The sequence below is a fragment of the Lysinibacillus antri genome, assembly GCF_003977595.1.
GTDB lineage: Bacteria > Bacillota > Bacilli > Bacillales_A > Planococcaceae > Ureibacillus > Ureibacillus antri.
In genome coordinates, this window is the sequence record NZ_RYYR01000007.1 from 1 (window position 1) to 115,343 (window position 115,343).

A 115,343-nucleotide genomic window follows, 5' to 3' on the forward strand; every position below is an offset into this window, starting at 1 on the left:
AGCTCCAACGCCAGTAGCAGCAACGTTTGCATTTGATGCACAGGGTGGAACAGTAGGAGAAACGCAAGATGATGTAACATTTGAAAATGGAACATTTACAATTGCGGCAGGATCTACATTAACAACGTTCACATTCACAGTAACGACAGGTACTGTTGACGCACCAGTAGTTACAAACTACACAGCAACAAAAGCACAAAACGGTACTTGGTCAACAGCTCCAACGCCAGTAGCAGCAACGTTTGCATTTGATGCACAGGGTGGAACAGTAGGAGAAACGCAAGATGATGTAACATTTGAAAATGGAACATTCACAATTGCGGCAGGATCTACATTAACAACGTTCACATTCACAGTAACGACAGGTACTGTTGACGCACCAGTAGTTACAAACTACACAGCAACAAAAGCACAAAACGGTACTTGGTCAGCAGCTCCAACTTATAGTATTGTATTCACATCCACTGAATCAATCAATGCTAATAGTGTAGATATTTCTTATGTTGATGCAACAAATCAAGCAGTAACAAAAACAGCAACAATTGCAACTACACCAGGAGCAGATGGTCCACCTAATACAATTATGGTATCATTTACTGAAGATATTATTACAGATTTAACAACAGCAGGAAAATTCACTTTTGATATTATAACGGGTGAAGTAGGAAGCCAAGTTACTACAAATTATAAAGCAACATATACTCCAGCTAATGGAGAAACCCCAGCATCTTGGACTTTAGAAGTAGTAAATTAATTCCTTAATACAACTAAACGAAACGTTACTTTATAAGCTAGTAGTTTACTAGTGAAATAGGTTGAAAATAATCTCATAGGGACAGGGGGGCGGTTCTCGTGTCCCACCCTAGACTTTCTTTAATTTACAAGCATCACATGGGTCAATCCTGTGTGGTGTTTTTTGTGCTTTCCTTTCCGTAACAACGTAAAAAATAAGCATATATTATATTCATAGAATCAATCAAACTATACATCTGAAGCGTCCTAAAATTTTTCCAAAGGGTTAGGGCGTTTTTGTGTTGGAGGAGGAATTGTATATGAAGCAGTATGAAGTGAAACTAGCAGAGCAGTTGCAGTTATTTGAAGGAGGCCAGTGTATATCGAAAGCAGTACCAGCGAAGCGTATGGATGTGGTGTCAATTAAGTTAGTACGGGAGAAAACGATGCTGTACAAAAACAGAAAGATTCGTTCCCCACGTGATGCCTATGAGTTAATGCGCACGTTTTTAGGGGATGTAGACCGTGAGTATTTTGTGGTGCTTTGTTTAGACACGAAGAATCAACCGACTTGTATCCAAACTGTTCACATTGGCAGTTTGAACGCTAGTATCGTGCACCCGAGGGAGGTGCTGAAACCTGCTATTTTGAGTAATAGTTGTTCGATCATTGTAGGGCATTCACATCCTTCGAATGTGACAGATCCATCCCTCGAAGATATAGAGGTAACGAAACGATTAGTACAGGCTTGTGAGATTGTGGGTGTGGATTGCTTAGATCATGTGATCATTTGTGAAGATTCATTTCGTTCGTTAAAAGAATCAGGGTATATGTAAAGGAGGTGAAGTCATCATGAAGGCGATTACAACATTGATTGAAGTACTATCTAAAAAATACGATGTTCATGTGTCCATAAGTGACATTGGTTATGAAACGGTTTGGTTTGAGAAAGACGATGTAGATGAGCAGTTAGTGCCAGCGGATGTATTAGAAGCATTAGCTGATCCTATCATTGCCGATTCTGCTAATTTTACAGATGATCAAGGGGACTACTATGTGGTCATTGTCATTGATACAGGTCAACTAGAACCGTATGAAATCTGGATGGTGAACGGTAAAGCAATTCCCGATTTTGTGAGTGGTCTGTGATTGAATTCACGTCAAAAGTAACGAGTAACTCACGACATTAGTAACAGCTAGATTAGGGATTTGTGTAAAGTGCAAGCGACACATGGCTTGTGCTTATTTGGCGTGGCTAAAAACTGATGACATTATTATAATTCTGACGTCAGTAGAGGGAGGTGAGTAGAAATGTGGGGGAAGATAGCCGCAACGATTATTATTGCAGTAGCAACGGAGGTCATTCGTGATTTAACGAGCGAAGATTAGAGGAATCATACTAAGATGGAAAGGAGGAAAGTAGATGAAGATATTACCTTGTCCATGTCATTGTCGGTGTCCGTTTTGTTTGATTAAATCAATCATTGATATTGAGAAAAATTAGATCCATTGGTGCCAAAGTTAAGCATCAATGGATTTTTCTATGTTCTGAGGTGATAAATTTGGATTTGGTAAAAGAGTTTGAACAATGGTTGGTAGAAGAAGGGAAAGCACCAACAACAATTCAGTCCTATCTTGGTGATGTAATAGGATTCCAGAAGTATCTTGGGGAGAAAGTGGCTGATGACAACCAGCTGCTTTCTCGTTTTGCATTTGTGAGATACAAGCAACATTTGCAAAATCAAAATTTTTCCGTTGCAACCATCAATAAAAAAATCAATAGCTTGAAAGTCTACAATGATTTTCTACGAATAAAAGGTGTTGTAAGCGACTCCTTCATACAATTGAAACGTGATCGAGTTAATATAGCTGCAGGTAGTGAGCATACAGTGCCTGCCTTATCTGACAAAGAAGTCGAACAGCTACTATTTTACCTTGAGAATCCAAGGAAAGTGAGCACAAGAAATAAGCTTGTTGTCTACTTGCTTCTGTACACAGGTGTTAGGGTTTCCGAGCTAATAGCAATCAAGATTAGTGATATAGAGTTCTTGACACAAACGCTTACAGTTCGGGGGAAAGGGGGCAAAATCAGACAAGTAACAATCCGTAGTGATGTGATTGAGCTTATCAAGGAATATATGAAAGGAGAACGAGCAGTATCTAAATTTCGATACAGCGAGTACCTACTTCTTAGTCAACGGACACCAAAGATGCACAGAGATGCAATCCGAGGGTATTTAGCAAATTTAGCGAAGGAACTAGGGTTTAAGCTACACCCTCACCTGTTCCGCCACACATTCTGTACACGACTTCTTCATCGAGGGATCGATCTGACAACGGTTAGCAAATTAGTAGGACATAGTTCAGTTAATATGATAGCAAAATTCTATATACAGACGTCAAGAGAGGATAAGCAAAGGGCTGTTGATTTACTTTAAAGAGGAGTGAAAGGATGAAAGTGATTCAAACATTAAATGATGTAGAATCGTTAAAAGCTCAGAGTATTACACCAAAGGAGTTAATCCAGGTTATAGAACAAGATTTTCTGACTTTGTACGAAGCAGGTGGATCGGAAGACGATCGATTATCTTTTCGATTACCTTATCAGGAATCAATTATTCTAATAGAAAAGGGTGATAACCTACTAGAATTGGTTGATAACCCAATTGAGCTTGAGTATGTTGAGAAACATAAACAAGGTCAAGTTGAATTCTACCGTTTAGCAAAACGATTTGAGCATGAATTCCAACTTGTTTATACCTTGCTTAACATTCACGATGATGAAACTGAACAGTTCCTGCGTGATCATAGTGAATGGAATGAGGGATTAGGTGATTTCCGTGTTTGAGTCGAAGAAACAATATTACATGACAAGAGCTGTTGCAGAGGAATTACCAGATGAGCATAAGCGATTTATTTTACAGTATTTGCATGAGAAGCAACAATACTTGACAGATTATCTGCAAATATTTGAGTTTTATATAGAAAATGGTCAACAATGACTCCTTCAGCGTCAAGAAGAACCCGAACGAGAAACAACCATTGCCTTTCAATTTAGTAAAAGTAGAACCCATTCATCGTAAAGTTTGGGTGCTTGACCAAGGTGATCATGTAATGATTTTATATCCTGAAGATTACTGATGGAATATGGTAACAATTGTTTGATTGTGATCTTGGAGAGGGTGAAGTCTTGTCACTAGGACAGATCATTGGTGAAATCATTGAGTTTGTATTGGACGAAGTTTGTAAATCTCGATAAAATCATATAAAAGGATTATTAGGTAGCTTAAAGGTCAAAATAGCATTTAAGTAAGCGTTTGACCTCTCTTTTTTTTAGTGTTTTGCAATCTAGTGTCTACACCGAAAAAACGAGTTTTAGTATTCAGATAAACAAAAATTTCTTATGAGTAGGTGTATTTATGGACTATGGAAAGTATTACATACCGTCGAATAAGAGGCTAAAGTATAAAAAACGAAACAAAGATCCGAAAGAAGAATATAGTTTACGTTCGCTTGTTCCTGAAATTACTGGGATTGAAACAGATGAAAAAGGTTTTGAAGCTGCTCGTAAAAGAGTGGAACGAATGGTAGAGGAAATTCAGGAAAGCCTTGGACTCGAAAAAACTACTAAAATACCACATTTTCGAAAAGAGGGATTTATTCAAATTACAAGAGCATTGTATCTTGAAAATTGGAAGCAATATGAAAAAATCAAGAAAAAAGAAAGGTTATCTGAGGCAGAATTAGTAGAATTAACAGAGTTAATGAAAGATGCGGTTACAAAAGATCCAGATACATTTGAAAATCAAATACTCCTTACACAAGTAGATATTGAGGAAAGTGTACTAGAATGGATGGATACAGTCAGAGAGTTAATTAAAGCCGATGTTAATTTAGTAGATAGGTTAGCTGCTACACCCAAGAAAAAGGAACGGATCGATGAATATCTAGCTCATTTAATAGAAGGGTTGAATTCTTGGAGAGAAAAGGTAAACGGAGATATATTTGAAGAAGGTATGACGTATAGAATGGTCGAAATTGCTAAGGAAAGGGGTCTTGATTATATGAAGGTCTTACATAATCCTGAGAGCGATGATTTTAAAGAGGTGTTTAGGACCATTGTTGAGCAAGATGCAGAGAAGTTAACAGAAAAAATAGAGAAGGATAATTTGTAACAACTACTTTGAAAGTCAAGTAGTTGTTATTTTTTTGGGATTAATTTTAGGACAAAATTTCAGGGTAACGTTGTCCTAGAATTCACCAAAATCAGACTTACAATGAGTATAAAGTTATGGAAGAAAACCAAAAGAACGTACCTGCAAAAAGAGTAGACATTGTGTCAGTGCGATTAGTGAAGGAGGCAAGCTTACTGTACAAGAATCGAAGCATTAGAAGTCCACAGGATGGCTACAATTTGTTCAAGCAATTTCTAGGGGAACTGGACAGGGAGTACTTTGTCGTCATGTGCTTAGACACGAAGAACCAGCGAACGAACATCAATGTCTATCACATTGGAAGTCTAAATGCAAGTGTCGTACATCCGAGAGAGGTGATGAAGGCTGCAATCTTGCCTAATGCAGCATCGGTAATGGTACTGCACAATCATCCGTCGGGGCAACCATCTCCAAGTCCAGAGGACATAGAGGTCACAAGGCGGTTGACCGAAGCAGGTCACATCATGGGGATTGAGCTGCTCGATCATATTGTGGTGGGCGAAAATGACTTTGTATCACTCAAAGAAAAGGGCTACGTCTAAAGGAGGGATTGCAATGGCAGCTGAACAACGTTTATCGCAAGTGTTAACGAAAAAGCTAGGTTACTATGTTCCGATTAGTGAAATCGGCTACGAAACGATTTGGTTCATGAAAGATGAAGTGGATAACAAACTGATACCACCGCAAATCATCGAGCATTTAGCCCAACCAATCATTGCAAATAGTGCGAGTTTCACAGATGCAGATGGAAATTATTATTTAGTCATTATCATAGAAATAGGATTACCTGAACCGTATGAAGTATGGTTGGTGAATGACGAAATTGTTTCTGATTTTTTAGGTGATGTTGATTGACTGACTCACGACAAAAATTTGTCATGCTGAGTTGTACCGAGTAAAACCTAGTCATACCAAGTAAAGCTGCTCATTTTGTAGCTGAAAAACTCATGTCAGAACTAAACAACTGTCGTGAGTTGGGGTGTTGTCCCTAAAATTGCGTCAGTGGTGTCAACATCGTCAATTGCCAGTACGGCCGCAACTGACGGTAAAACGGGGAAAAGGAGGAGAAGTCAGTGTGGGATAAAGTGTTGGTTACAGTGCTAGTTGCTGTGGCAACAGAAGTAGTTAAAGAATTAACGAAAGATAAATGATCCGAGGAAAGGAGAGAAAAGTAGTGAAGATTTTGCCTTGTCCAATTGAGTGTAACTGCCCATTGTGCTGGTGGAAAAGAATCATCAAATACTAAGAGTCATGAGTGCAACGTAACAAGCATTAATGGCTCTTTTTTTCTATCAAAGGAGGGAATTTGTATGAATCATGTCCAAGCGTTCCAACGCTCGTAGAATAAGGAAAGGTCAATGCGAGCAATGAGTCTTACGTGGGGGATGTATGGGTATTCGAGACGTTTTTGCAGGAGAAAGTAGCTATCAGAAAGCCATTCAAATACTTGAACCAAACCATACATTACTAACACAACTTATGAGTCAACTTACATTCAGACAGTTTATATATGTAAAGGAGAAATAGCTAGATGTGAAATTTCCCCTTGTGAACTGTCCGACTCAAGTGATACAAACATAGGTTAAACTCAACGCCATCTCCACTAAACAAAAAACTTCCTTATAGGTAAACGGTATTTTCTAACCTGTTTCCTATAGGGAAGTTTTATTAGTTCTAGAGAAATATTGTAACCTTTATCTCACCGGCAAGCTATTCATATAGCGATCGGATAAATTCATCAGTTTTAAAACGCGATCATAATCCTCTTCGTACTGTAAAAAATCCTCCACTGTCTTCGCGGTATGAATGTCAAGGGCTTGTCCATCGTCAAATCCTTCAAGTGGTTTAAAGGAAATTTCATTATTCAGAAACGATCCGAATGGCATGTAGTATCGGATGCCGAATAGGTTATCTGGATAATTCACAAGGTCTTGTCCGAAATGAATATAGTCTTCTAAAGATAGACCTAACAGATTGGCTACTGTTGGCATAATGTCAATTTGACTACCAATTGTTTCGTTTACCTCCGTAATCGCTTGGTCGCCCACCGTAATGATTAGTGGAATATTAAATTGATCGAGGTACGAATAGTCTCGCCCAACCAGTTCTTTTAATAGAGGGAAATCAGTTTCCGTTAATCCATTCGGTTGTAATCCAAAGTGATCTCCGTATAAAACAAGAATCGTATCTTCCCACATACCTTCTTCTTTTAAAACGTTGACAAATTGCTGTAATGTTTGATCCGTATAATGAATGGCTTGTAAGTAATCGCCTACAATACTGCCTTGATATTTTTCAGGTAAAGGGAGAAGATTTTTTGTCTCTGGAATTTTAAACGGGTGATGACTTGATAAAGAGACAAATTGTGCATAGAACTTTTGATTGTCTTCATGTAACGCTTTTAGTTCAGGTAAAACTTTTGCGTACAATACTTCATCTGATGGGCCAATTCCAATGACATCTTCATTTCCAAAAAACTCACCATGGTAAAACTTATCAAATCCTAAAGCCGGATAAAGGTTGATCCGGTTCCAGAACTTAACATCATTCGCATGAGCTGTTGATGTAGCATAGCCTTGTTCTTTTAATAGCTTTGGAAAACTTGGGATAACACGATTTCCAAAGGATTCAGAGGATGCTTCCCACGCCGATGGATAAAGCGATGTATTAAATAAAAACTCTGCATCTGATGTATTCCCAGGTCCGATTTGTTGAAAAATATTATTAAAATAAAGACTTTCTTCTATTAAATCGTTTAAGAAAGGTGTTACTTCTTGTCCATCCACTTCTAAATGAATCGGGAAGTCTTGGAATGCTTCAAGCTGAATGGCAATAATATTTTTATTTTCTGCAATTCCATGCCATTTTAGTTGATCTTCCGAAAGCGGTGTAATGCCCTTTAAGTCTTGAATTGTCTTTGGAAGTTTCTCAATTTCAGCACTTGTCATCGTTTTATTGTTATTCGCAACATTGTTAAGAACTGCAAGAATTTCATAATTGAGAATCCCTTGCTTTTCCGCTGCAACGACTGAGTTTGCAATTTCAGCATCCTTTTGTATGTACAGGTTAATAGCCGTTCCTACTAATCCAATAAGTAAAAAAATTGTAATTAGTACATAATTTTTCTTTGCCTCAGGTATAGATTTCTTTTTACGGATTATCACGTAAACAAGCATGACGATAAAGTCCACAAACAAAATCAAATAGATTGGTTTAAAAAGACTGAACACACTGTCTTTTATTGTGCCTACTTGGTCAAGTAGTGTTAATGCATTTAATGTCACAATATAACCGTAATAATTGTAGTAAATCACAACGCCCAATAACAGGATCGTTAAAATGAGATTCACCGTCACATATAAAATCTTTTTTATTCTATCAGATTGGATAAACTCGATTGCTCCAAAAATTATTAGTAGATAAGAAAGTTCCACTATTAATGTAAGAAAAAAACTAGTTTGTTCAAAAATCATCATTCGAACGATGAAAAATTTAATTAACATAATGAATGTAAAGAGAAAGAGTAAATAATGTTTTGATATATTCAGTTTAGTTTGCAATACACTTCACTTCCTAATATAAAATGCTCATATTATATTAACCTACAATAAAGAAGTTGTAAATTTGTAAAGGTTGGATTGTTTGGAGCTTAACATAGCATTTATTTTGTTATTCCATATAAAGTAATTAATAGTAAATAGCTTCCTTAGCATCTCATTCTCCAAATTTCGACATGTAGTATCTATCTCTTCTTTTATCCCCAAATACTTCCTGAAATCAAATGTAATTATCATCTTAAACTCACTATTTTCTACCATTATTATTACAATAATATTACGGTTGAAATAAAAAACTTAATATATGCTCATTTTTGCAGGTTTTTCCTCGTTTGAAGCGCAATTGGGTGTTATGTAAACGTTACACAAATGAAAAGTTATAATTCTACAAATTGTGATAATCTTTTACTAGATAAGAAATAATCTGACAAGTGTTTTTGAGGGGAGTATTAACCTACATGAAAAAGAGATGGTTACTACCTGTGTTTGCAACATTCATGTTACTATCAGGTATATATACAAATGACGCACAAGCAGCTTCACCAGAAGAATTATCAACTACAGCACATAAATATATTGGCATTCCTTATCAATATGGAGGAACAACGACAAACGGATTCGATTGTTCAGGATTTACGCAAAGAGTATTTTCTGATCTAGGTATTTCATTAAGCCGTACTTCAGCTTCACAATACGCTCAAGGTACTGCAGTTTCAAAAAGTAATTTAGCAGCAGGAGACCTAGTATTCTTTAATACTTCAGGTCGTGGCGTTTCCCATGTTGGAATTTACCTAGGAGATAATAAATTTATCAATGCTTCTACTAGTAAAGGAGTAGTCATTGCAAAGTTAAGCGAGTCTTATTGGGCACAACGATACATAGGAGCAAAGCGTGTAGCTACTTTTACAAACGAAGAAGTAGTAGTAGCCGCTGCTGAGGAAGTAAAATCAGTTGCAATTGATTTCTCTGTATATGCTTCACGCGCGGAAGTAGCAATACAATTAGCACAAGCTCTTGGATTAGATACATCTGATACAAGCTCTACTTTCCCTGATGTAAAATCAACGGATAAATTTGCAGGTGCAGTAACAGCATTGCAAAAAGCGGGGATTTTTGAAGGAGATCAAGACGGAAAATTCAATCCAAACTCACCAATTACTCGTGAATCAATTTCAAAAGTATTGGTAGTAGCGTTTAATTTACAGTTACAAAATAAAACATTATCGTTTACGGATGTAAAAGAAAACAGCTGGTCGTATAATTATGTTAATATTTTAGCATCTAATGGTGTTACACTTGGGACAGGCAATGGGGAATTCGCTCCTAAAGATCTAGTTTCATTAAAGCAATTAGATGCATTTATTAACCGTTCGATGGAAATTAAATAATTGTCATTTTGGAGGTGTTTACTACATGCATCTCCTTTTTTTCATAGTTTTTAGTAAAACGAGGGGAAATGTTAAGAAACTTTGTTATGATAAATAAAAGAATAGAATAAAGGGGAAGGGTATAGATGACCAAAACTAAACTTTTGCCTATTTTAATTTGTAGTATCGCATTTTTCCTTATTTTAAGTAATTCTACATTGGCAAATAATGCGAGATACTACGAGGATGTTTCATCCACACATTGGGCGTATCCTTCAATCATGAAAGTTCACAATCTAGGAATCATGGGAGAAGTAAGTGGTCATAAATTTCATCCAAAAGAAAAAGTGACGCGGGCTGAAGCGGCACAGTATTTATACAATGCGCTTGGCGTTAAGGAAGAAACGTCATTTAAAATGGCTTTTAAAGATGTACCCCAAAATGCATCTTACTATAAAGCAGTTCAAACGTTAACGAGTTTAGGTGTTTTCCAAAATACGACTGCTTTTAAACCGGATCGTCACTTAACCCGGGCAGAGCTTTGCATTGTTTTAGTCCATACTTTTTCCATTGAAGTGGATAAAATAAATAGAGCGAGCTTTAAAGATGTCGTGTCAAAGCATTGGGCAAAAGATCACATTGAATCTTTAGCGGACATTGGAATTATCAATGGAACAGGGAAAAATATGTTTTCGCCAACCTCTCATATTACACGTGCTGAATTAGCTGTCATTTTAGCTGGAACAATTGATTTTCAATTGAAATTAACCTCACATGAAATGGTTTATGATTATTTACAGAAAGACTATTTATCCGTAAAAAATCTATATCCACATTTTTCTGAAGAAGTGGTTGCATTAGTGAATGAAGAAAGAGAAAAAGTAGGCGCACCTATATTGAAAGTTGATCCCAAATTAACACAACTTGCCATCATTAAAGCAAATGACATGGTGAAACGTAGTTATTTCGATCACAAATCCCCGTTGTATGGATACCCGTGGGATATGGCTGGAATCTTTGACTATCCATTTATAAGTTTGGGCGAAAATATTGCACGGAATTATAAAAGTCCTAAAACAGTCGTCGAAGGATGGATGAAATCAAGCTCCCATCGTAGTACAATGCTTAATGAAAATTATACTAATATAGGAATCGCTTGTGTTAATGGGAAAAACGGTCAATTATACTGGGTGCAACAGTTCTCTAGTAATTAAAAAAATGGTTCAAAGGAAATTATGGTAATTAAAACCAAATATGTATCAAAAAGTAGGGGAGCGCTATAAATCGTGCTTTCCTCTTTTTAAATTTTAAGTAGTAGTACTATTAAATATTCCTATTAAATAGTACTTATTACTTCGGAAACGAACAAAAATACTACACCTGAGTCTAAAGTCTTTATTATATTATGAAAATATACTATAATGTACTAATGTTAAAGTTTTTCTTCAATCCGCAGAAAACTCTGATTTTTTATAAATAGCAGTTGATTGTGGAAAAATAGCAATTTTTTGAGGGAGAATGATCCTAGTGAATCATGCGGTTTCGTTTTGGAATGTTGAATTTAGGTAGCATCCGTGCGAAAACGCTGGCTTGACTAGTATCATAAAGGCCCAATCGCGATTTCCAATTTAGTCCAATTACGACAATTTCGTAATTATAATAAAACGCTGAAGAAGGTGGGAGAAAGTAACATGGTACGTGGAAGAAAAGTAAACTCGAATGGTGAGAAGAGTAAACAATTGTTGCGTACAAAAGCAATTGAAATATTCTCAACTAAAGGGTATTATCAAACGAAAATTAGTGACATTGTAAAAGCTGCGAATGTTACGCAACCTACATTTTATTTGTATTTTGAAAGTAAGGAATCCTTATTTTTAGACCTGAAAGAAGAGTTCCAACAAAACTTAAATAATATTTTTGAGCATCCGCAAGAATTTAGAATATCTCAAGTGATTGAAAAATTACTCTACTATTTTGCAGAAAACCCTTTATTAACAAAAATCGGGCTTTATCAATCGGATGATTCCTTCTTAGTGAAGGAAAAACTTGTAGAGAAATTTCAACAAGTACTTGAAAAGGAAAAGAACCAGTATCATCTTTTAGAAGGCTTGGATATAAAGACGATTTCACAAAGTTTAATGGGCTCAATTGAACGATTAACTTTAACATTATTAATTACAGAACAAAAAACAGCAGCAGAACTTTCTGAAGAGTTATTATCAATATACTTCAACCAACAAGCCGCATTAGCAACTGCTAAATAATTGTGATGATAAAATTCCTGATTTTGCATAGGTAGATCATATTGAACTAACAGATTGAGAAGATAATTTCTCGATCTGTTTTTTTCGTATTTTAGGAGTCTTTCGCGCGCAGCAGAATGCAGGTAAGCGCCCACAAGAAGTATCAAGCGCTCTCAAATGCAGATAAACGCCCACAAAAAGTAGCAAGCGCCCTCAAATGCAGATAAGCGCCCACAAAAAGTAGCAAGCGCCCACAAATGCAGATAAGTGCCCACAAGAAGTAGCAAGCGCCCACAAATGCAGATAAGTGCCCACAAGAAGTAGCAAGCGCCCTCAAATCCCGCTAAGCGCCCTAAACCGAAGTCAGCCCCCTCCAAAAACCTAAGAAAAAGGACGTCCCACACCAGGACGTCCCCATTCTAAAACCTTATTTTTTTACCGTAACATGCAAGTATTCACCAGGCTTTAATTGTTTGCCATTTTGGTCCTGAAGTGTTGGATGAACAACTAATACATACTCAGCTCCAGCTTTTAATGGCTTACCAGGTTTAACAAGCAGTTGATTATTTTTAGCTTCTAACGCTATTTCAACTGTATTTCCGCCAAGTTCGACTAATTCGACCGCTTTTGGAGCAACCGTTTTATTAATCGGATGGTTGAATGTGATCGTAAATGTTTTGGAAGTAGGTACATTGACTAACGCTTTACGTTCTTTATAGTTTGATAGATTTTTGGCGAAACTATCAAGGTGTGCCTTATAAATTGGGTCAGATGTTGTGATGATATCTGGTTTTAATCCGACGCCATTAACTGCTGTGCCTTTTGGTCCGAAAAATTCAGCGATTGTTAGCTTTAAGTAACTACCATCTTCTAATTGATAAAAGCTTTGCATAGACCCTTTTCCATATGTCTGTTCGCCATAAACGATTGCAGCATCTTGATCTAATAAAGCGGCTGCCGTCATTTCGGATGCACTTGCACTAAAGCGATTCACTAAAACTCGCGTATTTTGTGGGAACTTCACATTTTGCGAGATAGACCGTTCCATATATGTCTCTGTTGTAAGTTTTAGTTTGTAGGCATAAGGCGCATTTGGAAATAAGCCAATAAGTTTTTCAGCCGTTGTAACATAGCCACCACCATTATTTTGAAGGTCTAAAATATAAGATGTGGCACCTTGTTTTTTCAACAGGTTATAGGCATTGATAATTAGTTGAACACCATCATCTGAAAAGGAGCTTAATGAAATATAGCCGACATTCCCGTATAGCAATCTACTCGTCACATTTGGTAAAGAGAATGAAGTTCGTGTAATCGTTTTTGTAACGGTTGAACCATCCTCTTTTAAAAACTTTATTTCAACGGTTGTATTTACATCGCCTAAAATGAGTGCTTGTGTTTGTTCGATGCTTAAATCAACAACGGATTGACCATTTACTCCTACAATAATATCTCCAGGGACAACCCCCGATTTTTTGGCACTGCCATTTTCGATTACGTCCACAATTAAAGTGCCTTTTTCATGCTTTTCAATGACGACCCCAATACCAACCGTTGTCATATCAATCGCTTTTGTAAACGATTCAAATTCTTCTTTTGTAAAGTAAGCAGAATAAGGATCTAACATTTCAATGATTTCTTCTATGGATGTTGCACTTTGTATGTTTCCATCAATTTTCCCGACATAATCATTTTCAACAATCATTTTTACATCATCAAGTGTTGCGGCAAATGATTGGATGGGAATGGTAAGTAGAAGAAGTAAGCTGAATAAAATCGCTATCATTTTTTTCATATAATAACACCTCGTATCTGAATAACTCTATTATATAACTTCTATGTTAATAGTTAATGTATTTTTCTCAAAAAATTATTATTTTGTAGCAAGGGCTGCCTTTAGTTCGTCGCGAATTTGTTGAAGTTCATCCTCTGATGCAAAATAGTACCAAATACCATCTTCTAATCGACCTTCTCCCTCCTCAAATGAGATTTGTTCAATATTGTTTAGTGCTGGTTTATAGGATTTTAAGAAATATGTTATATCATCAAATGTCACGTTCGTTTCTACATGATCACGAATCGTCTCTAAAACAGAAGGGACTTGCCACACAATATTTAATGAAGAAAGTCTATTCAACAAACTTTCGATTACAAGACGTTGGCGAATTTGTCTGCCAAAATCACCGAGGGGATCTTCATAACGCATGCGTACATAATCTAAAGCTGCATCGCCGGATATTGTAATTTCTCCCTTTGGATAATCATTGTAATCGGTTGAAAAGGCAACTTCATTTTCAACTTCAACGCCGCCTAGTAAATCAACTAATTCTATAAAACCTTCCATATTAATTGATACAACATAATCGATGGGAATTTGTAATAAATTTTCGACGGTTTGATGGGCCATCGTGACGCCACCGAATGCATAGGAGTGGTTAATTTTATCCGAAAAATCGAGCCCTATGATTTCTGTGTAAGTGTCGCGCGGAATACTTAACATCTTCATTGTTTCAGTCTGAGGGTTCACCGTTAAAACGAGGATGGTATCTGCTCGTCCAGCTGCATCTTCAAATTGATCCACACCAAGTAAAAGCAGTGTGATAGGAGTAGGTTCTTTTGATATAGGGTCTTCCTTTTCTTGAATAATCGGTCGAGTGGTAGATGTTTCTTCTATTGTAATAGGGGAATGAATGGCTTTCATTGTCGATTGAAAGTTGAAAAATAGATATGCAGCGTAACCAATCACGAGGAAGAGGAAAAATGTAATCATAATCAAAATCAATTTTTTCCGAGTGAGCCATTTTGGCATAAAAAAATCTCCTCCGATTACACCGTATGCAATGGGAGGAGTGAACATGTTATTTTTTTGTAACGAGGTGAATAATCCACCCGATCACTAGACCTACTAATGCTGGTACTAGCCAACCAACGTTTTGTTCATACAATGGTAAAGCACTTAACACATTTTCATAAGCTGGAATTTTAATACCAGTAGTTTTAATTCCGTCATATAAACTCACTAGAGCAGTTGCGATTAATGCAAGGCTATAAACGATCGGTCTGCGGTCAAATAATTGATCGAATAACACTAAGAACATTAACACAATGGCAATCGGATAGATGAACATTAAAACTGGTAATGTAATTGAAATTAACTTCGAAAGACCAAAGTTTGAAATAACAAAACTAAATACCGTAAAGATCACCGCTAATGTTTTGTAAGAAAAACGTGGGAACAGTTTATGGAAATACGTAGCGTTTGCAGAAACTAACCCAACTGCTGTTGTAATACAAGCTAAAATGATAACTAACGATAAAATGATATTCCCCGCACTGCCGTAAAGAATTCGTGCTGATTGAGCAATGATACTTGCTCCATCTCCAATATAGCCAATCTTATCTGTACTTGTCGCTCCGATATATTCTAACGAAATGTAAACAAAAGCTAGTCCAAGTGCAGCAACGATACCTGAGAAGATTGTAATGGTTACTTGTTTCGCACGATCTGTAATCCCTTTTGCTTGCAACGATTGTACGATGACAATCCCAAATACAAGAGAAGCTAATACATCCATTGTTAAATACCCTTGAATAAAGCTTTCTGAAAAGGCATTTGTTACATAAACCCCATGAGGCTCACCGAATTCACCCATTGGATTAATAAAAGCTTTAATTGCTAGTAACGTAATAACAATTAAAAGTGCCGGCGTTAAAATTTTCCCAATACGGTCTACTAACTTTGTAGGGTTTAACGATAAGTAGAGCACGATCGTGAAAAAGATTAGGGAAGCAATAAATAACGGAATCCAACTTGATTGTGAAGATTCTGACAAAAATGGTGCGATTCCAATCTCATATGTCACAGCCCCTGTACGAGGGATGGCAAAAAGTGGCCCAATTGATAAATAAATTACTGCAGTAAAAATAGCGCTAAATACTGGGTGGATACGATTCGCAACAATTTGCAAATCCCCTCCATTTTTCGCCACTGCAATAATCCCGATTAATGGTAACCCAACTCCTGTAATTAAAAAGCCTATAATGGAAGGTAAAAATTCCGTTCCTGCGTTTTGGCCTAATTCGGGTGGGAAGATGATATTCCCTGCACCTAGGAATAAAGCGAAGAGCATAAATCCTACTGCAAGATTTTCTTTGATGAACTGCATAAAATTCCCTATTCCTTTCTAATTTGAAAAGCAAAAACTTTCAAAAAATAATAATTATTTGTGTTCACACAAATGTGAATTGTATCACAAATTACTCAAGAATCAAATAGTATATTCATATTCTTTACATTCTTTTGTCGAAATATTGATAAATTCGTAAAAAAGTTTTTGTAAACAACATATTGTGTGCTGTCGAAATAATTATTAAGATGGTAATATAGGAAACTTTTTCACTGAAAGGGTGAATTCAACATATGAAACACAACAAAAAATTACTCCTACTTGCATCAACGGTTATTGCAACATCTGTTCTAGCAGCACCCATTGCTGAAGCTTCTACATATGTAGTTGGTAAAGGTGATACATTAACGAAAATTGCAAAAACGAATAGTACAACGGTGGAAAAGATCAAAGAATGGAATCAATTAAACAATGACTTAATTTTTGTTGGCCAAAAGCTAGCATTGTCGGCTACAAAAGTAGAGCAATCGCCTAAGCCTGCGAAGCCTCAGACAAAGCCAATAAAAGTGGTATCGGTGACGACTCAACAATCCGCGACCGAATCTAAAATTTCCCAATATCAAGTAGAAAAAGGGGACACATTAACGAAGATTGCGAATAAATTTTCGATTAATGTAGCAGAATTGAAAAAATTGAATAACTTAGCTTCTGACAAAATCTTTGTTGGCCAAACATTACGCATTGACAAAAACGTACAAGAAGTAGGGGAACCAGTAAAAGAATTTTCGAGTGATGTTGTGAAGGAAACAGATCAACAAATCGATAAACAATTACTAAAGGAAAAGCCGGTGTTAGCAGCTCCTTCTGTTGTAGGACAAGCTTCATATGCAAAAGTAATCAGTTTAGCTAGCGAATTAATGGGCATCCCATATCAATATGGTGGCAATACTCCTGAAGGTTTTGATTGTAGCGGCTTTGTTCGCTATGTCTTTTCTAATGCAGGAGTCGACATTGCTCGTAAAAGTAGTAAAGACTACTTTTTAAATGATACAACACTAGTAGAAACGCCAGTCGCTGGAGATGTGGTGTTCTTTAAGGATACGTATATTGCAGGCATTTCACATATGGGCATCTATTTAGGTGATGGTGCCTTCATCCATGCAGGAACTAATGGTGTGGAGCTATCAAAATTAGAGTATGAGTATTGGGATACACGTTTTGTCGCATTTAAACGATTTAATCAATTCATTACAAAGTAGATTAATAGATTTTCAGCGAAATTATATCATTAGAAGCATAGCATTCTGGAGAACCTCTTTCTGTGCATAATAGGTCGAAAATATGATACTTTCGACTAATAAGAGGGAGTTTTGTATTACAAATGTTACAAAAAACTGCTTGTACAAATTACGAGCTTTTCAGAAGTAATTTTACAAAATAAAAGATTATAAATTGGAATGTTAGGAAAACCTTGGTATAACTGTATTTCTAGCAATATCCAATACTATGAAATTTATCAAACTATGTAATTTCTTTGTTATTAAACTGTAATGTTATAGAACAATATATCGTGTTACTCTATTAATAGATAACTTTTCAGATAATTCGTTATATGTTGGAGGGACACGATGAAATATAGCAAGCACATTCGACAATTCGTACTAGCATCTATAGCAGGATTCGCCATATACTTTTCACCAATCGTAACAGAAAATACATACGCAGCAGAAGAAGAAATCACTTCTGCAGAATTACAAGAAACGGCAAAACAATACTTAGGTGTTCCTTATCGTTATGGCGGCACAAGTACAAGTGGTTTTGATTGTTCAGGATTTGTTTTAACGGTTTATAAAGGCCTTGGCGTCAACTTACCACGCACATCATCATCTATGTATAATGTAGGTGATAAAGTAGCAAAAGAAGACTTACAACCAGGCGATTTAGTATTCTTCAATACATCTGGCCGTGGAATTTCCCATGTAGGCATTTATTATGGCAATGGCAAATTCATTCATTCACAAACAGGTCAAGGTGTTAGCATTACAGACATCAATGATAAATGGTACTGGGGAGACCGTTACGTAGGTGCAAAACGTGTATCAGATATTCAATTAGTCGCAAAAAACTAATCTTATAGAAAAAGTGTAGATGGAGACAACAATTTGTCTTTATCTACACTTTTTTTGTTTGGGGAGGGGTTATTATTAGCCAAACTTGGGTCGATATTAGCCAAATCACTGGGGTTATTAGTCAAACTAGTGACAATATTAGCCAAAGTAGGCAGAATATTAGCCAATCAAGTATCATCCCATAAAAAAGCGCTATGACTTAAGCAATTTCTAAGTCATAGCGTCCTACATTTTATATTCTATTGCACAACTCTAGCTGTCCAGCGGGAGAAGTCTGCATCTTCTGCGTTTACTAATTCTGCTGGGAAGATGAATGTCCAAGGTTTCGTTGAGTTTGGTTGCACTGTTAGAACAGGATCTAATTTAAACGAACCTTTTGCAATCATTTTTCCATTTGCATCGATAATTTCAAGTGGCAATTGCTCTAAATTGATTGCTTTGTCGTTACCGTTACGAATGAATACAGAGGCATGTAAGCTTTTGTCGTCTTGTAACTTCGCTTGTAAGCCTGTAAAGTTCACTTCTTTTTTACCTAGCTTCGGTAAGTCTTTTACGATTTTTTCTAATGCATCTTGTTGTTCTTGTGGCAGTTGTTTTTTCCAAGTATCATCTAAATCTAATTGATGTCCTCGTAAAGAAATTAAGTTAAAGGCAATTTTCCAACCTTCTTCTGGTACTTCCTCTGCATCAATCGAATTTTTATCGAACGTAAATACCCATGGGCGAGCACTTTCTGCAGGGATTTGGCCAAGCTCTTTGAAGTTAAAAGCTTTGGATGCTAAACGTTTTTCATCTTTATCTAATAAAATTAATTCGATGTCCCCAAGCTCGATCGGTTGTGGTAAAGATGAACGGAAGAACGCTTTTACATGCCACGCGCCGTTACGAGCATCTTCTTCGATACTGATTGCCGCTAGCGATAATTGATTTGGTTTTAATGGTTCTAATTCATTCGCTAAGAAGCGGAATACATATTGTTGTTCTTGTGGTACATTCCACTCTGGATGGAAAGATAACTTAGTTACGACTTCTTTCCCTGCACTGGCATCTTTCTTAGAACCTTGTACTAGTTCTTTAGAATCAATTGCACTATCTTTTCCGACTTTATCTGTTTTCTTGAAAAAATCAAAAATACCCATTGTTTATTGTTCCCCCTGTTCCTGATTAGCAAGCGACTTCATAAAGCTGACTAATTCGACTACGATTGAACGGCGTAATTCTTGGTAGTTTTTACCGAATAATTCAAGTCCTTCACGTTCATAAATGCGCATTGGATCTTCTTGTTGGTAATGACGTAAGCCAATGCCTTCTTTTAAATGCGCCATTTGTTCTAAATGTTTTACCCACATCGAATCAATATAACGTAACATAACACGTGGAATAATAGACATCACTTGTTCGTTTTGCTCGAAGCTTTCCACTGTTTCGAGTAATTCATCGATAGAAGGTTGCATTGCCTCTAAAATACGTTTTACCTTTGTTTCTTCACGATTTACTGTGACTGGTGTTAAGAATAGGGAATTCACTGTATGTTCCATTTTATCGAAGTCCCATTCAAGTGGATCTACCTCTTCTGGTGCATTATCACGAACAGCAAAATCGACTGTTTCTACTGTCATTGTTTTTAATTGTTTAATGATGTCGTTACCTTCTAATACGCCATCACGAAGATTGTAAATAACGCGACGTTGGTCATTGATTACATCATCCAGTTTTAAATTGTATTCACGCATGGAGAAGTGTGCACCTTCCACAATGCGCTGCGTACGGTTAATGATTTCGTAAATATCTTTATTCGTAATTCGACCGATGTCATCAACTTGCATTTTGCTTTGGAATTTTTCTACATCTTCTTTCGCAAAACGACGGAACATATCATCTTGGATGGAAATAATAAATCGGCTTTCTCCTGGGTCACCCTGTCGACCAGAACGACCACGTAATTGATTATCGACGCGGCGACTTTCATGTTTTTCGGTACCGATTACATAAAGTCCTCCTAGTTCGTCTACACCTTCACCAAGAACGATGTCAGTACCACGACCAGCCATGTTTGTTGCAACGGTAATGCGGCCTTTTTGACCTGCTTCCGAAATTAATTCAACTTCTTGCTCAACCGTTTTCGCGTTTAATAATTGGTAAGGTAAACCATATTTATCTAAACATTTTGCTACTTTTTCTGATTGTAAGATAGAAGTTGTGCCAATTAATACCGGTTGTCCTAAATCATGACGACGGGAAGCTTCTTGTGCGACATATTCGTATTTTGCTTCGATTGTGTTAAATACGATATCCTGTTGGTCCATACGAATACGTGGACGGTTTGTCGGGATTTGAATAACACTCATTCCATATACTTCTTGGAATTCTTTTTCTTGCGTTTTCCCTGTACCTGTCATCCCTGATAACATCGGATACATACGGAAGTAGTTTTGAATGGTAACTTGTGCTTGTGCTTTATTTTCTTCTGTGATCGTAACGCCTTCTTTTGCTTCAAGCGCTTGGTGTAAGCCGTCTGACAGAGAACGACCTTCCAAAATACGACCAGTAAACATATCAACTAATTCAATTTTGTCTTCTTTTACAATATAATCGACATCGCGTTCGAACATCACATGCGCACGAACTGCCTGGATTACATAATGGTAAAGCGTTTGGTGTTCTAATTCATAAAGGTTATCTACACCAAATGCAGCTTCTACTTTTTCGATCCCCTGATCAGTTAGAGAAGTTGCCTTTGTTTCATCATCGAAATCATAATCTTCATCTTTTTTGAAACGTTTTGCAAGAACTGCAGCAATGCGGTGTAGCTCTTCATTGGCACTCATTTTCCCGGCAATAATTAACGGCGTTTTTGCTTCGTCAATTAATACGGAGTCCACTTCATCAATAATCGCGAAATGATATGGACGTTGAACTTTATCTGCAATGGAATGAGCCATATTGTCACGTAAGTAATCAAATCCAAACTCAGTACCTACTCCATATGTAATGTCCGCATTGTATGCTTGTTTCTTTTGGTCAGGTTCCATCATCGGTACGTTTAAGCCAACTGTTAAGCCTAAAAAACGGTGAATTTGGCCAATTAGCTCAAAGTCGCGTTTTGCTAAGTAATCGTTTACTGTAATAACGTGAACCCCTTTTCCTTCAAGGGCACGAACGTATGATGGTAGGGAAGCAACTAATGTTTTCCCTTCACCTGTAGGCATTTCGGCAATGTTTCCTTCTGTTAGAACAAGACCGCCAATTAATTGCACGTCGAAATGACGCATATTTAATACACGCTTTGACGCCTCACGCACAACGGCAAATGCATCAGGGATAATATTGACAATATCTTCACCATTTTCAATACGTTCTTTAAATGTGAGCGTCATATTACGTAATTCATCGTCTGTCATCGATGAGTATGTAGTTTCAAGACCATTAATTTTATCAACTATTTTGTAGTATCTTTTTAATTCTCGAGCACTCGTTTTTTCTTTGTTACGACTAAAAATTGAGAACATGATTTTACGCTCCTTTAAAAATTGCCTATATATGTAGACACTTAGTTATTCTATCAAACTTTTGCTGGTATGACTACTTAAGGAGAGGGAAAACTATGGTACAAAGAATATTCGGTTTGGAAACGCTTACTCTTTGTGATATACAAATTTAACAAAATTATATTAATTGTTTTGATTTTGTAACCCAAGACCCTCTATACTTTTCAATTTTGTTCATGTTATACTTAGACTGGTTTATCGTGTATATATTTTATTTTTGAGGAGGAGAGACATGCTTTACGTGTCTTTAATCGTGGCGTTTCTTGCGTCAATTTTAGTGACTCCGTTAGTAAAGCGATTAGCATTTCGTATTGGAGCAGTCGATGCACCCAATTATCGAAAAGTCCATTCGCGCATCATGCCACGACTAGGTGGTTTAGCTATATTTATTGCTTTTGTTATTGGATTTTTGATTTTAACACCGGATACGCCAAAAAATGAATCACCATATATGTCTTTAGCAATTATTTTAGGAGCGACAGTCATTGTCATTACAGGTATTCTGGATGATATGTATGAAATCTCTGCTAAAGCCAAAATGATAGGTCAATTAGTTGCCGCATTAATTATTGTCTTTTTCGGTGGCATCCAAATTGAATTCATTAACCTTCCATTTGGTGGTGAGTTAGACTTCGGATTTTTAAGTATACCGTTCACAATTTTGTGGATTGTCGGTATTACAAATGCCATTAACCTAATTGATGGTTTAGATGGACTTGCTGCAGGTGTTTCAACAATTGCGTTAATCACACTCGCTTGCATGGCCTTCTTATTAGGGAATACGTTCGTTGTGGCAACTGCAGCGATTTTAGCATGTAGCACAATCGGATTCTTATTCTACAATTTCCACCCAGCGAAAATATTTATGGGTGATACGGGAGCTCTTTTCCTTGGCTTTATGATCGCGGTTATGTCGCTGTTAGGTTTTAAAGGAGTAACGGTATTTTCATTTATTATCCCAGTTATTATGCTAGGTGTACCAATTTCTGATACATTTTTTGCAATCGTTCGTCGCTTACGAAACAAACAAAAATGGTCAGATCCAGACAAATCGCACTTACATCACCGTTTAATTGATATCGGCTTTTCACATCGTCAAACGGTTTTAATCATCTATGCAATCGCTGCATTATTTGGACTAGCTGCCATCACAATTTCGGTTTCGACTTTATGGGGTGCTATTCTTCTAAGTACGGTCGTGGTTGTAGCCATCGAATTGTTCGTCGAAATGATTGGACTAGCTGGCAAAAATTACAAGCCTTTATTGAACATTGTGCGGATATTTAATAAGTAAAAGTTAATAGTTGAATTTTCTAGTCACTACTTTTTTATAGGTAGTGGCTTTTATTTATGATAAATTTAAATAAAATTAACAAATTTAAGGAAATGTATAACGGACGAATTTGTTGTGATTGGAACGGATGGAATTACATAAGAAACTCTGATAAACGGATGTGATGAGAAGTGGAAATAATTAAAATTCCAAAAGGGGCAGAACGTATTATTAGTACCTCTAGTAAAGGGGATCAGTCAAAATGGCATCTTCATAACCAATGGATAAAGCAAAATACAAGAGGTTATGAGGGGATTGCTGAATATGTAGCTTCGATGATTTTAGCAAACTCTACTCTTCACCCTTCAGAATATGTGAAATACACTCCATGCGAAATTATAGTTAATAGTTTTGCTACTGAGGGTTGTATATCACCTGACTTTCGTGGCAAATACGAGCAAGAAATCTCTCTGGAACGATTATTTGAGAAAAACTTTACATTAACAAGTGATATTTTAGGGAATTCCAAGTTATCTACATCGGAAAAAGTGGCGCAAGTTATTGAAAAAGTTTATGAATTTACGGAGCTTGATATCACCCTTCCGCTTACAAGGATGCTAGCATTTGATGCATTCATATTAAATGAAGATCGCCATACAAATAACATTTTGTTTCTTTATGATATAAAAGAGGACTCGTGGAAATTGGCCCCATTGTTTGATCATGGATTAAGTTTGCTTTCTGATATGAAAGATTACCCAAAGCATATGGACGTGGAAATTTTGAAACGAAAAGTGAAAGCGAAGCCATTTAATTCTAGTTTTAAAAAGCAACTTGCACTGTATGATGGACCTCCGTTTATTCAGGTGGAGTCGCTGAAGCAAGCTATTCTTGCTTCACCTTATCCATTAGGTCGGATTCCCGAGCTACTTGAACTTCAGCTAAATGATCCAATGTATGAAAAGATATTGATACGAGGTGTGAACGATGATTGATTATATGCAATTTGATGTAATGTTGTTCGATGAGATCATTGCAACGGTGAATCTTAAGCCTAAGAATGGCGGTACCCCTTATGTAATAAATTATATTACTGGTTTTAATAAGCAATTTTCACCCAATATGGAGGGGCATATTACGTTAGAAGAACTAGAAGCTTGGCTGAAATGGCGTGTATTCCCATCTTCACGTGTGAATGCTGACGAATTACTTGATGCACTTGGACTCAATGCTTATAACAAGTGGGGGATCGTTCGAAAAACACATGGTGTCATGGCGGATGATGAAATTTGGTTACGATTCAAAGGTGAAACCCTGACGCATAAGGATGTTTGTTTGCGTAAGGAATTGTATTATCCAGAGGAATCGAGTATTCAGGAATAGCTATAAAACTCAACGCACAAATGGACTGATTAGCATCATAATTAACAGTCCATTTTTTTAAACAAAATCCTAATAAAAACGGCTAACTATTTAACGACTCCGTTGAGCTACTAAGGTAGGTAATTACCTTATCTATGACAGTGGCAACTATAATCCCTCCCGTATAACGAAGTAGATCAATCGTAAGAAACCCCTTGCCTAATATCAATGCTCCAAGCAACGTACTCCGAATTTGATTAATCCACTCCTCTTGATACAACTGACTGAATTCAATGCCAAAGCTGAATAAAAAACTAAGTAATAGAGCGGTACGAATCCTTTTACGTACGAATAAAAAACGGAATCCAAAATAAATCATCATAGCCCAAAGTAGATCGCCGGAGTGTTGAGCAACGAATTCGGGGAGTAGGAGGCTATATTTTCTAGAAGCGAGTCCTAAAACAATTGTAACAACGGCCGCAAGTAGATAAATTAGTCTTAAGTGAAAGATCGTTCGTTCATTTTTAACATTCAAGCAGATCATCCTTTAACACAAAATTTTTTTACCCCTTCTAAAAATAACGATTACAAATTAGTTAGGATGTCAAAATTCAATGGTATTTTAAATAAAAAACCCGAAGAACTCCACTACAAAGTTCTTCGGGTTTTGCGCATTTATTTATTGTTCTAACGATACATCTGCTTCGATCGCGTTTTCATTTTCAGTTTTTGTTCCAGAGATATCGGATGTATCTGGAATTAAACCTAAATGACTTTTTAAAATATGTTGTGTTTCGGATAATGATTCTTGGTCAAGTTGGTAATAATAAGTACCAGTGGACATATCATCATAACCGACAAGTGTTAATGCATCGATTTGAGGAACGCCTTTTGTAAAGTAATTTAAGAACGATTTCATTTCATCAAAGCTCATATCTGTTTTCATGTTATCGCCAATTGCTTCAATGATGTCATCGTATTTTGTAATGGATGAGGCAGACGCTGCTTTTGTTGCAATAGCCTTTAAAATATCTTGTTGACGTTTACCACGCATAATGTCGCTGTCGTGTTTACGAGTACGAGCTAATGCAAGTGCTTGGCTACCATTTAATTCTTGAAGACCTGGCTCTAGTCGAACATTGAATCGATCGTTTTCATCTAGTTCTGTAAAGGCATAAGGAATGTCCACATCAACTTCAATACCGCCTAACGCATCAACTACATCGATGAATGCATCGAAGTTCATACGCACATAGTAATCAACAGGAATATCAAACAATTCCTCAACCGTTTCGATTGTTGCAAGTGTCCCACCGAATGCATGGGCATGTGTGATTTTATCTTCATAATCAACATGTGGGATATACACATAAGAATCACGAGGAATACTCACTAATTTTACCGATTTTGATTCGTTATTTAATGTGGCTAAAACAAGGGCGTCGGAACGTGAATTTTCAGCACCTTGACCACGTTTTTCACCATCATCAACTCCGACAAAAAGGATCGAAATATTATCTTGTATTGGTTCAACTTTAGCTTCACGCTTCTCAGAAACAGGTCGATCCTGGATGACTTCATAGGATTCTGTAACGGCATACTCTGCTTTTTTCGTTATGTAGACTCCGTAAGCGGTCAAACTAATTAAAAGAGAAGCGGATAATATCAGTAAAATTTTAAGGACAAAAGAAAATCGTGATGATTTCTTCCTATTATTAGTATTTTTCATTAAGACTCTCCTCTGAATGTAGGGAATGATGAATAAAAAGTGTTATGATATATCGTTAGTATGTCGAACATTTTATGAAAAAACAGTGGTAATACTTTCACTATGTAACAGTAAAATAAATGGAATAATTCGACAAATAATAAAATCAATCAATACGATTAATTATACTATGTTGTCGAATTACGGTAAATAAAATTTTGTCACTCCACAATAAATTCTATGAACTTTTTGTCTATACAAGTAATCGTTGACTGCCCATTTGTTAATTCGGTTACCCAATTTGTGAAGGCTTCCTCCTCGTCTTTCAATACTTCAACTAGTACGTCAACCCCTTCAGCATACTGTATTTCCGCTAAGCTGTAGTTTGAATTACGTACTTCATTTTCCACTTTTCCTAACCATGTATAATCTATGGAAATTTTCATGACATGATGCAATTTTCGTTCCACTACTTTTGCTGCATCAATTCCTTCAGTTGTCGCTTTTCCATATGCTCGAATTAAGCCACCACCACCGAGTTTGATTCCACCAAAATAACGTGTCACGACAACGACTGTATCTTTTAATCCTTGCTTTTTTAGCACTTCTAGCATAGGGACGCCAGCTGTGCCACTTGGTTCCCCATCGTCATTAGCTTTTTGGATTTGATCATGCTCGCCCACCATATAACAAGAACAATTATGTGTGGCACTCGGATGTTTTTTCTTAATACTTTCTATAAATAAAAGTGCCTCTTCCTCTGTTTCTGCTCGATTTACATAGCCGATAAAACGTGACTTTGAAATGACAATTTCTCTTTCACCAAAGCCTTTGACTGTATTATAGTCCTTTCGCATTATAAATTCTCCTTTTTTTCGCAAAAAATCATTCCTATTATACTAAGGAATTTACTTAAAATTTTAGGTTAAAATGTTATAATAAATATTGACAATTACATTTACTGGTTTTTCATTTAAAAACCCTTTAATGTTATAATAATAACACCAATTAGATTGGGGAAAAGGTATGTTTTCAAACGATAAAGTTGACATTGGCTCACTTGACGTAATATTTAATCGCATGATTGAAACCATTACTAATTCGAAAAATGACATATTTGTTATTAGCGAACAAAGCCGTAGAAGTTTTGAAGAAATGCAAGCAGAACTTGAATTCATTAAACAGAAAATTAAATATCTCATCGATGAAAGTGATGAGTTAGAAAAAAGAACCAAAGTGGCAAAACAACGTCTAGTAGAAGTGAGCCGTTTTTTCGACAAATATACAGAAGAGCAAGTCCGTGAAGCGTATGAATATGCCAATGAACTTCAAATCCAACTTTCCTTAACTCGAGCAGATGAAAAGCAGCTTCGAGAAAAACGTGACGATCTAGAACGCCGTCTAAGAGTATTATACGATACAATTGAGCGTGCTGAACATATTGTCAACCAAGTAAATGTTGTTTTAAATTATTTAACATCTGATTTGAAAAATGTTAGTGTTGCATTAGAAAAAGCAAAAATCAAACAAGAATTTGGCATTAAAATCATTGCTTCTCAAGAAAAAGAACGCAAACGACTGTCACGGGAAATTCATGACGGTCCAGCACAAATGATGGCCAATGTACTGATGCGTTCCGATTTAATTGAGCGTACCTATCGCGAAAAAGGTATCGAAGCGGCCATCAAAGAAATAGCAGAATTAAAGAGAACTGTTCGAAATGCATTATCAGAAGTTCGTCGCATCATTTATGATTTACGACCAATGGCTTTGGACGACCTTGGTATTGTCCCAACACTGAAAAAATATTTATCCACGGTGATGGAATATAATCCAGGCGTACAAATTCATTTTCAATCGTATAGTAGTGAGAAACGACTGCCTTCTGATTATGAAGTATCCATCTTCCGCCTTGTGCAAGAAAGTGTAAACAATTCGATGAAACATGGAAAAGCCATCGATATTTGGGTGAAAATAGAATGGCTTCGAAATAGTGTCAATATTTTAGTAAAAGATAATGGCAAAGGATTCGATAAAACTGGTATAAAAGAACAATCTTTTGGTATTATCGGTATGAGAGAACGCGTAGAATTGCTAAAAGGCACGATGGATATTCAAAGTGGTATTGGAAAAGGAACTATCGTAATGGTCAAAATTCCATTTCCCGAAAATGAATTAGTGTTTGATAAATAAAGAGAACGAACATTGTAGGGGGTAATATTATGACAAAAATTATCATTATTGACGATCACCAACTATTCCGTGAAGGTGTAAAACGTATACTAGACTTTGAAGATACGTTTGATGTAGTAGCAGAAGGAGACGACGGTTCAGATGTAATTAGTCTTTACCAAAATCACTTACCAGATGTTGTTTTAATGGACATCAACATGCCAGGGAAAAACGGCGTGGAAGCAACACACGATTTAATGGGAGAATACCCAGATGCGAAAGTAATTATGCTTTCCATTCATGATGACGAAACATATGTAACGCATGCCCTAAAATCGGGCGCACTGGGCTACATGTTAAAAGAAATGGATGCAGATGAAATCGTAGAAGCGATTAAAGTCGTAGCAAACGGTGGTTCTTACTTACATCCAAAAGTAACGAAAAACTTAGTAGCGGAATTTCGTCGCCTTAGCGAGCACGAAAACAAAGGCAACTTCCATCAAACAGAAATTCGCCGCCCATTCCACTTATTAACAAAGCGTGAATGTGAAGTGCTACAATTATTAACAGATGGACAATCTAACCGTACAATCGGTGAAACATTATACATCTCAGAAAAAACAGTCAAAAACCACGTTTCAAGCATTTTACAAAAAATGAACGTAAACGACCGCACACAAGCCGTAGTCACAGCAATCAAAAACGGCTGGGTAGAAGTGCGCTAATAACCATATGAAAAATCCCTTACAACTTATTAAATGGTTGGGGGATTTTTTGTTTTATGGAACGAGTTGCGGGCGAATAGCTGGATTTGCGAGCGGATGGCTGAGTTTGGGGGCGGATAGCTGAGTTTGCGGGCGGATGGCTGAGTTTGCGGGCGGATGGCTGGGTTTGAGGGCAGATAGCTGGGTTTGAGGGCAGATAGATGAGTTTGAGGGCGGATAACTGAGTTTGCGAGCGGATGGCTGAGTTTGGGGGCGGATAGCTCAGTTTGAGGGCAGATAACCGGACCTTATAGTTAGGATTTTTCATGCAGTATTTTTCGTACTTCGATTATAATACCTGAGAATAAAATAATTTCTCGTATACGAAGAAACTTATTCCGTAAAGATCTCGTCATGATAACGATATAGTAACAAATAATAAAAAAGAATTACGTTTTTCTACTATTAATTACGTAAATAGCCATAGTAAGTCAATTATGCTACAATATTTTCGCGGGAGGTTTAAAGATTATGAAAAAATGGTTAATGCTAGTAGTGGCTGCGCTTATGCTAACTGCTTGTGGTGATAAAGAAGAAACAAAAAAAGAAGAAACAACAAAAGACGAAACCCTTGTCGGATTTGAATTGACTGGCGATGAAGTGGAAGAAGCCCCGGATGTTCCGAAAGAAGATGAGGAACAAATTATTGCAGCATTTAATGAATACATTGATTCTTTTAACGCAAAAGATATCGATCGTTATACACAAACATTATCGAAAAACCCACAAGGCTTTGAGTATGAAGAAGATGTAGCAGCTGCGAAAAATGCTTTTGCCCAATATAATATTGAAAGAACGCCATCTGATGTCACGATTGTGAAATATAGTGAAGATGAGGCGCAAGTATTTTCTAATTTAGAGATTCAAATGACAGAAATTGAAACAAATGCGGAATTAACAAGTAGTGGACGCCAAGTAACTGTTTTTACAAATGAAAATGGTGGCTGGAAAGTAACGAGCGTTTACTATATTGGAAACGATTCATAAAAATAGTTGTTTGGTCCTGATTGGATTTCAAAAATAGCTTTTTGTAGGATTTTGTCTATCGAAAATTGAATTATCCATAGAGCGTTTCATGTACAATGGTAATAATCGTGCATGAAGCGCTTTCTTTTTATTCACATACAACCAATCTTAAGGTATTATATTGACAATAGGAGAGTGGGGAAATAAATGAGTATTGCAGTCGTAACAGATAGCACAGCGTATTTAACACCTGAGGAACGAGCGCGCTACAACATTCGAATGATTCCTCTTAGCGTGAACCTTGAAGATGGTAGTTATGAAGAAGAGGTTGAAATTACAACTTCCGAATTTTACAATAAAGTCCGAAACTCAAAACAATTCCCAAAAACAACGCAACCACCTGTGGGAAAATTTGTTGCGTTATTTGAAGAGTTAGCTAAAGATTATGATGAAGTGATTTGCATTCATTTATCGAGTGGCATTAGTGGTACGTACCAAGGAGCGGTTCAAGCAGGTCAAATGGTAGACGCCATCACGGTCCATACCTTTGATAGTGAAATTTCCTGCGCCCCACAAGGTTACTATGTCATAAAGGCAGCTGAAATGGCTGAGCAAGGTGCATCGGCCGAAGAAATTTTTAGCACGTTAGAAGAAATGAAACAATCGAACCAAGCTTTCTTTGTCGTGGATGATTTAGCGCATCTTCAAAGAGGTGGTCGTTTATCCGCTGCAGCTGCATTGGTAGGTGGTCTTTTACAGGTAAAGCCAATCCTTTGCTTCGAAAACAAAGTCATCGTACCAGCTGAAAAAATTCGCACAAAGAAAAAAGCTCTGCGTCGAGTTGAAGAATTGCTAGCCAAGGATGCTGCACAATACGATCAAATCCAAGCAACCGTAATCCATGCAAACTGCGAAGAAGAAGGCCGTGAGTGGATGAAGCAATTATCGGAAACTTATCCGAATGTTGAGTTTGACCTAAGTTATTTTGGACCAGTTATCGGAACGCACCTAGGAGAAGGCTCTATCGGACTCAGTTGGGTGGAAAAAATTTAATATGATGAATGAACAGTCTCGTTCTTTTGGATGGGGCTGTTTTTTATTTTGTTGGAAGTACTCCGGAAATACGGGTGAGCGCGGGTTATCAGTGAAAATACTCGCACTTTTTACCAATTTACTCGCGGTTTTTGTGTGCACAAGGGAGTTATGGGACAAATTTTGAATTCTATGGGACATTTTCTGCAGCTTAAATCTAAAATTAAAAGGAGCGATCAAAAATGCAATACAAACTTCACAACCACAACCACAACCACAACCAAACCTACAAAGGGCTAATTATAGAACCTAAGATCAGAGACTTCTTTATTGGTCGCATTTGGATTCGAACAAATGCCCCCTTCCCGCAAGAAAAAATTGAAACCTATATAAAATACAACTATTTCAAGCGTATCCTAGGCATATCTTCCAAACGAGGTTTCTTCAAAAAACACTACACATGCAATCGTTGCTACAACGAAAACCAATCCGAATTCATTCATTATGAGTGTGCGCGATGTAATCAACTATGCACCTATTGTCGGCATTGCATCAATATGGGGAGGGTGACGAGTTGTACGGATCTTCTTATTTGGAATGGAGCAAAACCGAAATTTCCGACCTATCACATACTAGATTGGGATGGAACATTCACCGAAGCGCAAGCACAGGCATCGCAACAACTAACCGACAGCATCCAACAAAATCATAATCATCTCATCCACGCAGTTTGTGGGGCAGGGAAAACCGAGATCCTTTTCCCAGCAGTTCTCGCAGCACTTCAACAAGGAAAACGAGTTTGTCTTGCAACGCCTCGAACAGATGTTGTTTTAGAATTATTTCCTCGTTTCCAAAAGGTATTTCCGAATACTATTTTACACGCATATTATGGAAATGCACCGCAGCAACAGGGTCTCCCACAGCTTATCATCGCGACAACTCATCAACTATACCGATTTGAAAATGCGTTTGATGTGGTCATAGTCGATGAAGCGGATGCATTTCCTTATACATTCGACAAAGCACTGCAAAAAGCCGTTTTTAAAGTGAAAAAGCAATCTGCCCCACTAGCACTCGTTACTGCAACCCCATCACCTCAAATTCTCGCTAAAGTGAAACGTGAAAAATGGGGCTATTCCTTTATTCCGAAAAGGTATCATGGTCATCCATTACCGGTACCAACATTCGAATCGTTATGGTCCTATAATAAAATGATCGCAAAAGGGAAAATTCCAAGCAAATTAATACAATGGACAAAAATGAGAATTGCACAAAAAGAGCCGTTCCTTATTTTTTTTCCAACGATTCAACTAATGGGGATAGCGACTCCTTTATTTCAGCAACTTCACGAAGACATATTAAGTGTTCACGCGGAGGATGTAGATCGAAAAGAGAAAGTAACGAAACTAAGGAATGAAGAAATACCCGGTCTCCTGACAACGACCATTCTTGAAAGAGGGATCACGATTAAAAATGTACAAGTGGCAGTTGTAGGAGCAGAGTCAAAAATTTTTACATCCAGTGCGCTCATTCAAATAAGTGGGCGAGTTGGGCGAAACGTAAACTATCCAGCTGGCGAAATTGTTTTTTACCATCATGGCATTACAACCGAAATGGATGAAGCGCGAAATGAAATTCTGCGACTAAATAAAGAGGGGTTTGGAAAATGAAACGAAATGAAGTGCCAAACTGTTTGCTTTGTAACGCACCGTTAAATGAACAAATGACATGGAAATACCTTCTGACAAATGCTTTTCCACGAACGATTTGCTCGGAATGTGAACAAAAATTTGAACCGTACCATACCACACAAAATCAAGAAGTCACTTCACTATATAAATATAATGATGCAATGAGGGATTTCTTACATCGATATAAATTTATGCACGACACCCTTTTAGCGAAAGTATTTCGAGATAAAATTCACGAACACCTAGCAAAATCAAAAGCAATTATTACTCCGATCCCGATGCATCCAATTAAACTGAAAGAACGCACTTTTGCACATGTGGATCAACTTTTAAAAGAAGCAAACATCCCATACCAACACTTTCTTGAAAAAACGACTACTGAAACTCAAGTTGGGAAATCACGTCAACAACGTTTAGCCACGGAGCAGTTTTTCAAATTGAAGGCAAGTCCTGAAAATATTAAAAATAAAGATTTCTTATTAATTGACGATATTTATACTACAGGGATAACGATTAACCACGCAAAAAATGTATTGTTAGAGGCTGGTGCGAAATCTGTAAAGGCTTTTACTTTAATAAGAGGATAAATATAAAAATGGTCATCTCTAATATACGACATATTAAAAATTAAGCGAAAATAGCACTTATTTTTGATTATGTCGTATGTAGGGACCGGAATTTTGACATTTCCGGATTCGTTAAAAAATCGGACTAGTATTTTTAGTAGAAATTAGGGAAAATGGAAACAATGGTATACTTACTAGAGTACATAAAATTCTTTTAGGGAGTGATCTTTAATGGCTGAAATTAAAAATTGCCCACAATGTGGAGATTTTTTCAATTACACAGGATTAAGGGAAGTTTGTCATAAATGTGCACAAAATGAAGAGGAAATGTATCAAGTGGTTTATAAATTTTTACGCAAACGTGAAAATCGCGCAGCAACAATGGAACGAATTGTAGAAGCGACGGGCGTGAATGAAAGTCTTATTCATAAATGGGTGCGTAAAGGTCGTCTACACCCAGCGACTTTCCCAAATTTAGGATACCCATGTGATAACTGTGGGCACATCACGAATACAGGGAAACTTTGTAGTAAATGCCAGGATGAAATTAAATCTGATTTACGTACATTTGAAGCGGCAAAAGAATTTAGGGACAACATTGCAAAAGGTGAAAAAGGCACGTATTTATCAGATCGAAATAAATAATGAAGAAGCTCGCATATATGCTTAAAAAGGGCATCGATTGTCAACAATTGATGAAACTAAAGCTAAAATGTGAGCTTTTTTCATTTGAAACGTTAACATTTTTGTGAACGAACCGAAATAAACAATAGCATACGAATTTAAGGAGGGGTAGTTGTGAAAATTACATCATTTAGTATAAATTCCGTTAACCCATATAACAAACAACAACGATCAGCGAAGGCCGCAAGTGAAAAGCAAGCCTTTGCAGATAAAATTGAAATTTCAACTACCGCTAAAGAAATGTCAGCATCATCTACCTATTCTTCAGAACGTGCCCAAAAAGTTCAACAATTAAAAGAAAAAATCCAATCTGGCGAATACCAAGTGGATGCACGTAAAGTAGCAGAAGATATGCTGAAATACTATCGTTATTAAACAGTGAAGGAGAGTTCATTAAACCATGTCAGTTCAACAAATTATCTCGATCTTAGAAAAACTCGAAAAAATGCATAAAAGTTTGCTTGAGCTTAGCCTTAAAAAAACAGAGCTTGTGAAAAAGGGTGACATGGAAGAACTTGACCAAATGTTAAAAAACGAACAGTCTCACGTAGCGGCGATCGGGACATTCGAGCAACAGCGTCAAGCACTAGTACGGGATTACTTAAATGCAAAAGGAATTGCACATGCTGACACGCCATCAGTGCTCGATGTCATTGAAGCTGCTGAAACGAATGAAGAACGTAACCAATTAACAGATGTGCGCAATCGATTAATGTTAGTAATTGACGACTTAAAAAAACAAAACGACTTAAACCAAAAACTCGTTTTCCAATCATTACAATTCGTCAATATGACATTAGACATGTTACGCCCGCAACCAACTCAAATTAATTATTCGGGTAAAGAAGTGCGCGGTCAAAATCTAACGAGAACAAACTTTGATTCACAAGCATAATGCGTGGTCTGGCATCACGCCCTACATAAAACAATCATTCTATTTTTAAAGGAGGAGACTTCATGCGCTCCACATTTATGGGATTAGAAACAAGTAAGCGTGGCCTTTTCACGCAACAAAGTGCTTTATATACAACAGGCCATAATATTTCCAATGCAAATACGGAAGGCTATTCGCGTCAACGGGTAAATATGGCGCCTACACACGGATATCCAGGTACAGGACTTAACACACCTAAAATGCCAGGACATATTGGTACAGGGGTGCAAGCAACATCTGTAGAACGTATGCGCGATGAGTTTGTTGATATGCAGTATCGTCAAGAAACAAACAAATTGGGCTATTGGGATGCAAGGTCAAAAGCAATTACCCAAATGGAAGATATATTAAAGGAACCTTCTGACTACGGCTTATCCAAATCCATGGATGAATTTTGGAATTCTCTGCAAGACTTAAATGTTCGACCGGAAGATGGTGGTGCTCGAGCAGTAGTTGTTCAGCGGGGCATTGCTGTTGCTGATTCTTTTAACTACATGTACAACTCGATTTCACAATTAAAAACAAACGCTGGAGAAGAGATTGGGATTCTTTTAAAAGATACTAACTCTATTTTAAAGCAAATCGCAAGTATTAACGAGCAAGTTCAAGCTATTGAACCGAATGGATACATGCCAAATGATTTATACGATGCTCGTGATAAATTAATAGATGAACTTTCTAATTCGTTTCCAATTGAAATTTCGAGTGTACCATCTGGGGGAAATGCATTAGAAATTGCTGAGGGCTCTATTACTGTTGCATTAAGACTTAAAGATGGCTCAAAAGTAACGTTAGTAGAAGGACGTAACTATGCTCAGATTCAAAATGCTGGAACAAATACAGAAACTGATGGCGTTACCCCAAAAGGACCAATTGAAGGTTTACAAATTGTTAATATTGATGGCACTACGGAAATAGGTATTGATAACGTAACGAATGTAGGGAAATATAAATCATTAGTAGATTCATACGGGTATAGCACTGCATCTGGTGAAAAAGGTCTTTTCCCAGATATGTTGGCAAACCTAAATTTAATGGCTCAATCATTCGCTACTGCTTTTAATACTTTACATAAAGGTGGTACCGATTTATCTGGAGCTATTGGGGAAGCTTTTTTTGTACAGAAAGGCACTACCGATGAAACAGGAATTACAGCTGGTAATATTTATGTTTCGCAAAAATTAATAGAAGACCCAAATAAAATTGCTGCTTCAGATTCTGCAGCAAATATTGCAGAGCCAGGAAATGGTAAACAAGCTTTAAAACTAGCAAATTTAAAATTTGGTAGCCTTACTGCTTTAGAAGATGTTAGTGTTCAAACTTATTTCGAAGGTTTAATTGGACAGCTTGGGGTTGATGGGCAACAAGCTAGTCGATTAGCGTATAATGCACAAACTTTACAACAGTCCGTATCAGAACGTCGTGCATCGATTAGTTCTGTATCTTTAGATGAAGAAATGACAAATATGATAACATTCCAACAGGCTTATAATGCAAATGCCCGAATGATTACAGTAATTGATGAAACGTTAGATAAAATCATTAACGGCATGGGCCGAGTAGGATTATAGTAGTTAGGAGGTTAGACCATGCGCGTAACACAATCAATGCTTTCTGGTAACATGCTTCGAAATTTATCCAATAGTTACTCAAAACTAGGAAAAGTTCAAGAGCAAATTAATACAGGTAAAAAGGTTACTCGTCCTTCAGATGACCCTGTCGTTGCAATGAAGGGAATTAGCTATCGTACAGAATTAAACAATGTTGAACAATTTTCTCGTAATATTGGGGAAGCATATAACTGGTTAGATACAACAGATGATACATTCGATAAAATCGGATCTGCTCTACAGCGTGCGAACGAATTGATGGTTCAAGCATCAAACGATACTACTACTGCTGAAGATCGAGAGAAAATCGATAGTGAATTACAACAGTTAAGAGATCATGTTCAAAATCTATCAAATACTAGAATAGGCAATCGCTATATTTTTAGTGGGACAAAGACAACGACACCCCCTTACCAAGCTGGAACAGGATACATTACAAATGATCCTGCATTTGAAAAAACGATAGAGATCGAAGTGTTTGATGGAATTAATTTACAAGTAAATACAACACCTATCAAATTGTTTAGTGAAATCGATCAAATGTTTGATCAAATAGGTAAAGATATTAGTTCAGGAGCTTCAGGTAAACAATTATCGTCACATTTATCAACAATCGACGATAATATGAATAAGTTACTGACTACTCGTGCTGACATTGGTGCACGACAAAATCGTGTAGAATTAATGGATGCGCGACTGCAATCACAAGAAATCATTGCAACAAAACGGATGTCAGAAAATGAGGATGTGGATTATGAAAAAACAATTACAGAAATGATTACTCAGGAATCTATACACCGTGCAGCACTTTCTGTAGGTGCACGAATTATTCAACCAACTTTAACGGATTTTCTAAGATAATTTAAAGCGTTTGGACATTTGCTCCAAACGCTTTCTTTAAAGGGGGAAATATTTTGAATGTCCCAAAGCTCCAGCTCCAATCAACGAACGCACAGATTGGATTAAATATTCAAAAACCAATACAAGAAATTAAACAACCACAAGCTAATTTGGATTTGCAACAACCGCAAGCCAAAATGTCGATTGAAACGACAAAATCTAAACTTTCCATTGACTCTTTCGAAGCGAGGGAAAGTATGGACTTCAAAAACTCACGAAGTCGTACCGCTGAAATTGCTCAACAAAGTAAACAAGAAGGGCTTGAAGGAATAGGTAGAAGAGCGCAAGAAGGTCAAGAGTTAATGAACATTCAAAACGGCGGTAACCCAATTGCAGAACAGGCAAAAAGAAGAGGAAGACAACCCTATTCGAGTATAAATATTAAGTTCATTCCCCAAGCTGATAGTGTGAAAATAAACTTTGAACCAGCAAAAGTGGATATACAAGTAGAGCCTCAAAAAGTCATTAATAATTCAACAGCCAATAAACCTAGCCATAATTACACACCTGGTAAAGTAAAGGTCGAAATGCTACAATACCCATCCTTAAAAATAGATTGGCTAATATAAAAAGTGAGGAACGACAAAATGAAAATTAAAACAGCTTATATGGATGAAATAACGATTGATCCAGCAAATATCCTTATATTTGAACATGGTATCCCGGGTTTTGAGGAAGAAAAGTCTTTTGTTCTCTTACCATTAGAAGAAAACAGTGTCTTTCAAATTCTTCAATCAACAAATACTGAAAACTTAGCATTTGTGATTACGAGTCCGTATTCAATTGCTACTAACTATAATTTTACATTAGATGACGCAACTGTAAATTCACTCGATATTAAAAGTGAAAATGAAGTGGCGGTGTTTGTAATCGTATCACTTAAAGAAACGTTAGCCCAATCAACTGTTAATCTAAAAGCACCTATTGTAATAAACATAACAAATAAAAAAGCAAAACAAGTCATCTTGGACAATGAGGCCTATTCAATTCGTCATACAATCCCTTTAGAAAGTGTAAGGGGGTGAGTCTATGTTAGTACTATCAAGAAAAGCAGGAGAAACGATTTGGATTGGTGAAGACGTAGAAATTGTCATATCTGAGGTAAAAGGTGAGCAAGTAAAAATAGGGATCCGTGCACCGAGGAACATAGATATCGTTCGTGGTGAATTAAGACAAGATGTTTCAGAATCGAACACAGAGGCAGTTGTCAAAAGTTTAGATATACTAAAACAATCAAACAAATAAATGAAATCCGCTTAGTGGTAATTTTTCTAAGCGGTTTTTTCTATTATATAAACTAATAATCTATAGAGTTTTACAAATAAATAGATTAACTTTATTGTGAAGCCTAAGGTTGCAAACTATCATACAAATATCTCAAAAAACTTTTCAAAAACTATTAAACATTTACTAGCTCTTCCGATATTAATTATGTAAGCAAGAGAAGTGAGAGCGGCCGACTTGGTTCTCTTGTACATACAATAAAAATGCTCACAAGGACGTGAGCTAAACATTCCAAGGAGGAAATTAAAATGAGAATTAATCATAATATCGCAGCACTTAACACATACCGTCAATTAAACAGTGCAGCTGGTGCACAATCTAAATCTATGGAGAAATTATCTTCAGGTTTACGTATCAACCGCGCTGGAGATGACGCAGCTGGTTTAGCAATCTCTGAAAAAATGCGTGCACAGGTTCGTGGTTTAGACCAAGCAGCAGCAAACGCTCAAGATGGTATTTCTTTAATCCAAACAGCTGAGGGTGCGTTAAACGAAACACACTCAATTTTACAACGTATGCGTGAATTAGCTGACCAATCAGCAAACGGTACAAACACAGCTGAAGATCGTAAAGCTCTTCAAGATGAAGTTAAACAATTAAAAGATGAAATTGACCGTATTGGTAATACTACAGAATTCAATACTCAAAAATTATTAAATGGTAACTTAAAATCTGCTGCAGGTGCTTCAGTAGGACAAAATACTACTACTGGCTCTACTGTAGGTAAATTAGCAGCAGGAACAATTACTGTATCTGCTGGTGGTTCAATTTCAGCAGCTGCATTTTCTACCTCATCATTTGTAGCTGAAACTATTAATGTAGACGGAACTGAAATTACTGTAAATTGGCAAAACTTAAGTACAGATGAACAAAATATCATTAAAAATGGTGCTAGTGATGATGCTACTTCTCAACAAAAAGCTCTTGATTTAATGATTAGTAAAATTAATGAAGCGATTGATCAATCTGGTAGTGGAGTTGCACATGTAAGTGGCTATCTTTCTAGTGGTGCTCTTACCCTAACTAGCGGTTCAGAAGGAACTAATTCTAAAATTACAGCAGGAACTGCAGGAGTGTTGAAAGATGCTCTTGGTGCTGCGCCTGTAGCAACTAGTGGAACAAATACGTATAATGGAACTTCTGTTGCTGCTAGTGCTGCATCTAGTTTCACGGCTGATATTAACGGTGTAACAATGAATGTTGAACTTTCAGCAGCTATTTCAAACGGTGAAGATATGTCTACTGCAGCCGACATTTTACAATCAGCTATTAATACAGCCATCACTAGTGCAAATGCAACTGCAGGTGCTACTTCGAATGCTGACCCAGGTTTCATATCTGACGTTAAAGTAAATGTCTTAAAAGATGGTCGTTTTGAAATCGTTAGTGAAACGGGTCCTGTTAAATTAGCTGATAAAGCTGGTGTAACGACTGTAAAAGATTTAGGACTATCTTCAGCACAAACTGAGGCATCAAGTAATGGTGGTATGACATTCCAAATTGGTGCTAATAAAGGCCAAACAATCACTTTTGGTATTAATGATATGCGTTCAGCAGCACTTGGAATTGCAAGTGTAGATATTTCTACACAAGCTGGAGCTTCAAATGCACTTGAAAGTTTAGATAAAGCAATCAAATCAGTATCATCTGAACGTTCAAAACTAGGTGCTGTTCAAAACCGATTAGAGCACACTATCAATAACTTAAGTACATCTTCTGAAAACCTAACTGCTGCGGAATCTCGTATCCGTGACGTAGATATGGCAAAAGAAATGATGAACCAAACAAAGAACTCTATTCTTTCTCAAGCTGCTCAAGCAATGCTTGCACAAGCAAACCAACAACCACAAGGTGTTCTTCAATTATTACGTTAATGATAAAAAGAAGAGGATCGGGGAAACTCCTCGATCCTCTTTTTATACATAGAATGGAAAGAATAAAAAAGTTTAGAAGGTGAAAAAATGTTTATAGATAAAAATATAGAAATATTACAACAAAACGCAATGCATTGGATAGGAAATCTAACACCTTCTTCTATTGCACATACATTCATCTCAGCAGAAAATTCAAAAGTAGAGTATTTTGAGGATAATAATGGTGTAGTTTATAGAACAGAAGATATATATGATCAATCATTTGAAAGTAACCCATTAAAAAAGGAGATTATCTTTGTAATAGGTATTAATTCTATAGATGAATTGAAGACGCTACATAAAAGAATAAATAGAGATTCATTATTAGTAGTTATAGAACCGAATTTATCATTTTTTAATCATGTATTGCAGAATAAAAATCTAGAGCTTTTTAATAATAAAAATATTGTATTATTTTCGGATAATATCCCAAAATTAAATGATTTTATTCGAGGTTTCTTTTCAAATTATGGTTCACTTGGGTTAGCTAAGAATATAAATTTTTATCAAACCAATTATTATCGAAATAATGAAATTGAAACAACAAAATATGTTATAAAAACTATTCGTGAAGTTGTTAGGAATGTTATATTATCTGTTGGGAATAGTGTAGTAGATGGGTTAGATGGTTTAAAAAATAATCTAGAAAATTTAATGTGGTTTGAAAAGGCAAAGAATGTTGCGCAACTAAAAAACAAATACATAGATAAACCCGCCATTATTGTTTCAGCTGGTCCTTCTTTGAATAAAAATATTAAAGAACTTAAAAAAGCTAAAGGAAAAGCGGTTATAATTGCAGTTGATACCATTTTAAATAAATTATTAATGGAGGAAATTATCCCTGATTTTGTTTGTTCTGTTGAACGAATTCCAGTGGTATACGAATATTTTTATAAGGATAAGAATATTCCAAAAGAGGTAACACTCGTAGGTCCCCCGCTATTGGATTTCCGAGTTTTTTCAGAATTCAAAGGAGACATACTTTTACCATTGAGAAGTGGAGTAGCGGAGTATAAATGGATACAAGACCTTTTAGGGATAGATAATGATAATTTTATTGGAATGGGATCTTCTTCTGCGCATGTTGCATTTGGCTTAGCGGAACACTTGGGGGCTTCACCTATTGTTTTAGTGGGGCAAGATTTAGCCTATGGTTCTAAAGAGGGAGATTCTCATGCAACTGGTACAGTGTATGACGATAAAGTTAATAACACAAAAACTGAAACTTTGATTCAGGATTATGAAGTAGAAGGATATTATGGGGAATTAGTGCGTACAACTTATATATGGGGATATTTCAAACAGTGGTTTGAAGCACAAATCAGTAATCATCAGTTATTAGTTATTAATGCTACTGAGGGTGGAGCAAAAATTAATGGAACCTTACAAAAACCATTAACAGAAACAATAGACACATATTGTTTAGAAGAGCTTAAATCAGTAAAAGAGACAATTAGTAAGATAAATTCATATAATATTAACATTAATGACATAAAAGATGTACTTACAAAAGAAAAAAATTACTTTTCTAAGTTTAAAGAAACATGCACAAAACAGCTTGAGGTTATTAGTCAATTAAAAATTACTCATTCAAGTTCAACGAAAAAGTTAACAAAAATTGTTGAACAATTACAAAAGACAAATGTTATTATGAATGAAATTTTACGACATGACTTACTAAGACATAATTTACAATCAATTGTAGTCAAGACACTCTGGGATATTAACAGTATAGAACAAGTAATTAATTCAAATAACTTAATGAAGAATAAAGAAGTACAATTAAAAATGTTAAATACAGCTATTGTTTGTGTTGAACAAATAGAGGCTCATATAAATAATGTATTAGAAAATTATAATTGAGTCAGTATTAGAACAACATAATTTTTGAAGTTTGTATATACATTCTAAATAATACAGTGATAAGAAAAGTCAACTAAGAACTTCTAAATTTTACTGTATGTTGAGCTACTTATTAATATATACATTCGACAAAAAAATGGTAAATTGATTGCAACATTTGAGTGGGATAAGTGTGTAAACGTAAATGTTTTTTTCAATTCGAATGGTGCGATACAGGCATAAATTTTTTGTTCGTAGTGATAAATCTACAAAACCTTTGAGAGAAAAAGAATTCTTTTTATTTATCGCTATTTTTTAGAGACACTGATAATTCACGCGTGAATTAAGACTATTGTATTGGAAATTTAAAATAATACATATTAAGCCAATGAAGAGGCGATAATACAGAAGATTGCAAACCCTTGTAAGGTTATACGAAAGGTTGATCCGTTGCGAAAAAGCAAATGATAGTTGTAGACTTTCTCGAGGGAAAAGTATGGTAATGGAGGATATTAAGTGGTTATTAAGGACAAGGTGATATTGATTACTGGAGGAACAGGATCTTTTGGTAAAAAATTTGTAAAAAAGGTTCTGAAATTAGGGGTTAAAAAGGTAATTATTTTTAGCCGTGATGAACTAAAACAATATGAGATGAAACAAGAGTTTAAGGATGATCGTATACGCTTTTTTATTGGAGATGTCCGTGACAAAGATCGTTTATACCGTGCATTTGATGGAGTAGATATAGTTATCCACGCAGCTGCTATGAAACATGTTGATGCATGTGAATATAACCCGTTTGAGGCGGTTAAAACGAATATACATGGTGCACAAAATATAATCGAAGCAGCTATTGATCGTGGAGTAGAGAAGGTAATTGCACTATCTACTGACAAAGCGTGTAGTCCTGTAAATTTATATGGTGCCACGAAATTAGCATCTGATAAATTATTTGTTGCTGCAAATGCTTATGTAGGAGAAAAGAAGACTCGTTTTTCAGTTGTTCGCTATGGTAATGTAATGGGCAGTCGAGGAAGTGTAGTACCATTCTTTAAGAAAATTCGACATACTGGAGAATTACCTATTACTGATGAACGAATGACTCGTTTTTGGATTACGTTAGATCAAGGTGTACAATTTGTTCTTGATAATTTAGAACGTATGCAAGGTGGAGAAATCTTTGTACCGAAAATTCCAAGCATGAAAGTAACAGACCTAGCTAGGGCAATTGGTCCGGAATGTAAAATTGAAATAATTGGCATACGTCCTGGTGAAAAACTACATGAAGCTATGATTATGGAAGACGATGCACGTCACACTGTTGAGTTTGATAATTACTATGTCATTTATCCTGAACTTTCTTGGTGGAAAAAAGAAGAGCATGCAGACGGAAAACCAATTCCTGATGGCTTTGCTTATACAAGTGATTCTAATACAGATTGGTTAACAATTGAACAATTAAAAGAATTAGTGGAAGAGATGTAGTCATTGACTGCATTTTTTCATTAAGGAGTAAAACAATGCGTAATTCTTATTTGCCATATGGAAAACAATGGCTAGATGATGATGATATTCAAGCGGTAGTAAATGTATTAAGAAGTGACTATTTAACAACCGGACCGGAAATTTTAGAATTTGAGCAAGTTGTAGCTAAATATGTTGGAGCTAAATATGCTGTTGCCTTTGCTAATGGTACAGCTGCAATACACGGTACATGTTTTGCTGCAGGAATTGGAGAAGGTGATGAAGTAATTACAACACCTATTACATTTGCGGCAAGTGCAAATTGTGTACGCTATGTCAATGGCAAGGTTGTTTTTGCAGATATCGATGAGAAAACATATAATATTAATCCAAAAGAAATAGAGAAACAAATTTCAGAAAAAACAAAAGCAATTATACCAGTACATTTTACGGGTCAACCAGTTGATTTAGATGCCATTCATGAAATTGCAAAAAAACATAATTTAGTTGTAATAGAAGATGCAGCACATGCATTAGGCGCAACATATAAAGGAATGAAAATCGGATCTTTGAGTGATATGACAATGTTTAGCTTTCATCCAGTGAAACACGTTACGACAGGTGAGGGTGGAATTATTACAACAAATAACGAAACGTTTTACCAAATGCTACTGCAATTCCGTTCACATGGTATTACACGTGATAAAAGTTTGTTACAAAAAGATGAGGGACCTTGGTATTATGATATGCAGTTTCTTGGTTATAATTATCGAATGACCGATATTCAAGCAGCTCTTGGGAAAAGCCAGATGAACAAGATAGATCAATTTATTGAACGCCGTAAAGAGATTGTTCAAAAATATAACGAAGCTTTTTCTAAGTTACATGAGATTATTACACCTTATCAAAGCACTAATAGTGAATCAAGTTGGCATCTCTATATCATCCAATTAAAACTTGATAAACTAAATGCTACAAGAAGAGAAATTTTTGAGGAATTAATAAATTTGAATATTGGTGTCAATGTTCATTACATTCCAGTACATACTTTATCATCATACCAACAATTGGGCTATAAACAAGGAAGTCTACCAAAAGCGGAGGCATTGTATGAGAGGATTATTACATTACCTTTATTCCCTAAAATGACAGATGACGATGTATTAGATGTAATAAATGCAGTAAAAGAAGTTATATTGAAGGTGAAAAAATGAGGATTGTGGCAATTATTCAAGCAAGAATGGGATCAACAAGATTACCAGGTAAAATTCTAAAAGAAGTCAATGGAAGGCCATTACTTTCATATCAATTGGAACGATTACAATCATCTCAATTGATTGATGAAATTGTAATAGCTACAACAATCGAAAAACAAGATGATATAATTGAAGCATACTGCAATAGAAACGGTATATCTAATTATAGAGGACCTGAATTTGATGTATTAGCTCGATATTATGAAGCCGCTGTGAAATTTCATGCCGATATAATTGTTCGCATTACTTCAGATTGCCCTTTAATAGACCCTTTAATAGTGGATAAAACAATTCAATATTTTATTGATCATCAAGGTGATGATTATGTATCTAATACAATTGATCGGACATATCCACGTGGGTTAGATACAGAAGTATTTTCATCTATTGCTTTGGAACAAGCTTATAATGAAGCTTTTTTAGAACGAGACCGTGAACATGTAACAGCATTCTTTTATACAAATAAAGAAAAATTCAAAATTGGTTCAGTTCAGAATGATATCGATTATAGCAAAAATCGATGGACTGTTGATACTGAAGAAGATTTTGAATTAATTAAGTTGCTTATTGAACATCTATATAAAAAAAATCCTACTTTTACAATGTTAGATGCTATTAACGTCATGGAACAAAATCCTGATTGGTATAATATTAATGCCCATGTAGAACAAAAGAAAATATAAGGTGATTATATGCAAATCTTTATTCGGGTAGATGCCTCTGTTGAAATTGGAACGGGACATGTAATGCGTTGTTTAACATATGCACTTGAGCAAAAAAAGAAAAAGAATGAAGTTTCATTTATTTGTCGGAAAGCACAAGGAGATTGCATTGAATTTATTGAGCAAAATGGCTTTAAAGTTTATGAATTACCTTCAGTCGAAACAACTTTATGGAATTATACAAAAAACAATTGGTATATTGATGCAGAACAAACCATTCAGGTATTTAATAAATTTAAAGTTCAACAGGTAGTAGTTGATCATTATTCACTAGAAGAAAAGTGGGAAAGAAAAATTCGCCCAATTACCAAAGAAATTATGGTGATAGATGATTTAGCAAATCGAAAACATGATTGTGACATACTATTAGATCAAAATTTTTATCTAGACATGGATACCCGATATGATGGATTAGTTCCGGAAAACACAAAACTTTTACTTGGCCCCAAACATGCTTTACTTCGTGAAGAATTTAAAATAGCTTATCAAAAGATTAAACCATTCAATGGTAAGGTTGAACGCTTATTTATTTTCTTTGGAGGAAGTGATCCAACAAATGAAACAGAGAAAGTCCTACGAGCAATTCAATCTTTAATTGTAAATTATCAATTGGAAGTGGATGTTGTAGTTGGCAATTCAAACCCAAATAAAAAAAAGATTAAAGAACTATGTGAATCAATCCACGGCGCTATGTATCATTGTCAAGTTAATAATATGGCTGAATTGATGGCAAGGGCAGACTTAGCGATAGGTGCTGGGGGAGCGACAACTTGGGAAAGAGTATATTTACTTTTGCCATCAATAGTTATTTCGATTGCAGATAATCAAATCGAAATTGCAGAAGCTATTAATCATAATGGAGTAATTACATATTTAGGACATTTTGACAAAGTGAATAATCAAGTGTTATATAATCAATTTTCGAATTTACTACAAAACACCGCAATACTTAAAAGTCAAATATATAATATGAAATCTATATTTAAATAATATTGGAGTAAAAGTATGAAAATATTATACTTAGGACCAAGAAGAAAACATTTGATAGCTTTTTTAGAGGATTTTTCTGATGTAGTTTTTCAAACAGAAGATAGAATTACTTTAGATTATTTACTAAAAGACTCTATTGATTATATAGTTAGTTACGGATATCGACATATCATAGCTAAAGATATAATTGATTTTATGGAAAATAAAACAATTAATTTACATATATCATATCTCCCTTGGAATCGAGGAGCAAATCCAAATTTCTGGAGTTTTTTAGACAATACAAAAAAAGGTGTAACCATTCATTTTATTGACGAAGGTATAGATACAGGCCCAATTATTGCTCAAAAAGAAATTATATTCCCTGAAGATATCACCCTACGTAAAAGTTATAACATATTGTCAAAAGAAATAGAAAATCTTTTTATCGAAAAATGGCCAGAAATTAGATTAGGTAAATGCAGACCTATTCCACAAAAATTAGAAGGTGGGACTATACACTTTAAAAAAGATATAAAAGAATACGAATATTTATTAACTGATGGTTGGGATACTCCAGTGACAAAATTGAAGGAAGTGAGGAAAAATAAATGAATTTTGATACATTATTATTAAATGATTCTACAAAACCATTTATTATTACTGAAATGTCTGGTAATCATAATCGGTCTTTAGAACGAGCGTTAGAAATTGTTGAAGCTGCTGCTAAAACAGGTGCCCATGCGTTAAAAATCCAAACATATACTGCAGATACTTTAACACTTGATGTTGATACTGATGATTTTAGGATTCAAGATGAAGAGAGTTTATGGAAAGGCAAATCTTTATATAAATTATACGGAGAAGCATATACTCCTTGGGAATGGCATAAACCAATTTTTGACCGAGCAAAACAACTAGGGATGATTGCTTTCAGTACTCCTTTTGATGAAACAGCTGTTGATTTCTTAGAAGAATTAGATGTTCCGTTATATAAGATTGCCTCATTTGAGAATACTGATTTACCGTTACTCAAAAAGGTTGCTTCTACTGGGAAACCTATGATCGTTTCAACAGGAATGGCAACTTTAGCTGAGTTGGATGAATTAGTTTGTACTGTGAAAGAGGCAGGATGTAAAAATTTGGTGTTATTGAAATGTACAAGCACTTATCCTGCAACTCCAGAAAATACAAATATTTTAACAATTCCACATATGAAGCAACTATTTGAGGATGTTCAAGTTGGCCTATCAGATCACACATTAGGAATTGGTGTAGCGGTAGCAAGTGTTGCATTAGGTGCGACAGTAATAGAAAAGCATTTTACGTTGTCACGGGCTGATGGTGGAGTTGACTCTGCCTTTTCAATGGAACCTGCTGAAATGAAAGCACTTGTGGAAGAATCCGAAAGAGCGTGGCAAGCTTTAGGAAAAGTAAAGTATGGTCCAACTGAAAAAGAGAAGTCATCGTTAAAGTTTAGACGTTCAATTTACGTATCTAGAGATATAAAACCTGGTGAACTATTTTCTGAGGCGAATATTAAAATTGTACGTCCTGGATATGGATTAGAGCCAAAGTTTATCGAGTATATTGTAGGGAAAACTTCTAAACTTGATATAAAACGAGGGACACCTTTAAGTTGGGAGTTAATTTTATGAGTTATATTTTATTTAAAGAAATTATAAATAATACAGGTGTTGAAACTGGTGATATTTTATTAATCGGGTCAGATGTGACATTATTAGCATATGAAGCATTACGTAATGGTGAAAAATTTAACGCTAATGTATTTATTGATAGTATTATTGAGAAGTTAGGTCAAAATGGTACATTATTATTCCCTACTTTCAACTGGGATTTTTGTAATGGTTCTACATTTGATTACAATAACACTCCTTCAAAAGTAGGTGCTTTAACAAACACAGCCTTAAAACGAAGTGATTTCAAAAGAACTAAACATCCTATTTATTCTTTTGCTGTTTGGGGAAAAGACCAAGAATACTTATGTAATCTTAATAATATTAGTTCATTTGGATCTGATTCACCTTTCGCTTATTTACATGAACAAAAAGCGAAAATGCTGATTATGGGCCTAGATTATCAGAAATCATTTACTTTCGTCCATTATGTTGAGGAAATGGTAAAAGCTTCATATCGTTATCAGAAGAATTTTACTGCTCCTTATATTAATGAAAATGGTAGAAAGCAAGAACGTACTTATTCCATGTATGTTCGAAATATGTATCCAGAGGCTATTACACATCTTAATCCTATTGGTGAGGAACTTGAAAAACAAGGTGCTTCCTGTCATTTAGCTATTAATACAGTAGATTTTTATTTGATTGATTTAGCGCAGGCATATTCAATTATAAAATATGATATTGAGCATAATGGGGCTAAAAAACTGCATATAGTTGCAGGGCAGGAAGGGTAGAAAAATAATTTTATGAATCCTATTAATAGAGAGGGACAAATGATGTATGAGCTTATGGAAAAGCTCTTTCCCATTTGTCGTAGTATTACAGGTAATGGAGTACGACAAACATTATCAATATTAAAAGAAGAAATTCCACTAAGTATTTTTGAAGTTCCCACTGGAACGAAAGTATTTGACTGGGAAATTCCAAGAGAATGGAATATCCGAGATGCATATATTATAGACCCAGAAGGAAATAAAATTGTTGATTTTAAACAGAATAACTTACATGTTGTTGGTTATTCAACCCCAATAGATCGAGATATTTCATTAGAGGAACTTCAACAACATCTATATTCATTGGAGAATCAACCTACTGCTATCCCGTATGTCACATCATATTATAAGGAAAGATGGGGATTTTGTTTAACACATCATCAACGACAAAAGTTAAAAGAAGGCACGTATCATGTATATATAGATAGCGAACTAAAAGAAGGAAATTTAACATATGGAGAAGTAATTATCCCTGGCGAAACGAATAAAGAGGTTTTTTTATCAACTTATATATGTCACCCATCAATGGCAAACAATGAATTATCAGGACCTGTAATGGCTACACAATTGATTAAATGGCTATTACAACAAAAGCAGAGATATACATACCGTATTGTATTTATTCCTGAAACGATTGGCTCAATTACGTATTTAAGCAAACATCTTTTACATTTAAAAGAACATGTGATTGCGGGATATAACATTTCATGTGTTGGTGATGAGCGTGCATTTTCCTATCTACCTTCTAGACAAGGAGATACTTTATCAGACAGAGTTGCATTACATGTGTTAAAGCATAAACACCCTAAATTTGTACATTATTCCTTTTTAGATCGTGGAAGTGACGAACGACAGTATTGTAGTCCAGGTGTGGATCTTCCTATAGCAAGTATCATGCGTACAAAATTTGGACACTACCCTGAGTACCATACTTCATTAGATAATTTGCAGTTAGTAACTGCATCTGGGTTACAGGGATGTTACGATGTTTTTGTAGAATGTATAAAGCTAATTGAAAAAAATGATTATTATCAGGTTAATTGTCTATGTGAACCGCAATTGGGAAAACGTGGTTTATATCCAACGATAAGCACTAAGGAAACAAGTGCCCAAGTACGCACTATGATGAATGTTCTTGCTTATTCTGATGGAAAACGAGACTTAATTGAAATTGCTGAAACTATTGAAGAGTCTGCAAAAAATATATTACCAATCATAGAAAAATTATTAGAAGCAAGAGTAATCCAAAATCTTAATAATGGGGTATTGAAATGAATCTAAATAGTAGTTTTGCTAGTGAAAATGAGAAAAATAATAGGGCTGACTTTCTTGAATTGTACAAAAATAATCCATTACCTGACGGGGAAATATTAAGTAATTTAGGTTTATTTATAAATCGACAGACTCTTTCAAGAATTTTATTGATGCATGAGTTGTATAAAAAAATTATAGATGTAAATGGTGTAATAATGGAATTTGGAGTTAGATGGGGTCAAAATTTATCTTTATTTGAATCATTCAGAGGAATTTATGAACCATATAATTATACGAGAAAAATTATTGGTTTCGATACTTTTGAAGGTTTTTCAAGTGTCCATGAAAAAGACGGTACATTAAATCGACTAGGAGACTATAATGTTACTCCAGATTATGAAAATTATTTAGAAAAAATTTTAAATTATCATGAATCTGAAAATCCAATTTCTCATATTAAAAAATCTGTTTTAGTAAAAGGAGATGCAACTTATACATTAGAAAAATATTTAGAACGACACCCTGAAACAATTATTGCTTTTGCTTACTTTGATTTTGATATATACGAACCTACAAAAAAGTGTTTAGAAATAATAAAAGGTAGAGTAACAAAAGGCTCAGTTATTGCATTTGATGAATTAAATCATTCAGGATTTCCTGGCGAAACACAGGCTTTTTTAGAAGTAATTGGAGCACGTAACTGTAAATTACAACGTTCAACGTTAACTCCATACGTATCATATTTTGTAGTTGATTAGATCATATGAAAATTTGTGATAATATTGAATTTATGAATCTGGACATTGATACTACTCTATGTAGTGATACATTTTCTATATCTGTTTTATAAGGAAAGGGATATTTAGTTCAATTAATGAAATTTATTTTATCCAATGCAAAAATAGAAGATTAGTATAAAATGAGGGTAAGAATATGATATCTTTTTCAATTAACAATAATTTATTAAATGCAGATTTAAATACACGTGAATTAAAAAAGTTTAGCTTTGAATTAGATACTTTAAAAGCACTTCATTTATCTATAGAGCGTACTCTTCCATTTGAATATGTTGCCCAATTTATGTCACCATTTCTTTCTTTATGGGAGCAGGATGGGGTGTTTTCGTATTCCGAGTATGATACGTCATTAGCTCAAATTTCAATAGATGAAAAAATTGATGCTTATATATTTTGGATGGATTGGCGATTGTATATGGATAGAATTAATCCTGATGAATGTATTATGTGGCTAGCTAATCGTCTAAGAATAGCAAAAAAAAACTGTCCAATTTTAGTGAATAATTGGCCAAGTTTTTGGCAACTAGATGAAAAGCAATATAGTGCGAATGTGTCAAAACGTAGTTGGATTTATCAGTTTAATGCGAAAATTGAAAAATTAAGAGAGGAATTCTCGCAGCTTGAAATTATCGATTTAGATTTATTAAGTAGTCAAATTGGTATTACTTCTTATGATGCTCGAAATAATCAAGTTAGTAATTTTCCTCTTTCAAATAAGTTAACGATGCAAGTTGCAAGACATATTTCACTACAATTATTACCATCGATGCTAGAACCAAAACTAAAAGCTATAGTATTGGATTTAGATTATACTATGTATGCTGGTATATTAGGTGAAGATGGAATTGATGGTATTCTATTAACTGAAGAACATATACAGTTTCAGCAAGTGTTAAAGAATATGAGAAAAAATGGTATTTTACTTGCCATCAGTTCCAAAAATGATAAATCAGATGTTATAGATATGTTTGAAAAACGTAAAGATTTTCCACTTCAAATGAATGATTTCACATTTATCGAGGCAAATTGGAACAGTAAAGCTGAAAACATCAAATCAATAGCTAAGAAATTTAATTTTGACGTTTCAGCAATGCTTTTTATTGATGACAATCCAGCAGAGCTAATGCATGTTCAGTCCGAAATTCCAACTATTCATGTATTACTTGCAGATGCAATGGGAAAAGAGACCGTTCACCGCCTCTTAAATTACCCAAGATTATATTCCTTGAAAAAAGATGATATGGCTGTAATACGTCAACAAGATATAAATGCAAACCAAAAAAGAAAAGAACTTGAAGCAAAGTCAGCGGATGGCAATGCTTATTTAAGTAGTTTGCAAATGCAAATTGGGATTTATGAAAATGAAGAAGCACATAAGCAAAGAGTATTTGAACTTGGTCAAAAAACTAATCAATTTAATTTAGCAATAAAAAGATATACAAAGGGAGAATTTGAAGAGAAATTCAACTCGGATAAATATAAAATATTTACAATTACCCTTTCTGATATTCTGAACGATAGTGGTATTATTGGTGCATTTATTTGTCATCTTGATGGAGATACAGCTCATTTCGAAGAAGTTTTATTTAGCTGTCGAGCACTCGGACGAAAAGTAGAAGATGCTGCATTGTATTTTATATTAAACATATTAGATGAGAAACAAATTAAATTTGTTCAATTTGATACGATAGAAGGCCCGCGAAACAAGCCAGCACTTGACTGGATTCAAATGTTTTGTAAAAGCTCGGAACATAATATACAACATGTCATTGAAACTTTAAATGAAAAGTTAAAAGATTATCCTGCGGAGGTTATTGTACATGAATGATGGATTAAAACAACAAATAAATGAAATCATAGCTGAAATTTTAGAAATGAATGCTAATGATACTAGTATATTTGATAGAGGGAAAAATACAAATTGGGACTCATTGAAGCATTTAGAGATAATAATGGCGATTGAAGAAGAATTGGATATACGTTTTAGCTCATCGGAAGTTTCAGAAATAATGAATGCTGAGGATATCTACAATTATGTGGATAAGAAGTTAAATGAATGATAAATCCATATTCAAATTCCATCATATTGGATTAGCATGTAAAAATATTGAGAAAGAAATTCTTGCCCACGAAAAATTAGATTACATAAAAGAGACTGATGTTTTTGTTGATTCAAATCAAAAGATAAAAGGTATTTTTATGGTGAATGGTGCCTTTCGTGTTGAATTATTAGAAGCAACCAATTCGGAGTCACCGATTAATAATTACTTAAAAAAAGGAATTCGAATGTATCACCAATGTTTTACAACACCTAATATACAACAGGCGATTGACTACTTACAGAATCAAGGTGCAATGTTAGTAGTTGAACCCATTAACGCTGTGGCATTTAACAATCGTAAAATTGCCTTCCTATATTTAAGAACTAGAATGTTAATTGAATTAATTGAAGAGTGATGAGTTAAATTGGAAAAAATAAATTATTCGTGAATAGTATTAGATGGTTTGGGAGGGAATATAATTGAAAATTGTTTTTGGTGCTAGTAATGGAGGAAAACAATATTTAAAGACACATAGATATACAGAAATAGATTTTTTTATTGATAATGATGTAAAAAAACAAAATAAAGATTTTCTAGGTTACGAGGTTAAAAATCCAGATGTTTTAAAATTATTAGATAAGAAAAATTTAAGAATTGCTATTGCATCAGATTATTATAGTGAAATTAAAAATCAGTTACTAGAATATGGATTGGTTGAAGGTATTCATTTTTGGAATGGAATAAACGATATTAATATCAATGATTCTTCAATATCGAATACAAAGTTTAATTTAGAAAAAGCTTTACAATTAGAGGCAAATTATGGAACAGCGAAGTTTATTAATAAATATTTACCAAATGTAAGTAGTTGTAATAGTTCATTTGCTGTTTTAAATAAAGCCATACAAGCAATCACTTTAGAGGGTATAAAACTAGAATTTGGTGTGTTTGAAGGAAGGTCAATTAACTATATTTCAAATAAAGTTGATAAAATATATGGATTTGATTCTTTCAAAGGACTTCCAGAATACTGGATAGATGGCTATCCAAAGGGCGCATTTAATCTTGAAGAATTACCTGATGTTAACAATAATGTGGAACTTATTGTTGGGTGGTTTGATGAAACATTGCCAAACTTTTTAGAACAGTATAAAGATGTTTGTGCATTTATTCATATCGATAGTGATTTATACTCAAGTGCCAAAATAATATTTGATAATTTAAAGGATAGAATTACTTCTGGAACTGTAATTGTATTCGATGAGTATTTCAATTATCCTGGATGGGAAATGGGAGAACACAAAGCATTTAGTGAATTTATTAATTGTTCAAATTTGAAATTTGAATACCTTACATTTAATAAGTCAGGTACTCAATTAGCTATAAAGATTCTTTGACCTGTATAAATCATAACTAATTTAGAGTATGTTTTTTTCAATAATAGTTAGTCTTTTAAAGTAGACAGAGGTTCTTTAATAATAACTGTTTTATTGAGATAAACCAAAACAAATCCCTAAAATTGAAAGGTTGATGTCGATTATTTTTTTGAAACTGATTCTATAATAAAGAATGGGATTTAATATGAAATTCAGTGCTCAGTATTGTAATCCTTAATCAAGCTAATATTTCTAAGCAAAGATTAGAGGAATTTTATAATCCTAGTTATAAATCGGTAAGATACGAAATTTTATAGGATTAATATGGGTAGTAATTGAGGGTGAGTTTACAAGACCAGGTATGTCTGAACGTAAAATAACAGAAGAATTAGGTTCAGATAAAAGCACAGTGACAGGATGATGGATGCTAGTTGGATAAGGACCAAGAAGTATATAAAACTTTTATGGAAGAACAGATTCGATGGTGTAAAGAACAGGATCGTATTTTGGGTGAAATAGAATCAAAACTTCATGAGATGAAAATAATCGTAGTGTTTGTAATTGACCATGAGCTAGCTTCAGAGGAATTTGATGAGTTCAATAATCAATTAAATAAATTAAAACGTGAAGTTTATGCTTTAGAAAAGCAGTTGCATTCTATTGTTCATTAAAATTCGTCAGGTATTGGTCATATTCAGTTAAATAATGGTGAGATTTTAAGCCTCTATTTCGATTTTCGGAGTAGGGGCTATTTTTCATTGTGTTAGTGCTATAAAGTATATAGAATTTGACATAAGTAATCACTTATTAAAGTTTTCTTTCAAGAGTAGTTGAAATTATTAATATTACTTCCGATAAAAAGAATAAGATGTTTATTGTATTGGGAGGGTGGAATATGCGGATTGAAACTCAGGGACACTCAATCGATCAAGTTGCTTCTTCAAAATCAATGAATACAACACAGAATAAAGAATTACAACTTTTGTCTGATGAAAAAATACTTCAAGAAGAAGATCAAAACTACTCCACAGAAAAATTACAACAAGCAGTAGATTCACTTAATGAAATTTTTGAAATTAATAATAGACAATTAAAATTTGTTTACCATGATGGTCTTAAGCAATATTATGTTCAATTAGTGGATTCTCAAACGGAAAACGTTGTAAAAGAAATTCCGCCTAAAAAACTATTAGATGCCTTTTATGAAATGCAAAAATTAGTTGGAATGATTGTAGATGAAAAAATTTAACTAAACTAGAGGGAGGAATTAAAATGGTAATGCGTATTGGTGGTCTAGCATCAGGTATGGATATTGATAGTATTGTTGAAAAATTAATGACTGCTGAAAAAGCTCCATTAAATAAATTATATCAACAAAAACAAAAATATGAATGGCAGCGAGATGCTTTTAGAGAAATTAATACAAAATTAAGAACGCTGGATACGTATATGTTTGATACTTTCAAATTAAGTAGCGGTGGTTTTAATTCAAAAACTGTAACGTCTTCCAATTCAAATTTTGTTACAGCTACAGCTAATGCATCAGCAGCAGGGAATTTATCTTTTGATGGGGTTGCCCAGTTAGCGAAAAATGCTTCTAATATTGGAAATCAAATTAGCGCAACAGGTTCTACGAGAATTGGTAATCTCATATCTGTCCCTGGAGAAGGCATGACCATAAAATTAAATGCCATACAAGCTGATGGGAAAATGCTAAAAGAAGATGCAGCAATTACAATCAAAGCAGATGATACAATTGATTCTGTCATGGCAAAAATCAATACAAGTACTGCAGGTGTTACGGCATTATTTGAAAACGGACGTTTAGCAATCACTGCGAAAAATAGTGGGAATGTTCAAGGGTCAGCTGAAGTAGTTGTTAATAACCAAGAGGGAAAAGACTTATTTAATGCTTTAGGTTTAACGAATTCTGGTGATTTAGCGTCGAATGGTACCAATGCTATCTTTACCGTTAATGGAATCGCGACAGAACGTTCAACGAATACATTCTTATTATCAGGTTATACAGTTACTTTAAAGTCTACCTTTAATTCACAGGCTACATTAGAAGCACAAAAACAAAGTCTTTTACAAAAAGTACCATTTGCATTGGACTTAATTAAGGGTGCGACAGTTCCTGCACCTACTTCATGGGCTCAAGAATCGAATGGTGTTGCAGACTATACAAAATCTGTATTTGACAGTTTATCTGCTAAAAATAAAGAATTATTTAAAAATTCTACTTTTGGTAATGTTTCAATAGAAGCTAAAACATATCTTGCTAGTTTAGATAGTACGAAATTGGGAGTGCTTAAAGGATTAAATTTTAATGATAATGCGGCAATTGATGCTCTTTCATCATCTTCTTTTAGTACTGGTGAGAAGGAATTTTTAAAATCTTTATCTGGTACTGATAAAACAGAATTAACGACCTTTGATGCTCAGTTTGATACAGTAAATACGGGTCTATTATCCCGAAATGCCAAAAATCTTCTAAGTACATTTAGCGATGATCAATTAAAAGAATTAGCAAAACGTTTAAAAAATGCAGATACATCAGTTAAAGCTAAAACTGAATTAGACGCATCTGGTAAATTTTCAGAAGACCAGGTAAGTATGATTGTAGATTTGTATTCTACAAATGATGCAAACCTTCTACGAGGCGTTATAACTGAAGCTGGTTCAGATGATGTAGCTGGGGCAGAGTTAATTAAAACAAAAAACTTTATTGTAACAGAAAATAACCTAGCATCGAATATTTCTAATTATATAAAAAAATACACAGGAACTGCAGAATCTGCCGAAATGGCATTTAACAGTTTGTCAGATAAGGGTAAAGATTTATTTAAAAATATAGCCTTTAATAGTATTTCTATGGAGGCAAAAATGTATCTTGCAGGATTAGATGATGCAAAATTAAATGCGCTAAAAGATTTAGATTTAACTCAAGATGGTACAATTGATACCCTTCCATCGTCAAGTTTTACCGCGGGTGAAAAGGAATTTTTAAAATCATTGTCGGTTACTGACCGTACTAATTTGAAGAACTTAGCAACATCGGCAAATATAGATACTTTAAAGACAATAAATGATAGTGGTGTTACATTATCACAAAATGCAAAAAATCTTTTAAGTTCATTTAGTGGTGAACAATTAAATGCATTAGCGAAGAATTTTACAAATCGAACTGCATTAGAAGGATCGAAGAAGTTTACTACTGCACAATTAGATGCAATTGCTGCTTTAGATCCTGCAGATGTTTCTTTACTAAATAATGTTGAAAATGGTTTAGAATTGAATAAAGCAAAGAATTTTATTGCCTATGAAAGTAATTTAAAATCTAGTATCCAGGATTATATTAAGGTGAAAAATGATTTAGTAGAAGTAGAAACTAAACTTGGTGGTACTTTACCAGTTGACTCTTCAAGTACAGTTCAATTAACAGCAACTACTGATTCTAATGCAATGGTTGAAAAAATTACTGAATTTGTAACAAAATATAATGAGCTAATTGCAGAGATTAATACTAAGGTAAAAGAACCGGTATTTCGTTCATACGCACCATTAACCGACGAGCAAAAGGCGGAATTAGAAGAGGAAGAAATTAAAAAATGGGAAGAAAAATCAAAAAGTGGTCTTTTACGAAGTGATTCTGTATTAACAAAAGGTCTATCTTCATTACGTTCTAATTTTATGGCTTCTGTTTCTGGTTTAGGCGATTCTACGATTGACGCACTTGCCGAAATCGGAATTACAACAACTAAAAATTATAACGATGGCGGTCAATTAGTCATTGACGGAGAAAAACTTCGCGCTGCGATTACGAAAAATGCTGATCAGGTTGCAAGTATTTTCACCAAAGCTGGTGAAAAGAAAGAAGTTATTGAAGATGGTAAATCAGTAACTAAAATGGATCATGCTACAAGTGGGATTATTGATCGTATTCGAGATTCTATCGCTTCTATTAGAAAGAATATCGAAGTTAAGGCAGGTAGAGAAACTTCTACTATGGATTCATATACAATAGGTAAAAATATGAAGTATGTCGATAACCGAATTGAAACTTGGAAGGATAAGTTGAAAAATATTGAAGATCGATACTGGAAACAATATTCTGCAATGGAGACTGCTATTAATAAAGCGAACCAACAATCAGCATTGTTCATGCAACAGTTAAGTTAATAAAATGATTTGGAGAATATTTTAATGGACAACACACAAAAGTTATTACAAATATCAGCTAAATTATTTCAACATTTAACAGAGTATCCAAAAGAGGAAGCTCGTGAAAATTATATTGATGCATTAAATTCAATGTTAGATGAACGTGGTCTTATTATCAATGGATTACTAATTGAAGGTTTTAAAGTAGATACGGATAACCGTGCCCATATTACTTTGATTGAACTAGATAAGGGTATTCGCGAACGACTCGAATTATTTATGGATTCAGTTAAACAGGATATGAAAAACTTGCAAACTATAAAGAAAAATGAGAAACAGTATTTCAATCCCTATTCAGATGTACGAGTTATGGATGGGATGTATTTTGATAAAAAGAAATAGATTTACCTTTGTATAAATTGTTATAGCTTTATTAATAATAAGTTGATCCTTTAAAGGAGTGTCCAACATTGGTAACACAAAACACAGCATTTAATGCATACAAACAAAACAGTATAACTACCGCTTCGCCAGGTGAATTAACGTTAATGTTATATAACGGTTGTCTAAAGTTTTTAACAAAAGCGAAAAAAGCGATTGAGGATAAAGATATTTCAGAAAAAAATACGAATATCCAAAAAGCACAAGCCATTATCAACGAACTCATGGTCACACTAAACATGGATCAAGACATTTCAAAACAATTGTTATCATTATATGATTATATGAACCGTCGTTTACGAGAAGCAAATATCTCAAATGACACAACCATAATTGATGAAGTAATAGGTCTTACAACAGAATTCCGTGATACTTGGAAAGAAGTTATTCAAATTAATCGTCAGCAGCAATATGGTTCTGCTGGGGAAGTATAAATTTATGAATTGTCAAGCTACTCAAATATAATGAGTAGCTTTTCTTTATTTTTTCAAAAAAATGCCGATATAAATATTACTAAATATGAAGGAGTCTATCCAAATGGAAGATACAAAACAACTTATTCTTCAGACACAAGAATCGTATTATGCGTATATAAAGCAGGTTGCAAGCGGTTGTAAGACAATTGTCGACCTATTAAATGATGGTGACATTGGGAACGCTATGCTGGCGCTCTCTCATTTAAGCGAAGGACTTGTCTGGTTAACAAATGTAGAAAAATTAATGGAGCATCATTCATTTAAAATTGAGAGCGATGTTCAAAAAGCAGAAAGATTGTATCAAAGTATCATCCATGCTTTAGAAACAAAAAATTATGAAGTCGTTGCTGAAATTCTTGAAACTGAGCTGCATCCATTATTTGTTGAATTAGATCAATTACGTTTTGAAGAAATTATAAATTAAATAGAATAACTAGCTTTTGCCTTACATGTTACTGGTGTAAGGCTTTTACTTTTTTGGAATATCCACTCCGGAAAAGAATTTAATATCATCACATGAACGGAAGCATTAAATAGTACTGTATTTTACGTGGGCGCTGGGAATGGCTAAATAATAAATCGAAATATAGTTTTGTCCATGAACAACTAACAGTAGAAGTAGAGTGAATTCTAATTTAATACTGTCACAAGAAAACACTTATCTAAATTGATTCCTTAATAATATAGGAGGTGTACTCAGAGAATATCCGTTATTTAATTATGGGCGTATTTAACAATGTCTTTAGTTGCATTAGAAAATAGTCTATAAATCCCACTGGAACTAGCATTTTAGGAAATGTAACCCAAAATTACAATAAATGTAAAATAATACGTAATGCACTATTCCAATAAAACAATAAATGTTTAAATAATAGAAAGTAGTATTTAATTGTAAGACAATACATCGCTAACGTTTGGGGGAAATACTATGGACTTTAAAAGGAAAGAAGGGTTTCGTTTTATTTTCGATCAACCGATTGAAGCAGATTATGAGATCTACATAAATGGGCAATTAGCTAGTATCGAAACCTATCATGCGAAGATTTTGGATATTAGTCCTCGTGGGATGAAAATCTTTTGTGGACCCGAAATTGGGAGCTCCCTAAAAAATAGCACATTGCAAATTAAAGTTCATTTTCTTCTCGACGTTACGCATATTCATGCAATAGGTGATGTTGTTTGGAGTCGACCTTTTGGCAGTGCTTATCAATGTGGTCTTTGTTTTTATGTACAACCAGACATTGATGAGCTGATTACAAATGAACTAAAACTTCGTCGGAAAAAAGAAGTGTTCGCTAGAAGGGTAAAATCGTAAATTAGTGTTTCTTTACTGAATTAGAAGGCTCCAATAATGTGGTCTTTTTTGGTTATGAATTTTAACTTTGTCCATTTTGGTAATTATACCAAATATTACTATCCAATTAATAAAAGTCATGTTATAAATGTTTTGAATAGCAAAATAATATGTTCACACCCTCATGTTACTTTGCTTCCTTTGATCATTTGTTTTAGGAGGAAACAATATGAATTTTAGAAGGAAAGAAGGGTTTCGTTTTGTTTTTAACGATCCTATTGAGGCAAATTTCAAGATTTACATAAATGGACAACCTGCTAGCGCTGATAAGTATAATGGAAAAATTTTAGATATAAGTCCGCGGGGTATGAAAATGTTTTGTGGACCTGAAATTGGGGAATATTTAAGAAGTACCACTTTACAGGTGGAAGTACAGTTTGTTTTAGATGTTACGACGATTCGTGCATTAGGCGATGTTGTTTGGAGCAAACCATTAGGGTCGGGATTTCAATGCGGCATTATCCTCGCTGCACAAGAAGATATTGATGACCTGATTATCGATGAAATGAAACGTCGCCGCAAAAAAGAAGTTTTACAATCTAAACATAAGAAATCTTAATTTTTTGTGAATCATTTTGTCGAATTTTGAAAAACATTTACTATGGCGGTAGGATTTTTAAAACCTGTGGCGAATATATACTTCATAGGTGGAACAAAAGGAGGAGTTTACATGCTAAACTTTAACATTCGTGGTGAAAACATTGAGGTAACTCCAGCGATTCGCGAGTACGTTGAGAGCAAAATCGATAAAGTGGAACGCTATTTCAACGATGAGGTAAATGCGAACGCTAACGTCAATTTAAAAGTGTACAATGATAAACAAACAAAAGTCGAAGTGACAATTCCAATGAAAAATGTCACACTCCGAGCTGAGGAGCGACATAATGATATGTATGCAGCAGTTGATTTAATTGTCGACAAGCTAGAACGTCAAATTCGTAAACATAAAACAAAAGTAAACCGTAAATTCCGTGAACGTGAAGGCACAGGCGTTTACTTCGCGCAAGAGGTTGCCGGTACGACTGTAAGCCCTGTGGAAGAAGAAGAGTTCACAATTGTGCGTACAAAACAATTTGACCTAAAACCAATGGATCAAGAAGAAGCAATTCTTCAAATGAACCTACTGGGCCATGACTTCTACGTGTACACAGATGCCGAATCAAACGGTACAAACATCGTCTACAAACGTCGTGATGGAAAATATGGTCTAATTGAAACAAACTAAATATGAGCTTTTTAGAAATTATATAGTTGAACCAGTAACCGCACATTTCTAGACAGCTTCAAAGACCTGAGTTCAGTATTTTGCTGGGCTTGGGTCTTTTATTTTAACAAAAGAGGTGATGTGATGAAGACTAAAGTAAGAAAAGCGGTCATTCCGGCTGCTGGCTTGGGTACGCGTTTTTTACCTGCAACGAAAGCACAACCAAAAGAAATGTTACCGATTGTGGATAAGCCGACCATTCAATACATCGTGGAGGAAGCTGTCGCCGCTGGAATCGAGGATATTATTATTATTAGCGGGCGTAATAAGCGTGCCATAGAAGATCATTTTGATAAAACTTATGAGCTTGAAGAACATCTTGCGAAAAAAGGAAAATGGGCAGAATTAGAAGAAATCCAATCTATCTCGAATTTAGCCAATATCCATTACATTCGTCAAAAAGAAGCAAAGGGATTGGGCGATGCCATTTATTGCGCTCATCGATTTATTGGTGATGAACCGTTTGCTGTGTTACTTGGAGATATTATTCTCGATGCGGAAAAACCAGCTTTAGCTCAACTAATAGAACTGTATGAACAAGAGCGAACTTCTGTGATCGGCGTACAATCTGTTTCAATGGATGTGGTGCATCAATATGGTGTCATTCATCCGATTGGGGAAGTACTTGATGGTCAGCCGATTGAGGTAAAAGGCTTTGTGGAAAAACCGAAAGCGGAAGAGGCTCCATCCAATCTATCTATTATGGGTCGCTATGTGCTAACTCCGAATATTTTTCATGCACTTAAATCCATTGCTCCGGGTGCAGGTGGTGAAATTCAGTTAACTGATGCGATAGAGTTATTAAACCACTCTGAACGGATTATTGCTTATAACGTGAAGGGGCGATTATACGATATTGGGAGTAAAATTGGATACGTGCAGGCGACCATTGATTATGCATTAAAACGGGAAGAGTTAAGGGAAGAATTAGTAAGTTATATGAAAACGATCATTCATACATAATTGCTTTAGGAGACGATTACGATGTTGAATTTTGATTATCCAAAACGTATTCAACAGTCTCATATTCTAGATATTCCTAAATTGGAACACTTGATAGAATGCTCATCGGAACAATTGCTGGAAATCGAGCACGTTGCGGAGGAAATACAGGCATCTGCTGACGTATTACTCGTAATTGGTGTTGGAGGTTCTTTTCTTGGTGCTCGCGCGGTAATCGATGCATGCACCCCTTATTTCAACACAAACAATGTAGAAGTGTTATATGCAGGAAATAATATGAGCGGTGCCTATTTAACTCAACTTTTAACTTATCTTGAATCAAAAGAAGTGTATGTAAATGTAGTATCAAAATCCGGTTCGACCATGGAGCCAGCCTTAGCTTTTCGGATTGTTAAGAAATATATGGAAGAACGTTATGGGGATAGGTCGAAACAACGAATTATTATTACGACGGATGGGAACACGGGGCTTTTAAAAGAAATGGCAGCTCGGGAAGGGTATCGGCAATTCGTTATTCCTACTGAGGTTGGTGGCCGTTATTCTGTTTTTACATCGGCAGGGCTTCTTCCAATTGCGGTAGCAGGAATTGATATTCATTCATTTCTTTGTGGAGCAAGACAAGCAGAAACAGACTTTGCTGTGGATGAATTGAATAACCTGGCTTACCAATATGCTTTTACACGGTTCGAATTGTACAAGGAAGGCTTTGTGATGGAGTTGTTAGCTTCCTTTGAACCACGACTTAATAAGCTGCATGAGTGGTGGAAGCAGTTATTTGGGGAAAGTGAAGGGAAAGAGCATAAAGGGCTTTATCCATCGACTGTGAACTATTCGACGGATTTGCATGCAATTGGTCAGTTTATCCAGGAAGGTAGCCGCATTATGTTTGAGACGCTTATTCACTTTGAAGAGGTGGAAGCCGATGTGGAAATCCCTTTTACTTTGGATGATCGCGATGGGTTGAATTATTTAGCAGGGCGGTCCATGAATGCGATTAATGCCACGTCAAAAGATGGAGTAGCCTTGGCGCATGAAGAGGGGGGCGTACCTGTCATCAAAATTGTCCTTCCTAAATTAGACGCCTATCATGTGGGGTATTTAATGTACTTCTTTATGAAAGCTTGTGTCATTAGCGCGACGCTACTTGGAGTAAATCCGTTTGACCAACCAGGTGTAGAGGCGTATAAAAAGAAAATGGTGAAATTGCTAAAAGGGGATTTTGTCCAGGTAAATAAATAATTAATGGAGAGTTCTCGGAAATTTCTGGGGACTTTTTTAATGGAAAATATCGAAACGTATGTTCGTATTTTATATAATGGAAATAAGAAAAATGATTCATAATAAATTGGAGGTGGTAATCGTGGAAAAACAAATTCTTGAGTTACTTCTAGACATGAATACAGAAATCAAATCCATAAAGTCACATGTGAATAATATTGAGTTGGACGTAAATTATGTGAAGTCAGAACTAGCTCATGTGAAAACAGAAATAAGTGATGTAAAGTCTGAACTCGGTAATGTGAAAACAGAAATAAGTGATGTGAAGTCTGAACTCGGTAATGTGAAAACAGAAGTAAGTAATATTAAATCGGAATTAAATGTAGTTAAGTCAGAAGTTAAAACAATGCATAAACGTTTTGATCTGTTCGAGGAAAATATAAAAAGCATGGGTGAACATTTTGAACTTACTGCTGCATACCGAATAAATGATACGCAATTCATTGAGGATAAGATCAATAGGTTGGAGAAGGAAATTTATCTTTTGAAAAACAAAAAATAGTTTTCTTTTAAGTGAAAAAATGCCCCAAAGTTTGAATCTTTGGAGCAATGTATAGATTATTCAACTATCGCTTTTATCATCTGTTCAATCCGCGTACCGGCATCCTGTTGTGTTTTGGCAACAACACCAAAATAATATTTACATTTTGGTTCGGTACCAGAAGGGCGAATTGCCACCCAAGATTCATCTTCTAAAATAAATTTTATTACATTTTCTTTTGGTAATTGAATGGGCTCTGTTGTACCATTTGAAAATGTTACAACACCCTTGAGATAGTCTTCAACTTTTACAATTGGGACACCTGAAATTTCGGTAGGAGGATTTTCACGATACCCATTTAATATCGCGGTCATTTGTTCTTGTCCGTCTTTCCCCTCGAACACTTTTGATACTAACGCTTCTTTGTGATATCCAAAATTCAAATATAATTCATTTAAGGCATCTAATAAAGTTTGTCCTTTAAGAGAATAATACCCGGCCATCTCTGCCACTTTTACTGCGACTTGAACGGCATCCTTATCTCGGGCAAAGGTTTTAATTAAATAGCCGTAACTTTCTTCGTAGCCAAATAGAAATGCGTGCTGCTTTGATTTTTCATATTCCTCTATTTTTTCAGCGATGTATTTGAAGCCTGTTAATGTATTTTCCGTTGCTACGTTAAAGTGATTTGCAATTTTCGTACCTAATTCACTTGTTACGATGGTTTTGACCATGATGCCATTTGGAGGGAATGTGTCATTCTTCTGTTTCGTTTGCAAAATATAATGGAGTAATAGTGCACCAAGTTGATTACCTGTTAATAATTCGTAACATTTTTCATTGCGGATTGCTACACCTAATCGATCAGCATCCGGATCCGTTGCCAATAGTAAATCCGCGCCAACCTCGTTTCCTTTTTCCATGGCCAACTCAAATGCAGCTGATTCTTCCGGATTTGGATAAGGAACAGTAGGGAAACTTCCATCTTGAATGGCCTGTTGATCCACTAAGTATACATGATTAAAGCCAAATTCTTTTAATCCTCGTGTAACTGGGACAAGCCCTGCACCATGTAGAGGGGTATAGACAATCTTGAGTTCTGTGTTGAGCTCATTATCTTCTTTTAAGGTTTGGAGGTTTTGTAAGTACTTTGTATCCAGCTCTTCTAAAATCCAATTGAACAAGCCTTGTGCTTCTAACTCTTTTTCATCATGTACTGAAATTTCAAATACGTCCTGGATTGTGTTCATCTGTTCCATAATGATGTTAGCACTGGATGGCACAAGTTGCGCACCATCTTCGCCATAGATTTTAAATCCATTATATTGTTTTGGATTGTGGCTTGCCGTAATAACCACTCCAGCAAAAGCGTGAAGCTCTCGAATGGAAAACGATAGTTGTGGTGTTGGTCGTGGTTCTTTAAAAACATACGCTGTAATGCTGTGCGCTCCTAACACACGAGCAGTTTCAACCGCAAACTCATAGGAAAAGTTTCGTGTGTCATAGGCAATGACTACACCACGTTGTTTTGCTTCTTCGCCATTTAAATCAATATAACGCGCCAGTCCTTCTGCTACTCGACGGATTGTATAAATATTCATTCGGTTCGTGCCAGCACCTAACAATCCGCGCATGCCACCTGTACCAAAGGAAAGATATTGATAAAAACGATCTTCAATTTCTTTTGCATTAGTTGAAATTTCGTTTAATTCATTCATTAAATGTTCTGGTAAATTTGCTGACTTCCATTTGTTATAACGATCTAACATCATTGCACCTACATTTCACTAGAATAGTTACTTCAAGAAAAAATCATGTACTGTTAATAATATACACTGAAAAAGGTACACTCCATAAACTTTTTTACACATTGATGGAGTACGCTCATCGTGTTATGACCTAGTATCTACTCGTTATTCTTACCTAGATCTTACAATCAAATTATCCGTAATTTAACTTAATTCCTAAGATAAATTGCCTAATTCCTCTCAATCTCAAATTTCTCAGTTTCAAAGCACCTTCCAAAAAGTAGAAGTTTTTAAAAATGATTATTTAGCCTTAATGCCACAAAATTTAATATGTCAACGGAATCGTTTTGGCAAGAAAATTCGACAAAGTAAAGCCGTTTCAAAAAATTACTGACAATTCAGTTTCGGAAATCGAATCTTTTTACGTATGTCTATTAGTCTAGCCGAAAAATAATGACACGCTTGTCCACCTTTGACAACATTTTCAAGTTACCTATACTGAAAATATAATTGGATATTTCCAAAATTCTCAATACTCAAATTTATGGAAAGTAGGGGTATTAGTGTTAGAAGCGAAACGACGTGCTGCGATCTTTCTATTACTTGCATTCTTATTGGCCATTGTTGCAGGCTATCTCGTTTTAGAAAAAGTAAAACAGTTGAATGCTGAGCTTGGTGGAATGGTTGAAATTTACGTGGCGAATGGCAATATCCCTGCTCGTACATTGTTACATTCGAGCCAATTAACCAAAATGGAGATTCCTCAAAAGTTTTTGACGGATTCCCATATTACTTCGGAAAAAGATATTGCTGGTCAAGTATCTGTTGTTCCTCTACATGAAGGGGATATCCTAACGCACAACATGTTAAAGGATTACTCCAATCTTCAAAATGAGAACAATCGACTTGTCGCTCTTTATAGAACCGACAAAGTTCAGTTTGACCAAGAAATTGCGGCACTTGATCGGGTGGATATTGTGGTCTCCCATGAAGTTAATGGTGAGAAGAAAACGGAGAGCTTTATGAAAGATGTGTCTGTTGCGTATTCCCAAGGTACTGGTGAGAAATTTGCGGGGGTAGCGGTTGAAGTGTCTGCACAAGACGCAACAAAGCTCATCCATATGCAAAATTATGCGGAATACATACGAGTATTAAAGGCGAATGTTGGTCAGGAAGAATCTACACCATCGACAAAAGAAGAAACAACAGCACCTGTTGAAACAGAAAACAAATCGACTGAACCAGTTCAACAAGAAGTAGAGGAACCCGCTTCCAATTCTAACAAACCATCCACAGACGGAAATTCGTAAACGGGAGGGGGACTTGTCATGGAATCGAAATTAAATATTTTAATTGTTAGCGATGAACCTGTACTTTTGCAACAATTGAAAAATATTGCAGAAAGTACGGAAGAAAATGTCCTTGTTGCTTCTACGACGGATGCCATAAGGGAAATGAATCGTGAAACGCGAGATATCGTCATCATGACGCAAAATGAAACGGACTTAGCAATTGATCTTGTGCAATCGATGCGGCAAATCAATCCGCTCGTTCTGATTATCTGTATTGCGCAACAAACAGACTTTGTGCTTTTGCGAAATTTAATGCGTGCTGGAACGGATGAATTTTTTGTATTCCCAGAGGAAACGTCCCTATTTACGAGTCGATTTCCAACTACGGTAAAAAACTATGCGATTCAGAAAAACTCCAGAGAATCGGCTACAGCTAAATCATTTGGTCGAGGACGAGGACAAATTTTCTCATTTTACAGCGGTAAGGGTGGTAGCGGAAAAACGGTTATTTCATCCGTACTTGCGCAAACATTGAAGCTTGAATCTACTGCTGAAGTCATCCTGATTGATTTAAATGGTCAGTATGGTGGGGTAGAATCGATGTTTTCCATTGAATCCAATCGCTCTCTCGCGGATTTATTACCTGTTATTGAAGAATTAAACGAAAGTCATATACGAAATGTTTCCAAAACAGAGGAAAATTCGAAGCTTGAAATTTTAGTTAGCCCAATTGATGCCGAGGTGGCCGAAACATTGGGGGAAAACTTTGTTGCGAAGTTATTGCGAACTTCTAGAAGGGCATTTGACTATGTCATCATTGACTTACCTTCGAACTTAACTGGACCCGTTATTACGGCAATGGAGGAGTCCGACAAAATCTATTATGTTCTTACACCGGATACACCTGCATTAAAAGTATTGAAGTATTACGAAGATTTATCTGCGCGCATTGGGGTCAATCTCATGGGGCGAATGGAGATTGTTTTAAACAATATTTCAAAGGAAAACGAGGTACAGCAAAAAGATTTAAAAAATGTCTTGCGCTATCCAATTGCAGCGAGCGTTCGTAAAGATATTAAAGGGTTGCAACCATTTATTAACAAGGGCGAACCCGTTCGAAAAGTAGTGAAAGAACGGAAGCTCATTCCGTTTGCAAAAGATGTGCGCAAATTTACACGTGAGATTTTGAAACAGTAATGGGGGTGTCGTAATGGCTTCTATTTTTGAAAGAAGAAAAGAATTGGTTTCTCAAAAGAAAACCGTTTCCTATCAGTACGATAACCATCTTGTGGATGACCTTGTTGAGCATTATAAAAGTCGCCTCTTACGTGATACGAATTTAGAAGCATTAACTCAACTTTCACAAGGGGAAATGCGACTTAAGATTGAGCAGTATGTTTCTCAATTTATGTCAGAGGAACGGGTTGTTATTTCCCGACATGATAAGGAACTACTTGTCACAAGAATTTTAGACGAGTCAGTTGGGTTAGGTCCTCTTGAGCCACTAATCAATGATCCACTTATCACAGAAATTTTAATTAATGGCTATAACGAGGTGTATGTGGAAAGAAGAGGGAAGCTACAACAAGTGGATATTGCATTCCGTGACGATGAACATGTGCGACATATTGTGGACCGTATTGTGGCTCCACTTGGTCGTCGGATTGATGAAAGCTCGCCAATGGTTGATGCGCGGTTGCCAGATGGAAGTCGGGTAAATGCCGTTATTCCACCAATTAGTTTAAATGGCACCCTCGTTTCAATTCGTAAGTTCCGAGCAGAGCCATTTCAAATGGACGATTTGCTTCAGTTTGAATCATTAAGTCACGGAATGGCGACGTTTATTGATTGTGTTGTCAAAGCGAAAATGAATATGCTCATTTCTGGTGGAACGGGTTCGGGAAAAACAACTCTTTTGAACGTTGCTGCTAGTTCAATTCCAGATTTTGAGCGTGTTATTACGATCGAGGATTCTGCGGAGCTTCGTTTGAATCGACCAAATGTTGTCGGCATGGAAGCTCGCCCTGCAAACGTGGAGGGAAAAGGGGAAGTGACAATCCGAAATCTTGTAAGAAACGCACTTCGAATGCGACCTGACCGAATTATCGTTGGGGAAGTTCGGAGTGGAGAAGCGTTTGATATGCTTCAAGCGATGAATACAGGACATGAAGGGTCTATTACAACTGTCCATGCGAATACACCAGATGACGCACTTAGACGTGTGGAATCAATGGTCGTCATGGCGGGGATGGATTTGCCTTCCTCCATTATTCGGGAATTTATCGTTGGTGCATTGGACATTATCATTCAAGCTACTCGTTTAACAGATGGAACACGAAAAATTGTTTCTATTTCCGAGGTACAGAAAAAGGAAGATGGTACATCACAAATCGTTGAAATTTTCACTTTTAAAAGGGTAGGCATGACAAAGGATGGAGATGTCATTGGCTATTTTACGCCAACAGGGGTAAAGCCCAAATGCATCGAGCGGATTAAAATGTTTGGTCTCTCGATTCCAGATGGCTTGTTTTTACCGGAGCATCAGGAGGTGAGTCTATGATTGCCGCCACCGTCACAGCAATCGCTACAATTCTACTCGTATTTGGCTTTTACAATCTATTAGGCTATCGAAAAGAAAAGAGAGAGTGGCGAAAAAAAACACATCAGTTTTACCGTGAAGGAGAACGAAGAAAAAGTGTACTGGTCATATGGGGAGCAAAATTTGATCAAACGGAAACGGCAAAAGAAATGGAAAAAACCTTACTCGATGCCAACATTCCGTTTACTCCTTCTGAATTTATTGGTGCTTTAATTGTTGCTTACATGGGCTTGTTATTTGTTCTTTACAACATTTTCAACGTGTCAATAGTGATCGCTATTGTCATTTCCTTGCTGTTACTTGAAGGTGCAAGACGGATGCTTTTTGTTATGCGGAAAAACAAACGTCGGCAAATTCTTGTGGACCAGCTTCCTGAAATATGCCGACTTCTTGCTAATTCTACAAGGTCAGGGATGACATTAAATCAAGGAATCCAACTAGTCGCAAAGGAAATGACGGAGCCAGCAAAGAGTGAGTTTAAAAATTTAGCCCACGAATTATCTTTAGGGATTGATTTTGGCAATGCGATTCGTGCATTGGAAAAGCGTATTGACAATAAAGAATTTCATCTTTTTACAGCGACACTGCTTATTCAAAAAAGAGCTGGCGGAAATTTATATATGGTATTGGATGAAATGAGCAACACGTTAGATGAACGAAAGCTGTTAAAGCAGGAAATTAAAACACTGACCGCTGAGCAACGGTACATTTCGTATATCATTCCGGTCATTCCAATTTTTTTAGTACTGATGATGAACAATGTTGTAGATGGCTTCCTTGATCCACTGTTCTCAGGAATTGGCCTACTTCTATTTGCCATTTTTGCGTCTGGAACAGTTGCGACATTTTTCATCGTAAGAAAAATTACAAATATTAGGGTGTGACAAAATGGATGGAATTATCGCCATTACGATTATTCTAACCGTTCTATTTTTTGGGATTGCCCTAAGAGCGGTTTACGTTTATGGGCAAAGCCGTCGAGAGTTAAAGAGAACCATTGCTGACACGCTTTATACCTATGACACGTTCCAAAAGAAAGTAAGCAGGAATGAAAAAGTATTAAAGAAAATCCTCCATTTTGCGGATGATTTTTCAGAGCTAGGCCAACGTATCAATTTTTTTAGTGAAAATGCCGATGTGAAAAAATGGCTCATTCAAGCGGGGCATCCATATGGTTTAACGGTTGAGCGATTTCAGGGCTTAAAAATGTTTCTTCTTATTTTTGGTGTGATTGCTGGAGGCATTATGCTCGTACTTGGTTTTCCTTTTGCTCAATTTTTAGTCATTCTTTTGCCAATTGGAGGCTATATGTTCTCGATTTTATGGATTCGATCAAAAGCAAATGCGCGGCAATCTGAAATCTCGTACCAGCTGCCTGATTTTCTTGACACGATGAGTGTAACGTTACAGGCAGGTGTTAGCATGAATCAAGCATTACGAGATATTGTGCCGTATTTTGAAGGACCCATTAAAGAAGAATTTAGCCGCTTTTTACAAGAATTGAGTATTGGTGTTCCAAAAGTAGAAGCGTATCGTTTGCTGCTTGAACGAAATGATTCGAAAGAGTTTCAAATATTAATTAAGTCTCTTATTCAAGGTGAGCGACTTGGTGTTCCAATTGCAGATTCATTCAAACAACAAGCTGAAGAAATGAGGAAACTCAAAAAAGAGATGATTAAAGAAAAGGCGGCAAAAGCTTCACCGAAAGTAACATTAGTCACGACATTTATTATTCTGCCGTCCGCCCTCATCTTTATTGGAGGCTTGATGATTATAAATATGTTCAACCAAAACAATGGCATTTTTGAATTATTTCAATAAAGGCTTTACTAGAGGTGGATGACTTTGTAAATGTTAGCCCCGTCTTTTGATGAAGAACTAAATAATGAAAAGGAGAGATGAAGAGATGAAAGAATTTATGTTGTCATTTTGGATTACGTTAATGTCCCCATTGAAAAATGAAAGAGGAGCTCAATCTTTAGAGTGGCTTGGTTTAGCCGCATTATTAATTTTAGTTTTAGGTATTGTTTCGACCGCTCTTAATGGTCAATCCAGTGCAATTTCAGAGTTAATCGGAAAAATCATTCAAAAAATTGCTGGAATGGTAGGTTAATAGTTTCGCAATAGCGGGTTTGCCAATTAACTGAGCGAATCTATCCAAGTTTTAATTGCTAGTAGTTATGGGAGGAGAATTTTTTGAAACCAAAATTACCATGGAGTATAACGATGATCCTCTTATTTTTACTACTTGTTGGTTGTAGTAATGATGAACAACCTTCAACAACAGAGGAACAACAAGAGGCACAAACAGAAGAGACAACTACAGAAAACACAGAGCCAAAAAAAGAAGTTGAGGAAGAAGTAGCAGATCAAGAGAATATTGCCCAAGTTCCTCCGCTTCCTACAACGTTAAAAGAGTTAGAAAATTTACCATCCGGCTATACGAAATATGTTAGTACGCTCGAGGAGGAAGGGCGAACATTAACGGATGAATTAACGAAACACCTTCCAGATATTTCAGGAAATCCAACAACAGAACAACTGGACCGCTATTATGAAGCTATTTTATCTGTTTTTCAACAAGACTTTGTGGGACCTGAGGAATTAATTGAACAAATGAAATTTCAATCGATTGGAAACCCAGAAATTGAAGATCCTCGCTATCAATTTAAAGAAAATTTGAATGTGATGGTTATTTTAGATGCCTCTGGGAGTATGAAAAATTATGAAGGTAATGAAACGCGGATGGACGCAGCGAAAAAGGCAATTACATCATTCGTTAAGGAGTTACCTGAGAATACAAATGTTGGGTTGCGTATTTACGGTCATAAGGGGACTGGGAGTGATTCAGATAAAGCACTTTCTTGTAGTAGCAGTGAGTTAGTGTATCCATTAAGTACGTACAATGCGGGTAACTTTGAGCAAGCACTGACGAAAGTAGTTCCATCGGGTTGGACGCCAATTGGTCTAGCGTTAAATGAAGCGCAGAAAGATTTGGCTTCCTTTAAAGGAGAGAACAATACAAACATTATCTATCTTGTTAGTGATGGGATTTCAACTTGTGATGATCAGCCTGTGGAAGCGGCAAAATCTCTCTATGATTCTGATATAACGCCAATTATGAATATTATTGGTTTCAATGTGGATCATGCAGGACAAAAACAGCTTCAAGAAATAGCAACCGCAACAGAAGGGACATATCAAAATGTATCCGATGCACAAGGTCTTCAAGAGCAATTAGCGGAAGCCAATAAAGTTGCTGAGAAGTGGAAGCAATGGAAAGAATCACAGGAAGGCTGGATTGAACTCTATAAAACTAATAACTGGCTTGATATTTTTGGTTACCATAGTCGTGAATTTAAAAAATGGGTTGATGAACGGCAAGCAGTTGGTTTTACATTAACGTATTTGTATCAGCAAAAAGATAAAATGTCACCAGAATCGCATGACTACTTACAACGAAAAAATAAAGAATATCATACTTGGATTGAACAAGAATATGACAAATTAAGAGCTGAATTAGAAGCAATGAATGAATTAAGTTATACAGATGCCATGAAGGCTTTGGAGGAAAAGTACTTAACGAACACAAGCACTCCTTAAAGAGTAGGAGCGAGGTGAAAGTGTGAAAAGAGGAATATTTAGAAGAATCATCGCTGTATTCATGATTGCTTTTATATTATTTTGGTCGGCAATTCCTTCGATAACAATGGCCTTCTTCATTTCTCCGGGTACGCCAATCACTCCTGGTCAGGCAATTACACCGGGGCAACCAATTACGGGTGGGCAATTTATTATTCCAGGTGAAGTGATTGAGCCAGGTACGCCGATAAATGGAGGGCAAACGTATCAACCAGGTCTATCGTTAAACGGGGGCATTTCACCTGTTTCAGGGCAACCGATTATCCCTCCCTATAACAGCAATACGGGCCAGTTTCTTATTCCAAATATTGCGGGTACTTTGCCAATCAATTGGTTACAGACAGGAACACCTATTTCAACTGGGGATAATATAACAGGTGGTAATGCTACTGACGGAGGGGAAGGTCCATCTGGTGGGAAAGCTCCTACTGGTGGGGATGCATCTCCAACAGGTAATCCTCTAAAAGGTGGTAATGCAACAATCGAAGGAGAGGGTCCATCCGGTGGTGAAGGCCCTAGTGGAGGAGAATCACCAACTGGAGGTGACGGTAATACAGCTGGTGAAGGACCTACAGGAGGAGAAGGACCGACTGCAGGGGAAACGCCTACTGCTGGAGACGGACCTTCAAATGGTGAGAGCCCAACCGGTAATTCATTAGATAGTGGTAACGGTGGAGAAGGTGGGAATCTCGAAACCGGGACAACAGATGGTTCAGGGGATACGTCTTCTGGCAATTCAAGCAGTGGCGAACTTTCATTATTAAATATTCTTTTTAGTTCAACGATTACTGAAAATGGACCTCTTGGTGTTGTCGCGGGGCTACTAAAGGATGGAAAACGCTACATTACTGGTTTTGCAAAGCCATTTATGGAAGGAATGTCTGCCTTTTACGCAGGGTTTCGATTGGAAGAGCTTAAATCAGGAAACTATAAAGTCCATGGTAAGAATCAGCTAAAAAATCCAATCTTAAATTATTTTTATGATAACTACAAAAAATACAAACTTGATGGTAGAGACGCTTACTTACCGGCTGGGAAAAGCAATCCCAAACCGTATAAAGTTACGACATTTTTGGATGGGAAAAAAATTGCCAATTTCGATTCATTCAAAAGTGGCGTTAGTAGTGTATGGAAAAGTGTTAAATCCGGATTAAACGATGGATTTAATATTTTCTCTAAAAAGTTTTATTCGCTATCCAATCTAGGTAAACTCAATGGCCCTCTAAATATTGGTGCTAATGTTCTATCGAATGTTGGGAAACATGGTCAACAGGCATTTAAATCCACCGAATTTTATGCAGATTTAACGGTAGATCTTGCAATTGGAGCTGGAACGACTGCTGTTTCTAGTATTGCATCAAGTATTGCTGCAGGTGCTATTGGAGGATCAGTTGTACCTGGTTTAGGTACTGCAGTAGGAGCATTCGCTGGATTACTAGTCGGTGTCGGCATATCGCTCGGTATTAATGGTACAGATACCGGAAGAAGGCTGAAAAAATGGGCAAGTGATGGGGTAAATGCAGGGTATAAAGCCGTGACAAATACAGCAAAAAATGTATGGAATGGTGCCAAAAATTTATTCGGCTTTGGATGATGGAGTTGCTCTTTTAGGGGCAGCTCTTAACCACATAAGGGGAGGTGAGAAGATGTTTAATACGATGAAGTTTTTTCAAGCAATTGGGGTTAGCATATTATTGACAGTTGTCGTTACTTTTATTGTAAGTTTGATACCATTTGGAAGTGTCGGATTCCTGTTATTGTTTCAAATGATTCTCATCTATGGAAGTGTTGGCTTTTTTTGTGCTAGATGGAATCCAGCAACACCTTACACAGCGGCTTATTTAGGAGCAGTGCTTCTTTCTTTTAGTAGTTTCCTTTTATATCAGTTTGTTTTTAATATTTTCATTTTTGCCGATCCAGATGGTATTGGGAGAAGCATGTCACTAGCGGTTGTGTTTAGTCTCCTATTTGCGTATATAACGGTATTGATTAGAAAGAAAAGAGAAGGTGTGCTCACATGATCCGTAATGTTTTTGATATTTATAATCGTAATTGGAGCCAAATCCTTACATGGTCGTTTCTAATTATTTTACCTGTTACAATTTTTTCTTATTTATCAATGGTGTATGTCTATTCATCCAATGAGGGAATCACCCCCCATTATATTGCGGGGCTTGCTTTCTTTTTAAATTTTATCCTTTGTATTCCACCTTTTGTGAAAATGGTTTTAATTGATAAACAGGATGACGTGTTCAAACCAGTAGATGGGTTAATTTTCTTTGTAAAACAGTTCGGTCTGTTAGTGATTTTAACGAGTATTATTTATTGGATTGCGATTGTCGGCATTCTCTTTTTGTTTATTCCTACGTTTGTCGGTTTATTATTTTTATTAGTTTTCCCATTTTTTTCAGAAGGTCGAAGCGTGAAGACAGTAATTTCAAATACAACGAAAACCATTGTGAGAGAGAATATTTCATTACTAGGTGATTTAATCGTAATCATCAGTATTAACGTTGGTTTATGGGTTGCGATGTTACAGTTTCTTGCACAGTTTGAAAATAACTTGTTGGCCTATCTAATTATTCGAGTTGTCCTAAATATTCTCGTGTTTCCACTATTATATATTTATTTAACATTGCGTTATCGTAATGATCCTGCAATTTGAAGGGATGAAATGGATGGAAAAATTAATAAGTACTGATCACAATTTTAGTATTGATTTTAAAAAATTAAATCTCCCTGTCATGATTGTATTATCGATTATTACATTAGGAGCATACATAGGCGTTTGGTTCCTAAGAAATCGTCAGAGCATCCAAAATTCCCATTATAAAACAGGGATTCATTTTGGGTTATGGAGAGTATTCACGTTGGGTTCGTTTATTTTCTTATTTATTCATTTCTTTGGGAATTTAGTATTGAGTGATTATGGGCTTGCAAATATTGAATCCTATGAAATTATTTTTAACTTCTTTTTTATTGGATTTCTTTATTATTCTATTTTTAGATTACGTGAAAGCTTTGAAGAGGAAGCAGATGTCATACTAAATAAATATTTACTATTTTTCCTTCATGTATTTTATATTCAATACAAAATGAATCAACTTCAAGATTCACAAACGAATGTAAAGGGATGATGTAATGAGAGCTGCACAACAATCAGTACCATTTACGAAAAATAGAGTATTACTTACATTATTTTTGCATTTACTAATGGGTATTCCATTTAGTTTACTACCTGAAGTGAATGTAAGATTTTGGTTTGCTTTTAATGTTGTATTAGCTATCATTTTAGCCTTTATTAACTATATAATTTGGCTGTTTTATAAGGACGAGAGCAAACGTTATTTTTCCCTTCATTCCTTTGTGATGATGATGGGGATTGCTTATTATGCGATGTCACCAGCTTTTAGAAGTTTGTATCCAACAGCGTTCTTTTGGCTTTTACTCATGGTGACGGTCGGTTTAGTAGCATTTCTAATCATAAGATATGATTCAGTAACCATTGCGATTGTGAATCCCCAACATATATTGTTTAAAAAATTAATCATGGTCTATTCTTTTACTTTTATAATGGTTGGGGCACTTTTATGGGTTTATATTGTTGTATCAAAAACAGGACCCTTTGTGGCAGGTGCCAGCATTTTATATTTTGGTGGTCTCTTTTTTATTATGATTTCTCCCGCCATGTTAGCAACACCTGAACGGGTAAAAGAAATATTAAAACATAATTAGACGAAGGAAGGGTGGACCATCATGAAAGTAAAAAAGCTATTAAATAATGAAAAAGGCTCACTTTCCATTGAATTTTTAGGGATCCTTCCATTTTATTTTTTATTTTTCCTTATATTATGGCAGGTCGTTGCTTCGGGGTACGCAGTATTGAATTTAAAGGCCGCTACTACAGATGCTGCACAGGTTTATGCCATGTCAAAAGATTATTGGGAAACAAAAGATACGATTGATCAAACAATTGGCAGCGGGTCATTATTAACGGACCATAGTTTTTTAATCGAACCAGATTCAGCTGATCCTAACTTTTTTGTCGTCACTGTCACAGCAAAGCACCCATTAGTATTCCTTCCAGAAAGTATGGCTGATCTTGCCACAATTACGATTGATTCCAAGGCAACTGGAAAGGTGTTTGTACCATGAAATATGTAAAAGATGAAAAGGGAAGTGCAACGATTTATTTATTATGGATTATGACGACGATTATTGTCATTTCAGTGATTGTCATAAATATTGCGCGGGTATATGTTGTAAAGCATCAAGCATCCACTGCTGCTCATCTTGGTGCAATCGCGGCAACAAGTGAAATTTTGTTCGCTACCGAGGAAGCGATTAAGGAATTTGATGAAAAAATGTTGGAGCTTCTGGAGGTGGATGCAGATTATGAGCCGTTATGGGATGAGATTTTGGAAAGAAAGTCAGAACACATGTCCATGGGAGATGCAGAGGAAGAGGCGTATATAAAGTCTTTAAATGAAATTTTACCAAGTAGTTTAAGTAACGAGTTGTTAAAGGAAATTTTTGAGATGAAATTTAAAATGGACCCAACGCTCAGTTCCGATATTTATCATTCTGTAGAAAAAATTGTCAGGGAAAATGAGGGCAATGAAGAGCATTTAGAAATTGTTATTTCTGAAGACAAATATCGTGTAGAAGTAAAAACGGATGCCACCTTTGACTCGATTACAGATGGTTCGTTCTTAAATCGATTTTCAAAAGATATCCCACAAAAAGGTTATGGTCCGTCACTACGGTATTTACAATATGTTTTAAATTGAGGATGCTCCAAAATGGTCATTTATTTTGGAGCGTTTTTCTAATAAATAGAAAGTTTTTTAGGGGGACGATTCACTAGATAAATACTTACGCCAACAAGTAACATTCCTAAAAATAAGTTGAACGTAATGCTTTCCTTCAAAAAAATGGCGCTAACGATCACCGACAAGATGGGTACTAAAAACGTAAATGCCCCCACCTTGCTTGCCTCACCTTCATTCATCAGTTTGAAATAGATGACTTGTGCAATGGCCATACCCGCAATAGCACCCCAAATAATGCTTGAAATCAGTTCTACATTCCAAACAATATCGTGTACATTTTCTGTGACTAATCCACTTACGAGTAAAGTCGCTCCACCAATGACTAGCTGCATGACCACCATCCAAAAGGGGTGTACGCGTGTTTTGTTTTTCTTCACATAAATCACACCGCTCGCCCAGACTAGTGCGGTAGCTAATGCTAAGGTTACTCCAATGGCAGAAACATGAATGATTAGGCCATCGATGCTAACAAATACAATGCCAATAAACCCTAGAATGAGACCGATACTTTTTAGGATCGTCATCTCCTCACCTAAAAAGTACCATGCCATAATTCCGAGAAGTACTGGTTGAAAATAAACAATTACTGAAAAAAGCCCCCCCGGTAGATAGATAATACCAATCGTTTGAATACCTAAATAAAGAACCATATTTAATACCGCCGAAATGCAATAGAATCTCCAATTTTCTTTGAATTTCAGGAGATATCGAATTTTCAAAGCGAATATGAGTAATATGAACCCGCCAATAAATGCCCTTGCCCCTGCAAAGAGGAGAGGCGGCATAAAGTTTACGCCATTTTTATAGATCGGCCAACTTACGCCCCAAATGACGATTAACAGTATTAATAGAAAATAAGAAGTCAGTTTCGAACTTTCATTCCCCACATCTGAACCTTCTTCCATGTTGATAATAAACTAGTATATGTTTAGGTGACTGTACCGGGTACTTCGAATGTAAAGGGAACTTGACATTGAGTGGAATGTAAAGTATCCTTTACGTAAAGTTAGCTTTACATTTGGTGGTGAGAAGTAGGAATTGGAAAACCGAATTAGAGATTTGCGAACAGTTTATGATTTGACTCAAGACGAACTTGCAGAAAAGTTAGAAGTTTCGAGGCAAACGATTATTTCGTTAGAGAAGGGGCGCTACAATCCATCGCTCACACTTGCGTATAAAATTGCGCGTGTGTTTAAGTGCCGGATTGAAGATGTATTTATTTTTGAGGGGGAAGAGAAAAATGGATAATCCATGGGTGTCATTAATTTTTTGGCTGTTTTTAGCAACAATAATTGTAAGTGCTTTTTATTTTCCAAGACGTATAATGAAAAAGAAAAAACAATATGATGAACGCTTTGTCTACAATGATCATCTTTCGCGGTCCTATGGGTGGATTGGTTCACTCGGCGTTATTTTCGTTGCGTGGTTTTTATCGCTTGTGATTTTCCATTCCATGATTGCATTTTGGTTAATTTCTGCAATTTACGTCGGGCATATGGTGTCTTATATGATCGGCTCTGCGATTGCGAATAGCCGAAATTAGTAAAATTGATACTTTGAGAGTACTTCACCAATTCGCAAGTGCTCTCATTTTAAAGTTTATACATAACCAGTTGATAAAGGAGTTTCGAAATACTATGCCAATATCGAAAGCATGTACAATCGCAGGTTCTGCAGCGCGGGGTGGGGCGGGCATTCAAGCAGATTTGAAAACGTTCCAAGAGTTTGGAGTTTTTGGAATGTCGGCCATTACTGCATTTGTTGCAACTCATCCAGAGACAAAACAAAACATTTTTATCCAACCGTTAGACGTTATCGAAGCTCAACTTTCAACAATCTATGAGCAAGGGGATATTGATGCGCTAAAAACAGGGATGCTGTTCTCAAAAGAGATTATTGACCTTGTTTCAACGTGGCTCCAAACAACAACGATTCGGAATGTTGTTGTCGATCCAGTGATGTTTGGGAAAGCGGGTTCTGCCTTGCTTGATTTTGAGGCGATGGATACGTTAAAAACAAAATTAATTCCTCAGGCAAACATCATTACCCCAAATATGCCAGAAGCAACGTATTTATTAGGGGGCCATGAATTAACAACATTAGTGGATTTACAAGATGCAGCCCGGGATTTGTATCAATTCGGCCCGGACTACATTTTAGTAAAAGGCGGAAGATTACACGATGCTGCCATTGATGTGTTGTATGATGGCGTGACAATGACGTTGCTTGAGGCACCTCGTATCGATACAATCCATACAAATGGAGCAGGTTGTTCTTATTCCGCAGCGATTACAGCTGGACTTGCGAATGGTCTTTCAATGCAAGAAGCAGTTGTTCAAGCGAAGAAATTTGTGACTGCCGGTATTCGCCGTTCGATTCCATTTGAAAAAGTGGCAGGTATGATTGATCATCGTGCCTATAAACAGTTTGGGGAAGATGGAGTAAAGGTGACAAGTGCCCGCAACTGGAGCTAAGTGCCCACAAGTCGCGCCAAGTGATCCCAACCCGGTGTCAAGCGCCCATAAATCAGGCCAAGTGATCTCAAGCTGGTGCCAAGCGCTCACAAAAAAGCGTAAGTGCCCTCAAATCGAGTCAAGTGCCCACAAATTAAAACAAAAAATAGTCTATAGCCCAATTCATAGCTATAGACTATTCCTTAGATTCTAGAATTGCTCGCCGCTATCCAAGCTCACTTGCCATTCCACGCCGAACTTGTCCTTTACGGCACCGTAGCATTTGCTCCAGAATGTTTCTTGGAGTTCCATTGCCACGGTTCCACCTTCTTTTAAACCTTCAAAAGCAGAGCGAATTAACTGCTCGTCCTTGCTAACAACGGTTACGCTAATATTGTTTCCTACCACAAATGGAGAACCGGGCCAAGTATCAGAGAACATGACACGGCTACCGGCGATATTCAAATTCGTATGCATCACTAAATGTTTTGCGTCTTCAGGAATTTGGAAATTTGGATCGGGTGGCGCATCTCCAAATGTCATAATTTTTGGCGCTTCTGTTTGAAATACTTTTGCGTAAAATTCAGCTGCTTCTCTACAATTCCCATCAAAATTTAAATACACTTCAATTGCCATCGCTTCAACACTCCTTGAAAAATGTAAATTCCTTCATATTCTTTCCCTATTGTAATGTAAGATAGTCGGGATTTGCACTTTATTTGTGTACCCAAATGACTCTTTTAATAAATCTCTAAAATTCGCATAAAATACTCTATTAACCTAATAATATGTTACTCAACTGTTATATAAGAATATTAAAAATTTTATTGTTGTTATATAACAATTGTGTTATCATCATTTCAGTAGTGAATATTGTGAATATTACAAATAGAATGGAGGGTATACAAATGGTTACTTTTCTAGTTTGTATCTTGATTTTAATCGTAGGCTATTTTACTTATGGGAAATATGTTGAGAAAGTATTTGGTGAAAAGCCAGATCGTCCAACGCCTGCGTATGTCAATGCGGATGGTGTTGATTATGTACCGATGTCCACGCCGAAGAACTCATTAATTCAATTATTAAATATTGCAGGGACTGGTCCGGTATTTGGTCCGATTGCCGGCGCTCTTTATGGACCGGTTGCATTTATCTGGATCGTCGTTGGCTGTATTTTTGCTGGAGCGGTACATGATTACTTAACTGGTATGATTTCGATTCGCAACAAAGGAGCGCACGTACCAGAGCTTGTGGCGAAATTTTTAGGGAAATTCATGAAACATGTTGTGAATGTTTTTGCACTTTTATTATTGTTATTAGTAGGGACAGTGTTCGTTTCATCACCGGCGATGTTAATTAATAATCTTTTAGAAGGTGATGCATCTACATTAGCGATCATTGTAGGAGTTATATTTGTTTACTATATTTTAGCGACATTATTACCGGTAGATAAAATTATCGGCCGCCTTTACCCATATTTCGGTGCGATCTTAGTTATTTCTGCAGTAGGTATTGGGATTGGTTTGATTGTAACGGGTGCACCGATTCCAGAATTAACGTTTGCGAATATGCATCCGAGAGAATTACCGATTTTCCCGTTAATCTTCTTTACGATTACATGTGGGGCATTATCTGGATTCCATGCAACGCAAACACCAATCATTTCTCGTACGACACAAAATGAAAAACAAGGTCGTAAAATTTTCTATGGCATGATGATTGCGGAAGGGATTATTGCAATGATTTGGGCTGCTGCTGCAATGAGTTTATTTGATGGTTATGGTGGCTTAAATGAAATGCTAGCTGCTGGCGGACCTGCTGCAGTAGTAAGTGAAGTATCATTACTTATGATGGGCTCAATTGGTGGTACGTTAGCAATTTTAGGGGTAGTGGTGTTACCGATTACTTCTGGAGACACAGCTTTCCGTGCAGCACGTATGATTATTGCGGACTATTTCAAATTTGGTCAAGCAAAATTATTAAGTCGTTTATGGATTGCGATTCCACTATTTGTCATGTCCTATGCATTAACAAAAATTGACTTTAATATTTTATGGCAATATTTCTCTTGGGCCAACCAAGTTACTGCTGTCATTGCACTTTGGGTAGGTGCTATGTATCTATTCTTAGCAAAGAAAAATCATTGGATTGCAACTATTCCAGCAACGTTTATGACGTACATGGTAATCGTTTATATTTTATTTGAGCCAACGATGGGCTTTGGGATCCCGCTGAATGCCTCTTATATTGGCGGTGTTGTGGCAACCATCTTGCTCGTGGCGATTTTCTTCAATGCCGCGCACAAAAAGCGTGGTACATCCATTTTACTAGACGAGGATGTTTCGGGGTTCCAAGTGGCAAGTACAGTTGAACATGACTAGTATCTATTAACATTTTCGTAGCTTTGAAGAATTTGGTGTCAGTCACCGGATCTTCTGGCTACGTTTTTTGTTTTTCAATGTTTAACCATTCCCCCAAAGCACATTAAAATAGAGAGGTCATTTGCACCTATATATAGGTAATGATAAAATGGAAGTTGAGACTAAATGGGAAGTGAAATTATTCATGGCGAACATTTTAAATAAACTTTTTGACCCGAATAAAAAAGAACTAAAAAAATTAAATAAAATTGCCGATCAAGTGGAGGCGCTTGCTTCACAAATGGAGCAGCTATCTGACGAAGATTTAAAAGGGAAAACGGTTGAATTTAAAGACCGTTACCAAAATGGAGAAACCCTTGAACAGTTACTTCCAGAAGCATTTGCTGTTTGTCGTGAAGCCTCTCGTCGTGTACTAGGGATGTATCCTTTCCGTGTGCAAATTATGGGGGCGACAACTCTTAATGAAGGCAATATTGCAGAAATGAAAACAGGGGAAGGGAAAACGTTAACTTCCACAATGGCCGTATACTTAAATGCATTAACGGGTAAAGGTGTACACGTTGTAACAGTAAACGAATACCTTGCTGGCCGTGATGCTGCGCAAATGGGTGAATTGTACAATTTCCTTGGACTTTCGGTTGGTTTAAATTTAAATAGCTTATCAAAAGATGAAAAGCGTGAAGCGTATGCTGCAGATATTACATATAGTACGAACAATGAGCTCGGGTTCGACTATTTGCGTGATAACATGGTGCTGTACAAAGAAGAACGTGTACAACGCCCTCTTCACTATGCAGTAATTGACGAGGTTGACTCGATTTTAATTGATGAAGCCCGTACACCTTTAATTATTTCTGGACAAGCTGGAAAAACGGCAAAACTATATGTGCAATCGAACATGTTTATCCGTATGTTAAAAGCAGATGAAGATTACACATATGACGAAACAACAAAGGGCGTTACCTTAACTGATAGTGGGATTGGAAAAGCAGAAAAAGCATTTGGCATTGATAACCTATTTGATTTAAGCCATGTGCGCCTACTACATGCGATTAACCAATCGTTAAAAGCCCATGTTTCGATGCACCGTGATGTTGATTACGTTGTTCAAGAAGGCGAAATTGTCATCGTTGACGGCTTTACTGGTCGTTTAATGAAAGGTCGTCGTTATTCAGATGGTCTTCACCAGGCGATTGAGGCAAAAGAAGCTGTTGAAATCCAAAACGAGTCAATGACCATGGCGACGATTACGTTCCAAAACTACTTCCGTATGTATGAAAAGTTATCGGGTATGACAGGGACTGCAAAAACAGAAGAAGAAGAGTTCCGCAACATTTACAATATGCAAGTTGTCGTGATCCCTACGAATAAACCGATTGCGCGTGATGACAAAGCGGATTTAATTTTTGCCACGATGCAAGGGAAATTCAATGCGGTAGCTGCGGATATTGCAGAACGTCATAAAGCAGGTCAGCCTGTCTTAGTCGGGACGGTTGCGATTGAAACGTCTGAAGTTATTTCAAAATTATTGGATAAACATAAAATTCCGCACAATGTGTTAAATGCGAAAAATCATGAATTTGAAGCAGATATCATTGCCAATGCCGGGAATCGTGGGGCAGTTACCATCGCAACAAACATGGCTGGTCGTGGTACCGACATTAAACTGGGTGAAGGTGTGTTAGATCTTGGTGGTTTAGCGGTAATTGGTACAGAGCGTCACGAATCACGCCGTATTGATAATCAGTTGCGCGGTCGTTCTGGTCGTCAAGGGGACCCTGGTGTGACACAATTCTATTTATCCCTTGAAGACGATTTAATGCGTCGCTTCGGTTCAGATAAAATGAAAACGATGATGACTCGACTAGGTATGGATGACTCCCAACCAATTCAATCAGGCATGGTATCCAAAGCGGTAGAATCGGCTCAAAAACGTGTAGAAGGAAATAACTTCGATGCACGTAAACGTTTATTACAATACGATGATGTGCTTCGTCAACAACGTGAAGTCATTTACAAAGAACGTCGCGAAGTACTTGAAGCTGAATCAACACGTGAACTTGTTGAAAGTATGATTCAGGAATCGATCGAAAATACCGTAACGATTCATACGCAGGGCGACCAACAAGAGTGGAAATTAAAAGCACTGGAAGATCATATTCAAGCAAATCTGCTAGAAGAAGGCGCAATCAAAGCGGCAGATCTAGAAGGAAAATCGCCGGAAGAAATGATTCAGTTCATTTATGGAGAAGTGCAAAAACGTTACAATGAAAAAGAAGAAGAATTGTCACCAGAACGTATGCGTGAGTTTGAAAAGGTTATTTTACTGCGTTCGATTGATACGAAATGGATTGATCATATTGATGCAATGGATCAATTACGTCAAGGAATTCACCTTCGTGCATATGGCCAAACTGACCCATTACGCGAATATGAACAAGAAGGCTTCGCAATGTTTGAGGATATGGTGGCCGCGATTCGTGAAGATGTAACGAAATATGCGATGAAAGCTCAAATCCGCAACAACTTAGAGCGTGAAGAAGTGGCAAAAGGGCAAGCAGTGAACCCGAAAGAAGAAGCAGCGCCTAAGAAAAAACAACCGGTTCGAAAAGCAGAAAACATTGGTCGTAATGATCCGTGTCCGTGTGGTAGTGGCAAGAAATATAAAAGCTGTCACGGTCTGCAGCAGTAGGTCGTCTGGTGGGATGTGTTTCGACCTTTAAACGTTGAATGAAAAATAGTATTCAGAACCGTAACGAGTAATATAAAGTTGCGGTTCTCTCAATTTAAATCGAGTACGGAGGATTTTTACATGATTGAATTATCGAATGTGAGAAATACATTAGAAAATACAGCCAAAAAATTGGCGGACTTCAGGGGGTCTCTTTGACTTAGAAAACAAAGAGGCACGTATTCAAGAATTAGATGAAATGATGTCAATGCCAGATTTTTGGAACGATCAAGAAGCGGCACAAACAGTCATTAACGAATCGAACGGTTTAAAAGCCATCGTAAATGAATTCAATGAGCTTGTTACAACGCAAGAAAATTTAGAAATGACGTTGGAGCTTTTAAAAGAAGAGCCGGATGAAGAGTTGCAAGAAGAGCTTGGAACGGAATTAGAAGAGTTTGAAGGGAAAATGGCTGCATTTGAACTGCAAATGTTATTAAGCGAACCATATGATAAAAACAATGCGATTTTAGAACTGCATCCGGGAGCGGGTGGTACAGAATCGCAAGACTGGGGATCGATGCTACTGCGTATGTATACGCGTTGGGCAGATCATCATGGATTCAAAGTGGAAACAATGGATTATTTACCTGGAGATGAGGCTGGAATTAAATCGGTAACCTTACTCATCCAAGGGCATAATGCGTACGGGTATTTAAAGGCTGAAAAAGGGGTACACCGTCTCGTTCGTATTTCGCCATTTGATTCTGCTGGCCGCCGTCATACGTCCTTCGTATCGTGTGAAGTGATGCCAGAGTTCAATAATGAAATCGAAATTGATATCCGTACAGAAGATTTGAAAATTGATACGTATCGTGCAACGGGTGCTGGTGGTCAGCACATTAACACAACAGACTCAGCTGTTCGTATTACGCATATTCCAACGGGTGTCGTGGTTTCCTGTCAAGCAGAACGTTCGCAAATTAAAAACCGTGAAAAAGCAATGAACATGTTAAAAGCAAAATTGTATCAATTAGAAATTGAGAAACAACAAGCGGAATTAGATGCGATTCGTGGAGAGCAAAAAGAAATCGGTTGGGGTTCACAAATTCGTTCATATGTATTCCACCCGTATTCAATGGTAAAAGATCACCGCACGAATTTTGAAACAGGTAATGTCCAAGGTGTGATGGACGGCGATTTAGATGGTTTCATTAACGCTTATTTACGTTCGCGTATTGGATAATGATTGTAACTTTAACCTTCTTTACATGGAATTTTCCGTGTTAAGGAGGTTTTTTCTTTCAAAAAATATGAAGGCGTATTTACAACAGCATCAAATGAGGGTTGTCCAAGTTACGCGGGATGAATGATTTCTAGAATATCAATTTTATTATCAACAAACAATGAAAGCGAAGAGATATTCGAATATACGCCTTCGAAATCGTGTGAGGAGTTATTGATTAATTAGTTAAATCTATCATCAAGTGGGTACTTCATTTTTTAGGATGAGTCTTTGATTTGTGCCAAATTTTTGCAACATTGACGCGCTGACATATTGCGTACAAAAAGATGAATAATTAAAAGGAAGTACTAACTCTCGACCATCTTTTAATGTGACTTCAGTGCTATCTTTCAAGCGACGGATGTTAATAATGGCATGTAGTCCTACCCATACATTATTAGATGATGTTGGAGAAAGCAGTGGGAAGAACACACAGGGCATCCCATAATCATGAGATATAATAATGGGAATTTTATGTTTTTCATTGCCGAAAAAGCGTTTTGATAAGAAGCGGGCAGTCCTATAACTAGTACCCATTAAGATACAGGATTTACGGATAATATAAATTGGCTTTCTTGCAACGATAATAATTCCACTTTTGTCATAAACACGCGAATAGATCCCGTCCTCATGAATAATAGGCTCAATCAGATAAGTGTTAAATGAAATGTGATAAGAATCGACAATGTTTGGTTTTTTCGACATTTATATCCCCCTTTTCACTTAATTTAATGACATAATAATATGATTTTCGAGTAAATTCAAGACAGTTTTTAGAAAATTTAGTAAATTTAAATTTTCGTATTCAATTTTATAATCAAATGTTAAATATGGAAACTAATTATTGGATAAAAAGATGAAAATCTGATAATCGAAAACCATTCAAAGACTAAGAAAGAAAAAATATATCTATTTTTCAGAAAATATTGCAAATTGATTTTTAATTTTTTATAATAGAAAAAAGGGAATCGGGGTGATATCGATGGATAAATATTATTCATACACAGATTTTCTTAAGGCAGTTGGACACTATCAACATGCAAATGAATCTGAGAAGTTGTTGAATGACATTTATTTGGACTTGTTTTTAAACCGTATGCAAAGGTTGCAAAGAATTGAACAGCTGAGAGAGCTCATCGATAAAGCATTAGATGAACGAAATAAAGAAGCATTTTACGCCTTCACAAAAGAATTAAGTGAATTACAAGAAACACAAGAAATGGAAGATGCGCAAGAAACGGTAAACTAATATGAAAAAATATTTAAAGTCGCCTGTTTAAAACAGTACCATGAAGTGTAAAGACTAACTTTACAATGGTATTGTTTATAATAGGCGACTTTTCGGCATTTAAGCACCAAACAAAAAATTACTTTCAATATTTTAGAATGTATGTTCGATTTTTAGAGTCAGTTATGCTAAAATTAATAGACAAGAATTGGTTGAAAGGACGAACGATAATGACCAAAACTTTTGATTTGCAATCCGCTTATAAACCGAGTGGAGATCAACCAACTGCCATCGCTGAGCTTGTAAAAGGTGTAAATGAAGGCAAGCGTCATCAAACCTTACTCGGCGCCACTGGAACAGGAAAAACGTTTACCATTTCCAATGTGATACAAGAAGTAAATAAACCGACATTAGTTATTGCACATAATAAAACATTAGCTGGACAACTCTACAGCGAATTTAAACAATTTTTCCCCAACAATGCAGTAGAGTATTTTGTCAGCTACTATGATTATTTTCAACCGGAAGCTTATATTCCTCAAACCGATACGTACATCGAAAAGGATTCGAGCATTAATGATGAAATCGATAAACTGCGCCACTCTGCAACATCCGCATTATTCGAACGAAATGATGTCATTATCATTGCTTCGGTTTCGTGTATTTATGGTTTAGGAAATCCGGAAGAATATCGTGAAATGGTTGTGTCTGTTCGTACAGGAATGGAAATTGAACGCAATCAATTATTACGAAAATTAGTAGACATTCAATATGAACGAAACGATGTCAATTTTACACGGGGGACATTCCGAGTTCGTGGTGATGTTGTGGAAATTTTCCCAGCATCTCGAGATGAACATTGTATTCGAGTGGAGTTCTTTGGAGATGAAATCGATCGCATTCGGGAAGTCGATGCATTAACGGGTGAAATTTTAGGCGACCGTGATCATGTAGCGATTTTCCCAGCATCCCACTTCGTTACACGAGAAGAAAAAATGGTAAAAGCCATTGAAAATATTGAAGTCGAGCTTGAGCATCAACTGGAAAAATACCGCTCTGAAGATAAATTACTTGAGGCACAGCGATTAGAACAACGCACGAATTATGATTTAGAAATGATGCGTGAAATGGGCTTTTGTTCAGGGATCGAAAACTATTCACGCCACTTAACATTAAGAGAAGCAGGAGCGACACCGTATACGTTACTCGATTATTTCCCGGAAGATTTTTTATTAGTCATTGATGAAAGTCATGTGACATTGCCGCAAGTACGAGGGATGTACAATGGGGACCAAGCACGAAAAAATGTGTTAGTAGACCATGGATTCCGGTTACCTTCTGCGCTTGATAATCGACCGTTGAAGTTTGATGAGTTTGAACAACATATTCATCAAGCCATTTATGTATCTGCCACACCAGGGCCATATGAAATTGAACACACACCGGATATGGTAGAGCAAATCATTCGTCCAACAGGGTTGCTTGATCCGACGATTGATGTTCGTCCAATTGAAGGGCAGATTGATGATTTAATAGATGAAATTAATGAACGTACGCGCAGACAGGAACGTGTTCTGGTCACAACTTTAACGAAAAAAATGTCCGAAGATTTGACGGATTATTTTAAACAAATGGGTATAAAAGTCGAATATCTTCATTCGGAAATTAAAACATTAGAACGAATTGAAATACTACGTGAGCTTCGAAAGGGTACATATGACGTACTAGTTGGTATTAATTTACTGCGTGAAGGATTAGATATACCCGAAGTATCCCTTGTGGCCATTTTAGATGCAGACAAGGAAGGCTTTTTACGTTCAGAACGATCCCTTATTCAAACGATTGGACGAGCAGCTCGTAACGCAAATGGCCATGTAATTATGTATGCAGATCGTATGACCGATTCCATGAAAAAAGCCATTGATGAAACAAAGCGTCGTCGCTCAATTCAAGAAGCCTACAATAAAGAACATGGTATTACACCACAAACAATTCAGAAAAAAATTCCGGATTTAATTCGAGCTACCCAAGTTGCAGAAGAGGAAGAAACATATGTTACAAAAGTGACGAAAGGCAAAAAACTAACAAAGTCCGAACTCGAAAAGTTAATTGCATCGCTTGAAGTAGAAATGAAAGAAGCAGCCAAAGCACTTGATTTTGAACGTGCAGCGGAATTAAGGGATACAATATTTGAACTGAAGGTAGAAGGGTGACCTAACATTGAAAAATACAGAAATCGTTGTGCAAGGAGCACGTTCGAATAATTTGAAAAATATTCATGTAACTATTCCGAGGGACAAGCTAGTCGTTTTAACTGGCTTGTCGGGCTCGGGGAAATCGTCTTTAGCCTTTGACACCATTTATGCAGAAGGTCAGCGCCGCTATGTGGAGTCATTGTCTGCCTATGCACGCCAATTTTTAGGACAGATGGATAAGCCGGATGTGGATTCCATCGATGGATTATCACCGGCTATTGCGATTGATCAGAAAACAACAAGTCGAAACCCACGTTCAACGGTAGGGACCGTAACAGAAATCTATGATTATTTTCGTTTATTGTTTGCGCGTATTGGAAAACCGATTTGTCCAAATCACGGCATTGAAATCACATCTCAAACCATTGAACAAATGGTGGACCGGTTGTTAGAATATCCAGAGCGAACAAAAATGCAATTGCTTGCCCCAATCGTTTCAGGTCGAAAAGGTAGCCACGTTAAGCTATTTGAAGATTTGAAAAAGCAGGGGTTTGTTCGAGTACGGATTGATGGTGAAATGCGAGATTTAGATGATTCCATAGAGCTCGATAAAAATAAAAAACATAATATTGAAGTTGTTATAGACCGTGTCGTTCTAAAAGAGGGGATATCAGCGCGGCTTTATGACTCCCTCGAAACAGCTTGTCGACTTGCTGATGGTAAAGTGTTAGTCGATGTCATGGAGCATGAAGAACTATTATTTAGTGAACATCATGCTTGTCCGTTATGCGGATTTTCAATTGATGAGTTAGAACCGCGAATGTTTTCGTTTAACAGTCCGTTTGGTGCCTGTCCTTCATGTGATGGACTTGGAACGAAACAGGAAATTGATTTGGATTTATTAATTCCAGATTGGGATCGAACGCTAGAGGAGCATGCCATTGCAGCTTGGGAGCCAACGAGTTCGCAATATTATCCACAGTTATTAAAAGCCGTTTGTGATCATTACGATATTCCAATGAACGTTCCTGTATCACAACTTCCAAAAGAACAAATGGATAAAATTTTATACGGTTCAGGAAAAGATTTAGTTCATTTCCATTATGAAAGTGATTACGGCAGCGTTCATGATAAAGATATTGAATTTGAAGGGGTTGTTCGGAATATTGAACGCCGATTCCGTGAGTCATCATCTGAATGGGTCCGTGAACAAATGGAAAAATATATGGCGGAACAGTCATGCCCTTCATGTAAAGGATATCGTTTAAAGCCAGAAACCCTTGCAGTTAAAGTACAGGGATTACACATTGCAGAGGCCACACAGCATTCAATCGCTGAAATGTTTGAATTTTTCTCGAACTTAACACTTACAGAAAAAGAAATGCAAATTGCGCGATTAATTATTCGTGAAATTACGGAACGTCTAAGCTTCTTAATTAATGTGGGATTAGATTATTTAACTCTTTCTCGATCAGCAGGTACTTTGTCTGGTGGGGAAGCGCAACGTATTCGCCTTGCCACTCAAATTGGTTCGCGCTTAACAGGGGTCCTCTATATTTTGGACGAGCCTTCCATTGGGTTACATCAACGAGATAACGATCGATTAATTGCCACGCTGAAAAATATGCGTGATTTAGGAAATACATTAATCGTTGTCGAACATGATGAAGATACGATGATGGCAGCAGATTATTTAATTGATGTAGGTCCTGGAGCGGGTGTTCATGGTGGAGAGATTGTCGCTGCTGGTACACCTGAAGAAGTGATGAACAATGAGGCATCTATAACAGGTAAGTATTTAAGTGGGAAGAAGTTTATTCCACTTCCAACAGAAAGACGTCAACCGGATGGCAGAAAGTTAACCATTAAAGGGGCTTCTGAAAATAACTTAAAAAATGTAAAGGTGGATATCCCGCTTGGTCAATTTATTGCCGTGACAGGTGTTTCTGGATCTGGGAAGTCAACTTTAATAAATGAAATTTTATACAAAACCCTTGCGAACAAGTTAAATCGAGCACGAATTCGCCCTGGTGCTCATAAAGAAATTACGGGAATCGAGCATTTAGATAAAGTGATTGATATTGATCAGTCGCCAATTGGTCGTACACCTCGTTCAAACCCAGCTACTTATACAGGGGTGTTTGATGATATTCGTGATTTGTTTGCTTCAACGAATGAAGCGAAAGTGCGTGGATACAAAAAGGGTCGCTTTAGCTTTAACGTAAAAGGTGGCCGTTGTGAAGCATGTTCTGGAGATGGCATCATTCGAATTGAAATGCACTTTTTACCGGATGTGTATGTGCCTTGTGAAGTATGTCACGGGAAACGTTATAACCGTGAAACGCTAGAAGTACGTTATAAAGACAAAAATATTGCGGAACTATTGGATATGACGATAGAAGATGCCGTTGTGTTTTTTGAAAATGTACCGAAAATTCAACGAAAGCTTCAAACCATTGTAGACGTTGGACTGGGGTATATGAAACTCGGTCAACCAGCAACAACTTTATCTGGTGGGGAAGCACAAAGGGTAAAGTTGGCATCTGAGTTACATCGACGTTCCACAGGAAAATCATTCTACATTTTAGATGAGCCAACAACCGGTCTGCATGCAGAAGATATTGCCCGACTATTGAAAGTGCTACAACGACTTGTGGAAAATGGAGATACCGTGTTAGTGATTGAACATAATTTAGATGTTATCAAAACGGCTGACTATGTTATTGATTTAGGTCCAGAAGGTGGCGATAAAGGGGGAACCATTGTTGCGACAGGTACGCCTGAAGATATCGCTGCGGCCAACGAAGTTTCTCATACGGGACGCTATTTAAAACCGATTTTAGAGCGGGATCGAAAACGGATGCAAGAACTACTTGCTGAGGCTTCAAATAAATAATAGGATTTCGAGTTTTCAATGTAAAAGAAATTTATAAAAACAGAACATGAAACTTTTTACCTCCCTCAGGCGTATTAAAGATATACAATTTCGAGGGAGGCTTTTTTATCAATGGAAAATGAACGTAAACGCATTTTACACTTAGTGGAGAATGGAACCATTACGGCTGAAGAAGCAATTGTTTTACTAGAGGCGTTAACAAAAGAAAATGGTTCCGATAAGACTCAACCGAAACCAACTGCTGTACCTGTACCAACAAATGAACCAAACAACCAATCGACATTTGAAGAAACCAATACAAAGGACCACTCATCAAAAACTGGTTTTGAAGATTTGTTTGGAAAATCTTTCAACAATAAAGAAGCCAATAAAAAAATGGATGAGTTTATGAATGATTTAAAAGAAGATATCTCGCAATTTAGTACGCGTGTGATGGGCTTAATGAATACAACGTTCTCAAAATTAAAAGATTTTGATTTAGATTTCCCGTTTGGTGAAAAGGTGCAATTTACAAGAGCCTACGCTTATGATGCGGAACAAATAAAGGGCATTGAATTAGATATTCCAAATGGTAAGTTAGAACTAGTAAAGGCAGAAGATAACCAATTACTAGTGGATGTACAAGTAAAAACCGCGCTGCATGACCATGATGAAGAAAAAACGAAAGCGGAATTTGATGAGCAATTTATTCATCTATTTGATGGCAAGTTAAGCATCACGGTTCCATCCAAAATGTCCCAAGTTACCGTTCGACTCGCCTTACCTGAAAAACAATATGATGTTGTTCTTTTACGTCTTTTAAATGGCGCGGTAACCATCCATGACCTCGATACAAAGCTATTAAAAGTGAAGACGTATAATGGTGCCATTAAAATTGACCAAACGACATTTACGCATGCAGATGTTGAAACGGGCAACGGTGCCATTGAACTGCGAAATGTAAAAGGGGAAGCTTTAGAAGCTGAAACAGTCAATGGTCGTATTTATATTGATGGTGATTTAGAGGAAGCAGAAGCAGAATCGGTCAACGGTGCAGTGGTTGTGACGACACATGCAGCAAATGCTCGGAAAATTAAAGCGCAAACAGTTGCCGGTGCTGTAGAAATCTATGTACCAAAATCATTAGCGCTCGCTGGACAGGTGACAACAAACTTTGGCAAAGCGGATGTTGGGTTAGCCGATGTGGTTACACGCTCCGAGGAAGATCAGTTTCTTTTAAAAACGTTACATTTCGATAAAATTATTGAAAATGCCCATATTTTAAAATTAATCGGAGAATCTCGTACAGGAACAATTATTGTTCGTTATATTGCTGAATAATCTAATAATGGAGCGAATCGCTATATAATGCGGTTCGTTCTTTTTTGCTTTTCTTGATTGTCTAGCTACAGCGGCTAGCTGCTCGAAAACTTCAACTTCTTCCTACGCATGCAAGCATGCTTGTCAGAAGTCTCCGCCGTACATGGATGTACAAGTGTCGGCAATGCCACACGATGTGGCGCTTTTGACGACCAGTTTTTTTCGCAGCTGGGCGAGCCGCTTTCGCTTTTCTGTAAAAAATCATTCGACAAGTTGCAGGAGATTTTCTTATTTTATGGAATCTTTTTAAGGAGAATTGTTCCATTTTGTAGAAAGAATAAAAAACAATAGTTCAATCCTCATAAGTAAAAGGAAAAATTCTTTAATGCAAGAAAGAACCGACATTACAATGAAACGAAAATGTAATAAAATCTGTATCAATGAATGTTATAATGGTAGGTGAGTGAAAAATCAATTCTTGTAGAACTTAGGTGGTTTATTGATGATTCAAATGAATAATGTCGTAAAGAAATATCCGAACGGTGTTGTTGCAGCGAACGGAATTACTGTTGATATAAAACCAGGCGAATTTGTATATGTAGTAGGTCCGAGCGGTGCCGGAAAATCTACTTTTATTAAATTGATGTACCGCGAAGAAAAACAGACTTCCGGAGATGTAATTATTGCAGGAACAAATCTTGCAACTCTTAAAAATAGACAAGTCCCACAATTTCGTCGTCAATTAGGCGTCGTTTTCCAAGATTTTAAACTATTACCTCGGTTAAATGTATATGAAAATGTCGCATTTGCCCTAGAAGTAATTGAAGAGCATCCGAAAATGATTCGTAAACGCGTAATGGAAGTACTAGAATTAGTTGGATTGAAACATAAAGTCCGCATGTTTCCAAGTGAACTTTCAGGTGGAGAGCAACAACGTGTATCCATTGCACGCTCAATCGTGAACAGACCGAAAGTAGTGATTGCAGACGAGCCTACCGGAAATCTTGATCCAGAAACGTCTTGGGAAATTATGAACATATTTGAAGAAATCAATACTCGTGGTACAACAATCGTCATGGCTACGCACAACCGCGAAATTGTTAATACCATTCGTCGACGAGTAATTACCATTGAAGGTGGCATGATTGTGCGAGACGTATACGGAGGTGACTACGGTTATGAAGGGTAGAACATTCCAACGCCATTTCCGTGAAAGTTTAAAGTCGTTAGGGCGAAATGGATGGATGACCTTTGCTTCGATTAGTGCGGTTACCGTTACGTTATTATTAGTTGGTGTCTTCACCATCATCATGATGAACTTAAACAAAGTAGCAGACGATATTGAAAATGATGTGGAAATTAAAGTACTAATTGATATTATTGAAGATGCTGAACAGGCAAAATTAGTAGAAGAGAAGCTAATGGCCGATATTAAAAATTTAGCAGGTGTGGAAGAAGTCGTGTATTCCTCAAAAGAGCAGGAGCTAGATTATTTGGTTGAAGATTATGGCGAAGATTTGAGCCTATTTGAACAAAGTAATCCACTACGAAATGTTCTTTATGTAAAGGCAACTGAACCACAGCAAACACCAAAAGTAGCAAAAAAAATTGAGAAACTTGAAAATACATATCAAGTTGTATATGGCGAAGGTAAAGTAGAGGAACTATTTAGCTTTCTTAATACAAGTCGAAATGTTGGTCTAGTTCTAATATTAGGTCTATTATTTACGGCAATTTTCTTAATATCAAACACAATTCGTATTACGATTATTGCTCGAAAAGATGAAATTGAAATTATGAAATTGGTCGGGGCAACAAATTCATTTGTCCGCATACCATTTGTTTTAGAGGGAATGTGGTTAGGAATACTTGGTTCCATTATTCCGATAACAGTGGTTTCAATCGTATATTACAATATATTCAAAGTAGTAAAACCAAGACTTCAAGGAGAATTAATCCAACTACTAGATGTTACGCCATTACTATACCAAGTCAACGTGCTAGTATTAGCCCTTGGAATGTTCATTGGTATTTGGGGTAGTTTTATGTCTGTGAGAAGATTCCTTAAAATCTAACAGTATTTTTAACAAGTGGAAGGAGCTATTTGGGTGAAAAATTTTCAAAAAAAACCATTCCAACTTTTTGTGGCAATGGTGGCATTTTTTCTAGTAATACAAATGCCAATTACATATGCTACTAGTTTAAATGATTTAAAAAGCCAAAAATCACAAATTGAACAACAAAAAAATCAATTAAATAGTCAAATAAAAGATAAATCAAGTGCCATTAGTACAATTGAAGGCAAACAAAAGGAATTACTCGCTCAAATTTCTAAATTAGGTGAAGAAATTACAAAAACGAATGATGAAATTGCAATTGTTACGAAAGAGATTGAAGTGGCAAATAATGAAATTGCCGCTTTGGAACAAGAAATCATTGCACTTCAAGAAAAAATTGATCAACGTGATGCTCTTCTTGAAGAACGTGCTCGCGCCATTCAAGCAAATGGCTCTGTTAGCTATATCGATGTATTGTTAGGAGCTAATAGTTTTGTAGATTTCATTGATCGCTTCTCAGCTGTGAACACATTGATGGAAGCTGATCGTCAAATTATGCGCGATCAAAAAACTGATAAAGAAAAGCTTGAAGAACAAAAGCTGACTTTGGAAAACACAAAAAAAGAACTGGAAGCAAAACAAACAAAGCTAAATAATTTAAAAGCTTCTCTTGACGCACAAAAAGTAGAAAAGAATAAACTAGTGGATGAGCTTGAACGTGAGCAAGAAAAACTAGCAAGTGAGAAAAAATTATTAGAAAAAGAATACTCTGAAGCATTAGAAGTAAGTAAAGAGTTACAAGATAAAATTATTGCAGAACAAAATCGTATTTTAGAATTAGCTCGTCAAAACCAAGCTTCAGGTTCTCCAGGTGCATTGCCAACTGTATCGGCTGGCGATTGGACAAAACCTACGAATGGTCGATTAACAAGTGGATACGGATGGCGTAATATTGGTGCAGGTCCTGAATTCCATTATGGGATTGACTTAGCAAATGCATCAGGTACACCAATTGTTGCTGCAGCAGGTGGTGTTGTAACGTACGCAGGTCCACTTTCAAGTTATGGGAATGTCGTAATCCTTACACACAACATGGATGGCGATATTTATACAACAGTTTATGCTCACTTAAGTTCATATAGTGTAGGCGTTGGACAAACTGTTGGAAAAGCAGAACAAATTGCAAAAATGGGTAGCACAGGCCGTTCAACTGGCCCGCATTTACACTTTGAGGTGCATATCGGGACATGGAAAGGACAAGTTCCTGGAAACGTAAACCCTCTACGTTATATTCCGTTGTAACAATTAAAGCAGGCCAACAGTGATTGAAAAATCATTGCTGGTCTGCTTTTTTGTTTTAAAGAGGATGGACTTATTAGCCAAAAAGCAAGAGATATTAGCCAAAATCATTTAGTTATTAGACAAATAGCAGGAGATATTAGCCAAAATAGATTAAATAATAGAATTTGTGCTATTCTTGAAATAATAAAACGAACGAATTAAATTAGTTTTTCGGAGGGTGGAACGTGAAGAAGAAAATCATTGGTTTACTTGTTGTAATAGTGCTTGTTGTTATTATGGTGGGTACATATATAAATGATCAAATTAAAGCTGATGAAGCAATTAGTGACTATGCACTCGGTCAGGAAATGAAACTCGATCAAGAAGGGTTAGAAAAAGGACAAATTGCGCCCAACTTTACATTGCCAACACTAGATGGAGAAACGCTTACATTAGCGGATTTTAAGGGGAAAAAGGTGATCCTCAACTTCTGGGCGACGTGGTGTCCTCCATGTAAAGAAGAAATGCCGCATTTACAAAATTATTATGAAAAATATGCAGAAAAAGATAATGTGGAAATCGTCGCAGTTAATTTAACGTATACCGATCGTACCATTGAAGATGTGCGTAATTTTGCGAATGGTTATAATTTGACGTTTCCAATTTTACTCATGGAAGAAGAGGGGATTAATCAAACCTACCAAGTGTTAACGATCCCATCCACGTTTATGATTGATTCCGATGGACGTATCCAAAAACATATCGTCGGCCCATTAGATCAAGATGCGTTAAGAGAGCATGTGAAAGATTTAAATTAGTACAGTTTGTTAAAATTGAGAAAATCGCACGTAAGTTGGGAAAAGCCGCTCGTAAAGTGTAGAAAGTCGCACATAAATCAGTGAAAACCGCACGTAAACTCAACTATGTTACATGTATGATCAGCTAGGCGAGTCGCTTAGTCGCTTCCACATTTCTTTTAAATTTCGGCCTTTTGTATGTGTTATCCTTTGTTGTTCTTTCATAGATTGAACGAGAGGAGGAAAACACAAATGCGAAAGAGCCGAATTTTTTTATTACTTGGGGCAATTTGTATTATTGCCGTCAGCATTATAGTATGGCAAAAATGGAGTGCAACAGAAGAAGTTGCGAAAGTTAGTGAAGTGCCTGTCATTGACCAAGCCTACTCACTTATCACAGAAAAATCTGTTTACGGAACGGCCCAAGAAAAGATTATTGAAGGTGCCTTAAGGGGAATGACCGATGCGATTCAAGATCCTTATAGTACGTACTATAATGAAAAGGAAGCTGCATTGCACAAGCAGTCTTTAGCTGGACAACGTGTCGGAATTGGAATTGAAATTACAGAAAAGAATGGTAAATTTATTGTCGTTTCTCCGGTTAAATCCTCACCGGCAGAAAAAGCTGGGATTCGTCCATTTGATGAAATTGTACAAGTTGATAATGAACGACTTGAGGGGAAAACGATTGGGGAATTGATGCAGTTAATTCAAGGGGAAGCAGGGCAAAAAGTAACGCTTGTTTTATATCGTCCAAGCACTGAACGTCACATTAAAGTGAGTGTGGAACGTGCTGAAATTGCGAACAAAACAGTTAGTTCGAAAGTGTTACCAGTGGGGAAAGATGTAGAAATTGGGTATATCTCCATTTCAATGTTTGGAGAAAAAACAGCTGAAGAATGGGTTGAAGCAACGAAAAAATTAATTAGTGAAGATGTGGAAGGATTAATTGTCGATTTACGAGATAATCCGGGTGGTTATTTACATAGCGTAGCTGCTGTTGTAAGTAGTATTGAAAAGAAAAATCAAGTATTTGCTTATATGCAAAATGGTGCAGGGGCGATGGAACCTTTAAAAACTGTAGCGATTGAAGAAGAAAAATTTTATTTAGACAAAATGAGTAAACTTCCGATTGTGGTATTGCAAAATGAAGGAAGTGCCTCAGCAAGTGAAGTAATGGCTGGTGCAGTTCAAAGCTGGGAACGTGCCCTAGTTGTAGGTGGGAAAAGCTTTGGTAAAGGTACGGTTCAAGAAACATGGGATTTAGAAAATGGCGGCGAAATAAAATTATCAACAAATAAATGGTTAACACCGAATCGTGAGTGGATTCATGGAAAGGGAATTAAGGCGGATATCGAAGTAGAGCAACACCCTCTCTTCTCAATGGAAGTGATCCCAATTACTGGGGAATTTGCAGAGGGTGATTTTAGTGAAGAAGTTGCCTACTCTCAAAAAGTGTTAAGTGCACTTGGCTATACGGTGAATCGTACGGATGGTTTCTACGATGAAGATACTGGGGATGCTGTTGCACTGTACCGTGAGAAGAACGATTTAAAAGAAGGTCGCTATATGGACAATGAATTCTTTACAAATGTTCGGGAGCAGATTATTAAGTATAAAGAAGATACTGATAACGATGCACAATTAAATATGGGTCTAAGTGTAATGCTACATCGACTTGATGGTGATATTTAAAGAAGTTTTTAGGTGCAAGGGAACGAACTGTTGGAATTCCTGAGCGAACTGCTGTAGCTTTTCTTATAAAATAGTAAGTTTATATCTACGAATTTCGTAGCCCGTTTGTTACAATGGCAATAGTTAGTAGAAAACGGGTGGTGAAAAAGTGATAACGGATCTAATATTTGAAATAATGATCGCCATAGGAAAACTCTTTATTAATCCGGTTTTATATATTGCAATTTTTGTAGCAATTTTACTAGGTTATTATCGTGTGAAAAGAGAACGGAAATTTTTCCATATTCGTCTATTATGGGGGTGGTCTGAAGCAATTGGATTATTAAAGGAAGGATTTTTATTTGCCGTCATTCTTTCTTTTCTTTCCATTGTATTGGGACTAACTTTACCTGTAGATTTATTAATCATATTAACTGTAGTAAGTTGTGTGACATTAATCATTTACGTGTTCCATCTTCTATCGCCAATCATATTAATCATGGTTAGTTTTTCTGTATTATGGTTAATTGAATATTTTAATTGGTCATTTACGGTAGTTGGTCCAAGGATTGATGGGGCTGGCATTAATGAAGGAGCTGTTGTACCAGCTACGATTTTAGCAGGGCTGTTGCTTGTCGCAGAAGGATTACTGATTCGAAAAAGAGGAGCACAGTTCGCTTCCCCAATCGTTGAACATTCAAAACGGGGTTTAAAGGCAGTTGCGTTTTTCAGTAAAAAACTTTGGATTTTGCCTATATTTGTCGTGATTCCGGGAAATGTCATTGATGCGTATTTTCCCTGGTGGCCTCAGTTTTCACTAGGAACAACGCAATTTTCATTCGTGGTATTTCCATTTGGAGTAGCATTCCAGCAATTGACTCGCAATACATTACCGATACACTATTTTCCAAGATTAGGACGGAAGGTGTTAATCTTAGGGGAGTTAGTGATTATAGGCGGATTAGTAGCTTACTTTTTCCCAGAAATCGGGATATTTGTTCTAATCATAGGCGCAATTGCACGACTAGGAATCGCTATTTACTCCGCATCAAGGCAAACAAAAGATGTTTATGCGGTATCGGCAAAATCGAGTGGCGTCATGATCGCCGGCGTATTACCAAATTCCCCTGCTGAAAAAATGGGATTAGGTATTGGTGAGATTATTCGAAAAGTGAACGGTATTGAAGTGCATACTGAAAATGAATTGTATGAAGCATTACAAATTAATGCAGCTCACTGTCGTTTAGAAGTATTAAATCATCAAAATGAACTTCGCTTAACACAACATGTTGTTCATAACGAAGATCATTATCAAATTGGGCTATTAATTGCAGAATAAAATAAGAGGTTGTCCAGAAAGTATTACACTTTCTGGACAACTATGCTTCTAGTAATATAATTTCGTTAAAAATCTGTGCTCCTGCGGTAGTAACAATAAATTGTCACTATCCTCGTCGCAAAGGGGGGCGTTCGAAAATCACTTTTCGGACGCCCCCCTTTTTTGTTGGTTAAAAAAAGAAACGTAAAATAGCCATCGTCAGTACACCTACAACGACAGTTTTGGATAAACTCTTTGTCGTAATGGCGATAAGCATTGTTGGGATGAAGGCAGCTAAATTTAACCAATCGAACGTTACAAAAGCACCTTCTGCAGAAAATAATGACTCAAGCACGAGGGCACTTAAAATACAAACCGGTATATAAGCTAACCACTTTAAAACAACATCAGGTAATTCTACATTTCGTACTAAAATAAACGGGATGACTCGTGGTAGCCATGTGACAAGAGCACAACCAATCATTAATAAAATCATAGAAAGTGAGGTTGTCATTTTTCCGTCACCACCCCAATTGTGGCAACAATAACCGTCGCGATTAAGACCGCTAAATGACCAGGTACAAAATATAAAAGAATGTATAAAATGATCGCCATAAGTGCAATCAGTTTTAAATAATGCATGAGTTTGCTTTTACCAACATCCACTAAATTTAAAACGAGCAATGCACCAAACATGGCAATTAAAGCAAAATCAAGACCCCAATTTTCTGCATTTGGAATCCATTTCCCTAAAACTCCACCTAATGTACAGGAAGCAATCCACGTGAGATAAGCCGTTAAATTGAGGCCATCCATCCAATTGCCACCGATATGTTTTTCTTTCATTATTTTCGTTACGGCAACTCCGAACGTTTCATCGGTCAGTAATGTGCCAAATCCAACATTTCGTAAAGTCGAATATCTTGTTAAATTCGGTGCAACAGTAAGAGACATGAGAAAATGACGTAAATTGACGATAAAGGTTGTCAGGATAATAACGGAAAAAGGTGCTCCGGCAAGGTATAAGCCACAAAAAATAAATTGTGCAGATCCTGCGTAGACAAGGACCGATAGTAAAAAGATTTCAAGTACGGAAAGATTGGATGTAATGGCAATTACCCCAAAAGCTAAGCCTATGCTAATATAACCTAAAAGGGTTGGAATACAATCTTTAACCCCTTGGATAAAAGAATCTTCTGTAACAGATTCCTTTACTCCTATTTGCGTACTGAGACTCATGTAAAACCTCCTGTTGAACATAGTAAACTAGTAATTTATAAATGCAATAATAGACAAAACAATTATTCAAAATGTACCATCGTTGTCACTTGAAAAGAAAATATTGAATGAATTTATATATTATAATAGAATAATCAATAATATTTTGAAAATTGTCTATTATAGTATACAACTGTCTATTTAAATAAACAATTCGTTGGAGTGTATTTATGGAGCAAATGAGTCGAAATATTGGGTATCAATTGAAAAAAATACGCATGCAAAGAAGTTTAAGTTTAGATGATGTTGCCAAAGCTACAAATGTAAGCAAAGCGCAACTTGCTCAAATTGAAAAAGGGGAATCCAATCCGACTGTTTCAACCATTTGGAAAATTGCATCAGGTATGAGAATATCGTTTTCTTCTTTATTACAACCACCAAGAGAACACTTTCAAAAATATGATGAAAAAGAGTCAACGGTTGTGTCTGAAGAAGATGGAAAGTATCGTGTTTATTCCATTATTCCATATGATCCTAAAAGAGGTTGGGAGTTATATAAAATCGAAATGGATCCAGGTGTCGTACATAGCAGTGAAGCACACTCAGAAGGTGTTGAAGAAACGTTGACTGTCATTAAGGGACAAGTCACTGTTAAAGCTGGTGGTATAAGCGAAGAGTTACAGGAAGGTGTGACACTAGTTTTTTCTGGAGCGCAAGAGCATCAATATATCAATTCTTCAAATGAGTTAACAATTCTACATTTAATAATCCAATATCGATAGAGGTGGTACAGGTGAGCGAATGGTTTACCGTTGAGAACATTGAGCATTTAGCAGGACAGTATCGGACACTTGGACCACTAATAGGCATTTTACTACCTTTCATCGAAGCCTTTTTACCATTCTTACCTCTCGTTGTTATTGTGGTAGCCAATGCAAGTTCATATGGGCTTTGGATTGGTTTCCTTCTGTCATGGATCGGGGCGGTTTTAGGTTCGTATGTTGTTTTTTTAATTGTTCGTCGGTTTGGGAAGCATCCAAAATTAAAATGGTTTATTCGAAAAGAAAAAGTGCAAAAGCTCATTAAGTGGGTAGATATGCGCGGTTTAAGCCCATTATTCATTTTACTTTGTTTCCCATTTACACCGTCCGTCCTTGTCAATATTGTTGCTGGATTATCCAATATAAAGAAAAAATATTATCTGTTTGTTATTATGGCAGGAAAGTTTGTTATGATTGCAAGTATGAGTGTATTAGGTTATGACATAAGAGCGATACTTACGGATCCAATAAAATTAATTATGGCTGGAGTAGGCATTTTCCTTCTTTGGATTATTGGAAAGGCAATAGAAAAGCGTTTAAATAAAAAAGTAGAACGTGATTTAAAAGCAATATCAGAGCAAAAAAATGTTAAATTATCAGTGAAGAAGGAGCGGTTATTATAAACTGCTCTTTTTTCACTTTTCTATATGAAGGAGCGGGAATTTCACTATTATATCAGAAAAATATTATAATAGAAGAGAAAGACTTTTTTAAGAAGATGAAAGAAAAAGATAAAAAAGAACAAAATAATACAAGGCAAGAACATTTGTTCTGTATATAATGACAAAAACAGCGATAAGGGGGATTAGCATGTCGTTAAGAGTAATTAGTGGAAGAGCTGGTACAGGTAAAACAACGTTCATCCATAACGAAATTGTCAATGAATTAAAGAAACATCCATTAGGTGCACCTATTTATTTAATCGTGCCCGATCAAATGTCCTATCAGGCAGAATATATGTTGACCAATAACTACGGAATCAGTGGGATTGTCCGCGCACAGGTGATGACATTTAAACGTTTAGCGTGGTATATCCTTCAAGAAACTGGGGGCATTGCAAAAGAGCAAATTGACAAAATTGGTTATCGCATGCTCATTCGTCGCCTACTTGCTGAAAATAAAGATGAATTCACCTTATTTCGACAAGCAGCAGATAAACGTGGATTTACGGAGGAAGTTGAACAACTCATCAAAGAGTTTAGTCAATATAACATTGATAGTGCTGCATTAAGTGAAGTAATCGGAAAATTAGAGCATTCATCTGCCCCTAACACATTAATCGCAAAAACAAAGGACTTACAAATCATCTTATCAAAAATAGAAGAAAAACTCGGTGATAGCTATGTTGATAGTGATGGTTTTTATCCAATATTAATACAACAACTTAAAAATTCTGAAAAACTAAAAGAAGCGCATATTTATATAGATGGTTTTACTGTTTTTACAGTGAGGGAATTTGAAATTGTAAAGCAATTATTATCTTTTGCCAAACGTGTAACAATCGTCCTTCCTTTTGAAAATGAGCAAGATAAAGATGATGACCAAGCGGTATTTTATCGTCCTGCTGTTATGTACGATAAATTAAAGCAAGAAGCTGAAAACTTTAAAGTAGAGATGGAACAACGCCTTCATTTAGAAACATGCTACCGTTATAACAATCAGGATTTATATCATATCGAACAACAATTTCACGAGCCCGTACCTACTCAACAACAAGCAAACGGTTTTGTTGAAATTATTGAGGGGGCAAATCGACGGGCAGAAGTCCACGCGATTGCCCGGGAAATTTGTCGACTCGTACGCGAGGAAAATGTTCGCTACAAAGACATAGGGATTATGTATCGACAGGCGGACCTTTACGATCCATTAATTACTACAATTTTTAAGCAATATGATATTCCTGTATTTACAAATGAAAAGAAAGCGATGCTACATCACCCATTAATTGAATTTAGTCGGTCGATTTTAGAAGTAATCACATCGAATTGGCAATATGAACCGGTATTTAGAAGTGTAAAAACTGATTTATTTTTCCCTTTACATAGCAATTTAAAAGAAATGCGGGAGAAAGCAGATATCCTAGAAAACTTTGTCATTGCACAAGGTATATATGGGTATCGTTGGTTTGAGGATTCTAGATGGTTCTATAAAAAATACCGTGGTCTTGAATTTTTCTCCAAACAGCAGACAGATGAAGAACTAAAAATGCAACAAATATTAGATGAAATGAAAGCTATTATTAAGCAACCACTTGAACAATTGCAAAGTGAACTAAAAAATGCAGAAACAGGAAAAGAGATTGCACAGTGTTTATATCGATGTATTGAGGAATTACAAATATTCGATAAATTGCAAGCGTTAAAAGATGCTGAACTGGAAGAGCATGAGCTACACGGAGCGAGTGAGCATGATCAAGCCTGGAATCGTTGGATTAACGTGCTGGATCAGTTTGTCATTATGTTTGGTGATCAAAAATTATCGATTGAAGAGGCCGCTCAAATTTTAGATGAAGGTTACGATACGCTACAATTTTCAAATATTCCACCATCAGTTGATGAAGTGACCGTTGCGACAGTTGAATATTCTCGATTTGACAACAAGGATACTGTATTTGTAATTGGTGTTAATGATGGCGTTTATCCGATGCGGATCGATTATGAGGGCTTAATTACAGATAGTGATCGTGGATGGTTCGCAGAAATTGATACGGAACTTTCACCAACATCAAAACATCGATTGCTCCAAGAGGCATTTTTAATTTACCGTGCATTTTCATCACCAACTGATCGATTGTATATTACATTTTCTAGTTCAAACGAAGAAAGTAAAGCACTACTACCTTCATTATATATAAATCGACTACACAAATTGTTTGAGATAGATGGGGTAAAAACGTTATCACACAAACGAGTGCTCATTGATCCAATAGAAGAACTCGAGCCACACAACGTTTTGTCCTATATCCAGCATCCAAGAACTTCTCTTGCCTTTTTAATTATGCAATTAAGACAAGCTCAATATTCAAATCAACTTGCACCGGAATGGCTAGCATTAAGAGAATTTTATGAAAAGGATGCATACTGGAAAGATTCATTGCAAGTTGTGATGCGCCCCCTATTAAAGAAAAACGAAGCGCAAAGATTAAGACCGCAAATCACAGAAGAATTATATGGAAATGAGCTGACATCGAGTGTGTCACGAGTAGAAAAGTTTTATCGCTGTCCATTCTCGCATTTTACTACGTATGGTTTACGACTAGAGGAACGTGCAATCTATCGTTTAGAAAATTTTGCAGTAGGTGATCTTTTCCATGAAGCATTGAAATGGATTACGAAGGAAACAGAACGATTAAATCTTCAATGGAATCGCCTAACACGTACTCAATGTGCTCAATTGGCTCGTCAAGCGGTGGAATCCATCGTTCCAGTATTCTCTCACCAAATTCTATTAAGTAGTGCACGTTATCGCTATATTCAAAAAAAGTTAATTCGCATTGTGGAAAGGACGATGATGGCTCTTTCACAACATGCGAAAGCTTCTTTCTTCAAGCCAATTGCCATTGAAGCGGCATTCGGACCAAATGAACCACTTCCTCCGCTTGAAATTGATTTACAGGGCGGCCGAAAAATGAATATTCGGGGAAGAATCGACCGAATTGATAGTGCGAAAATTGGTGATAAAACGTATTTACGTGTAATTGATTATAAATCGTCTAGTCGTGATTTGGATTTAAATGAAGTATATCATGGAATATCCTTGCAACTATTAACGTATTTAGATGTTGCAGTTAAAAATGCAAACCATTGGATTGACGGTCAGGTCGATCCTGCTGGCGTTTTATATGTCCATGTTCATAATCCGATTTTAAAAATCGAAGAAGAGCTAGATGACATGACATTAGAATTAGAACGAATGAAAAAGTATAAAATGCGCGGTCTTTTAACGGAAAATGCAGAATCACTTATCGCGATGGATGAAGAGTTAGAAGAAGGTGGATATTCAAAAATTATTCCTGCGTTTATTAGTTCAAAAGATGGCGGCATATCGCAATCTAAATCTCGCGTTGTACCACCTGATTCAATGTCGCAAATTAGCCAATATGTTCGAAACAAACACCAACTAGCTGGTGAAGGCATTATGAGCGGGGAAGCTCGCATTCATCCATATCGATTGAAAGGTAGAACGGGTTGTGACTTCTGTAGTTTTAAATCGGTTTGTCAATTTGACCCAACAGATAATGAACAAGTGTATCATCAGCTTCACGCAGATAAACCAGCAACAATTGTTTCGAAAATACGAGAGGAGTTGAAAAGAGATGGGTCTATCGATTCCAAATAAAGGACCAGATGTTACATGGACAGATGAACAATGGAAGGCAATTTGGGCATCTGGACAAGATACCCTTGTGTCAGCTGCAGCGGGTTCTGGAAAAACAGCAGTATTAATTAATCGTATGATTGAAAAGGTTATTTCAAAAGATCATCCAATCGACGTGGATGAATTGCTCGTTGTAACCTTCACAAATGCTTCGGCAGCGGAAATGCGCCATCGAATGGCTGAAGCGCTTGAAAAAGAGATTGTAAAAGATCCACGCAATCAGCATTTACGCAGGCAATTAAGCTTAGTAAATAAAGCACAAATCTCAACCTTGCATTCCTTTTGTTTAGCAATCGTTCGTCAGTATGCGTATCTAATTAATATCGATCCAGGATTTAAGATTGCCAATGAAGGTGAATCAGCCTTACTTCGTGATGATGTTCTAGCCCAAGTACTAGAAGAAGCTTATGACAATGAGAATGAGGAAAAAGTAGATGCGGTTTATCGATTAGTAGATAGTTTTACATCGGACCGAGATGATCAAGCGATCGAAATCTTAATTGGCAAATTATATGATACTTCTCGGGTACACCCAGACCCGACAAAGTGGTTACGTTCTTTACCTGAACAATATGATATTCCTGAAGAAGTGACAATTGATGAATTAGATTTTATTGGTCCTTTAAAAAACGCCATCCAATTTAGTTTAGAAGAAGCACGAGCGCAAATTGAAGAAATGCGTCAATATACATTAAAACCAGATGGCCCATTTACTTATGCAGAAACGGCAGATTTGGATTTTGTCTTGATTGATGAGGCAATTCGACGGATTCAATATGGGACTTGGCAAGATGCTTATGATTTCTTTTCTACTCTAAAATGGTCAACGTTATCTCGGAAAAAATGTGATTGTGATCCGGATTTAAAAGAAAGGGCAAAGAAGAAACGGGATCAGGCGAAAAAGTCGGTAAATCAAATTAAAGAGGCATATTTCTTAAGAAAACCAGAGCGATTATTGCAAGAAATCCGTTTAATGGCTCCAATCATCCAAACATTAGTAGAGTTAACGGAGAGGTTTGGTGAGAAGTTCACAGAAGCGAAGTCACAACGCGGATTAGTGGATTTTTCGGATTTAGAGCATTATGCCTTAGAAATCTTAACAGTTAAAGAAGGTGGAATGTTAAAACCATCACCGATTGCAGATGATTTTCGCAATCGTTTTAAAGAAGTTTTAATCGATGAGTACCAGGACGGTGCGACACGTTGCTAATTGAAAAGATTAGCCACTAACAAATGTTAGAAGAACTAAGAATCTGATGAGTCGAATGACGAGGTAACGCTCTGAAAGGCTCAGCCTAATCCTCCGAATAGCGTCATTTTATGCAATTAAAATGAGGTTATAAGCTCGGTGAAGTCAGCTGAATATCACCCTAATCGAAAGAAGGAAAGCGGGATAGAGGTATCTTGTGTGGTAGATAGGCTGGGGCTCTATAAGAAAATCTATGGTTAGAATTTAAATAAAAAATTATTTAATGACAAAATTCCGAATGTACGGCTCTAGAGGTATAGCTGTTCGAAAGGGCAGTCCAACTTGTTTGGGTTAGTGAGGTAGAGTAAGAATCGTCTTTATGAAATACCTTATGATGTTATAGGCATCATCCAGCTAACAGGGCTAAAGGAATGACCTAAGGATTTTGTATGTATAGATAGGATTCTTGGAACGTGGGAAGCTGGTTACGTGGAGAGATTGCACTCGATGATGCGGTATGAAGGAAAGCGGAAGTATAACTTCATTTTAAACTAGTGAAAGTGATGGCACAGTACCAGTGAAGCCGTGATAACAAGCGGTGGAGGGATAGCCATTAGTCAGTGAATAGAACACTAACATTACATTTCATATTTTCAGGTTCGAGTATGACTAAGAGAAATGGAATCACTGAAATATCCTTTGGTGGATAGAGGTGAGTACATTGACTGAAACAGCGAAGGCAACAAAAGTTTTAAAGAGACAAGCTTTGAGAAACAGTGAATATTATGATTTTCAGGCACAACTAGACCAACTTTACCTAGAGAGTAAGAAGAATAGAAAATTTACAAAGTTATATGAACTTATAACTGCGAGAGAAAACATTTTACTAGCGTATCGTAATATAAAGAAAAATAAAGGTTCTTTTACACCTGGCGTAAACCAAACAACGATTTTATCACTCGCTGAAAAAGAAATAGATCAACTTATAAGGTATGTTCGTAAAAGATTACAGAATTACCAGCCACAACGCATCCGAAGAAAAGAAATACCAAAACCAAATGGGGGCATTCGCCCATTAGGTATCCCTACAATTGAAGATCGCATTATTCAGCAATGTATCAAACAAATTCTAGAACCTATTTGTGAGGCAAAGTTTCATCCTCATAGTTATGGATTTAGACCAAATCGAGGTACATTACATGCGTATTCAAGAGCAGTAACGTTAGCAAATAAAAATAAATTACATTATGTAGTGGATATCGATATTAAGGGGTTCTTCGATAATGTACATCACGGTAAGTTATTAAAACAAATGTGGCATTTGGGGATTCAAGACAAGCGAGTATTAAGTATCGTAAGTAAGCTATTAAAAGCAGAAATAGCAGGTGTGGGCACACCTGCTAAAGGAACGCCACAGGGTGGCATATTGTCTCCTCTGTTATCCAACATTGTATTAAATGAATTGGATTGGTGGATAAGTAGTCAATGGGAGACATTTGAAACAAAAAAGAACTACGATAGAAAGCGTATCATAAGTGGCAAAATGAGGCTAGATAAAACATGGAAATATCGAATGTTAAGAACTTCGAATTTAAAAGAAATGTTTATTGTCCGATACGCAGATGATTTTAAAATATTCTGTCGTAATCATCGAGACGCTTTTAAAATCTTTGAAGCAGTAAAGAAATGGCTGAAAGAAAGACTGCAATTAGAAATTAGTCAAGAAAAATCGAAAGTCATTAACTTACGCAAAAATTACTCTCAATTTCTCGGCTTTAAACTTAAAGTCGTACCTAAAGGTAAAAAACAAGTTGTGAAGTCACATATGAGTGAACAAGCAAAACAAAAAGCCTTAGTCAAAATCAAAGAGCATATTCAAAAAGTGAAAAAGAATCCTATAGCCACAGAAGTATCAAAATTTAATGCGACAATCTTAGGATTACAAAACTTTTATCAACAAGCTACGATGGTCTCAAAAGATTTCAGTGAAATCGCATTTACTGTCAAACGAACCTTATACAACAGCTTATGGAAAGCTTCAACCTCAAAAGGAGAACTAAGCAAATACTACCGAGCGCATTATAAAGATTACTTAAATAAAAAAGCAGTTTTTGTGGCTGGTGTAGCAATATTTCCGATTGATGGTGTGAAACATAAAAATCCAAAGAACTTTACACAAGAAATTAATAACTATACAGAAGAGGGTAGAAGTTTAATTCACAAGACGGTCAAAACAACATCACAAGAGGTAATTCGTTACTTAATGAAAAATCCAGTACAAAATCGAAGTATTGAATATAACGATAATCGGATTTCAAGGTACATCGCTCAACAAGGAAGATGTGCGGTAACAGGAAGAACGCTTGAATTATTTGATATGGAATTACATCACATAATTCCTACACAGTTTGGTGGAACAGACCGTTACAATAATCTGACATTTATTTTAAAAGATGTCCATAAACTTATTCATGCGACACTGTCAGAAACCATCTTAAAATACCTTCAAAAATTAAAGTTATCGGAAACTGAAATCTGTAAAGTAAATGAGCTAAGAGCTAAAGCTGGAAATGAAATGATAAGTTAAGAGCTATGAACTGATGGAACGCCGTATGAGGGGAAACTTTCACGTACGGTGTGAATGGGGGGAAAAGCTGGAGATGAATTCAAAGGCTTACCTATCCATATTCAACATGTTACAAGAAACCATCGTACAAATCGTAAAAAGCGGTAGTGAAGCAGATGGGAACCTGTTTATGGTGGGCGATGTGAAACAGTCCATATATCGCTTCCGCCTTGCTGAACCCATGCTCTTTTTGAATAAGTACACGCAATTTGAAGAAGAGCCAATTACTAATGGATTAAAAATTGATTTAAATGCTAACTTCCGAAGCCGAGAAGAAGTACTGCATGGAACGAACTTTATCTTTGAACAAATCATGGGTGAGACGGTAGGAGAAATTGTTTATGATGAAAAAGCGGGTCTTAAACCTAGTGCACCTTATGATGAAGTAGAAATGCCTATCGAATTAACGATTCTATATGAAGAACAAGCAGAAGCACAACCGGAACAAACTGAAACTGACGAACTCGAATTGAAACAATTAGAAACGGAAGAGGAATTGAAAAAATCCCAACAAGAAGCGCGATATATCATTAAGCGTATTCGTGAGCTAATGGATAATGGCGCAACTGTGTATGATGCAAAAGAAAAAGATCCGTCAAAACGTGTCCGTCCATTAGAATATCGTGACATTGTCATTCTAATGCGTTCGATGACTTGGTCAAGTGAATTAGTAGAAGAGTTTAAAGCAGCAGAAATTCCTCTTTATGCAGAATCATCAAAAGGATATTTTGAAGCATTAGAAGTCATGGTTATGCTCAATGTCCTCAATATTGTAGATAATCCATATCAAGATATTCCATTAGCTTCTATCCTAAGAGCACCTTTTGTTGGATGCAATGAAAATGAATTAGCACTTATCCGACTGATCGACCGAAAAGTTCCTTTCTATGAAGCAGTAAAAATGTTTGTAAAAGAGGAAAGAAGTGGTTTAAATATTGCAACAGCTGAAAAACTTCAACGTTTCCTATACCAGCTTGATAAATGGAGAAACTTAGCACGTAGAGGGTCTTTATCTGATTTAGTTTGGCAAATTTATATAGATACGAATTATTATGAAATGGTTGGAGCCATGGCAAATGGGAAACAACGTCAAGCCAATTTACGCACGCTTCATGACCGCGCATTAATGTATGAAAAAACTTCATTTCGAGGATTATTCCGCTTCCTTCGCTTTATTGATCGGATGAAATCGCGAGGCGACGATTTAGGCGTAGCGAAATCAATTGGTGAAAAAGATAATGTGGTTCGATTGGTTACAATTCATTCCTCTAAGGGACTTGAATACCCAGTTGTGTTTGTTGCAGGATTAGGTAGAAGTTTTAATCAAATGGATTTTAGTAATCCGTATTTGTTCGACCAACAATTTGGGTTAGCGGTTAAAGCAATTGACCCAGATGATCGAATTATGTATACGAGTTTGCCTTTTTTAGCAATGAAAGAGAAGAAAATTCTTGAGATGAAAGCAGAAGAAATGCGAGTGCTCTACGTTGCGATGACACGAGCAAAAGAACGTCTTATTTTAGTCGGCTCTGTAAAGAATTGGGATAAGACACGTGCTACTTGGTGTGAATCACAACAGATTGCTCGGGATGCCATGTTACCAGATTATTTACGCGCCCGTGCAAAAAGCTACTTAGATTGGATTGGTCCGGCTATCGCAAGACATGCTTGTTTTGAAAATTATAGTGATGAACCGTTTACTGCAATTGAACATCCTTCTAAATGGCAAGTGTCCGCAATTTCAAACACAACGTTCATGCATTCATTGAAAACAGATGAAGAAAATGAATCCATTGATGTATTAGATCAAGAGGTGGATGAGCATCTTTTAGAACAATTGCATCAACGATTTAACACGACGTATCCATTTAAAGAGTCCATTACGAAAAAATCAAAAACAAGTGTATCTGAAATCAAACGAGTTGAAAATTTGCAACGTGAGGAAGAATCGGATACTTATTTTCTTCAAACAAAATCGACAAGCACCTATAAACGACCATTATTTTTACAGGAAAAAGCTTTAACTGCAACTGAAATTGGTACCGTTGTTCATACCGTTATGCAACATGCAC

Annotated in this window: 108 protein-coding genes and 2 pseudogenes (1 of these 110 running past the window's edge); 95 read left to right on the top strand and 15 right to left on the bottom strand. The window is 36.3% G+C overall.

The window, feature by feature from the left end:
* The 10 genes from EK386_RS20175 to EK386_RS20185 form a co-directional block, all read left to right on the top strand.
* Nucleotides 1-754, top strand: a 754-nt coding sequence (locus EK386_RS20175; protein WP_158674384.1) for a hypothetical protein, incomplete at its 5' end; no start/stop codon positions are given.
* 298 nt (nucleotides 755-1,052) lie between these two features.
* The gene (locus EK386_RS06470) at nucleotides 1,053-1,568 is read left to right on the top strand and encodes a JAB domain-containing protein (RefSeq protein ID WP_126658219.1); all 516 of its coding nucleotides are present in this window, start codon (nucleotides 1,053-1,055) and stop codon (nucleotides 1,566-1,568) included.
* Nucleotides 1,569-1,584: 16 nt separating this feature from the next.
* Entirely contained in the window at nucleotides 1,585-1,881 is a 297-nt protein-coding gene (locus EK386_RS06475) for a hypothetical protein (protein ID WP_126658220.1), read from the top strand.
* A 413-nt stretch (nucleotides 1,882-2,294) separates the two neighbouring features.
* Nucleotides 2,295-3,170: a tyrosine-type recombinase/integrase gene (locus EK386_RS06480; protein ID WP_126658221.1), complete on the top strand. Its 876-nt coding sequence runs from the start codon at nucleotides 2,295-2,297 to the stop codon at nucleotides 3,168-3,170.
* Between the two features lie 14 nt (nucleotides 3,171-3,184).
* Nucleotides 3,185-3,580, top strand: a complete 396-nt coding sequence (locus EK386_RS06485) for a hypothetical protein (protein WP_126658222.1) — start codon at nucleotides 3,185-3,187, stop codon at nucleotides 3,578-3,580.
* The gene (locus tag EK386_RS20180; RefSeq protein ID WP_158674385.1) at nucleotides 3,564-3,734 is read left to right on the top strand and encodes a hypothetical protein; all 171 of its coding nucleotides are present in this window, start codon (nucleotides 3,564-3,566) and stop codon (nucleotides 3,732-3,734) included. The genes EK386_RS06485 and EK386_RS20180 overlap by 17 nt, the downstream gene beginning before the upstream one ends.
* A gap of 417 nt (nucleotides 3,735-4,151) precedes the next feature.
* Entirely contained in the window at nucleotides 4,152-4,907 is a 756-nt protein-coding gene (locus EK386_RS06490; RefSeq protein WP_126658223.1) for a hypothetical protein, read from the top strand.
* Between the two features lie 116 nt (nucleotides 4,908-5,023).
* Entirely contained in the window at nucleotides 5,024-5,488 is a 465-nt protein-coding gene (locus EK386_RS06495) for a JAB domain-containing protein (protein WP_126658224.1), read from the top strand.
* Nucleotides 5,489-5,501: 13 nt separating this feature from the next.
* Complete coding sequence (locus EK386_RS06500) at nucleotides 5,502-5,801, top strand: hypothetical protein (RefSeq protein ID WP_126658225.1); 300 nt, start codon at nucleotides 5,502-5,504, stop codon at nucleotides 5,799-5,801.
* 534 nt (nucleotides 5,802-6,335) lie between these two features.
* Complete coding sequence (locus EK386_RS20185; RefSeq protein ID WP_158674386.1) at nucleotides 6,336-6,473, top strand: hypothetical protein; 138 nt, start codon at nucleotides 6,336-6,338, stop codon at nucleotides 6,471-6,473.
* A 167-nt stretch (nucleotides 6,474-6,640) separates the two neighbouring features.
* On the opposite strand, the gene EK386_RS06505 is transcribed toward EK386_RS20185, so the two are convergent.
* Nucleotides 6,641-8,506, bottom strand: coding sequence for an LTA synthase family protein (locus tag EK386_RS06505; RefSeq protein ID WP_126658226.1), 1,866 nt, complete (start codon nucleotides 8,504-8,506; stop codon nucleotides 6,641-6,643).
* Between the two features lie 455 nt (nucleotides 8,507-8,961).
* Here EK386_RS06505 and EK386_RS06510 point away from each other — a divergent pair, with 455 nt between their 5' ends.
* From EK386_RS06510 to EK386_RS06520, 3 genes are all read left to right on the top strand, one after another.
* Nucleotides 8,962-9,891 carry a C40 family peptidase gene (locus tag EK386_RS06510; protein WP_126658227.1) on the top strand — a complete coding sequence of 310 codons (930 nt, stop codon included), beginning with the start codon at nucleotides 8,962-8,964 and terminating at the stop codon, nucleotides 9,889-9,891.
* Nucleotides 9,892-10,016: 125 nt separating this feature from the next.
* On the top strand, nucleotides 10,017-11,084 hold the full coding sequence (locus EK386_RS06515; RefSeq protein WP_126658228.1) for a CAP and S-layer homology domain-containing protein: 1,068 nt from the start codon (nucleotides 10,017-10,019) through the stop codon (nucleotides 11,082-11,084).
* Nucleotides 11,085-11,561: 477 nt separating this feature from the next.
* Nucleotides 11,562-12,134: a TetR/AcrR family transcriptional regulator gene (locus EK386_RS06520; RefSeq protein ID WP_126658229.1), complete on the top strand. Its 573-nt coding sequence runs from the start codon at nucleotides 11,562-11,564 to the stop codon at nucleotides 12,132-12,134.
* 406 nt (nucleotides 12,135-12,540) lie between these two features.
* Here EK386_RS06520 and EK386_RS06525 read toward each other — a convergent pair whose 3' ends face one another.
* The 3 genes from EK386_RS06525 to brnQ form a co-directional block, all read right to left on the bottom strand.
* The gene (locus EK386_RS06525; protein ID WP_126658230.1) at nucleotides 12,541-13,908 is read right to left on the bottom strand and encodes a S41 family peptidase; all 1,368 of its coding nucleotides are present in this window, start codon (nucleotides 13,906-13,908) and stop codon (nucleotides 12,541-12,543) included.
* Between the two features lie 78 nt (nucleotides 13,909-13,986).
* A complete protein-coding gene (locus EK386_RS06530; protein ID WP_126658231.1) occupies nucleotides 13,987-14,922 on the bottom strand; it encodes an LCP family glycopolymer transferase in 936 nt (311 codons plus the stop codon).
* Nucleotides 14,923-14,971: 49 nt separating this feature from the next.
* Nucleotides 14,972-16,291, bottom strand: a complete 1,320-nt coding sequence (gene brnQ / locus EK386_RS06535) for a branched-chain amino acid transport system II carrier protein (RefSeq protein ID WP_439331225.1) — start codon at nucleotides 16,289-16,291, stop codon at nucleotides 14,972-14,974.
* Nucleotides 16,292-16,533: 242 nt separating this feature from the next.
* Between brnQ and EK386_RS06540 the strand changes: the two genes are divergently transcribed.
* Together EK386_RS06540 and EK386_RS06545 are read left to right on the top strand one after the other, a co-directional pair.
* Nucleotides 16,534-17,499, top strand: a complete 966-nt coding sequence (locus EK386_RS06540; protein WP_126658233.1) for a C40 family peptidase — start codon at nucleotides 16,534-16,536, stop codon at nucleotides 17,497-17,499.
* Nucleotides 17,500-17,868: 369 nt separating this feature from the next.
* Nucleotides 17,869-18,369, top strand: coding sequence for a C40 family peptidase (locus tag EK386_RS06545; protein ID WP_126658234.1), 501 nt, complete (start codon nucleotides 17,869-17,871; stop codon nucleotides 18,367-18,369).
* Nucleotides 18,370-18,608: 239 nt separating this feature from the next.
* Here EK386_RS06545 and EK386_RS06550 read toward each other — a convergent pair whose 3' ends face one another.
* Nucleotides 18,609-19,508: an accessory Sec system S-layer assembly protein gene (locus tag EK386_RS06550; RefSeq protein ID WP_126658235.1), complete on the bottom strand. Its 900-nt coding sequence runs from the start codon at nucleotides 19,506-19,508 to the stop codon at nucleotides 18,609-18,611.
* Nucleotides 19,509-19,511: 3 nt separating this feature from the next.
* Entirely contained in the window at nucleotides 19,512-21,878 is a 2,367-nt protein-coding gene (gene secA2, locus EK386_RS06555; RefSeq protein WP_126658236.1) for an accessory Sec system translocase SecA2, read from the bottom strand.
* A gap of 271 nt (nucleotides 21,879-22,149) precedes the next feature.
* On the opposite strand from secA2, the gene EK386_RS06560 reads away from it, so the two are divergent.
* The 3 genes from EK386_RS06560 to EK386_RS06570 all read left to right on the top strand — a co-directional run bounded on the left by EK386_RS06560 (nucleotide 22,150) and on the right by EK386_RS06570 (nucleotide 24,573).
* Nucleotides 22,150-23,211, top strand: coding sequence for a glycosyltransferase family 4 protein (locus EK386_RS06560; protein WP_126658237.1), 1,062 nt, complete (start codon nucleotides 22,150-22,152; stop codon nucleotides 23,209-23,211).
* 170 nt (nucleotides 23,212-23,381) lie between these two features.
* A complete protein-coding gene (locus tag EK386_RS06565) occupies nucleotides 23,382-24,185 on the top strand; it encodes a hypothetical protein (RefSeq protein ID WP_126658238.1) in 804 nt (267 codons plus the stop codon).
* The gene (locus EK386_RS06570) at nucleotides 24,178-24,573 is read left to right on the top strand and encodes a hypothetical protein (RefSeq protein ID WP_126658239.1); all 396 of its coding nucleotides are present in this window, start codon (nucleotides 24,178-24,180) and stop codon (nucleotides 24,571-24,573) included. The genes EK386_RS06565 and EK386_RS06570 overlap by 8 nt, the downstream gene beginning before the upstream one ends.
* Nucleotides 24,574-24,655: 82 nt before the next feature.
* Here EK386_RS06570 and EK386_RS06575 read toward each other — a convergent pair whose 3' ends face one another.
* From EK386_RS06575 to EK386_RS06585, 3 genes are all read right to left on the bottom strand, one after another.
* Nucleotides 24,656-25,096 (bottom strand): ribosomal maturation YjgA family protein, encoded by a 441-nt coding sequence (locus tag EK386_RS06575; protein WP_126658240.1) that lies wholly within the window; start codon nucleotides 25,094-25,096, stop codon nucleotides 24,656-24,658.
* 135 nt (nucleotides 25,097-25,231) lie between these two features.
* The gene (locus tag EK386_RS06580; RefSeq protein WP_126658241.1) at nucleotides 25,232-26,281 is read right to left on the bottom strand and encodes an LCP family protein; all 1,050 of its coding nucleotides are present in this window, start codon (nucleotides 26,279-26,281) and stop codon (nucleotides 25,232-25,234) included.
* Nucleotides 26,282-26,481: 200 nt separating this feature from the next.
* Nucleotides 26,482-27,117 (bottom strand): YigZ family protein, encoded by a 636-nt coding sequence (locus EK386_RS06585; protein WP_126658242.1) that lies wholly within the window; start codon nucleotides 27,115-27,117, stop codon nucleotides 26,482-26,484.
* Between the two features lie 169 nt (nucleotides 27,118-27,286).
* On the opposite strand from EK386_RS06585, the gene EK386_RS06590 reads away from it, so the two are divergent.
* The 41 genes from EK386_RS06590 (at nucleotide 27,287) to EK386_RS06790 (ending at nucleotide 65,413) form a co-directional block, all read left to right on the top strand.
* The gene (locus EK386_RS06590; protein ID WP_126658243.1) at nucleotides 27,287-28,453 is read left to right on the top strand and encodes a sensor histidine kinase; all 1,167 of its coding nucleotides are present in this window, start codon (nucleotides 27,287-27,289) and stop codon (nucleotides 28,451-28,453) included.
* A 29-nt stretch (nucleotides 28,454-28,482) separates the two neighbouring features.
* A complete protein-coding gene (locus EK386_RS06595; protein ID WP_126658244.1) occupies nucleotides 28,483-29,157 on the top strand; it encodes a response regulator transcription factor in 675 nt (224 codons plus the stop codon).
* A gap of 510 nt (nucleotides 29,158-29,667) precedes the next feature.
* Nucleotides 29,668-30,183: a nuclear transport factor 2 family protein gene (locus tag EK386_RS06600; protein WP_126658245.1), complete on the top strand. Its 516-nt coding sequence runs from the start codon at nucleotides 29,668-29,670 to the stop codon at nucleotides 30,181-30,183.
* Between the two features lie 186 nt (nucleotides 30,184-30,369).
* Complete coding sequence (locus tag EK386_RS06605; RefSeq protein ID WP_126658246.1) at nucleotides 30,370-31,215, top strand: DegV family protein; 846 nt, start codon at nucleotides 30,370-30,372, stop codon at nucleotides 31,213-31,215.
* A 221-nt stretch (nucleotides 31,216-31,436) separates the two neighbouring features.
* Complete coding sequence (locus EK386_RS06610) at nucleotides 31,437-32,864, top strand: ATP-dependent helicase ComFA (RefSeq protein WP_126658247.1); 1,428 nt, start codon at nucleotides 31,437-31,439, stop codon at nucleotides 32,862-32,864.
* Nucleotides 32,861-33,472, top strand: coding sequence for a ComF family protein (locus EK386_RS06615; RefSeq protein ID WP_126658248.1), 612 nt, complete (start codon nucleotides 32,861-32,863; stop codon nucleotides 33,470-33,472). The genes EK386_RS06610 and EK386_RS06615 overlap by 4 nt, the downstream gene beginning before the upstream one ends.
* A gap of 210 nt (nucleotides 33,473-33,682) precedes the next feature.
* Nucleotides 33,683-34,096, top strand: coding sequence for a TIGR03826 family flagellar region protein (locus tag EK386_RS06620; protein WP_126658249.1), 414 nt, complete (start codon nucleotides 33,683-33,685; stop codon nucleotides 34,094-34,096).
* 153 nt (nucleotides 34,097-34,249) lie between these two features.
* Nucleotides 34,250-34,510, top strand: coding sequence for a flagellar biosynthesis anti-sigma factor FlgM (gene flgM / locus EK386_RS06625; RefSeq protein ID WP_126658250.1), 261 nt, complete (start codon nucleotides 34,250-34,252; stop codon nucleotides 34,508-34,510).
* A 25-nt stretch (nucleotides 34,511-34,535) separates the two neighbouring features.
* Nucleotides 34,536-35,030 (top strand): flagellar protein FlgN, encoded by a 495-nt coding sequence (locus EK386_RS06630; protein WP_126658251.1) that lies wholly within the window; start codon nucleotides 34,536-34,538, stop codon nucleotides 35,028-35,030.
* A 62-nt stretch (nucleotides 35,031-35,092) separates the two neighbouring features.
* The gene (gene flgK / locus EK386_RS06635) at nucleotides 35,093-36,640 is read left to right on the top strand and encodes a flagellar hook-associated protein FlgK (protein WP_126658252.1); all 1,548 of its coding nucleotides are present in this window, start codon (nucleotides 35,093-35,095) and stop codon (nucleotides 36,638-36,640) included.
* An 18-nt stretch (nucleotides 36,641-36,658) separates the two neighbouring features.
* Nucleotides 36,659-37,540 carry a flagellar hook-associated protein FlgL gene (gene flgL, locus EK386_RS06640; RefSeq protein ID WP_126658253.1) on the top strand — a complete coding sequence of 294 codons (882 nt, stop codon included), beginning with the start codon at nucleotides 36,659-36,661 and terminating at the stop codon, nucleotides 37,538-37,540.
* Between the two features lie 53 nt (nucleotides 37,541-37,593).
* Nucleotides 37,594-38,148: a DUF6470 family protein gene (locus tag EK386_RS06645; RefSeq protein WP_126658254.1), complete on the top strand. Its 555-nt coding sequence runs from the start codon at nucleotides 37,594-37,596 to the stop codon at nucleotides 38,146-38,148.
* An 18-nt stretch (nucleotides 38,149-38,166) separates the two neighbouring features.
* A complete protein-coding gene (gene fliW, locus EK386_RS06650; protein WP_126658255.1) occupies nucleotides 38,167-38,604 on the top strand; it encodes a flagellar assembly protein FliW in 438 nt (145 codons plus the stop codon).
* Nucleotides 38,605-38,608: 4 nt separating this feature from the next.
* Nucleotides 38,609-38,824 (top strand): carbon storage regulator CsrA, encoded by a 216-nt coding sequence (gene csrA, locus EK386_RS06655; protein ID WP_126658256.1) that lies wholly within the window; start codon nucleotides 38,609-38,611, stop codon nucleotides 38,822-38,824.
* A 287-nt stretch (nucleotides 38,825-39,111) separates the two neighbouring features.
* Nucleotides 39,112-40,737, top strand: a complete 1,626-nt coding sequence (locus EK386_RS06660) for a flagellin N-terminal helical domain-containing protein (RefSeq protein WP_126658257.1) — start codon at nucleotides 39,112-39,114, stop codon at nucleotides 40,735-40,737.
* A gap of 87 nt (nucleotides 40,738-40,824) precedes the next feature.
* The gene (locus EK386_RS06665) at nucleotides 40,825-42,639 is read left to right on the top strand and encodes a motility associated factor glycosyltransferase family protein (protein WP_126658258.1); all 1,815 of its coding nucleotides are present in this window, start codon (nucleotides 40,825-40,827) and stop codon (nucleotides 42,637-42,639) included.
* A gap of 495 nt (nucleotides 42,640-43,134) precedes the next feature.
* The gene (gene pseB, locus EK386_RS06670) at nucleotides 43,135-44,103 is read left to right on the top strand and encodes a UDP-N-acetylglucosamine 4,6-dehydratase (inverting) (RefSeq protein ID WP_126658259.1); all 969 of its coding nucleotides are present in this window, start codon (nucleotides 43,135-43,137) and stop codon (nucleotides 44,101-44,103) included.
* A gap of 35 nt (nucleotides 44,104-44,138) precedes the next feature.
* Nucleotides 44,139-45,296: a UDP-4-amino-4,6-dideoxy-N-acetyl-beta-L-altrosamine transaminase gene (pseC, locus tag EK386_RS06675; RefSeq protein ID WP_126658260.1), complete on the top strand. Its 1,158-nt coding sequence runs from the start codon at nucleotides 44,139-44,141 to the stop codon at nucleotides 45,294-45,296.
* The gene (locus EK386_RS06680) at nucleotides 45,293-46,021 is read left to right on the top strand and encodes a cytidylyltransferase domain-containing protein (RefSeq protein WP_126658261.1); all 729 of its coding nucleotides are present in this window, start codon (nucleotides 45,293-45,295) and stop codon (nucleotides 46,019-46,021) included. The genes pseC and EK386_RS06680 overlap by 4 nt, the downstream gene beginning before the upstream one ends.
* Nucleotides 46,022-46,030: 9 nt before the next feature.
* Nucleotides 46,031-47,050: a UDP-2,4-diacetamido-2,4,6-trideoxy-beta-L-altropyranose hydrolase gene (gene pseG / locus EK386_RS06685; RefSeq protein WP_126658262.1), complete on the top strand. Its 1,020-nt coding sequence runs from the start codon at nucleotides 46,031-46,033 to the stop codon at nucleotides 47,048-47,050.
* Between the two features lie 15 nt (nucleotides 47,051-47,065).
* Nucleotides 47,066-47,644, top strand: coding sequence for a formyltransferase family protein (locus EK386_RS06690; protein ID WP_126658263.1), 579 nt, complete (start codon nucleotides 47,066-47,068; stop codon nucleotides 47,642-47,644).
* Nucleotides 47,641-48,687: a pseudaminic acid synthase gene (pseI, locus tag EK386_RS06695; protein ID WP_126658264.1), complete on the top strand. Its 1,047-nt coding sequence runs from the start codon at nucleotides 47,641-47,643 to the stop codon at nucleotides 48,685-48,687. Before EK386_RS06690 ends, pseI begins: the two co-directional genes overlap by 4 nt.
* A complete protein-coding gene (locus EK386_RS06700) occupies nucleotides 48,684-49,463 on the top strand; it encodes an AAC(3) family N-acetyltransferase (protein ID WP_126658265.1) in 780 nt (259 codons plus the stop codon). Before pseI ends, EK386_RS06700 begins: the two co-directional genes overlap by 4 nt.
* A gap of 39 nt (nucleotides 49,464-49,502) precedes the next feature.
* A complete protein-coding gene (locus EK386_RS06705; protein ID WP_246027602.1) occupies nucleotides 49,503-50,777 on the top strand; it encodes a DUF4910 domain-containing protein in 1,275 nt (424 codons plus the stop codon).
* Nucleotides 50,774-51,514: a crotonobetainyl-CoA--carnitine CoA-transferase gene (locus EK386_RS06710; protein ID WP_126658266.1), complete on the top strand. Its 741-nt coding sequence runs from the start codon at nucleotides 50,774-50,776 to the stop codon at nucleotides 51,512-51,514. Before EK386_RS06705 ends, EK386_RS06710 begins: the two co-directional genes overlap by 4 nt.
* A gap of 175 nt (nucleotides 51,515-51,689) precedes the next feature.
* Nucleotides 51,690-53,381, top strand: coding sequence for an HAD-IIIC family phosphatase (locus tag EK386_RS06715; protein WP_126658267.1), 1,692 nt, complete (start codon nucleotides 51,690-51,692; stop codon nucleotides 53,379-53,381).
* Complete coding sequence (locus tag EK386_RS06720) at nucleotides 53,374-53,613, top strand: acyl carrier protein (RefSeq protein WP_126658268.1); 240 nt, start codon at nucleotides 53,374-53,376, stop codon at nucleotides 53,611-53,613. Before EK386_RS06715 ends, EK386_RS06720 begins: the two co-directional genes overlap by 8 nt.
* Nucleotides 53,606-54,010, top strand: coding sequence for a VOC family protein (locus EK386_RS06725; protein WP_126658269.1), 405 nt, complete (start codon nucleotides 53,606-53,608; stop codon nucleotides 54,008-54,010). The genes EK386_RS06720 and EK386_RS06725 overlap by 8 nt, the downstream gene beginning before the upstream one ends.
* Before the next feature lie 64 nt (nucleotides 54,011-54,074).
* Entirely contained in the window at nucleotides 54,075-54,992 is a 918-nt protein-coding gene (locus tag EK386_RS06730) for a class I SAM-dependent methyltransferase (RefSeq protein WP_126658270.1), read from the top strand.
* Nucleotides 54,993-55,402: 410 nt separating this feature from the next.
* Entirely contained in the window at nucleotides 55,403-55,642 is a 240-nt protein-coding gene (locus EK386_RS06735; RefSeq protein WP_126658271.1) for a hypothetical protein, read from the top strand.
* A gap of 224 nt (nucleotides 55,643-55,866) precedes the next feature.
* On the top strand, nucleotides 55,867-56,220 hold the full coding sequence (locus tag EK386_RS06740; protein WP_126658272.1) for a flagellar protein FlaG: 354 nt from the start codon (nucleotides 55,867-55,869) through the stop codon (nucleotides 56,218-56,220).
* Nucleotides 56,221-56,243: 23 nt separating this feature from the next.
* Nucleotides 56,244-59,153, top strand: coding sequence for a flagellar filament capping protein FliD (gene fliD / locus EK386_RS06745; protein ID WP_126658273.1), 2,910 nt, complete (start codon nucleotides 56,244-56,246; stop codon nucleotides 59,151-59,153).
* Between the two features lie 24 nt (nucleotides 59,154-59,177).
* A complete protein-coding gene (gene fliT, locus EK386_RS06750) occupies nucleotides 59,178-59,537 on the top strand; it encodes a flagellar protein FliT (protein WP_126658274.1) in 360 nt (119 codons plus the stop codon).
* A gap of 68 nt (nucleotides 59,538-59,605) precedes the next feature.
* Nucleotides 59,606-60,010, top strand: a complete 405-nt coding sequence (fliS, locus tag EK386_RS06755) for a flagellar export chaperone FliS (protein ID WP_126658275.1) — start codon at nucleotides 59,606-59,608, stop codon at nucleotides 60,008-60,010.
* 103 nt (nucleotides 60,011-60,113) lie between these two features.
* The gene (locus EK386_RS06760) at nucleotides 60,114-60,476 is read left to right on the top strand and encodes a DUF8042 domain-containing protein (protein ID WP_126658276.1); all 363 of its coding nucleotides are present in this window, start codon (nucleotides 60,114-60,116) and stop codon (nucleotides 60,474-60,476) included.
* A gap of 504 nt (nucleotides 60,477-60,980) precedes the next feature.
* Complete coding sequence (locus tag EK386_RS06765; protein WP_126658277.1) at nucleotides 60,981-61,367, top strand: PilZ domain-containing protein; 387 nt, start codon at nucleotides 60,981-60,983, stop codon at nucleotides 61,365-61,367.
* A gap of 208 nt (nucleotides 61,368-61,575) precedes the next feature.
* A complete protein-coding gene (locus tag EK386_RS06770; protein WP_126658278.1) occupies nucleotides 61,576-61,965 on the top strand; it encodes a PilZ domain-containing protein in 390 nt (129 codons plus the stop codon).
* Between the two features lie 111 nt (nucleotides 61,966-62,076).
* Entirely contained in the window at nucleotides 62,077-62,631 is a 555-nt protein-coding gene (gene hpf / locus EK386_RS06775) for a ribosome hibernation-promoting factor, HPF/YfiA family (RefSeq protein WP_126658279.1), read from the top strand.
* Nucleotides 62,632-62,754: 123 nt separating this feature from the next.
* The gene (gene galU, locus EK386_RS06780) at nucleotides 62,755-63,633 is read left to right on the top strand and encodes a UTP--glucose-1-phosphate uridylyltransferase GalU (protein ID WP_126658280.1); all 879 of its coding nucleotides are present in this window, start codon (nucleotides 62,755-62,757) and stop codon (nucleotides 63,631-63,633) included.
* A gap of 21 nt (nucleotides 63,634-63,654) precedes the next feature.
* Nucleotides 63,655-64,872 carry a glucose-6-phosphate isomerase gene (locus EK386_RS06785; protein WP_126658281.1) on the top strand — a complete coding sequence of 406 codons (1,218 nt, stop codon included), beginning with the start codon at nucleotides 63,655-63,657 and terminating at the stop codon, nucleotides 64,870-64,872.
* Between the two features lie 121 nt (nucleotides 64,873-64,993).
* On the top strand, nucleotides 64,994-65,413 hold the full coding sequence (locus tag EK386_RS06790; protein ID WP_126658282.1) for a hypothetical protein: 420 nt from the start codon (nucleotides 64,994-64,996) through the stop codon (nucleotides 65,411-65,413).
* Between the two features lie 56 nt (nucleotides 65,414-65,469).
* Here the strand turns inward: EK386_RS06790 and EK386_RS06795 are convergent, their stop codons facing one another.
* On the bottom strand, nucleotides 65,470-67,161 hold the full coding sequence (locus EK386_RS06795) for a phospho-sugar mutase (protein WP_126658283.1): 1,692 nt from the start codon (nucleotides 67,159-67,161) through the stop codon (nucleotides 65,470-65,472).
* A 542-nt stretch (nucleotides 67,162-67,703) separates the two neighbouring features.
* Between EK386_RS06795 and EK386_RS06800 the strand changes: the two genes are divergently transcribed.
* The 14 genes from EK386_RS06800 to EK386_RS06865 all read left to right on the top strand — a co-directional run bounded on the left by EK386_RS06800 (nucleotide 67,704) and on the right by EK386_RS06865 (nucleotide 79,463).
* The gene (locus EK386_RS06800; protein WP_126658284.1) at nucleotides 67,704-68,450 is read left to right on the top strand and encodes an SAF domain-containing protein; all 747 of its coding nucleotides are present in this window, start codon (nucleotides 67,704-67,706) and stop codon (nucleotides 68,448-68,450) included.
* 18 nt (nucleotides 68,451-68,468) lie between these two features.
* Entirely contained in the window at nucleotides 68,469-69,629 is a 1,161-nt protein-coding gene (locus EK386_RS06805; RefSeq protein ID WP_126658285.1) for a CpaE/TadZ family protein, read from the top strand.
* 13 nt (nucleotides 69,630-69,642) lie between these two features.
* Nucleotides 69,643-70,992, top strand: coding sequence for a TadA family conjugal transfer-associated ATPase (locus EK386_RS06810; protein WP_126658286.1), 1,350 nt, complete (start codon nucleotides 69,643-69,645; stop codon nucleotides 70,990-70,992).
* Nucleotides 70,989-71,915: a type II secretion system F family protein gene (locus EK386_RS06815; protein WP_126658287.1), complete on the top strand. Its 927-nt coding sequence runs from the start codon at nucleotides 70,989-70,991 to the stop codon at nucleotides 71,913-71,915. Before EK386_RS06810 ends, EK386_RS06815 begins: the two co-directional genes overlap by 4 nt.
* 4 nt (nucleotides 71,916-71,919) lie before the next feature.
* Complete coding sequence (locus EK386_RS06820; RefSeq protein WP_126658288.1) at nucleotides 71,920-72,852, top strand: type II secretion system F family protein; 933 nt, start codon at nucleotides 71,920-71,922, stop codon at nucleotides 72,850-72,852.
* 85 nt (nucleotides 72,853-72,937) lie between these two features.
* Nucleotides 72,938-73,144 (top strand): hypothetical protein, encoded by a 207-nt coding sequence (locus EK386_RS06825; RefSeq protein WP_126658289.1) that lies wholly within the window; start codon nucleotides 72,938-72,940, stop codon nucleotides 73,142-73,144.
* Nucleotides 73,145-73,227: 83 nt separating this feature from the next.
* Entirely contained in the window at nucleotides 73,228-74,634 is a 1,407-nt protein-coding gene (locus EK386_RS06830; protein ID WP_246027603.1) for a vWA domain-containing protein, read from the top strand.
* A 22-nt stretch (nucleotides 74,635-74,656) separates the two neighbouring features.
* Entirely contained in the window at nucleotides 74,657-76,267 is a 1,611-nt protein-coding gene (locus tag EK386_RS06835) for a hypothetical protein (RefSeq protein ID WP_126658290.1), read from the top strand.
* Between the two features lie 52 nt (nucleotides 76,268-76,319).
* Entirely contained in the window at nucleotides 76,320-76,694 is a 375-nt protein-coding gene (locus tag EK386_RS06840; RefSeq protein WP_126658291.1) for a hypothetical protein, read from the top strand.
* Nucleotides 76,691-77,338: a hypothetical protein gene (locus tag EK386_RS06845; protein WP_126658292.1), complete on the top strand. Its 648-nt coding sequence runs from the start codon at nucleotides 76,691-76,693 to the stop codon at nucleotides 77,336-77,338. The genes EK386_RS06840 and EK386_RS06845 overlap by 4 nt, the downstream gene beginning before the upstream one ends.
* Nucleotides 77,339-77,351: 13 nt before the next feature.
* The gene (locus EK386_RS06850; protein ID WP_126658293.1) at nucleotides 77,352-77,810 is read left to right on the top strand and encodes a DUF4234 domain-containing protein; all 459 of its coding nucleotides are present in this window, start codon (nucleotides 77,352-77,354) and stop codon (nucleotides 77,808-77,810) included.
* A 4-nt stretch (nucleotides 77,811-77,814) separates the two neighbouring features.
* Nucleotides 77,815-78,408 (top strand): hypothetical protein, encoded by a 594-nt coding sequence (locus EK386_RS06855; protein WP_126658294.1) that lies wholly within the window; start codon nucleotides 77,815-77,817, stop codon nucleotides 78,406-78,408.
* 21 nt (nucleotides 78,409-78,429) lie between these two features.
* The gene (locus EK386_RS06860) at nucleotides 78,430-78,828 is read left to right on the top strand and encodes a pilus assembly protein (protein WP_126658295.1); all 399 of its coding nucleotides are present in this window, start codon (nucleotides 78,430-78,432) and stop codon (nucleotides 78,826-78,828) included.
* Nucleotides 78,825-79,463 carry a pilus assembly protein TadG-related protein gene (locus tag EK386_RS06865; protein WP_126658296.1) on the top strand — a complete coding sequence of 213 codons (639 nt, stop codon included), beginning with the start codon at nucleotides 78,825-78,827 and terminating at the stop codon, nucleotides 79,461-79,463. The genes EK386_RS06860 and EK386_RS06865 overlap by 4 nt, the downstream gene beginning before the upstream one ends.
* Nucleotides 79,464-79,501: 38 nt before the next feature.
* Here the strand turns inward: EK386_RS06865 and EK386_RS06870 are convergent, their stop codons facing one another.
* Nucleotides 79,502-80,392: a DMT family transporter gene (locus EK386_RS06870; protein WP_246027604.1), complete on the bottom strand. Its 891-nt coding sequence runs from the start codon at nucleotides 80,390-80,392 to the stop codon at nucleotides 79,502-79,504.
* 151 nt (nucleotides 80,393-80,543) lie between these two features.
* On the opposite strand from EK386_RS06870, the gene EK386_RS06875 reads away from it, so the two are divergent.
* The 3 genes from EK386_RS06875 (at nucleotide 80,544) to thiD (ending at nucleotide 81,979) form a co-directional block, all read left to right on the top strand.
* On the top strand, nucleotides 80,544-80,753 hold the full coding sequence (locus tag EK386_RS06875) for a helix-turn-helix transcriptional regulator (protein WP_126658298.1): 210 nt from the start codon (nucleotides 80,544-80,546) through the stop codon (nucleotides 80,751-80,753).
* Entirely contained in the window at nucleotides 80,746-81,048 is a 303-nt protein-coding gene (locus EK386_RS06880; RefSeq protein ID WP_126658299.1) for a hypothetical protein, read from the top strand. The genes EK386_RS06875 and EK386_RS06880 overlap by 8 nt, the downstream gene beginning before the upstream one ends.
* A gap of 94 nt (nucleotides 81,049-81,142) precedes the next feature.
* Nucleotides 81,143-81,979 carry a bifunctional hydroxymethylpyrimidine kinase/phosphomethylpyrimidine kinase gene (gene thiD, locus EK386_RS06885; protein WP_126658300.1) on the top strand — a complete coding sequence of 279 codons (837 nt, stop codon included), beginning with the start codon at nucleotides 81,143-81,145 and terminating at the stop codon, nucleotides 81,977-81,979.
* Nucleotides 81,980-82,168: 189 nt separating this feature from the next.
* On the opposite strand, the gene EK386_RS06890 is transcribed toward thiD, so the two are convergent.
* Nucleotides 82,169-82,594, bottom strand: a complete 426-nt coding sequence (locus EK386_RS06890; protein ID WP_126658301.1) for a VOC family protein — start codon at nucleotides 82,592-82,594, stop codon at nucleotides 82,169-82,171.
* 272 nt (nucleotides 82,595-82,866) lie between these two features.
* Between EK386_RS06890 and EK386_RS06895 the strand changes: the two genes are divergently transcribed.
* The 3 genes from EK386_RS06895 (at nucleotide 82,867) to prfB (ending at nucleotide 88,256) form a co-directional block, all read left to right on the top strand.
* A complete protein-coding gene (locus tag EK386_RS06895) occupies nucleotides 82,867-84,339 on the top strand; it encodes a carbon starvation CstA family protein (RefSeq protein WP_126658302.1) in 1,473 nt (490 codons plus the stop codon).
* Nucleotides 84,340-84,523: 184 nt separating this feature from the next.
* Nucleotides 84,524-87,031 (top strand): preprotein translocase subunit SecA, encoded by a 2,508-nt coding sequence (secA, locus tag EK386_RS06900; protein WP_126658422.1) that lies wholly within the window; start codon nucleotides 84,524-84,526, stop codon nucleotides 87,029-87,031.
* A 123-nt stretch (nucleotides 87,032-87,154) separates the two neighbouring features.
* A protein-coding gene (prfB, locus tag EK386_RS06905; protein WP_126658424.1) for a peptide chain release factor 2 occupies nucleotides 87,155-88,256 on the top strand; the annotation gives its coding sequence in 2 pieces (ribosomal slippage) (nucleotides 87,155-87,226 and nucleotides 87,228-88,256; 1,101 coding nt in all).
* A 237-nt stretch (nucleotides 88,257-88,493) separates the two neighbouring features.
* Here the strand turns inward: prfB and EK386_RS06910 are convergent.
* Nucleotides 88,494-89,000 (bottom strand): competence protein ComK, encoded by a 507-nt coding sequence (locus tag EK386_RS06910; protein WP_126658303.1) that lies wholly within the window; start codon nucleotides 88,998-89,000, stop codon nucleotides 88,494-88,496.
* Nucleotides 89,001-89,277: 277 nt separating this feature from the next.
* Between EK386_RS06910 and EK386_RS06915 the strand changes: the two genes are divergently transcribed.
* The 10 genes from EK386_RS06915 to EK386_RS06960 all read left to right on the top strand — a co-directional run bounded on the left by EK386_RS06915 (nucleotide 89,278) and on the right by EK386_RS06960 (nucleotide 103,061).
* The gene (locus tag EK386_RS06915; RefSeq protein WP_126658304.1) at nucleotides 89,278-89,544 is read left to right on the top strand and encodes an IDEAL domain-containing protein; all 267 of its coding nucleotides are present in this window, start codon (nucleotides 89,278-89,280) and stop codon (nucleotides 89,542-89,544) included.
* 209 nt (nucleotides 89,545-89,753) lie between these two features.
* A complete protein-coding gene (gene uvrB / locus EK386_RS06920) occupies nucleotides 89,754-91,736 on the top strand; it encodes an excinuclease ABC subunit UvrB (RefSeq protein ID WP_126658305.1) in 1,983 nt (660 codons plus the stop codon).
* Nucleotides 91,737-91,743: 7 nt separating this feature from the next.
* Nucleotides 91,744-94,614 carry an excinuclease ABC subunit UvrA gene (gene uvrA, locus EK386_RS06925; protein WP_126658306.1) on the top strand — a complete coding sequence of 957 codons (2,871 nt, stop codon included), beginning with the start codon at nucleotides 91,744-91,746 and terminating at the stop codon, nucleotides 94,612-94,614.
* A gap of 111 nt (nucleotides 94,615-94,725) precedes the next feature.
* A complete protein-coding gene (locus EK386_RS06930) occupies nucleotides 94,726-95,934 on the top strand; it encodes a DUF4097 family beta strand repeat-containing protein (protein ID WP_126658307.1) in 1,209 nt (402 codons plus the stop codon).
* A gap of 481 nt (nucleotides 95,935-96,415) precedes the next feature.
* Nucleotides 96,416-97,102 carry a cell division ATP-binding protein FtsE gene (ftsE, locus tag EK386_RS06935; protein ID WP_126658308.1) on the top strand — a complete coding sequence of 229 codons (687 nt, stop codon included), beginning with the start codon at nucleotides 96,416-96,418 and terminating at the stop codon, nucleotides 97,100-97,102.
* Nucleotides 97,092-97,988 (top strand): permease-like cell division protein FtsX, encoded by an 897-nt coding sequence (gene ftsX, locus EK386_RS06940; RefSeq protein WP_126658309.1) that lies wholly within the window; start codon nucleotides 97,092-97,094, stop codon nucleotides 97,986-97,988. Before ftsE ends, ftsX begins: the two co-directional genes overlap by 11 nt.
* Nucleotides 97,989-98,021: 33 nt before the next feature.
* Entirely contained in the window at nucleotides 98,022-99,272 is a 1,251-nt protein-coding gene (locus tag EK386_RS06945) for a murein hydrolase activator EnvC family protein (protein ID WP_246027605.1), read from the top strand.
* Nucleotides 99,273-99,496: 224 nt separating this feature from the next.
* A complete protein-coding gene (locus EK386_RS06950; protein WP_246027606.1) occupies nucleotides 99,497-100,069 on the top strand; it encodes a peroxiredoxin family protein in 573 nt (190 codons plus the stop codon).
* A 231-nt stretch (nucleotides 100,070-100,300) separates the two neighbouring features.
* Nucleotides 100,301-101,743 (top strand): S41 family peptidase, encoded by a 1,443-nt coding sequence (locus EK386_RS06955; protein ID WP_126658310.1) that lies wholly within the window; start codon nucleotides 100,301-100,303, stop codon nucleotides 101,741-101,743.
* 148 nt (nucleotides 101,744-101,891) lie between these two features.
* Nucleotides 101,892-103,061: a PDZ domain-containing protein gene (locus tag EK386_RS06960; protein WP_126658311.1), complete on the top strand. Its 1,170-nt coding sequence runs from the start codon at nucleotides 101,892-101,894 to the stop codon at nucleotides 103,059-103,061.
* Between the two features lie 169 nt (nucleotides 103,062-103,230).
* Here the strand turns inward: EK386_RS06960 and EK386_RS06965 are convergent, their stop codons facing one another.
* Together EK386_RS06965 and EK386_RS06970 are read right to left on the bottom strand one after the other, a co-directional pair.
* On the bottom strand, nucleotides 103,231-103,554 hold the full coding sequence (locus tag EK386_RS06965) for an AzlD domain-containing protein (protein ID WP_126658312.1): 324 nt from the start codon (nucleotides 103,552-103,554) through the stop codon (nucleotides 103,231-103,233).
* Nucleotides 103,551-104,279 carry an AzlC family ABC transporter permease gene (locus EK386_RS06970; RefSeq protein ID WP_126658313.1) on the bottom strand — a complete coding sequence of 243 codons (729 nt, stop codon included), beginning with the start codon at nucleotides 104,277-104,279 and terminating at the stop codon, nucleotides 103,551-103,553. Before EK386_RS06970 ends, EK386_RS06965 begins: the two co-directional genes overlap by 4 nt.
* 209 nt (nucleotides 104,280-104,488) lie before the next feature.
* Here EK386_RS06970 and EK386_RS06975 point away from each other — a divergent pair, with 209 nt between their 5' ends.
* The 6 genes and pseudogenes from EK386_RS06975 to addA all read left to right on the top strand — a co-directional run.
* Nucleotides 104,489-105,040, top strand: a complete 552-nt coding sequence (locus EK386_RS06975; protein ID WP_126658314.1) for a helix-turn-helix domain-containing protein — start codon at nucleotides 104,489-104,491, stop codon at nucleotides 105,038-105,040.
* A gap of 11 nt (nucleotides 105,041-105,051) precedes the next feature.
* A complete protein-coding gene (locus EK386_RS06980; protein WP_126658316.1) occupies nucleotides 105,052-105,702 on the top strand; it encodes a TVP38/TMEM64 family protein in 651 nt (216 codons plus the stop codon).
* A 187-nt stretch (nucleotides 105,703-105,889) separates the two neighbouring features.
* On the top strand, nucleotides 105,890-109,417 hold the full coding sequence (gene addB / locus EK386_RS06985; RefSeq protein ID WP_126658318.1) for a helicase-exonuclease AddAB subunit AddB: 3,528 nt from the start codon (nucleotides 105,890-105,892) through the stop codon (nucleotides 109,415-109,417).
* Nucleotides 109,395-110,648: pseudogene (locus tag EK386_RS06990) on the top strand (UvrD-helicase domain-containing protein); the annotation flags it as partial. The gene addB and the pseudogene EK386_RS06990, both read left to right, overlap by 23 nt.
* Before the next feature lie 709 nt (nucleotides 110,649-111,357).
* Nucleotides 111,358-113,232 (top strand): group II intron reverse transcriptase/maturase, encoded by a 1,875-nt coding sequence (gene ltrA, locus EK386_RS06995; protein ID WP_246027607.1) that lies wholly within the window; start codon nucleotides 111,358-111,360, stop codon nucleotides 113,230-113,232.
* A 103-nt stretch (nucleotides 113,233-113,335) separates the two neighbouring features.
* Nucleotides 113,336-115,343, top strand: a pseudogene (gene addA, locus EK386_RS07000) (helicase-exonuclease AddAB subunit AddA); its annotated part runs 464 nt beyond the window's last position; the annotation flags it as partial.

Coding starts and splice junctions, on each gene's coding strand:
- EK386_RS06470 (WP_126658219.1), top strand. CDS start 1,053: ATGAAGCAGTATGAAGTGAAACTAGCAGAGCAGTTGCAGTTATTTGAA.
- EK386_RS06475 (WP_126658220.1), top strand. CDS start 1,585: ATGAAGGCGATTACAACATTGATTGAAGTACTATCTAAAAAATACGAT.
- EK386_RS06485 (WP_126658222.1), top strand. CDS start 3,185: ATGAAAGTGATTCAAACATTAAATGATGTAGAATCGTTAAAAGCTCAG.
- EK386_RS06490 (WP_126658223.1), top strand. CDS start 4,152: ATGGACTATGGAAAGTATTACATACCGTCGAATAAGAGGCTAAAGTAT.
- EK386_RS06495 (WP_126658224.1), top strand. CDS start 5,024: ATGGAAGAAAACCAAAAGAACGTACCTGCAAAAAGAGTAGACATTGTG.
- EK386_RS06500 (WP_126658225.1), top strand. CDS start 5,502: ATGGCAGCTGAACAACGTTTATCGCAAGTGTTAACGAAAAAGCTAGGT.
- EK386_RS20185 (WP_158674386.1), top strand. CDS start 6,336: ATGGGTATTCGAGACGTTTTTGCAGGAGAAAGTAGCTATCAGAAAGCC.
- EK386_RS06510 (WP_126658227.1), top strand. CDS start 8,962: ATGAAAAAGAGATGGTTACTACCTGTGTTTGCAACATTCATGTTACTA.
- EK386_RS06515 (WP_126658228.1), top strand. CDS start 10,017: ATGACCAAAACTAAACTTTTGCCTATTTTAATTTGTAGTATCGCATTT.
- EK386_RS06520 (WP_126658229.1), top strand. CDS start 11,562: ATGGTACGTGGAAGAAAAGTAAACTCGAATGGTGAGAAGAGTAAACAA.
- EK386_RS06525 (WP_126658230.1), bottom strand. CDS start 13,908: ATGAAAAAAATGATAGCGATTTTATTCAGCTTACTTCTTCTACTTACC.
- EK386_RS06530 (WP_126658231.1), bottom strand. CDS start 14,922: ATGCCAAAATGGCTCACTCGGAAAAAATTGATTTTGATTATGATTACA.
- EK386_RS06540 (WP_126658233.1), top strand. CDS start 16,534: ATGAAACACAACAAAAAATTACTCCTACTTGCATCAACGGTTATTGCA.
- EK386_RS06545 (WP_126658234.1), top strand. CDS start 17,869: ATGAAATATAGCAAGCACATTCGACAATTCGTACTAGCATCTATAGCA.
- EK386_RS06550 (WP_126658235.1), bottom strand. CDS start 19,508: ATGGGTATTTTTGATTTTTTCAAGAAAACAGATAAAGTCGGAAAAGAT.
- secA2 (WP_126658236.1), bottom strand. CDS start 21,878: ATGTTCTCAATTTTTAGTCGTAACAAAGAAAAAACGAGTGCTCGAGAA.
- EK386_RS06560 (WP_126658237.1), top strand. CDS start 22,150: ATGCTTTACGTGTCTTTAATCGTGGCGTTTCTTGCGTCAATTTTAGTG.
- EK386_RS06570 (WP_126658239.1), top strand. CDS start 24,178: ATGATTGATTATATGCAATTTGATGTAATGTTGTTCGATGAGATCATT.
- EK386_RS06575 (WP_126658240.1), bottom strand. CDS start 25,096: ATGATCTGCTTGAATGTTAAAAATGAACGAACGATCTTTCACTTAAGA.
- EK386_RS06580 (WP_126658241.1), bottom strand. CDS start 26,281: ATGAAAAATACTAATAATAGGAAGAAATCATCACGATTTTCTTTTGTC.
- EK386_RS06585 (WP_126658242.1), bottom strand. CDS start 27,117: ATGCGAAAGGACTATAATACAGTCAAAGGCTTTGGTGAAAGAGAAATT.
- EK386_RS06590 (WP_126658243.1), top strand. CDS start 27,287: ATGTTTTCAAACGATAAAGTTGACATTGGCTCACTTGACGTAATATTT.
- EK386_RS06595 (WP_126658244.1), top strand. CDS start 28,483: ATGACAAAAATTATCATTATTGACGATCACCAACTATTCCGTGAAGGT.
- EK386_RS06600 (WP_126658245.1), top strand. CDS start 29,668: ATGAAAAAATGGTTAATGCTAGTAGTGGCTGCGCTTATGCTAACTGCT.
- EK386_RS06605 (WP_126658246.1), top strand. CDS start 30,370: ATGAGTATTGCAGTCGTAACAGATAGCACAGCGTATTTAACACCTGAG.
- EK386_RS06610 (WP_126658247.1), top strand. CDS start 31,437: ATGCAATACAAACTTCACAACCACAACCACAACCACAACCAAACCTAC.
- EK386_RS06615 (WP_126658248.1), top strand. CDS start 32,861: ATGAAACGAAATGAAGTGCCAAACTGTTTGCTTTGTAACGCACCGTTA.
- EK386_RS06620 (WP_126658249.1), top strand. CDS start 33,683: ATGGCTGAAATTAAAAATTGCCCACAATGTGGAGATTTTTTCAATTAC.
- EK386_RS06630 (WP_126658251.1), top strand. CDS start 34,536: ATGTCAGTTCAACAAATTATCTCGATCTTAGAAAAACTCGAAAAAATG.
- flgK (WP_126658252.1), top strand. CDS start 35,093: ATGCGCTCCACATTTATGGGATTAGAAACAAGTAAGCGTGGCCTTTTC.
- flgL (WP_126658253.1), top strand. CDS start 36,659: ATGCGCGTAACACAATCAATGCTTTCTGGTAACATGCTTCGAAATTTA.
- fliW (WP_126658255.1), top strand. CDS start 38,167: ATGAAAATTAAAACAGCTTATATGGATGAAATAACGATTGATCCAGCA.
- csrA (WP_126658256.1), top strand. CDS start 38,609: ATGTTAGTACTATCAAGAAAAGCAGGAGAAACGATTTGGATTGGTGAA.
- EK386_RS06660 (WP_126658257.1), top strand. CDS start 39,112: ATGAGAATTAATCATAATATCGCAGCACTTAACACATACCGTCAATTA.
- EK386_RS06665 (WP_126658258.1), top strand. CDS start 40,825: ATGTTTATAGATAAAAATATAGAAATATTACAACAAAACGCAATGCAT.
- pseC (WP_126658260.1), top strand. CDS start 44,139: ATGCGTAATTCTTATTTGCCATATGGAAAACAATGGCTAGATGATGAT.
- EK386_RS06680 (WP_126658261.1), top strand. CDS start 45,293: ATGAGGATTGTGGCAATTATTCAAGCAAGAATGGGATCAACAAGATTA.
- pseG (WP_126658262.1), top strand. CDS start 46,031: ATGCAAATCTTTATTCGGGTAGATGCCTCTGTTGAAATTGGAACGGGA.
- EK386_RS06690 (WP_126658263.1), top strand. CDS start 47,066: ATGAAAATATTATACTTAGGACCAAGAAGAAAACATTTGATAGCTTTT.
- pseI (WP_126658264.1), top strand. CDS start 47,641: ATGAATTTTGATACATTATTATTAAATGATTCTACAAAACCATTTATT.
- EK386_RS06700 (WP_126658265.1), top strand. CDS start 48,684: ATGAGTTATATTTTATTTAAAGAAATTATAAATAATACAGGTGTTGAA.
- EK386_RS06705 (WP_246027602.1), top strand. CDS start 49,503: ATGATGTATGAGCTTATGGAAAAGCTCTTTCCCATTTGTCGTAGTATT.
- EK386_RS06710 (WP_126658266.1), top strand. CDS start 50,774: ATGAATCTAAATAGTAGTTTTGCTAGTGAAAATGAGAAAAATAATAGG.
- EK386_RS06715 (WP_126658267.1), top strand. CDS start 51,690: ATGATATCTTTTTCAATTAACAATAATTTATTAAATGCAGATTTAAAT.
- EK386_RS06720 (WP_126658268.1), top strand. CDS start 53,374: ATGAATGATGGATTAAAACAACAAATAAATGAAATCATAGCTGAAATT.
- EK386_RS06725 (WP_126658269.1), top strand. CDS start 53,606: ATGAATGATAAATCCATATTCAAATTCCATCATATTGGATTAGCATGT.
- EK386_RS06740 (WP_126658272.1), top strand. CDS start 55,867: ATGCGGATTGAAACTCAGGGACACTCAATCGATCAAGTTGCTTCTTCA.
- fliD (WP_126658273.1), top strand. CDS start 56,244: ATGGTAATGCGTATTGGTGGTCTAGCATCAGGTATGGATATTGATAGT.
- fliT (WP_126658274.1), top strand. CDS start 59,178: ATGGACAACACACAAAAGTTATTACAAATATCAGCTAAATTATTTCAA.
- EK386_RS06760 (WP_126658276.1), top strand. CDS start 60,114: ATGGAAGATACAAAACAACTTATTCTTCAGACACAAGAATCGTATTAT.
- EK386_RS06765 (WP_126658277.1), top strand. CDS start 60,981: ATGGACTTTAAAAGGAAAGAAGGGTTTCGTTTTATTTTCGATCAACCG.
- EK386_RS06770 (WP_126658278.1), top strand. CDS start 61,576: ATGAATTTTAGAAGGAAAGAAGGGTTTCGTTTTGTTTTTAACGATCCT.
- hpf (WP_126658279.1), top strand. CDS start 62,077: ATGCTAAACTTTAACATTCGTGGTGAAAACATTGAGGTAACTCCAGCG.
- galU (WP_126658280.1), top strand. CDS start 62,755: ATGAAGACTAAAGTAAGAAAAGCGGTCATTCCGGCTGCTGGCTTGGGT.
- EK386_RS06785 (WP_126658281.1), top strand. CDS start 63,655: ATGTTGAATTTTGATTATCCAAAACGTATTCAACAGTCTCATATTCTA.
- EK386_RS06795 (WP_126658283.1), bottom strand. CDS start 67,161: ATGTTAGATCGTTATAACAAATGGAAGTCAGCAAATTTACCAGAACAT.
- EK386_RS06805 (WP_126658285.1), top strand. CDS start 68,469: ATGGAATCGAAATTAAATATTTTAATTGTTAGCGATGAACCTGTACTT.
- EK386_RS06810 (WP_126658286.1), top strand. CDS start 69,643: ATGGCTTCTATTTTTGAAAGAAGAAAAGAATTGGTTTCTCAAAAGAAA.
- EK386_RS06815 (WP_126658287.1), top strand. CDS start 70,989: ATGATTGCCGCCACCGTCACAGCAATCGCTACAATTCTACTCGTATTT.
- EK386_RS06820 (WP_126658288.1), top strand. CDS start 71,920: ATGGATGGAATTATCGCCATTACGATTATTCTAACCGTTCTATTTTTT.
- EK386_RS06825 (WP_126658289.1), top strand. CDS start 72,938: ATGAAAGAATTTATGTTGTCATTTTGGATTACGTTAATGTCCCCATTG.
- EK386_RS06840 (WP_126658291.1), top strand. CDS start 76,320: ATGTTTAATACGATGAAGTTTTTTCAAGCAATTGGGGTTAGCATATTA.
- EK386_RS06845 (WP_126658292.1), top strand. CDS start 76,691: ATGATCCGTAATGTTTTTGATATTTATAATCGTAATTGGAGCCAAATC.
- EK386_RS06850 (WP_126658293.1), top strand. CDS start 77,352: ATGGAAAAATTAATAAGTACTGATCACAATTTTAGTATTGATTTTAAA.
- EK386_RS06855 (WP_126658294.1), top strand. CDS start 77,815: ATGAGAGCTGCACAACAATCAGTACCATTTACGAAAAATAGAGTATTA.
- EK386_RS06860 (WP_126658295.1), top strand. CDS start 78,430: ATGAAAGTAAAAAAGCTATTAAATAATGAAAAAGGCTCACTTTCCATT.
- EK386_RS06865 (WP_126658296.1), top strand. CDS start 78,825: ATGAAATATGTAAAAGATGAAAAGGGAAGTGCAACGATTTATTTATTA.
- EK386_RS06880 (WP_126658299.1), top strand. CDS start 80,746: ATGGATAATCCATGGGTGTCATTAATTTTTTGGCTGTTTTTAGCAACA.
- thiD (WP_126658300.1), top strand. CDS start 81,143: ATGCCAATATCGAAAGCATGTACAATCGCAGGTTCTGCAGCGCGGGGT.
- EK386_RS06890 (WP_126658301.1), bottom strand. CDS start 82,594: ATGGCAATTGAAGTGTATTTAAATTTTGATGGGAATTGTAGAGAAGCA.
- EK386_RS06895 (WP_126658302.1), top strand. CDS start 82,867: ATGGTTACTTTTCTAGTTTGTATCTTGATTTTAATCGTAGGCTATTTT.
- secA (WP_126658422.1), top strand. CDS start 84,524: ATGGCGAACATTTTAAATAAACTTTTTGACCCGAATAAAAAAGAACTA.
- EK386_RS06910 (WP_126658303.1), bottom strand. CDS start 89,000: ATGTCGAAAAAACCAAACATTGTCGATTCTTATCACATTTCATTTAAC.
- EK386_RS06915 (WP_126658304.1), top strand. CDS start 89,278: ATGGATAAATATTATTCATACACAGATTTTCTTAAGGCAGTTGGACAC.
- uvrB (WP_126658305.1), top strand. CDS start 89,754: ATGACCAAAACTTTTGATTTGCAATCCGCTTATAAACCGAGTGGAGAT.
- EK386_RS06930 (WP_126658307.1), top strand. CDS start 94,726: ATGGAAAATGAACGTAAACGCATTTTACACTTAGTGGAGAATGGAACC.
- ftsE (WP_126658308.1), top strand. CDS start 96,416: ATGATTCAAATGAATAATGTCGTAAAGAAATATCCGAACGGTGTTGTT.
- ftsX (WP_126658309.1), top strand. CDS start 97,092: ATGAAGGGTAGAACATTCCAACGCCATTTCCGTGAAAGTTTAAAGTCG.
- EK386_RS06955 (WP_126658310.1), top strand. CDS start 100,301: ATGCGAAAGAGCCGAATTTTTTTATTACTTGGGGCAATTTGTATTATT.
- EK386_RS06965 (WP_126658312.1), bottom strand. CDS start 103,554: ATGACAACCTCACTTTCTATGATTTTATTAATGATTGGTTGTGCTCTT.
- EK386_RS06970 (WP_126658313.1), bottom strand. CDS start 104,279: ATGAGTCTCAGTACGCAAATAGGAGTAAAGGAATCTGTTACAGAAGAT.
- EK386_RS06975 (WP_126658314.1), top strand. CDS start 104,489: ATGGAGCAAATGAGTCGAAATATTGGGTATCAATTGAAAAAAATACGC.
- addB (WP_126658318.1), top strand. CDS start 105,890: ATGTCGTTAAGAGTAATTAGTGGAAGAGCTGGTACAGGTAAAACAACG.